This is a genomic window from Nocardia sp. NPDC127606, from assembly GCF_042671725.1.
Taxonomy (GTDB): domain Bacteria; phylum Actinomycetota; class Actinomycetes; order Mycobacteriales; family Mycobacteriaceae; genus Nocardia.
This window is the reverse complement of the sequence record NZ_JBHXWQ010000012.1, coordinates 135,001-226,075: the sequence shown is the minus strand read 5'-3', so window position 1 is coordinate 226,075 and position 91,075 is coordinate 135,001. Positions and strand designations below refer to the sequence as shown.

77 protein-coding genes are annotated in these 91,075 nt (G+C 68.9%); 31 read left to right on the top strand and 46 right to left on the bottom strand.

All coding sequences use genetic code 11. From position 1 onward, the window contains the following. Window positions 1-322 precede the first annotated feature (322 nt). The 4 genes from bioD to ACFVJ5_RS34445 are packed head-to-tail and all read right to left on the bottom strand — an operon-like array spanning window position 323 to window position 4,001. Window positions 323-1,003, bottom strand: coding sequence for a dethiobiotin synthase (bioD, locus tag ACFVJ5_RS34460; RefSeq protein ID WP_379226731.1), 681 nt, complete (start codon window positions 1,001-1,003; stop codon window positions 323-325). Further along, window positions 1,000-2,199 carry an 8-amino-7-oxononanoate synthase gene (locus tag ACFVJ5_RS34455; RefSeq protein ID WP_379226729.1) on the bottom strand — a complete coding sequence of 400 codons (1,200 nt, stop codon included), beginning with the start codon at window positions 2,197-2,199 and terminating at the stop codon, window positions 1,000-1,002. The genes bioD and ACFVJ5_RS34455 overlap by 4 nt, the downstream gene beginning before the upstream one ends. Continuing rightward, window positions 2,196-3,473 (bottom strand): adenosylmethionine--8-amino-7-oxononanoate transaminase, encoded by a 1,278-nt coding sequence (locus ACFVJ5_RS34450; protein WP_379226727.1) that lies wholly within the window; start codon window positions 3,471-3,473, stop codon window positions 2,196-2,198. The genes ACFVJ5_RS34455 and ACFVJ5_RS34450 overlap by 4 nt, the downstream gene beginning before the upstream one ends. Window positions 3,474-3,533: 60 nt before the next feature. Further along, window positions 3,534-4,001: a MarR family winged helix-turn-helix transcriptional regulator gene (locus ACFVJ5_RS34445; protein WP_379226725.1), complete on the bottom strand. Its 468-nt coding sequence runs from the start codon at window positions 3,999-4,001 to the stop codon at window positions 3,534-3,536. A 29-nt stretch (window positions 4,002-4,030) separates the two neighbouring features. Between ACFVJ5_RS34445 and ACFVJ5_RS34440 the strand changes: the two genes are divergently transcribed. The 3 genes from ACFVJ5_RS34440 to treY all read left to right on the top strand — a co-directional run bounded on the left by ACFVJ5_RS34440 (window position 4,031) and on the right by treY (window position 9,182). Beyond that, window positions 4,031-4,576 (top strand): cupin domain-containing protein, encoded by a 546-nt coding sequence (locus ACFVJ5_RS34440; RefSeq protein ID WP_379226723.1) that lies wholly within the window; start codon window positions 4,031-4,033, stop codon window positions 4,574-4,576. A 67-nt stretch (window positions 4,577-4,643) separates the two neighbouring features. Continuing rightward, a complete protein-coding gene (gene glgX / locus ACFVJ5_RS34435; RefSeq protein WP_379226721.1) occupies window positions 4,644-6,746 on the top strand; it encodes a glycogen debranching protein GlgX in 2,103 nt (700 codons plus the stop codon). A gap of 48 nt (window positions 6,747-6,794) precedes the next feature. Then, entirely contained in the window at window positions 6,795-9,182 is a 2,388-nt protein-coding gene (gene treY / locus ACFVJ5_RS34430; protein ID WP_379226759.1) for a malto-oligosyltrehalose synthase, read from the top strand. Between the two features lie 46 nt (window positions 9,183-9,228). Here treY and ACFVJ5_RS34425 read toward each other — a convergent pair whose 3' ends face one another. Together ACFVJ5_RS34425 and ACFVJ5_RS34420 are read right to left on the bottom strand one after the other, a co-directional pair. Further along, on the bottom strand, window positions 9,229-9,648 hold the full coding sequence (locus tag ACFVJ5_RS34425) for a hypothetical protein (RefSeq protein ID WP_379226719.1): 420 nt from the start codon (window positions 9,646-9,648) through the stop codon (window positions 9,229-9,231). 26 nt (window positions 9,649-9,674) lie between these two features. Continuing rightward, window positions 9,675-10,031 carry a nuclear transport factor 2 family protein gene (locus ACFVJ5_RS34420; protein WP_379226717.1) on the bottom strand — a complete coding sequence of 119 codons (357 nt, stop codon included), beginning with the start codon at window positions 10,029-10,031 and terminating at the stop codon, window positions 9,675-9,677. Window positions 10,032-10,189: 158 nt separating this feature from the next. Here ACFVJ5_RS34420 and ACFVJ5_RS34415 point away from each other — a divergent pair, with 158 nt between their 5' ends. Further along, window positions 10,190-13,024 (top strand): AAA family ATPase, encoded by a 2,835-nt coding sequence (locus ACFVJ5_RS34415; RefSeq protein WP_379226715.1) that lies wholly within the window; start codon window positions 10,190-10,192, stop codon window positions 13,022-13,024. 40 nt (window positions 13,025-13,064) lie between these two features. Here the strand turns inward: ACFVJ5_RS34415 and ACFVJ5_RS34410 are convergent, their stop codons facing one another. Then, entirely contained in the window at window positions 13,065-13,280 is a 216-nt protein-coding gene (locus ACFVJ5_RS34410) for a hypothetical protein (protein WP_379226713.1), read from the bottom strand. A 97-nt stretch (window positions 13,281-13,377) separates the two neighbouring features. On the opposite strand from ACFVJ5_RS34410, the gene ACFVJ5_RS34405 reads away from it, so the two are divergent. Together ACFVJ5_RS34405 and ilvA are read left to right on the top strand one after the other, a co-directional pair. Then, window positions 13,378-13,812 carry a nitroreductase family deazaflavin-dependent oxidoreductase gene (locus tag ACFVJ5_RS34405; protein WP_379226711.1) on the top strand — a complete coding sequence of 145 codons (435 nt, stop codon included), beginning with the start codon at window positions 13,378-13,380 and terminating at the stop codon, window positions 13,810-13,812. A gap of 88 nt (window positions 13,813-13,900) precedes the next feature. Beyond that, a complete protein-coding gene (gene ilvA, locus ACFVJ5_RS34400; RefSeq protein ID WP_379226709.1) occupies window positions 13,901-15,253 on the top strand; it encodes a threonine ammonia-lyase IlvA in 1,353 nt (450 codons plus the stop codon). 16 nt (window positions 15,254-15,269) lie between these two features. On the opposite strand, the gene ACFVJ5_RS34395 is transcribed toward ilvA, so the two are convergent. From ACFVJ5_RS34395 to ACFVJ5_RS34385, 3 genes are all read right to left on the bottom strand, one after another. Further along, window positions 15,270-16,520 carry a serine hydrolase domain-containing protein gene (locus ACFVJ5_RS34395; protein ID WP_379226707.1) on the bottom strand — a complete coding sequence of 417 codons (1,251 nt, stop codon included), beginning with the start codon at window positions 16,518-16,520 and terminating at the stop codon, window positions 15,270-15,272. Window positions 16,521-16,595: 75 nt separating this feature from the next. Continuing rightward, window positions 16,596-18,347: a malto-oligosyltrehalose trehalohydrolase gene (gene treZ / locus ACFVJ5_RS34390; RefSeq protein WP_379226705.1), complete on the bottom strand. Its 1,752-nt coding sequence runs from the start codon at window positions 18,345-18,347 to the stop codon at window positions 16,596-16,598. A 45-nt stretch (window positions 18,348-18,392) separates the two neighbouring features. Continuing rightward, entirely contained in the window at window positions 18,393-20,234 is a 1,842-nt protein-coding gene (locus tag ACFVJ5_RS34385; protein ID WP_379226703.1) for a hypothetical protein, read from the bottom strand. Window positions 20,235-20,364: 130 nt separating this feature from the next. Between ACFVJ5_RS34385 and ACFVJ5_RS34380 the strand changes: the two genes are divergently transcribed. Both ACFVJ5_RS34380 and ACFVJ5_RS34375 read left to right on the top strand, forming a co-directional pair. After that, window positions 20,365-20,937: a TetR/AcrR family transcriptional regulator gene (locus ACFVJ5_RS34380; RefSeq protein WP_379226701.1), complete on the top strand. Its 573-nt coding sequence runs from the start codon at window positions 20,365-20,367 to the stop codon at window positions 20,935-20,937. Between the two features lie 83 nt (window positions 20,938-21,020). Then, window positions 21,021-22,217: a Cmx/CmrA family chloramphenicol efflux MFS transporter gene (locus ACFVJ5_RS34375; protein WP_379226699.1), complete on the top strand. Its 1,197-nt coding sequence runs from the start codon at window positions 21,021-21,023 to the stop codon at window positions 22,215-22,217. A 60-nt stretch (window positions 22,218-22,277) separates the two neighbouring features. On the opposite strand, the gene dnaE is transcribed toward ACFVJ5_RS34375, so the two are convergent. Continuing rightward, window positions 22,278-25,841, bottom strand: coding sequence for a DNA polymerase III subunit alpha (gene dnaE / locus ACFVJ5_RS34370; RefSeq protein ID WP_379226697.1), 3,564 nt, complete (start codon window positions 25,839-25,841; stop codon window positions 22,278-22,280). Between the two features lie 201 nt (window positions 25,842-26,042). Between dnaE and ACFVJ5_RS34365 the strand changes: the two genes are divergently transcribed. From ACFVJ5_RS34365 to ACFVJ5_RS34330, 8 genes are all read left to right on the top strand, one after another. Beyond that, entirely contained in the window at window positions 26,043-27,221 is a 1,179-nt protein-coding gene (locus ACFVJ5_RS34365; RefSeq protein WP_379226695.1) for a sensor histidine kinase, read from the top strand. Between the two features lie 60 nt (window positions 27,222-27,281). Then, a complete protein-coding gene (locus ACFVJ5_RS34360) occupies window positions 27,282-28,079 on the top strand; it encodes a LytR/AlgR family response regulator transcription factor (RefSeq protein WP_379226693.1) in 798 nt (265 codons plus the stop codon). After that, entirely contained in the window at window positions 28,076-28,441 is a 366-nt protein-coding gene (locus ACFVJ5_RS34355; protein ID WP_378660533.1) for a hypothetical protein, read from the top strand. Before ACFVJ5_RS34360 ends, ACFVJ5_RS34355 begins: the two co-directional genes overlap by 4 nt. Window positions 28,442-28,470: 29 nt before the next feature. Continuing rightward, the gene (locus ACFVJ5_RS34350; protein WP_379226691.1) at window positions 28,471-30,225 is read left to right on the top strand and encodes a cation acetate symporter; all 1,755 of its coding nucleotides are present in this window, start codon (window positions 28,471-28,473) and stop codon (window positions 30,223-30,225) included. A gap of 152 nt (window positions 30,226-30,377) precedes the next feature. Further along, on the top strand, window positions 30,378-30,731 hold the full coding sequence (locus ACFVJ5_RS34345; RefSeq protein ID WP_379226689.1) for a DUF485 domain-containing protein: 354 nt from the start codon (window positions 30,378-30,380) through the stop codon (window positions 30,729-30,731). Beyond that, window positions 30,728-32,365, top strand: a complete 1,638-nt coding sequence (locus tag ACFVJ5_RS34340; protein WP_379226687.1) for a cation acetate symporter — start codon at window positions 30,728-30,730, stop codon at window positions 32,363-32,365. Before ACFVJ5_RS34345 ends, ACFVJ5_RS34340 begins: the two co-directional genes overlap by 4 nt. A gap of 77 nt (window positions 32,366-32,442) precedes the next feature. Further along, window positions 32,443-34,347, top strand: coding sequence for an acetate--CoA ligase (acs, locus tag ACFVJ5_RS34335; RefSeq protein WP_379226685.1), 1,905 nt, complete (start codon window positions 32,443-32,445; stop codon window positions 34,345-34,347). A 67-nt stretch (window positions 34,348-34,414) separates the two neighbouring features. After that, complete coding sequence (locus ACFVJ5_RS34330; protein ID WP_379226683.1) at window positions 34,415-35,098, top strand: LON peptidase substrate-binding domain-containing protein; 684 nt, start codon at window positions 34,415-34,417, stop codon at window positions 35,096-35,098. A 2-nt stretch (window positions 35,099-35,100) separates the two neighbouring features. Here ACFVJ5_RS34330 and ACFVJ5_RS34325 read toward each other — a convergent pair whose 3' ends face one another. Further along, on the bottom strand, window positions 35,101-36,084 hold the full coding sequence (locus ACFVJ5_RS34325) for an NAD(P)-dependent alcohol dehydrogenase (RefSeq protein WP_379226681.1): 984 nt from the start codon (window positions 36,082-36,084) through the stop codon (window positions 35,101-35,103). 83 nt (window positions 36,085-36,167) lie between these two features. Continuing rightward, window positions 36,168-36,485 (bottom strand): hypothetical protein, encoded by a 318-nt coding sequence (locus ACFVJ5_RS34320; RefSeq protein WP_379226679.1) that lies wholly within the window; start codon window positions 36,483-36,485, stop codon window positions 36,168-36,170. Window positions 36,486-36,664: 179 nt separating this feature from the next. Between ACFVJ5_RS34320 and ACFVJ5_RS34315 the strand changes: the two genes are divergently transcribed. Beyond that, window positions 36,665-37,087 carry a ubiquinol-cytochrome c reductase iron-sulfur subunit gene (locus tag ACFVJ5_RS34315; protein ID WP_379226677.1) on the top strand — a complete coding sequence of 141 codons (423 nt, stop codon included), beginning with the start codon at window positions 36,665-36,667 and terminating at the stop codon, window positions 37,085-37,087. A 56-nt stretch (window positions 37,088-37,143) separates the two neighbouring features. On the opposite strand, the gene ACFVJ5_RS34310 is transcribed toward ACFVJ5_RS34315, so the two are convergent. Next, on the bottom strand, window positions 37,144-37,611 hold the full coding sequence (locus ACFVJ5_RS34310; protein WP_379226675.1) for a VOC family protein: 468 nt from the start codon (window positions 37,609-37,611) through the stop codon (window positions 37,144-37,146). Window positions 37,612-37,803: 192 nt separating this feature from the next. Here ACFVJ5_RS34310 and ACFVJ5_RS34305 point away from each other — a divergent pair, with 192 nt between their 5' ends. Continuing rightward, window positions 37,804-38,652, top strand: a complete 849-nt coding sequence (locus ACFVJ5_RS34305; RefSeq protein WP_379226674.1) for a TIGR03619 family F420-dependent LLM class oxidoreductase — start codon at window positions 37,804-37,806, stop codon at window positions 38,650-38,652. Window positions 38,653-38,665: 13 nt separating this feature from the next. Here ACFVJ5_RS34305 and ACFVJ5_RS34300 read toward each other — a convergent pair whose 3' ends face one another. Both ACFVJ5_RS34300 and ACFVJ5_RS34295 read right to left on the bottom strand, forming a co-directional pair. Further along, on the bottom strand, window positions 38,666-39,382 hold the full coding sequence (locus ACFVJ5_RS34300; RefSeq protein WP_379226672.1) for a hypothetical protein: 717 nt from the start codon (window positions 39,380-39,382) through the stop codon (window positions 38,666-38,668). Next, window positions 39,379-40,269 (bottom strand): hypothetical protein, encoded by an 891-nt coding sequence (locus ACFVJ5_RS34295; RefSeq protein WP_379226670.1) that lies wholly within the window; start codon window positions 40,267-40,269, stop codon window positions 39,379-39,381. Before ACFVJ5_RS34295 ends, ACFVJ5_RS34300 begins: the two co-directional genes overlap by 4 nt. Before the next feature lie 148 nt (window positions 40,270-40,417). Here ACFVJ5_RS34295 and lspA point away from each other — a divergent pair, with 148 nt between their 5' ends. The 3 genes from lspA to ACFVJ5_RS34280 all read left to right on the top strand — a co-directional run bounded on the left by lspA (window position 40,418) and on the right by ACFVJ5_RS34280 (window position 42,778). Beyond that, window positions 40,418-41,035, top strand: coding sequence for a signal peptidase II (gene lspA, locus ACFVJ5_RS34290; protein WP_378636736.1), 618 nt, complete (start codon window positions 40,418-40,420; stop codon window positions 41,033-41,035). Then, window positions 41,032-41,958, top strand: coding sequence for an RluA family pseudouridine synthase (locus ACFVJ5_RS34285; protein WP_266299589.1), 927 nt, complete (start codon window positions 41,032-41,034; stop codon window positions 41,956-41,958). Before lspA ends, ACFVJ5_RS34285 begins: the two co-directional genes overlap by 4 nt. Window positions 41,959-42,076: 118 nt before the next feature. Continuing rightward, window positions 42,077-42,778 carry a hypothetical protein gene (locus tag ACFVJ5_RS34280; protein WP_379226667.1) on the top strand — a complete coding sequence of 234 codons (702 nt, stop codon included), beginning with the start codon at window positions 42,077-42,079 and terminating at the stop codon, window positions 42,776-42,778. A gap of 41 nt (window positions 42,779-42,819) precedes the next feature. Here ACFVJ5_RS34280 and ACFVJ5_RS34275 read toward each other — a convergent pair whose 3' ends face one another. Together ACFVJ5_RS34275 and ACFVJ5_RS34270 are read right to left on the bottom strand one after the other, a co-directional pair. Beyond that, window positions 42,820-42,993, bottom strand: coding sequence for a hypothetical protein (locus ACFVJ5_RS34275; protein ID WP_379226665.1), 174 nt, complete (start codon window positions 42,991-42,993; stop codon window positions 42,820-42,822). 125 nt (window positions 42,994-43,118) lie between these two features. Beyond that, window positions 43,119-45,542, bottom strand: coding sequence for a cation-translocating P-type ATPase (locus ACFVJ5_RS34270; protein ID WP_379226664.1), 2,424 nt, complete (start codon window positions 45,540-45,542; stop codon window positions 43,119-43,121). A gap of 34 nt (window positions 45,543-45,576) precedes the next feature. On the opposite strand from ACFVJ5_RS34270, the gene rarD reads away from it, so the two are divergent. After that, on the top strand, window positions 45,577-46,494 hold the full coding sequence (rarD, locus tag ACFVJ5_RS34265) for an EamA family transporter RarD (RefSeq protein ID WP_379226662.1): 918 nt from the start codon (window positions 45,577-45,579) through the stop codon (window positions 46,492-46,494). A gap of 123 nt (window positions 46,495-46,617) precedes the next feature. Next, complete coding sequence (locus ACFVJ5_RS34260) at window positions 46,618-47,547, top strand: ADP-ribosylglycohydrolase family protein (RefSeq protein ID WP_379226660.1); 930 nt, start codon at window positions 46,618-46,620, stop codon at window positions 47,545-47,547. 91 nt (window positions 47,548-47,638) lie between these two features. On the opposite strand, the gene ACFVJ5_RS34255 is transcribed toward ACFVJ5_RS34260, so the two are convergent. The 3 genes from ACFVJ5_RS34255 to ACFVJ5_RS34245 all read right to left on the bottom strand — a co-directional run bounded on the left by ACFVJ5_RS34255 (window position 47,639) and on the right by ACFVJ5_RS34245 (window position 52,839). Continuing rightward, on the bottom strand, window positions 47,639-50,878 hold the full coding sequence (locus ACFVJ5_RS34255) for an arabinosyltransferase domain-containing protein (RefSeq protein ID WP_379226658.1): 3,240 nt from the start codon (window positions 50,876-50,878) through the stop codon (window positions 47,639-47,641). Between the two features lie 105 nt (window positions 50,879-50,983). Beyond that, on the bottom strand, window positions 50,984-51,481 hold the full coding sequence (locus ACFVJ5_RS34250; protein ID WP_379226657.1) for a hypothetical protein: 498 nt from the start codon (window positions 51,479-51,481) through the stop codon (window positions 50,984-50,986). Window positions 51,482-51,540: 59 nt separating this feature from the next. Further along, on the bottom strand, window positions 51,541-52,839 hold the full coding sequence (locus ACFVJ5_RS34245; RefSeq protein ID WP_379226757.1) for a DNA polymerase IV: 1,299 nt from the start codon (window positions 52,837-52,839) through the stop codon (window positions 51,541-51,543). 177 nt (window positions 52,840-53,016) lie between these two features. Here ACFVJ5_RS34245 and ACFVJ5_RS34240 point away from each other — a divergent pair, with 177 nt between their 5' ends. Beyond that, entirely contained in the window at window positions 53,017-53,898 is an 882-nt protein-coding gene (locus tag ACFVJ5_RS34240; protein ID WP_379226655.1) for a UTP--glucose-1-phosphate uridylyltransferase, read from the top strand. Here the strand turns inward: ACFVJ5_RS34240 and ACFVJ5_RS34235 are convergent. Both ACFVJ5_RS34235 and ACFVJ5_RS34230 read right to left on the bottom strand, forming a co-directional pair. Beyond that, complete coding sequence (locus tag ACFVJ5_RS34235) at window positions 53,895-54,410, bottom strand: NlpC/P60 family protein (RefSeq protein WP_379226653.1); 516 nt, start codon at window positions 54,408-54,410, stop codon at window positions 53,895-53,897. The two genes, ACFVJ5_RS34240 and ACFVJ5_RS34235, sit on opposite strands and share 4 nt — an antisense overlap. Window positions 54,411-54,681: 271 nt before the next feature. Then, on the bottom strand, window positions 54,682-55,215 hold the full coding sequence (locus ACFVJ5_RS34230; RefSeq protein ID WP_379226651.1) for a TetR/AcrR family transcriptional regulator: 534 nt from the start codon (window positions 55,213-55,215) through the stop codon (window positions 54,682-54,684). Window positions 55,216-55,326: 111 nt separating this feature from the next. On the opposite strand from ACFVJ5_RS34230, the gene ACFVJ5_RS34225 reads away from it, so the two are divergent. Then, a complete protein-coding gene (locus ACFVJ5_RS34225; RefSeq protein WP_379226649.1) occupies window positions 55,327-55,740 on the top strand; it encodes an organic hydroperoxide resistance protein in 414 nt (137 codons plus the stop codon). Window positions 55,741-55,799: 59 nt separating this feature from the next. Here the strand turns inward: ACFVJ5_RS34225 and ileS are convergent, their stop codons facing one another. The 8 genes from ileS to ACFVJ5_RS34185 form a co-directional block, all read right to left on the bottom strand. Further along, the gene (ileS, locus tag ACFVJ5_RS34220) at window positions 55,800-58,934 is read right to left on the bottom strand and encodes an isoleucine--tRNA ligase (RefSeq protein WP_379226648.1); all 3,135 of its coding nucleotides are present in this window, start codon (window positions 58,932-58,934) and stop codon (window positions 55,800-55,802) included. Window positions 58,935-59,216: 282 nt separating this feature from the next. Next, a complete protein-coding gene (locus tag ACFVJ5_RS34215; RefSeq protein ID WP_379226646.1) occupies window positions 59,217-59,417 on the bottom strand; it encodes a hypothetical protein in 201 nt (66 codons plus the stop codon). An 89-nt stretch (window positions 59,418-59,506) separates the two neighbouring features. Continuing rightward, a complete protein-coding gene (locus tag ACFVJ5_RS34210; protein ID WP_101463560.1) occupies window positions 59,507-60,364 on the bottom strand; it encodes a DivIVA domain-containing protein in 858 nt (285 codons plus the stop codon). Window positions 60,365-60,424: 60 nt separating this feature from the next. Continuing rightward, window positions 60,425-60,727: a YggT family protein gene (locus tag ACFVJ5_RS34205; protein WP_056816435.1), complete on the bottom strand. Its 303-nt coding sequence runs from the start codon at window positions 60,725-60,727 to the stop codon at window positions 60,425-60,427. An 89-nt stretch (window positions 60,728-60,816) separates the two neighbouring features. After that, a complete protein-coding gene (locus tag ACFVJ5_RS34200) occupies window positions 60,817-61,572 on the bottom strand; it encodes a cell division protein SepF (RefSeq protein ID WP_379226643.1) in 756 nt (251 codons plus the stop codon). A 107-nt stretch (window positions 61,573-61,679) separates the two neighbouring features. After that, window positions 61,680-62,411: a YggS family pyridoxal phosphate-dependent enzyme gene (locus ACFVJ5_RS34195; protein ID WP_379226641.1), complete on the bottom strand. Its 732-nt coding sequence runs from the start codon at window positions 62,409-62,411 to the stop codon at window positions 61,680-61,682. Next, window positions 62,408-63,139, bottom strand: a complete 732-nt coding sequence (gene pgeF / locus ACFVJ5_RS34190) for a peptidoglycan editing factor PgeF (RefSeq protein ID WP_379226639.1) — start codon at window positions 63,137-63,139, stop codon at window positions 62,408-62,410. The genes ACFVJ5_RS34195 and pgeF overlap by 4 nt, the downstream gene beginning before the upstream one ends. A 146-nt stretch (window positions 63,140-63,285) precedes the next feature. Then, window positions 63,286-66,066 (bottom strand): LuxR C-terminal-related transcriptional regulator, encoded by a 2,781-nt coding sequence (locus ACFVJ5_RS34185; protein ID WP_379226637.1) that lies wholly within the window; start codon window positions 66,064-66,066, stop codon window positions 63,286-63,288. 178 nt (window positions 66,067-66,244) lie between these two features. Between ACFVJ5_RS34185 and ACFVJ5_RS34180 the strand changes: the two genes are divergently transcribed. Beyond that, window positions 66,245-66,790 carry a hypothetical protein gene (locus tag ACFVJ5_RS34180; RefSeq protein ID WP_378636696.1) on the top strand — a complete coding sequence of 182 codons (546 nt, stop codon included), beginning with the start codon at window positions 66,245-66,247 and terminating at the stop codon, window positions 66,788-66,790. A 68-nt stretch (window positions 66,791-66,858) separates the two neighbouring features. On the opposite strand, the gene ftsZ is transcribed toward ACFVJ5_RS34180, so the two are convergent. From ftsZ to ACFVJ5_RS34105, 15 genes are all read right to left on the bottom strand, one after another. After that, window positions 66,859-68,118: a cell division protein FtsZ gene (gene ftsZ, locus ACFVJ5_RS34175; protein WP_379226635.1), complete on the bottom strand. Its 1,260-nt coding sequence runs from the start codon at window positions 68,116-68,118 to the stop codon at window positions 66,859-66,861. Window positions 68,119-68,278: 160 nt separating this feature from the next. After that, window positions 68,279-68,956 (bottom strand): cell division protein FtsQ/DivIB, encoded by a 678-nt coding sequence (locus tag ACFVJ5_RS34170; RefSeq protein ID WP_379226755.1) that lies wholly within the window; start codon window positions 68,954-68,956, stop codon window positions 68,279-68,281. Between the two features lie 8 nt (window positions 68,957-68,964). Next, window positions 68,965-70,479: a UDP-N-acetylmuramate--L-alanine ligase gene (murC, locus tag ACFVJ5_RS34165; protein WP_379226633.1), complete on the bottom strand. Its 1,515-nt coding sequence runs from the start codon at window positions 70,477-70,479 to the stop codon at window positions 68,965-68,967. Continuing rightward, window positions 70,476-71,591 carry an undecaprenyldiphospho-muramoylpentapeptide beta-N-acetylglucosaminyltransferase gene (murG, locus tag ACFVJ5_RS34160; RefSeq protein ID WP_379226631.1) on the bottom strand — a complete coding sequence of 372 codons (1,116 nt, stop codon included), beginning with the start codon at window positions 71,589-71,591 and terminating at the stop codon, window positions 70,476-70,478. Before murG ends, murC begins: the two co-directional genes overlap by 4 nt. Window positions 71,592-71,646: 55 nt before the next feature. Continuing rightward, the gene (ftsW, locus tag ACFVJ5_RS34155; RefSeq protein WP_379226629.1) at window positions 71,647-73,140 is read right to left on the bottom strand and encodes a putative lipid II flippase FtsW; all 1,494 of its coding nucleotides are present in this window, start codon (window positions 73,138-73,140) and stop codon (window positions 71,647-71,649) included. Window positions 73,141-73,185: 45 nt separating this feature from the next. Beyond that, entirely contained in the window at window positions 73,186-74,622 is a 1,437-nt protein-coding gene (gene murD, locus ACFVJ5_RS34150) for a UDP-N-acetylmuramoyl-L-alanine--D-glutamate ligase (RefSeq protein WP_379226753.1), read from the bottom strand. A 50-nt stretch (window positions 74,623-74,672) separates the two neighbouring features. Continuing rightward, window positions 74,673-75,749 carry a phospho-N-acetylmuramoyl-pentapeptide-transferase gene (gene mraY, locus ACFVJ5_RS34145; RefSeq protein ID WP_379226627.1) on the bottom strand — a complete coding sequence of 359 codons (1,077 nt, stop codon included), beginning with the start codon at window positions 75,747-75,749 and terminating at the stop codon, window positions 74,673-74,675. Next, window positions 75,746-77,242, bottom strand: coding sequence for a UDP-N-acetylmuramoyl-tripeptide--D-alanyl-D-alanine ligase (gene murF / locus ACFVJ5_RS34140; protein WP_379226625.1), 1,497 nt, complete (start codon window positions 77,240-77,242; stop codon window positions 75,746-75,748). Before murF ends, mraY begins: the two co-directional genes overlap by 4 nt. Continuing rightward, window positions 77,239-78,828, bottom strand: a complete 1,590-nt coding sequence (locus ACFVJ5_RS34135) for a UDP-N-acetylmuramoyl-L-alanyl-D-glutamate--2,6-diaminopimelate ligase (RefSeq protein WP_379226623.1) — start codon at window positions 78,826-78,828, stop codon at window positions 77,239-77,241. The genes murF and ACFVJ5_RS34135 overlap by 4 nt, the downstream gene beginning before the upstream one ends. Before the next feature lie 170 nt (window positions 78,829-78,998). Next, window positions 78,999-80,876, bottom strand: coding sequence for a peptidoglycan D,D-transpeptidase FtsI family protein (locus ACFVJ5_RS34130; RefSeq protein WP_379226621.1), 1,878 nt, complete (start codon window positions 80,874-80,876; stop codon window positions 78,999-79,001). Continuing rightward, window positions 80,873-81,925 carry a hypothetical protein gene (locus ACFVJ5_RS34125; protein WP_379226619.1) on the bottom strand — a complete coding sequence of 351 codons (1,053 nt, stop codon included), beginning with the start codon at window positions 81,923-81,925 and terminating at the stop codon, window positions 80,873-80,875. Before ACFVJ5_RS34125 ends, ACFVJ5_RS34130 begins: the two co-directional genes overlap by 4 nt. Beyond that, a complete protein-coding gene (rsmH, locus tag ACFVJ5_RS34120; protein ID WP_358072014.1) occupies window positions 81,922-82,920 on the bottom strand; it encodes a 16S rRNA (cytosine(1402)-N(4))-methyltransferase RsmH in 999 nt (332 codons plus the stop codon). Before rsmH ends, ACFVJ5_RS34125 begins: the two co-directional genes overlap by 4 nt. 193 nt (window positions 82,921-83,113) lie before the next feature. After that, the gene (mraZ, locus tag ACFVJ5_RS34115) at window positions 83,114-83,545 is read right to left on the bottom strand and encodes a division/cell wall cluster transcriptional repressor MraZ (protein WP_056816815.1); all 432 of its coding nucleotides are present in this window, start codon (window positions 83,543-83,545) and stop codon (window positions 83,114-83,116) included. 402 nt (window positions 83,546-83,947) lie between these two features. Beyond that, window positions 83,948-84,376, bottom strand: coding sequence for a DUF3040 domain-containing protein (locus ACFVJ5_RS34110; protein WP_378636672.1), 429 nt, complete (start codon window positions 84,374-84,376; stop codon window positions 83,948-83,950). Window positions 84,377-84,501: 125 nt separating this feature from the next. Beyond that, entirely contained in the window at window positions 84,502-84,951 is a 450-nt protein-coding gene (locus ACFVJ5_RS34105) for an SAV_6107 family HEPN domain-containing protein (protein WP_378636670.1), read from the bottom strand. Window positions 84,952-85,068: 117 nt separating this feature from the next. Here ACFVJ5_RS34105 and ACFVJ5_RS34100 point away from each other — a divergent pair, with 117 nt between their 5' ends. The 5 genes from ACFVJ5_RS34100 (at window position 85,069) to ACFVJ5_RS34080 (ending at window position 90,328) form a co-directional block, all read left to right on the top strand. Next, window positions 85,069-85,695, top strand: a complete 627-nt coding sequence (locus ACFVJ5_RS34100; RefSeq protein ID WP_379226616.1) for a GNAT family N-acetyltransferase — start codon at window positions 85,069-85,071, stop codon at window positions 85,693-85,695. After that, the gene (locus ACFVJ5_RS34095) at window positions 85,692-87,257 is read left to right on the top strand and encodes a phytoene desaturase family protein (RefSeq protein WP_379226614.1); all 1,566 of its coding nucleotides are present in this window, start codon (window positions 85,692-85,694) and stop codon (window positions 87,255-87,257) included. The genes ACFVJ5_RS34100 and ACFVJ5_RS34095 overlap by 4 nt, the downstream gene beginning before the upstream one ends. Window positions 87,258-87,261: 4 nt before the next feature. After that, on the top strand, window positions 87,262-88,251 hold the full coding sequence (locus ACFVJ5_RS34090) for a carotenoid biosynthesis protein (protein WP_379226612.1): 990 nt from the start codon (window positions 87,262-87,264) through the stop codon (window positions 88,249-88,251). 147 nt (window positions 88,252-88,398) lie between these two features. Beyond that, window positions 88,399-89,154, top strand: coding sequence for an LppM family (lipo)protein (locus ACFVJ5_RS34085; protein WP_379226751.1), 756 nt, complete (start codon window positions 88,399-88,401; stop codon window positions 89,152-89,154). 1 nt (window position 89,155) lies between these two features. After that, complete coding sequence (locus ACFVJ5_RS34080) at window positions 89,156-90,328, top strand: glycosyltransferase family 2 protein (protein WP_379226610.1); 1,173 nt, start codon at window positions 89,156-89,158, stop codon at window positions 90,326-90,328. Window positions 90,329-91,075: the final 747 nt, after the last annotated feature.

Genomic DNA, 91,075 nt, shown 5'->3' with positions numbered 1-91,075 from the left:
ACGACCGGGGGGTACATGAAAGATTGGAACCAATAATAATTATTGGCACTGACATTCATCGACACACTATTGAGTTCTCAAAGAACACACGCACACACTTCTACCCACAACTTCTCGGAGGGGTTTCGGTGAGGCAAGGGTTCAAACTTAGCTCAGACAACCGGCCGGAAGCAAATCCGTACCGAGTCCCTCTGAACACGCAGTCAGTCAGGCGCTCATCGTACTACCTCGTGTCTCGGCCGCTGGGCGGCTGAGTCGGTGTCCGTGTCGCTCTGACTCGAATAAAGTTACGTGCCGACCAACACGAAGTCAAATCGGCTGGTCAAGGGCGGTTTCCAAACAGCGGACCGGTGGTGAACCAGCTCGGTGCGGCCGCGGTGAAGCGGAGGCGGTCCCACTGCCCCGCGCCCGCGGGGATCGCGCCGACTATCGGGGTCTCGGTGACTCGCGGAAGGTCTTCGCGATTGCACCGGGAGGCGAGGTCGGGATCGGTCGGCCAGGAGCCGATGACCAAGCCGGCGCAGGGAACGCCTGCCGCGGCGAGCGTCCGGGTGGTGAGTTCGCTGTGGTTGAGGGTGCCCAGGCCGGCTGCGGCGACAACCAACACTGGTGCGCCGATCTTCTGGGCGAGGTCGAGCAGGGTGAACTCGCCCATCCGCACCAGCAGTCCGCCCGCGCCTTCGACCAGCACCAGGTCGGCATCGGCCAGCGATTCGACGGCGGCGACAGTGTCCCTGAGGGTCAGCAGTGGCATGGCCGCGCGGCGTGCGGCGGTGTCGGGAGCGAGCGGTTCCGGGTAGCGGGCGATCTCGAGGGTGCGGGTCACCCCGGTCAGGCGGGTGACCTCCGCGAGGTCACCGGGTTCGCCGGGAGCGATGCCCGTCTGTGCGGGCTTGCAGACAGCGACAGTGCGCCCCGCGGCCTGCGCGGCGGCGGCCAGTGCCGCGGTGACAACGGTTTTGCCGACGTCGGTCGAGGTGCCGCTGATCAGTAGGACAGTCATGCCGTCACCGTTTCCTTGCCGCGGGCCGACGCGAGAACGTCGCCGAGGACCTCGGCGATCGTCTCGAGTTCGGCGGAAGTCAGGTCTGCGCGGGCGGTGAGGCGCAGCCGTGAGGTGCCTTCGGGGACTGACGGCGGGCGGAAGCAGCCGACATCCAGGCCGCGGGCGCGGCATGCCTGCGCGGCGTCGAAGGCGACTTGAGCTTCGCCGAGGACGACGGAGACAACCGCGGAATCGGGTTCGGCGACACCGGCGATCCGGGCGATGTCGGCGGCGCGGTCGAGTACGCGGGTGGCCATCGACGGGTCGCGGCGCAGCAGCGACAGGGCGGCCCGAGCCGCACCGACGGCGGCGGGAGCGAGGCCGGTGTCGAAGATGAAGGTGCGCGCGGCATCGATGAGGTGGGCGCGGATTCTGGCATCGGCCAGGACAACGCCGCCCTGGGCGGCGAATGCCTTCGACAGGGTCGCGGTGATCACGAGGTCCGGCTCGCCGGCCAAGCCCTGCTCGTGCACGAGCCCGCGTCCGCCCTCGCCGCGGACCCCGAGCCCGTGGGCTTCGTCGACGATCAGGACGGCGCCGTTCGCCCGGGTGACGCGATGCAGGTCGGCCAGTGGCGCGAGGTCGCCGTCGGCGCTGAAGACCGAATCGGTGAGCACCAACGCGCGCTCTTCGGTGCGCTCGGCGAGCAGTCGTTCGATCGCGGCGACGTCGCGGTGCGGCGCGATGGCGACCCTGGCGCGAGAAAGCCTGCACGCGTCGACCAGGGAGGCGTGCGAGCCCGCGTCGGAGACCACCAGGGTGCCGCGCCCGGCCAGCGCGGTGACCACGCCGAGATTGGCGGCGTAGCCGGTGGCGAAGACCAATCCTGTTTCGGCGCCGACGAATTCAGCCAGCTCGAGTTCGAGGAGTGCGTGCTCGGTGGTCGTTCCGGTGACCAAGCGGGAGCCGGTCGAGCCTGTTCCCCAGCGACGCACCGCCTCGACCGCGCCTTCGACGACCTCGGGGTGCCGGTGCAGGCCCAAGTAGTCATTGGAGGCGAGGTCGATCGCGGACGACTCGGCGACGCGCTCGCGTAGATGCCTGCGTAGCCCGGCGTCGACCCGTTCGGCCGCACGCTCGTCCAACCAGCTCAACGGATCCGTACTCACAGTTGAGCAGCATACTTGAACACCGTTCAGGACGGTCGGGCTCATGCGATCGAGGCCTTCACCGCCGCGCCCACGGCCCCGGTGATGGTGGCGATGTCGGCGCTGGTGCTGATGAACGGGGGCATCGTGTAGACGAGGTTGCGGAACGGGCGCAGCCAGGCGCCCGCGTCGACGGCGGCATCGGTCGCGGCGCGCATATCGACGGGTTGGTCGAGTTCGACGACGCCGATCGCGCCGAGCACGCGGACTTCGGCGACGCCGGGCAGCTCGGCCAGCGGTGCGAGGCCGGCCCGCAACTCCGACTCGATCCTGGACACCTCGCCGCGCCAGTCCCGCGAGCGCAGCAACTCGATCGAGGCGACCGCGACGGCGCAGGCCAGCGGGTTGCCCATGAAAGTCGGCCCGTGCATCAGCCCGCCGTGTGCCGCGCTGATGGTCTCGGCGATCCGCGCGGTGCACAGCGCCGCGGCCAGGGTGAGATAGCCGCCGGTCAGCGCCTTGCCGACGCACATCACGTCGGGCGCGACGCCCGCGTGGTCGGCGGCGAACAGCTCGCCGGTGCGGCCGAACCCGGTGGCGATCTCGTCGAAGACGAGCAGTACGTCGTTGTCGTCGCAGATCCGGCGCAGTTCGGTGAGGTAGCGCGGATCGTGCCAGCGCATGCCGCCCGCGCCTTGGACGACCGGTTCGACGATCACCGCCGCCAGCTCGTCGCGATGGGTGACGACGGCGCGTTCGAGTTCGGCGACGAAGTCGGGTTCGAACTCTCGTGGCGGCGCGGGGACGAAGACCTGCTCGGTGAGGACGTCGGTCCACAGCGAGTGCATGCCGCCGTCGGGGTCGCAGACGCTCATCGGGGTGAAGGTGTCGCCGTGGTATCCCCCGCGCCAGGTGAGCAGCCGGTTCTTCGCCGGGCGCCCGACACCGCGCCAGTACTGCAGGCACATCTTGGTCGCGACCTCGACCGATACGGAGCCGGAGTCGCAGAGGAAGACCTTGTCGAGACCGGCGGGCGTGAGTTCGACCAGCAGTTGGGTCAACCGGGTGGCCGGTTCGTGGGTGAGCCCGCCGAACATCACGTGACTCATCCGCTGGGATTGCGCGAGCAGAGCAGCGTCGAGGACGGAGTGGCAGTAGCCGTGGACAGCCGCCCACCACGAGCTCATCCCGTCGACGAGTTCGCGGCCGTCGGCGAGAGTGAGCCGTGTTCCTGCCGCACTTGCCACGACCAGTGGCTCGGTGGTCGCGGGAAATCCGCCGTAGGGATGCCAGACGTGTTCGGCATCGAGGGCGGTGATCTGCTCGGGGGTCAGGTCCACAGGTTTCCTCGTCGTCGCCCGGGGCTGCCGAGACGACAGCCTTGAACGCTGTTCAAGTTATCACTTGCCGTCGTCGGCGGACCGGGTGTCGGTGTGATTCGCGATCGCGGCAGGCAGCCGAGCGAGGGCATCGCGGACCACGGCGAGCGATTGCGCGCCCAGCTCGGCGGCGATCACCCGTTCGATTCGCTGGATGTGCCGCCCGGCCAGCGCCACCGCCTCCCGACCGGCCGCGGTGGTGACCACCAGCCGTGCGCGCCCATCGGCGGGATCGGGCGTGCGCCGCACGTATCCGCACTTCTCCAAGTGCGAGACCAGCTCCCCCATCGACTGCTGGGTCATTCCGGCGGTCTCGGCCAGCGCGGTCACCCGCGATCCTTCCGGTGCGAGGTATCGGAACACCGCGTAGTGGGCGGGGCGCAGATCGGTTCCGAGCCCGGCACGCAGCGCGGGGTTCAGCGCGCGCTCGTAGGCATCGGCCGCCTGGACCAGCAGTTTCAGCAAGGAGGGTCGCTCAACCGTTGACATAATAGGAAGGTTACCTTTATACCTGGATGATGGCTGCCATCGGTTCCGTCCTCACCTTTCGCAACGGGCATCGGGTCACGCTCGTCGACCGCGGCGCCGACGCGCAGGGCGCCTATCTGCGCCTCGAACACGTACTGCCGCACATCGGCCGGGAGGCGGGCCCACACTGGCATCCCGAGATCAGCGAAACCTGGACCGTTCGCACCGGTCAGGTGCGATTTCGGGTCGACGGCGAAGAGATCGTCGCCGGGCCGGGCGATACGGTGACCGCTCCCCCGCGCGTCGTGCACGAGTTCTGGAACGAGGCGAACGACACCGTGATGGACCATCTGATCCGTCCGCCGCTGCGGCACTGGGAGATGTTCGCGTTCTGGAGCGGACTCGACAACGCGAACAAGACGACGACGAGCAAGCTCCCCCGCAATCCACTCGCCCTCGGGCTGCTGTGGGAGTACCAGGACGGCTATCTCGCCGGTCCGCCCGCGTTCCTGCAACGGCTGATCTTCGGCGGATCGGCCGGGCTCGCGCGGCGCACGGGCTACGCACGGCGGTTGCTCGCGACCACACCGACCTGAGCGGCGGTCAGCGAGCGGCCGGTCACATCGTGCGCGGTGGCGCCCGGGGTTCCATTACTGTCGTAGCATGTCGAGCCCGAACGACCGACCCGAGGTGTGGCCGGGCACCGCGTATCCGCTCGGCGCGACCTACGACGGCGGGGGAACGAACTTCTCGGTGTTCTCCGAAGTCGCCACGAAGGTCGAGCTGTGCCTGATCGCCAAGGACGGCTCCGAGACCCGCGTCGACCTCGACGAAGTCGACGGGTATGTCTGGCACGCCTACCTGCCCTCCGTCATGCCGGGTCAGCGGTACGGCTTTCGTATCCACGGCCCGTACGATCCGGAACTCGGATTGCGCTGCGATCCCAGCAAACTGCTGCTCGACCCGTACGGGAAGGCGTTCGACGGCGAGTTCGTCAACGACCCTTCGCTCTACACCTACGGGCTGGATTCGCTGGGCAACACGATGACCGGGGTGGTGATCAACCCGTTCTTCGACTGGGGTCCCGACCGGCCGCCGAACCGGCCGTACCACGAGACGGTGATCTACGAAGCGCACGTCAAGGGTCTGACGATGACGCACCCGGATATCCCGGAGGATCTGCGCGGCACCTATGCGGGCCTGGCGCATCCGGCGATCATCGGGCATCTGAAGTCGCTGGGCGTCACCGCGATCGAGCTCATGCCGGTGCACCAGTTCTTCCACGATCACGTGCTCACCGATCAGGGATTGCGCAACTACTGGGGCTACAACAGCATCGGCTATCTCGCACCGCACAACCAGTATTCGGCCCGGCCGCGCGGCGACGGCGCGGTCGCGGAGTTCAAGGCGATGGTGCGCGCGATGCACGCCGAGGGCATCGAGGTGATTCTCGACGTCGTCTACAACCACACCGGCGAGGGCAACCACAACGGGCCGATACTGAGCCTGCGCGGGATCGACAACGCCGCCTACTACCGGCTCGACGAGGCCGACCCCGAGCACTACAAGGACTTCACCGGCACCGGCAACAGCCTCAACGTCCGGCATCCGCACACGCTGCAACTGATCATGGATTCGCTGCGGTACTGGATTCTGGACATGCACGTCGACGGCTTCCGCTTCGACCTCGCCGCCACCCTGGCGCGCGAATTGCACGATGTGGACCGGCTTTCCGCGTTCTTCGACCTGGTACACCAGGATCCGGTGGTGAGTCAGGTCAAGCTCATCGCCGAACCGTGGGACGTCGGTGAGGGCGGCTACCAGGTCGGCAACTTCCCCAGCCTGTGGACCGAGTGGAACGGCAAATACCGGGACACGGTGCGTGACTACTGGCGTGGGGAGCCCGCGACGTTGGGCGAGTTCGCCTCTCGGCTCACCGGATCGTCGGATCTGTACGAGTCGACGGGCAGGCGGCCGGGCGCCAGCATCAACTTCGTCACCGCACACGACGGCTTCACGCTGCGAGACCTGGTGTCCTACAACGAGAAACGCAACGACGCCAACGGCGAGGGCAATCGGGACGGCGAAAGCCACAACCGATCGTGGAACTGTGGTGTCGAAGGCGAGACCGACGATCCCCGGGTCCTGGCGCTGCGTGCTCGTCAGCAACGCAATCTGCTGGCCACGCTGATCCTGAGCCAGGGCACGCCGATGCTCGCCCATGGTGACGAGATCGGACGCACCCAGCTCGGCAACAACAATGTGTACTGCCAGGATTCGCCGCTGGCGTGGATGGACTGGTCACTGGCGGAGTCGAATGCCGACCTGCTCGAGTTCACCCGGGCGGTGATCGCCTTGCGCACCGAGCACCCGATCTTCCGGCGCCGTCGCTTTCTGGCCGCCGGTCCGAGCGACGATCAGGGTCACCGGCGCGAGATCGCCTGGTTCGCGCCCGCGGGCACCGAGATGACCAACGACGACTGGGACAGCGGCTTCGGGAAATCACTGGCCGTGCTGCTCGACGGTGACGGCATCGCCGAACCGGGTCCACGGGGCGAGCGCATCACCGACGACTCGTTCCTGCTGTGCTTCAATGCGCACGACGAAGCGATCGATTTCGTCCTGCCCGGACCGGAGTTCGGCGCGCACTGGTCGCTCGCCCTGGATTGTTCGACCCCGACCGGCGCGGCCGACGCGGTGTATGCCGCCGCGGCGACGCTGCCGGTCGCCAGCCGCTGCCTGCTCGTATTGCGCCGAACCGCCTAGCCGCCGAGCGAGACGATGACCGAGACCTATGTGACCGACCCAGTGACCATGCTCCATCGCGCGCCCGTCCGGGCGGGCACGGTACGCAGCACCTACCGGTTGCAGTTGCGCCCCGACGCGCTCACCTTCGCCGATGCCCGCGCCATCGCCGAATACCTGCAGCAGCTGGGTATCTCGCACCTGTACCTGTCGCCGATCCTGACCGCGACGCACGGGTCGACACACGGTTACGACGTCACCGACCCCACCACGGTCTCCGCCGCGCTCGGCGGGCCGACGGGCCTCAAAGCACTCTCCGACGAAGTGCGAAGCCGGGGTATGGGATTGATCGTCGACCTGGTGCCCAACCACGTGGGTGTCGCCGATCCGCGGCAGAATCCGTGGTGGTGGGACGTGCTGCGCAACGGCCAGAAGTCGCAGTACGCCAAGTATTTCGACATCGACTGGAGCTCGGGCAACGGCGCGGGCGGGCGGCTGGCGCTGCCGGTTCTGCAGAACGAGAACGACCCGGCCGCGCTCACCGTCGACCGATCCGGCGCCGAACCCATGCTGGCACTGCACGATCTGCGATTCCCGATCGCGGCGGGCACCGACGGCGACAACGCACTGCGCATCCACGACCGCCAGCACTACCGGCTGGTGAGCTGGAAGGCCGGGGTGTGCACGTATCGGCGGTTCTTCGCGGTGAACAGTCTGGCCGCGATCCGGCAGGAAGACCCGGAGGTGTTCGAGGCGACGCACCGGGAGCTGGCAGCCTGGTGCGAACACGATCTGATCGACGGTGTTCGCGTCGATCATCCGGACGGATTGTCGTATCCGAGTGCGTATCTGACCCGGTTGCGCAGGCTGATCGGGCCGCAGCGGCTCCTGCTCGTCGAGAAGATCCTCGCCAATCGTGAGCCGTTGGACGCGACGCTGCCGGTCGACGGCACCACCGGCTACGACGCGCTCGCCGATCTCGGTGGGGTGCTGATCGATCCGGCGGGCGAGACGACGCTGACCGAACTGTCCCAGCACGTCGCGGGGCACGGCAGCGACCGGGCGTGGTTCGGCGAGACCGAGCATCGGATCAAGCGGGCCGTCGCCGAAACCATTCTGGCGCCGGAGATCCGGCGATTGGTCGCCGCGATCAAACGCGACGGCAACGCGGGCAGCTTCGACACCCTCGCGGTGAGCAACGCGACCATCGAGGTGCTGGCCTTCATGCCGGTGTACCGGGTGGATTACGCGCCGCTGGCCGGGATGACGGCCGCGGTCGTGGCGGAGGTGGAGAAGCGCAACGCCGAGTTGACGGCACCGCTGTCGGTCCTGGTGACCGCGCTGTCGGTGGGTGGTGAAGCGGCGACGAGGTTCTCGCAGGTGTGCGGGGCGATCACCGCCAAATCGGTCGAGGACACCATGTTCTATCAGGGTGCGCGGCTGGTGTCGCTGCAGGAGGTGGGCGGCAATCCGGCGCGATTCGGCCACTCCGTCAACGACTTCCACCTGTCCAACAGTGAACGCGCGCAGCGCTGGCCGGCGACCATGACCACGATCTCGACCCACGACACCAAACGTGGGGAGGACGTGCGTGCCCGGATCGGGGTGTTGTCGCAGGTCGCCGATGTCTGGTCGCAGCGGGTTCGAGGCTGGCTGGAGACCACCCCCGCGCCCGACGGGGCCACCGCGTTGTTCCTGTTGCAGAACATGTTCGGGGTGTGGCCCGCCGATGGGCGACCCGCCTCGTCGGTGCCGGGGCTGCGGGACCGGCTGCACATGTTCGCCGAGAAGTCGATCCGCGAGGCGGGCACGAAGACGTCGTGGGAGGAACCCGACGCGGCGTTCGAATCGGCCGTGCACGGCTGGCTCGACGCGGTGATCGATGGACCGGTCGGTACCGGCATCGGCGATCTGGCCCACGAGCTCGCGCCGCACGCGTGGTCGGACGCGGTGGCGCAGAAGCTCTTGCAGCTGGGCGCGCCGGGGATTCCCGATATCTATCAGGGCACCGAGTTGTGGGAGGACTCCCTCGTCGACCCCGACAACCGGCGGCCGGTGAACTTCGCCACCCGGGTCGGGATGCTCCAGTCACTCACCGACACACCGACTTTGGACACCACCGGCGCGGCGAAGATGTGGGTGGTCGCCTATGCGCTGTGGTTGCGCCGGGAGCGGCCGGAGTGCTTCGTCGGCGGGATGTATCGGCCGCTCTATGCCATCGGTGAGCACGCGCATCGGTTCATCGCCTACGGGCGGGGGCCCGCGGGCGAAGCACCGGAGGTGATCGTGGCGGCGACCCGGCATTCGGTCGGGCTCGGCACCACGGGCTGGCTCGACACCACGTTGCCGCTGCCGCAGGGCAACTGGACCGATCGCCTCACCGGAAACACCTTCGCGGGTAGTGCGCGGGTGGACAAACTGTTCGCTCGGCTTCCTGTCGCGTTGCTGGTGCGCTGACAGCGCGAGGGACCGACACTGCGCGTGCCGGTCCCTCGTGTCCAGCTCAGTGACTACGACGTAGTCCCAGATACTGCAGCGCGGCGAATCCGCCGACAGTCACCGACTGCATCACCGCCCATACCGCGCCCACTGTCGTGAGACCGAGCGCGCCGGTCGACAGTGCCACGAGACTCGCCACGACCCAGGCGGTGTTGCCCGTCGCCACCGCCGACGCCGCGGCCCGGTTGACGGGCGCCGATCGGCCGACGACCGCGACGGCGAGGCCGTAGGCGGTGAGAAAGGCGCCGATCGCGAGGCCGACGCCGGCATCGAGTCCGAGTAGCCGTTCCAGTGGTTGCGCCAGTGCCAGGTAGGCCAGGCCGTTGGCGGTGGTGACGACGGCGTCGAGGCGCAGCGACAGCCGCAGCAGGTTCTCGCCGGAGGCGAACAATGCGGACAGGCGGGACGGGGCGGTGGTGGTCATGGCGGATCTCCTTGGCTGTGAAAGGGTCAGGTGGTGGCGGGGACCTGGTCGAGGAAGCCGTAGACGCTGTCGATGCGGCCGTCGGCGAGGACGGCGACGTCGAAGCCGATCACCACGGCGGGGGCGTCGGCGGGGCCGAGACCCCAGGTGAAGCGGACCTGGTCGTGGTGGGCGTCGACGGGGCCGGCCAGCGTGAACGTCCACTCGGGGAACTGGGCCTGGACACCGGCGATGGCGGCCTCGAGTTCGGCGTGGCCGGTGACCGCGACCAGCGGGTCGACGTAGCGGGCCTCCGGGGTGAACAGGCGGGCGACGGCGGAGCGGCGGGCAGCGGGCTCGCGGGTGTTCCATGCTTCCAGGTACTGTGCGACGACGGTGTTCATCTCGACCTCCGAAATAGGCTGTGAGCTGGTGTTTCGCGGGTTGTTCCTGCGATGACACCAACGTTATGGCGCGAGGGGGGTCGGTCGAATCAGTCGCGTATAGGTACTTTTCGCGGCGCGACTGCCCGCGGTACCGGTACGGCGATACGGTGGAGCCCATGCTGCACGGACGCGATGCCGAACAGGCCAGGATCGATGACCTGCTCAGCGGGGCACGCGCGGGGCGAAGCGGGGCCCTGGTGGTGCGCGGCGAGGCCGGGATCGGGAAGACCGCGCTGCTGGATTACGCGGCAGCGCAAGGTGTTCCGACAGTGCGTAGCGCGGGCATCGAGTCCGAGGCCGAATTGCCCTTCGCGGCACTGCATCTGCTGGTCCGGCCAGGCATGGAGCTGGTGCGCCAACTGCCGTCGCGGCAGCGTGACGCACTCGAGGCGGCGTTCGGGCTGGGCGAGGGCGCGCCCGCCGATCGGATGCTGATCGGGCTGGCGGTACTGACCCTGCTCGCGGAGGAAGCAGCCAACGGGCCGCTGCTGTGCCTGATCGACGACGCGCATTGGCTGGACCGGGCCAGCGCGGAGGCACTGCTGTTCGCGGCGCGCAGGCTCGAGGCCGAAGGGGTGGTGATGCTGTTCGCGACGCGCTCGGGACCGCAGGACTTTCCCGCGCCCGGGCTGACAGAACTCGCCCTATCCGGTCTGCGTCCCGATGCGTCGGCGGCACTGCTCGATGCCGGTACAACCCCGCTGAGTCCGGCCGTTCGGTATCGATTGCTCACCGAGTCTGGCGGTAATCCCCTTGCGCTGCTGGAACTTCCGGCGGTAGTCGGCGACGGCGGTATCAATGACGCGAATCCGTTGCCGTTGACGCAGCGGTTACAGCTGGCCTTCCACGGCCGCGTCACCCGATTGCCCGCGGCGACGCGGACCGTGCTTCTGGTCGCGGCGGCGGCCGGCGCCGCGGACCTGGCACCGATCTTGCGTGCCGCGGCCGGTCTCGGTGCGTCACTGCGGGATCTGCAACCCGCCCAGGACGCCGGCATGATCGGCACCGACGGTCAGATGCTGACCTGGCACCACCCACTGATGCGGTCGGCGGTGTACCAAGGCGCCGCGCTCACCGACCGACTGGCCGCCCACCGCGCTCTGGCCGACGCACTGAGCGGCGCCGACACCGCGGACCTGCGGGCATGGCATCTCGCCAGTGCCGCAACAGTTCCCGACGAGAACACCGCCACCGCACTCGAGCACACAGCCGACCGGGCCCGGCGCCGCCACGGCCTCCATGCCGCCGTGACCGCATACGATCGCGCGGCCGCGCTGAGCATCGACACGAGCGCCCGCGTGCGCAGACTCGTCCTCGCCGCCGAGTCCGCGACGGAGGCAGGCCTGACCGATCGCGCAGAGCGACTGGCCGAGCGAGCCGCGTCCCTGTCGAGCGACGTCCGGAAGCCGGCGGGCGAGGTTGCCCCCGGCGGCCGAGCAACCGGCGGCCCGACGGAGCAGGCGGCGCGGCCCGGCGAACGAGAGCCTGTCAGCTCTGCAGGGGTAGTCGGCGGGCGCGGCGAACAGGCCACCGCGGCCGAGGACGGCGGAGCCGCGTTCGAGCTGCGGCTGGACCTGGTACGGGCGCAGGCCGAATTCGCGGGCGGCAAACCGGGTTCCGCGCATCGGCGGTTGATGTCAGCGGCCGTCGCGATGCGCGAATCCGATCCCCGTGGCGCGGCTCGGATCCTGACCAAGGCCGTGCACACCGCGTGGTATCTCGGACCCGATGAGCTCGACGAGGTCGCCGCCGTCCTGGCGACGCTGCGGCTGGTGGAGGACGATCCCGCGACACCGATCGCGCGGTATCTGACCGGGTCGGTGGCCGGACACCGCGGCGCCGACCTGCGGGACGCGGCGGCCGCCGCCCGCGCAGGCGGGACGGACAATCCGGCCGACCTCGTGCAGCTGTGTGGCAGCGGTTTGGTCGTCGGGCAGGACGAGCAGGTCGAAGAGCTGGCCGGCGAGTTGATCAGGGAATGCAGGGAGCAGGGGCGGATCGGGTTGCTGGCGCCGCTGTTGTTCTTCCGATCCGAGGGGTTGCTGTTCGGTGGGCGACCGAGGGAGAGCCGGATCGCGGCCGAGGAGGGGTTGCGGATCGCACAGGACATCGGACAGGCGCAATGGGTGAGTCAGCTCCACGCCTTTCTGGCGTATCTCGCCGCGCTACAGGGTGATTCGGCCTCGTGTCGCGACCACGCCGATCGTGCGGTGGCCGAGGAATTCGGCGGGCCGGGCGCGGTCGGTGCGTCGTGGGCGCACGCGGCCGCGGCGCTGCTGGCACTCGGCGAAGGCAGGCTGGAGCAGGCACGAACCGAGCTCACGCATATGACGATCGAACCGGCGCGCCACCACGTCATCGGGCTGCGCACGCTCGCGGATCAGATCGAGGTGGCGGTTCGGCTCGGCGCGACCGACCGCGCGACCGAGGCGCTGGATCGGCTCACCGCCTGGTCGCAGCGGGCCGAGCAGGAGTGGATCGCGGCGCTGGCGGCTCGTGGACGCGCGTTGCTGGCCGACGGCGCGGCGGCCGAGCAGCACTTCGTGGCCGCGCTCGCCGACAACCGGCCGTTCGACGAAGCCCGCACTCGGCTGCTCTACGGCGAGTGGCTGCGCCGCGACAAGCGCAAGGTCGACGCGCGGGCCCAGCTGGAACAGGCGACAGAGCTGTTCGATCGGCTCGACGCGGCACCGTGGAGCCAACGCGCACGCACCGAACTGGGCGCGCTCGGTGTCGGAACCGGTACGCGTGCCAGCGGCGGCCCGCTGAGCCTGCTCACCCCGCAGGAATCACAGATCGTGCGGCTGGCGGCGCAGGGATTGTCGAATCGGGAGATCGCGGCACGGCTGTTCCTGAGCCACCGCACCGTCGGCCACCACCTGTACAAGGCGTATCCGAAGCTGGGCGTGCTGTCGCGCGGTGAGTTGAGCGCGCTCGATCTGACGGAATGATCCGCCACCGGGGAGAACGAACCCGGCCCGGTGCCCCGAATCAGTTGCGCGACGCGGTGCGGGTGGCGCCGACGGTCCAGCGGACGGCGGCGACCGCGGCGGCGGCCAGCACCGCGACCTGCGGCGACCCGATGATCAGCAGCAGCAGCGCACCGACCACGAGCGCGGCGGCGAGCGCCTCGAGCTTGTAGACCGGCCAAGCGCTACCCGCGATGTCGACGGTCGCGGATGCTGCCGATGAGGTGAGCACTGCCATGCAGACCAGGATAGGCGCACATCGAAGTTCGGTCCACCGAACTTATTCGAGTGGCTCTATCGGGAACATCACATGGCGATGATTCGTTGTGCAGGTCATGCCACTCACAGGAGAGTACGCACCGAGCACTTCGGACTGGGCACGCGAACAGGCCGAGACCTACGAGAACTCCGGCGGCGCCGAGGGCACCTCGTTGCAGGGCAAGCCCGTCATCCTGCTCACCACCAAGGGCGCCAAGACCGGCAAGCTGCGCAAGACGCCGCTGATGCGGGTCGAGCACGACGGCGAGTACGCCGTCGTCGCGTCGCTGGGCGGGGCGCCGAAGAATCCCGTCTGGTACTACAACATCAAGGCCGATCCGCACGTCGAGCTGCGCGACGGCACCACTACCAAGGACTACACCGCGCGCGAGGTCGTCGGCGACGAGCGAGCGCAGTGGTGGGAGCGCGCGGTCGCCGTGTGGCCCGACTACGACGAGTACACGAAGAAGACCGATCGCGTGATCCCGGTCTTCGTCCTCACTCCGCGCTGAACCGCAGGTCCGAGCCCATCCGCCGTGGTCGCCACGGCGGGTGGTTCCGCTCGCCGAGCGCGCGAGCCACCTCGGTAGCATTGTCCGGGTGTCCCCCATCGCTGACGTCGCCGAAGTGTCCGTAATCCGTCCGCCGCTCACCGCGGACGAGATCGACGCCGCCGCCAAGCGAATTTCCGACATCATCGAGCCGACACCGCTGCAGTACAGCGCGCGGCTGTCGGCGAGCACCGGTGCGCAGGTGTACCTCAAGCGCGAAGACCTCACCGCGGTTCGCTCCTACAAGCTGCGCGGCGCCTACAACCTGATGGTGCAGCTCACCGCCGCCGAGCGCGCGGCCGGTGTGGTGACCGCCAGCGCGGGCAATCACGCGCAGGGCGTGGCGTTCGCCTGCCGGGCGATGGGTGTGCGCGGGCGCATCTACGTGCCGACCACCACCCCCAAGCAGAAGCGCGACCGCATCCGCGTGCACGGCGGCGAGTTCGTCGAGCTGATCGCTGTCGGCGAGACCTATGACGCCGCGGCCGCGGCCGCCGCCGACGATGTGGCCCGGACCGGCGCCACGATGGTGCCGCCGTTCGACGACGCGCGCACCGCCGCGGGTCAGGGCACCATCGCCGCGGAGTTCCTCGAGCAGCTCGGCACGGCCCCCGACCTGGTGATCGTCCCGGTCGGCGGCGGCGGCTGTCTCGCCGGTATCGGTACCTACCTGCGCGAACGCGCACCGCACACCGGTCTGCTCGCCGTCGAACCCGCGGGCGCGGCCTCGCTGACCGCCGCGCTGGTCGCCGGCGCACCGGTGACGCTGCCCGAGATCGACCCGTTCGTCGACGGCGCCGCCGTGCGCCGCATTGGCGAACTGCCCTACCGGGCGGCCGCGTCGTTCGGCGGCCGGATGGTCTCGCATGCCTCGCTGCCCCTGCTCACCACACCCGGATCCTCCACCGGAACAGCGGCTTTCCGGGTGATGCTGGTCGACGAGGGCGCTATCTGCACCGCGATGCTCGACCTCTACCAGAGCGAAGGCATCATCGCCGAGCCCGCGGGCGCGCTGGCCACCGCGGCCTTGGCCGAGATCGACATCGCGCCCGACAGCACGGTCGTGGTGCTGGTCTCGGGCGGCAACAACGATGTGTCGCGCTACGGCGAGATCATCGAGCGCTCACTGGTGCACCGCGGTCTCAAGCACTACTTCCTGGTCGACTTCCCGCAGGAACCCGGTGCGCTGCGCCGCTTTCTCGACGATGTCCTCGGCCCCGACGACGACATCACCATGTTCGAGTACGTCAAGCGCAACAACCGGGATACCGGGGCCGCGCTGGTCGGCATCGAGCTCGGCGCCACCGACAACCTGGCGTCGCTGATGCACCGCATCGAGGAGTCCCCGATCCAGGCCGAACGCCTGGAACCGGGCTCCCCCGCGTATCGCTACCTGACGTAGGTCCGCCGCGCGGCGGTCACGCCGCCGCGCGGTCTTCGCGGTGTCCGGACGTGCGACTCGCGCGCACGCTCGACACGACCAGCGGCAGCAGCCAGCCCATGGCGAGCTGGTCGTAGGGCAGCAGTACCTGGTCGAGACGGTTGTGGACGTAGGCCACCGAGAGACCCGACTGCGGGTCGACCCAGCCGAACGAACCGCCGAGCCCGATATGACCGAAGCCGTGCCGCGCGCCGGGGACGGGCAACGAGTGGTAGCCCAGGTGCCACATCATCGGCAGGTAGAACAGCGCGTGGTCGAGCCGGTAACTCTGGACCCGGCGGATCGCGGCGTGCGTGCTCTGCTGCAGATACGGCGTGCCGTCGATGGTGACGCCGTCGGCCAGCGCGGCATACATCTTCGCCAGTCCGGCGGCCGTCGCGACACCGTTGCCCGCGGGCATCTCGGTGTTCAGGATCGTGGGGTCGTCACCGTCGAGAATGCCGTCGAGGCCGGGCACGAACAGGCAGCGGGCGGCCGCACCGAGCGGTCCGGGCAGCCGGAATCCGACATTCGCGAGGAAACCGGCGGCGATCGGGTGCGCGGCGAAGCTCATGTGCGCGCCGGCCAGCCGGGCGTATTCGGTCGACGAGTCCGCGGCGGGACGACCGAGGTGGATGCCGTCGATACCGAGCGGATCGGTGACCTCGGTGCGGATCAGCTCGCTCATGCTCCGGCCGGTCACGCCCCTGGCCAGGCCCGCGAGCAGCCAGCCGTAGGTCAGGGCGTGATAGGTGGGGGTGCCGAGCATCCGATCCGGGGTGGCCAGCGCCAGGCGGTCCTCCATCAACTCGTGATCGAGGGCTTCCGCGGCGGTGGTGGCGACCGTGGACAGCGACGACAGTCCGGAGCGGTGGGTGAGCACGTCGGCGACGGTGATCGCGCCCTTGCCGTGCGCGGCGAAACGCGGCCAGTATTCGGCGACCGGCGCCTGGTAGTCGATCAGTCCGCGATCGGCGAGCCGGTGGATGACGGTGGCGGTGACGCCTTTGGTCGCGGAGAACACGATCGCGCCGGTATCGGCGGTCCACGGCCGGTCACCCGCACTACCGGTCCAGAAATGGGCGAGTGGTTCACCGTGCCGATAGATGGCGAGTGCCCCGCCTGCGTCGCGGCGATGGCCGATCAAGGTGGCGAAAGCGCGCACCAGGGGACCGAATCCGGCCGGGGCATAACCCCCGACACCGGCCGGTAGGGCAGTGCTTTCCTGCCCGTAAGCGTCGTTGCTCATCATCCGACTATACGGCGTTATGCCCATTCGGCAACGCCGCGTTTCGGACTGTGGCCGACCCGTAGCCCGGCGTCATCACTCGGTGACCACCGTGCCCGCGCCGTCACCTTCCTCGAGCACGGCGAAACTGTGACCCGAAATCAGTGTTCCCGCACCGCTTTCGGTGGCAGGTGACCAGGCCAGCAGCACTCGACCGTGCACCGGGATCACCACTTCGTCCTCGGCGAGGTTGCACACCACCGAGATTCGGCCACGACGCAGGATGAACCAACGCTGTGCTTCGTCATAGTCGGCCCACACCCGTTCCAGCCATGGATCGGCGAACTCGGGCCGCGACTTGCGCAGGGCGAGCAGGCCGCGGTAGCAGGCGAGCAACCGGGCATGCGGTTCGCGACCGACCTCGGTCCAGTCGAGCTTGGAGCGGGCGAACGTGGCCGGGTCCTGCGGGTCGGGCACCTCGTCGCTGGACCAGCCGTGCTCGGCGAATTCGGCGCGGCGCCCGGTGGCGGTGGCCGCGGCGACGACCGGGTCGGTGTGGGAGGTGAAGAACTGGAACGGGGTGCGCGCGCCCCACTCCTCCCCCATGAACAGCATCGGCGTACTCGCCGAGAGCAGCACCAGCGCCGCCTTCACCGCGAGTTGACCGGGGGTGAGGTAGGCGCTGGGGCGATCACCGATCGCGCGATTACCGATCTGATCGTGATTGCAGGTGTAGCCGAACAGTGCGCTGCCGGGGATGAGGTCGCGACGCAGCGGTGCGCCGTGGGTGCGGCCGCGGAAGCTGGAATATGTCCCGGCGTGGAAGAAGCCGTGGGTGAGTGTCTGCATGAGGCAGGCCAGTGAGCCGAAATCGGCGTAGTAGCCCTGCCTTTCGCCGGAGACGGCGGTGTGCACGGCGTGGTGCAGGTCGTCGTTCCACTGGCCGGTGAGCCCGTAGCCGCCTGCCGCGCGCGGGGTGATCAGGCGGGGATCGTTGAGGTCGCTCTCCGCGATCAAGCTGAGCGGTCGGCCCAGATGTGCTGCCAGCGCGGTGGTTTCGACGGCGAGCTCGTCGAGCAGGTGGGTGGCGGTGCGGTCGACCAGCGCGTGGACGGCATCGATGCGCAACGCGTCGAGGTGGAATTCGCGCAGCCAGCGCAGGGCGTTGTCGATGATGTAGGCGCGGACCGCGTCGGAGCCGGGACCGTCGAGGTTGAGGCTCTGACCCCAGGTGTTGCGGCCCGCGCTGAGGTAGGGGCCGAAGCGCGGCAGGTAGTTGCCGCACGGGCCGAGGTGGTTGTAGACCACGTCGAGGCAGACCGCGAGGCCACGGGCGTGGCAGGCGTCGACGAAGCGTTGCAGGCCGTCGGGGCCGCCGTAGCTTTCCTGTACCGCGTACCACCCGACGCCGTCGTAGCCCCAGTTGTGGGTGCCGTCGAAGGCGTTCACCGGCATGAGTTCGACGGTGGTGACGCCCAGTGTCACGAGATGGTCGAGGTGCTCGATCGCCGCGTCGAAGGTTCCCGCAGGGGTGAAGGTGCCGATGTGGAGTTCGTAGAACACCGAGCCGGCCAAGGGTCTGCCGGTCCAGTTCCGGTCGGTCCAGGCCGTCTGGTCGAGATCGTGGACTGCGGAGGATTCGTGCACGCCGTCGGGTTGGCGAGCCGAGCGCGGGTCGGGCAACACCGTCGGGTCGTCGTCGATCAAGAAGCCGTAACGGGCACCCTGACCTGCGTCGACGCGAACCGACCAATTGCCGCCACCGTTTCTTCGCATCGGGTGCTCGACCCCGTCCAGTTGCAGCCGCACCGCTCCCGCCTCCGGCGCCCACACCCGAAACTGCCTCATCGGCCCAGCATCGCATGCCCCGCGCCGGTGTGCTCGATCAACGATTCACCGCGCGTGCGCGGCGACCCCGACCGGTCCCGCGCCGACGCACAGCGACTGCCGCTCGTCGAGGGATCTGATCCGCAGGGTGTCGCCACCTCCGAGCAGCCGGACGTACACGGTGTTCAAGCCCGCGCGCACGTCGGCGATCGTCTCGGTCTCGCCCTCGAAGGACAGGGCGATCCGCCCGTCCCGTTCGGCGTTGTAGTTCACCTGGGCGGTCCAGTCGCGGATCTGCATGGGCCCGTCGAGGCGGAGGTTGGCGCCGGTGCTGCCGTGCACGCGGTACCCACAGCGCGGTTCGGGTCCCTCGACGATGGCGCGGTTCCACCAGACCTGCGCGTCGACGACGGCGCCCTCGTCGGTGATCATCCGCAGACGCGGGGTCGAGAGGGCGAAGGTGGTGGGGGTCGCGATCGGGGCGAAGACGCGGTCGGTCATGTTCTCGGGGAAGGCCAACGGGTTCAGGACATTCCACGGAACCTCTTGTGGCAGCAGTGGCGCGTCGGCGGCGCCGGGGAGCGCGGCTCGCACGCCGCTGACGTAGGTGCGGGCCGGGCTCGGTTCCCAGGACCTGGTGAAGGTGATCGTCGAGTACACGCTGCCCGCGAGGAACACGACGAGGGCCGAGAAGCCGACCATCCGCTGTGCTCGACCGTCCTTGTTCGATCCAACCGCCGAACCCGACCGGTGCCGACGGGGTGCCAGCGCGATCAGCGCGAGGGCGACCGTGGCGACAACGGCGAAGTCGGCGAAATAGCGCACCGACTGGAGAAGCAGACCTGCGGTACTCGGGCCGTCACGCAGGACGACGACGGGCGCGATGGTCAGGACCGCGTACCCGGCGGCGCACACCCAGATCGCGATCACTCGGCAGCGGGTGCGAATCGTCCACGCCGCGAACAGGATCAGCGACAGCCAGCTCAGCGCGACCAGCAAGTTCGGCGAATCCGCCCACGGGGTGGCGGGTTGCCAACGTTCCCAGCGCCATGGGCCGCCGAACAGCGCGGGCACCAGTCCATCCGACAGCGCGCGGCTCCACAGGGTCGCGGGATGTTCGGGAGCCGAGAGTCCCCTCGGACGTTGGATGACGAGCAGAAAACACGCCGACCACGTCAGCAACACCGCACCGGCCGCCGTCCACAGCACGCCCCCACGCCGAGCGGCCGCCCGCACGGATCCCCCCGTCACGTAGGCGGCCAGCAACGCCACCGCGAAAGCCACCGGCAGCACGACCACCGATTTCTCGAAGAACAGCAACGCCACCGCGAACACCACAGCCCCCGACACCGCGTACCTGCGCTGCCCGGTTCGCACCAATCGCACCGCGTCCGCGCTCACCCACGCCAGCGCGATCTGCAACGGCAGCGCGTTCACCGCCGCCGACCACCAGGCGAACGCGGGCACCGTCAACGGGACGAACAGGGAGAACGCCAGAGGTCCGAGCATGCGGGTGCGAACCCCGAGCAGCACGATCAGCAGTCGCAGCACCGCCAGCGAAGCGAGCAGTTGCAACCCGGTCAGCACCACGACGGCGACTGCCCAATTCAGCGGCGCCGCCTCGGTGATCAGCCAGGTCAGCACGAACGCCAGCGGCATCACGTGCCCGTCGTGACTGGTGAACAGCAATTCCGTCGAGAGCACCGGCTGACTGCTCACCCGGCCGATCAGCAGGAAATCGTCCCAGTAGAAGAATCCCGACGCGGCCACCCAACCGCGCAGTACCAGCTGCGCCACGATCAGCACCGCCGCGACGAGCAGCACCCTCGGCCCGGCCATCCGCCACGGCACCGGCCGCGACGGGTCACGGGAGTGCGGTGGCGAGTCGAGCAGCGGCACGGACGTCACGTCTCTCGACGCTAGCTCGTAGTTCGCGGGGCGGCCATCACGACCCACCACAGGGGACGCACCGATGGGCTGTGTCCTCGCACAGCCCGGTTTTGGACTGACCTGTTCAAAACGTGCTACGGTCGTCGACATGGCCAGACCCAAGGAATTCGACGAGCACCGCGCCGTGGACGCCGCCATGCGGGCGTTCTGGTCCGCCGGTTACGAGGCGACCTCCACCCAGGACCTCTGCGCCGCGACAGGTTTGGGCCGCAGCAGCATCTACAACACCTTCACGAGCAAGCGCGATCTGTTCGATCGCGCCCTGCGCCACTACATGACCACGAAGAACGCCCCCCTCTTCGACACCCTCGACAGCGACGCACCGGCCAGGGAACGGATCGCCGACATCCTGCGCCGGACCGCCGAGGCGCCCGATACCGAGCCGGCGGGTTGCCTCGTGGTGAACTCGATCGTCGAACTCGCCCCGCACGATGCGGCCGCCCGCGAACTCCTGGATGCCGACGGCGAGCGCCGTCTCGACGCGCTCACGGCGACTGTCGAAAGCGGCCAGCGCGCAGGCGAATTCGCCACCGATCGGGATGCACGCGCCGTCGCCCAGTTCCTGACCGCCACCATCAGCGGCATGCGCGTCGCGGCACGCGGCGGCGCCGATCGCGCCACCCTCACCGCGATCGCCGATACCGCGATGCGCTGCCTCTGAGATCCACCGGCCCACACCGTCTTTCACCACGCCTTGATTTTGAACTGATTGATCCAAAACATTGCGACGTACGAGAGGTTGTCATGCCGACCGCTGTCTACATCCTGGGCCTGTCCATCTTCGCCCAGGGCACCTCCGAGCTGATGCTGGCCGGTCTCCTCCCCGAAATGGCCGCCGACCTGGGTGTCTCCATTCCCCTTGCGGGACTGCTCATCTCGGCCTTCGCACTCGGCATGCTGGTCGGCGCGCCGTTGCTGGCCGTGGTGACGCTGCGCTGGCCACGCCGTGACGCGCTGCTGGCCTTCCTCGCGATCTTCGTCGCCGCCCATGTCGTGGGCGCACTGAGCGGCGACTACTGGGTGATCTTCGGGACCCGCGTGGTGAGCGCCTTCGTCTACGCGGGATTCTGGGCGCTGGCGGCGGCGACCGCGGTGAGTCTGGTAGCCCCCCAGCTACGCGGACGGGCGATGAGCATCGTCGCGGGTGGACTCACCATCGCCACGATATTCGGGGTACCCGCGGGCACCGTCATCGGCCAGCATCTGGGCTGGCGCGCGGCCTTCTGGGCGGTCGCCGGGCTGTCCGCTCTGACGATGATCGGTGTGTTCACGAAGATTCCCGGCGGTCGACCCGCCACGGTCCCCGCGCTGCGCAGCGAATTGCGGGTGATGGCGAACCCCCGGCTGTGGGTGTCCTACGGCGCCACCGCGCTGTCGACGGGTTCGGCGTTCGTCACCTTCGCCTACCTCGGCGCGATGCTGGCCGACACCACCGGCATCTCGGTGGCGTGGGTCCCCGCCGTGCTGGGTCTGTACGGCGTCGGCGGGTTGATCGGCATCACGATCGGCGGTCGATTCGCCGACGCGCACCCGTTCCGCACGTTGTACGTAGGGGCGGCCGGGATGACGGTGGTCGCGGCCGCGATCGCGGTCACCGCGCACTCCCCCGCCCCGACGATCGTGCTCGTCTTGTTGCTCGGCGCTTTCGGTTTCGCCACGAACCCGGCCTTGAACACCCGCGTGTTCGCGCTGGCCGAGGGCGCCCCGACGCTGGCGGCGGCGACCAACTACTCGGCGTTCAACGTCGGGATCACCGTCGGCCCGTGGCTGGGCGGGCTGGCCATCGGTGCCGGACTCGGCTTCACCTCGGTCGGCTGGATCGGCGCCGGGCTCGGGCTGGCCATGCTCGCCACCGTCGGGTTGTCCCATCGGCTGGAACGTGAACCCCGCACGGCCGCTGCTACTTCCGAGCCGTGGGTGCCCGAGTTCACCCACCCATAGACCCGGAAACGTCGACACCACCCGCGGCGAATACGGGTGGTGTCGACGTCTTCGGCTTGCTCAGCCCAGGCAGCCCGGGCCGAGTAGCGCTTTCAGGTCACCCATCAGCGCGGAGGACGGAGACACTCGCCAGGCGTCGTCGAGTTTGAGCATGGTGGTCTTCTCCCGGGCGCCGACATGGCGGATGAAGACATCCGAGGTGCCCTGGTGCCGGGTGAGAACCTTCTTCAGCTCGCCGAGCTTGTCGGGCGTGCACATCCGGGTCGTCATGACCACCGCCACCGGCTTGGCCACGCCGATGGCCGAGAGGTCGGGGACGACGAGGTCGTTGGCGATCAGGGAGATGCGGTCGTCACGCACGGAGACCCGGGCCTTCACCAGCACCACGGCGTCTTCGACCACATCCATGCCGTACACCGAGTACGACTGCGGGAAGAACAGCACCTCCACGCCACCGGTGAGGTCTTCCAATTGGGCCGAGGCCCAGGCCAACCCGTTCTTGTTGATCCGGCGGTTCACCGAGGCGAGGATGCCGCCGATGGTCACCTGCGCGCCGTCCTTGACGTCGCCTTCCAGGATCGCCGGGATGGGGGTGTCGACCTGGGCGGCCAGCACGTGCTCGACGCCGTTGAGCGGGTGGCCGGACACGTAGAGGCCCAGCATCTCCCGTTCGAGGGCGAGCTTGTGCTTGGTCTCCCATTCGTCCTCGGGGACTTTGACATTGAACACCGACGCCATCGAGTCGTCGCCGTCGTCGAGACCGCCGAACAGGTCGAACTGGCCGATCGCCTCGGCCTTCTTGGTCGACATCACCGCGTCGATCGCGTCGGAGTGGATCAGCAGCAGGCCCTTGCGCGGATGCCCGAGTGAGTCGAATCCGCCTGCCTTGATGAGGGATTCGGTGACCTTCTTGGAGCAGGCGATCGCGTCGATCTTGTTCAGATAGTCGGAGAAGTCGGTGAACTTCGACTTCTCCTTGCGCGCGGTGATGATCGAGCCGACCACGTTGGTACCGACGTTGCGGACCGCGCCGAGGCCGAAGCGGATATCGGTGCCGACGGAGGCGAAGTTCAGCTCCGATTCGTTGACATCGGGCGGCAGCACCGTGATACCCATCTTGCGGCAATCCGACAGGTAGATAGCGGCTTTGTCCTTGTCGTCACCGACGGAGGTGAGCAGACCCGCCATGTACTCGGCCGGATAGTTGGCCTTGAGGTAGGCGGTCCAGAAGGAGACGAGGCCGTAGCCCGCGGCGTGTGATTTGTTGAACGCGTACCCGGCGAACGGGAGAATCGTGTCCCACAGCGCCTTGATGGCGGGCTCGGAGAAGTCGTTGGCGAGCATGCCGTCGCGGAAGCCGGCGTAGGCCTCTTCCAGGACGGACAGCTTCTTCTTACCCATGGCGCGGCGCAGGATATCGGCTTGGCCGAGCGAGTACCCGGCCACCTTCTGCGCGATCTGCATGATCTGTTCCTGATAGACGATCAGGCCGAAGGTGTCGGCCAGGATCTCTTTCAGCGGCTCTTCGAGTTCGGGGTGGATCGGTTTGACTTCTTGCCGGTTGTTCTTGCGGTCGGCGTAGTCGTTGTGGGCGTTCATGCCCATCGGACCGGGGCGGTACAGCGCGAGGACGGCGACGATATCGCCGAAGCCGGTGGGTTGCATGCGGCGCAGCAGGTCGCGCATGGCGCTGCCGTCGAGCTGGAACACGCCGAGGGTGTCGCCGCGGGCGAGCAGTTCGTAGGTGGCCGGGTCGTCGAGCGGCAGGTTGTCCATGTCCAGATCGATGCCGCGGTTGGCCTTGATGTTCTCCAGGGCATCACCGATGACGGTGAGGTTGCGCAGACCCAGGAAGTCCATCTTCAGCAGACCGATGGCCTCGCACGACGGGTAGTCCCAGCCGGTGATGATCGCGCCGTCCTGGGCGCGCTTCCACACCGGGATCGCGTCGGTGAGCGGCTCCGAGGACATGATGACCGCGCAGGCGTGCACGCCCGCGTTGCGGATCAGGCCTTCGAGGCCGCGCGCCGTTTCGTAGATCTTGGCGACATCGGGGTTGCTCGAGATGAGTTCGCGAACCTCGGTGGCTTCCTTGTACCGCTCGTGGTCGGGATCGGTGATGCCGGCGACCGAGATGTCCTTGGCCATGATCGGCGGCGGCAGCGCCTTGGTGATCTGGTCGGCGATGGCGAAACCGGGCTGGCCGAACAGGACTCGCGCGGAGTCCTTGATCGCGGCCTTGGTCTTGATGGTGCCGAAGGTGATCACCTGGGCGACGCGGTCGCTGCCCCACTTCTCGGTGGCGTAGCGGACCATCTCACCGCGGCGGCGATCATCGAAGTCGATATCGATATCGGGCATCGACACGCGCTCGGGGTTGAGGAATCGCTCGAAGAGCAGGCCGTGCGGGATGGGGTCGATATTGGTGATGCCCATCGCGTACGCGACCAGCGAGCCCGCCGCCGAACCACGGCCGGGGCCGACGCGGATGCCGACTTCGAGCGCGTGCTTGATCAGGTCACCGACGACGAGGAAGTAGGCGGGGAAACCCATTTCGCAGATGACGCCGAGTTCGAAGTCGGCGCGCGCCATGTACTCCTGCGACGGGCCGTCGGGGAAGCGGCGATCGAGGCCGTCGAAGACTTCCTTGCGCAGCCAGGTGGCCTGGGTGTGGCCCTCGGGCACCGGGAAGATCGGCATCCGGTCGCGATGTGCCCAGACGTCGTCGTAGGGCTGGACGCGCTCGCCGATGAGCTCAGTGTTGTCGCAGGCGCCGGGGACTTCGGCATCCCAGATGGCGCGCATCTCCGCAGCGGACTTGAGGTAGTAGCCGTCACCGTCGAACTTGAAGCGGGTCGGGTCCGACAGCGTCTTGCCGGTCTGAATGCACAGCAGCGCTTCGTGGTTGACCGACTGGTCCTTGGTGACGTAGTGGCAGTCGTTGGTGGCGATCGGCGGAATACCGAGCTGCTTGCTGATGTCGATCAGGCCCTCGCGGACCCGGCGCTCGATGGACAGACCGTGGTCCATCACCTCGAGGAAGAAGTTGTCGGCGCCGAAGATCTCCTGCCACTTCGCGGCGGCCTCGAGCGCTTCGCGATCGTGGCCCAGACGCAGGCGCGTCTGCACCTCACCCGACGGGCAGCCCGTGGTGGCGATGATGCCCTCGGCGTGCTGGGCGATGATCTCCTCGTCCATGCGCGCCCACTTGCCCAGCTGACCCTCGATGGAGGCGAGCGAGGACAGCTTGAACAGGTTGCGCAGACCGGTCGCGTTCTCGGCGACCATCGTCATGTGCGTGTAGGCACCCGAGCCGGAGACGTCATCGCCCTTCTGGCCCGGATCGCCCCACTTCACGCGCTTGGTGTCGAAGCGCGAGCCCGGTGCGATGTAGGCCTCGATGCCGATGATCGGCTTGATGCCCGCCTTCTTGGCCGAGTTGTAGAACTCCGAGGCGCCGTACATGTTGCCGTGGTCGGTCATGCCGACCGCGGTCATGCCCAACCGATCCGCCTCCGCGAACAGCGGCGAGATCTTCGCCGCTCCATCGAGCATCGAGTACTCGGTGTGGTTGTGCAGGTGAACGAACGATCCGGACGGAGCCAAGACGGTCCTTCCTCCCATAGAGTCGGCGGGGGTTGGCCTTGGCATTCTATGCACGGGGGTCCGACACATCTGGCACGCCACGAAGCGCGCCTGGGCGAGGGGCGGCGTGTCGTGGTGAACGTCACCGACGGGCACTCGATCTCGAGAAGAAGGCGACCTGATCCGATTCCGGCGCCCACACCGACATAATCGATCGGTGCACTCCAATCGGCCGACTCGATGACCCCCTTCATCGTGGCCGCCGCGGCCGTCGCCCTGCTGGTCACGGCCTTGCTGGTGTGGCGGCGCACGCAGCGGGTGGTCACCACACCCGCCCAGCGGGCCGTCCACCAAGCGCTGCACACCGCGTCGCTGGCCGCCGTGCCGTTGCGGCGCGGGCTGACCGCCGAGTCCGCGAGCGAAGCCGCGCCACACCTGCGGGCGCTCGCCGGTGCCGAGGCGCTGGGTGTGGCCGATGTCGAGGGGACGCTGCTGGCCTGGGACGGTCCGCAGACCGGGATGTTCGCCTCGTTCGCCGAGGCGGCGCGGCGGGCCGTGGCCGATGAGCGGCCGGTGTTGGTGACCGGTGACGAACACACGTTGATCGCGCAGCCGTTGCCGATCGACACGGGGGCGGCGGTGGGTGTGCTCGGCATGGTGACGACCGGTCAGCCGGGGCCGGGGATGCTCGGGGCGGCCGCGGAGGTGGCGCGCTACGCGTGTGGGCAGTTGGAACTCGCCGAGCTGGATGCGTCCAGGGCTCGGGTCGACCGGGCCGAATTGCGGGCGCTGCGAGCCCAGATCAGCCCGCACTTCATCTATAACGCGCTCAACACGATCGCCTCGTTCGTCCGCACCGACCCGGATCGGGCTCGCGAGCTGATCCTCGAATTCGCCGACTTCACCCGCTATTCCTTCCGCGCCGCAGGCGAATTCACCGTGCTCGCCGACGAACTGCGCAATATCGAGCGATATCTGGCGCTGGAACAGGCCCGCTTCGGCGACGCCCTCGACGTGCGTCTGCGCATCGCACCGGAAGTGCTCGGTGTCGTGCTGCCCTTCCTCGCCTTGCAGCCACTGGTCGAGAACGCGGTCCGGCACGGCCTCGCCGGCGGCGGCCGAGGCGGCCAACTGAGCATCGTCGCCACCGACGCGGGCACCGACTGCCTGATCAGTGTCGAAGACGACGGCATCGGCATGGACCCCGAACTCCTGCGCTCGGGCGCCCTCGACGCCGTCGACACCGGCTCCGGCCCTGCCCGCACCGGCGAAGCAGCCCACGTGGGCCTCGCCAACGTCGACGACCGTCTCCGCGCCGCCTTCGGCAACGACTACGGCCTGGTCGTGGAAACCGCGCCCGGTGCGGGCACGAAAGTCAGCATGCGCGTCCCGAAGTTCCGCGCCGGTATCCGCGCCTGATTCCTCTCGTGGACAGCGTTCGACACGACCGCCGACGGTGCCGGTTACGATGGATGGGTTGTGACTTGGAACACCGATGAACCCTCGACCGCTCTGCGGGTGCTCGCCGTCGATGATGAGAAACCGGCGCTGGACGAGCTCGTGTACCTGCTGAGCACGCAGGCGGGGGTCGGTGAGATCCATCGGGCCGGTGAGGCGACCGGGGCATTGCGGTTGTTGCGAGCCCACCCCATCGACGCGGTATTTCTCGATATCGATATGCCAGGTCTCACGGGGATGGAACTGGCGGGAATCCTGTCGGAGTTCGCGGAGCCACCCGCGGTGGTGTTCGTGACCGCGCACGATGATCACGCGGTGGCCGCCTTCGACTTGGGGGCCGTGGATTACCTGCTGAAGCCCCTGCGAGGGGCTCGGCTGGGTGAGGCGGTGCGGCGGATTCTGGCGGGGCGGATTTCGGTGCCCGCGGCGGTGGTTGTGGAGTCCGCGCATCCGAGCGAGGTGATTCCGGTGGAGCTCGGCGGGGTGACCACCTTGGTGAACCGGGCTGATGTGGCGTGGGTCGAAGCGGATGGGGATTACGCGCGGTTGCACACGGGAACTGGGTCGCATTTGGTGCGGATTCCACTGTCGGCGTTGGAATCACGGTGGGAGGATGCCGGTTTTCTGCGGGTGCATCGGTCATATCTGGTGGCATTGCGATTGGTGACCGGGTTGCGGAGCGCGGGGAACGCGACGGTGGTGTGTCTGCGGGCCGAGGGGGCGGCGGGCGCGGTGGAATTGCCGGTGAGCCGACGGCAGGTGCGCGAACTCAAGCAGCGGCTGGTGCACGGACCTCGGCAGAACTGGTCGCAGCGGTGACGGGTCCGCAGCGACCGCCGCGCGAACGCGTGGTGTTGGCGCAGCGGCGAGGTGCGCGTCAGGTGCGCACTCGCACGGAGGTGGTCGAGCAGACCGACCTGGGCGCGGCGCTGATCGGCGGGCTGATCCGGGCACAGCTGGGTCTGGCATTGCGGCTCGGGCTGGTGGTGGCGGTCGGGTTCGGCGCGCTACCGGTGCTGTTCCGCATCGACGCGATCGCCGAGGCCGCGGTTCTCGGCATTCGGCTGCCGTGGCTGATCCTCGGCGTGGTCGCGTTCCCGGTGCTGTACGCGGTGGGGTGGTCGTATGTTCGCCTCGCCCAACGCAACGAAGACGACTTCCTGGAACTGGCCGGGGACTGACCCATGCCGCGCGAACAGACGCTGACCCCATGAGTCCCGACACTCCCGCGCTCACGGTCGCCGCACTACTGCTGGCGGCGCTCGCCACTGTCGGCATCGGGTTCTACGGAGTGCGCCTGTCCCGCACGACTTCCGATTTCCTTGTCGCTTCCCGCACCGTGGGCTCGCGGTGGAACGCGGCGGCGATCTCCGGTGAATACCTCTCCGCCGCTTCCTTTCTCGGTGTCGCCGGATTGATCGCCAAATACGGCGCGGACGCCCTGTGGTATCCGGTGGGTTTCACCGCTGGTTATCTGGGCCTGCTGATGTTCGTGGCCGCGCCGCTGCGCCGATCCGGCGCGTACACCGTGCCGGACTTCGCCGAATTCCGGTTGGGTTCGATTCGATTGCGGCGCATGGCCGCCGGTCTCGTCGTCCTGGTCTGCGCGGTGTATCTGATCCCGCAGTTCCAGGGGGCCGGACTCACGCTGCACATTCTGCTCGGAGTACCCGCCTGGGTGGGTGCGGTCTCGGTCGGCGCGATCGTCTCGGCGAATGTGATCGGCGGCGGAATGCGGTCGGTGACCCTGGTGCAGGCATTCCAGTACTGGCTGAAATTGACGGCGGTGGCGGTTCCCGCGCTGGTGCTCGGAATGCATTTCCTCGCCGACGAACGACCGGTCGCGACCCCGGTACCGCCCACGGTCGACGAGCGCACCACCGTCGACATCTCCACCGATGTCGTCGTGCACCTCGATGTCTCGCAACAGGTCACGATCACCGGCACACTCGACGGGCAACCCAGCGCGGGACCGGTCGTGCTGACACCGGGCGATCACACCCTCGCCGAAGGCACCGAACTGATCCTCGCGCCGGGCTCGGCCGTTCCGGTGGTGGCCGGAGCACCGGCCGACGGCGCGAGCTGGGTGGCGCCCGGCGGCGGCTTCGGCGGACAACATCCGCAGTACCAGGTGTTCTCGCTGATCGTGGCGACCTTCCTCGGCACCATGGGACTGCCACATGTGCTCGTCCGCTTCTACACCAATCGAGACGGCCCGTCCGCGCGCCGGACCGCGCTGACAGTGATCGGGCTGGTCGGCGTCTTCTACCTGTTCCCGATCCTGCTCGGCGTCTTCGCCCGCCTCTACGTGCCCCAACTGCTGATCACCGGTGCCTCCGACGCGGCGGTCGTGCTGCTTCCCGGCGCGGTGCTCGGTGGACTCGGTGGACAGCTGCTGGCCGCGCTGGCGGCGGCCGGGGCGATCGCGGCGTTCCTGTCCACCTCGTCGGGGTTGCTGGTCAGCCTGGCGGGAGTGCTCAGTACCGACGTGCTGCGCGGCCGGATCCGGGACTTCCGGCTCGCCGCCCTGGTCGCGGGCCTGGTCCCGCTGACGCTCGCGGTCACCGTGGCGTCCCTCGATCTGTCGCGCACCGTCGCCCTCGCCTTCTCGGTGGCCGCGTCGACGCTGTGCCCGCTGCTCGTGCTCGGCATCTGGTGGCGCGGACTCACCGCGACCGGCGCGGCCGCGGGCATGCTCACCGGCGGGGTCACCGCGGGCGGAGCGACCGTGCTGGCGGTGCTCGGTGGCGTCTCGCCCGACCTGGCGAACGGGTGGCCCGCCGCGATCGTCGACTATCCGGGCGCGGTCAGCGTGCCGCTGGCCTTCGCGGTGACCATCCTGGTCAGCCTCGCCACCACGGGTCAGGATCCCCGGGCGGTGGCGGGGGTGTTCCTGCGCATGCACGCCCCCGAACGGCTCGGGATGAGTGCCGATCGCGACCCCGAAACCGCCACTCACCGGTGATCTCGCACCGACCGTTCGTCGCGCCACATCGACCGCTCACCGCACGGGCGGCCACCTTCACCGAGTGACCCACACCACACCATCATGCGCTCACGTCCGGGGACCTACCGTCATCTCCACGCACGACCCCCCTTCACGCTAGGACGACCGGCATGACCCAAACCGACACCGAGGCGCCAGATCCGCGCACGCCGAGTGCCGACGAATGGCTCGCGGTACAAGCGAGTCCGCAGTTCCAAGATCTGCGAACCCGGCTGCGCCGCTTCATCTTCCCGATGACCGCGCTGTTTCTGGTGTGGTACCTGAGCTATGTGCTGCTCGGCGCGTACGCGCACGACTTCATGGCGCAGAAGGTCTTCGGCAACATCAACGTGGGCTTGCTGCTCGGCCTCGGGCAGTTCGTCTCCACGTTCCTCATCACCGGGCTCTACGTCCGTTTCGCCAACCGTGAACTGGACCCGCGCGCCGCGGCCATCCGCGAAGAACTCGAAGGGGGCCAGGCATGAGCGTCACCCTTGCCGCGTCTTCGACGGTGGGCAATCCCATCGCCAATATCGCCATTTTCCTGCTGTTCGTCGCGGTCACCATGGTCGTGGTGATCCGGGCCAGCCGCAACAACGCCAGTGCCGCGGACTATTTCACCGGTGGGCGCGGCTTCTCCGGCCCGCAGAACGGCATCGCCATCGCCGGTGACTACCTGTCGGCCGCGAGCTTCCTCGGCATCGCGGGCGCGATCGCCGTCTACGGCTACGACGGGTTCCTGTATTCGATCGGGTTCCTCGTCGCCTGGCTCGTCGCACTGCTGCTGGTGGCCGAAATGCTGCGCAACACCGGCAAATTCACCATGGCCGACGTGCTCAGCTTCCGGCTCAAGGAAGGCCCGGTGCGCACCGCGGCCGCGCTGACCACCCTCACCGTGTCGCTGTTCTATCTGCTCGCGCAGATGGCGGGCGCCGGCGGCCTGGTCGCGCTGCTGCTCGATATCTCCAGCCGCACCGGGCAATCCATCGTCATCGCGGCCGTCGGTGTGCTGATGATCGTGTATGTGCTGGTCGGTGGCATGAAGGGCACCACCTGGGTGCAGATCATCAAGGCGGTGCTGCTGATCGCGGGCGCCGCGCTGATGACGGTGATGGTGCTGGCGAAGTTCGGCTTCAACTTCTCCGACATCCTCGGTGCCGCACAGGAATCGGTGAGCGAGTCCACCAGCAAGGCGGTCGCCGCCCGCGACGTGCTCGCGCCCGGCGCGCAATACGGCGGCAGCGAGATGTCGAAGCTGAACTTCCTGTCGCTGGGCCTGGCCCTGGTACTCGGCACCGCGGGTCTGCCGCACGTGCTGATGCGCTTCTACACGGTCCCGACCGCGAAAGAGGCTCGGCGCTCGGTGGTGTGGGCGATCGGTCTGATCGGCGCCTTCTACCTGTTCACCCTGGTGCTCGGTTACGGCGCGGCGGCCATCGTCGGCCCGGACAAGATCCTCGCCGCGGCGGGTGGCCAGAACTCGGCGGCGCCGCTGCTGGCATTCGAACTCGGCGGGGTGATCCTGCTCGGGGTGATCTCGGCGGTCGCGTTCGCGACGATCCTCGCGGTCGTGGCCGGACTCACCATCACCGCGTCGGCCTCGTTCGCCCACGACATCTACGCCAGCGTCATCAAGAAGGGCAAGGTCGACGAGGTCAAGCAGGTGCGGGTCTCGCGGATCACGGCGGTGGTGATCGGGGTGCTCGCGATCGGTCTCGGCATCCTCGCCAACGGCCAGAACATCGCGTTCCTGGTGGCGCTGGCGTTCGCGGTGGCGGCGGCGGCGAACCTGCCGACGATCCTGTACTCGCTGTTCTGGAAGCGCTTCAACACCACCGGCGCGCTGTGGTCGATGTACGGCGGCCTGATCTCGACCATCGTGCTCATCGTGTTCTCGCCCGCGGTGTCGGGCAACAAGACCGCGATGATCAAGGATGCGGATTTCGACTGGTTCCCGCTGTCCAACCCGGGCATCGTGTCCATTCCGCTGGCGTTCGCGCTCGGTGTACTCGGCACCTTCCTGGGTGGCCGTGGCGAGCAGGTCGATCAGGCCAAGGCCGCGGAGATGGAAGTCCGGTCCATGACCGGCGTCGGTGCGGAGAAGGCGATCTCGCACTGACGCCAACCCTGCCCGTGCCGGTGGTTCGCCCCACCGGCACGGGTTGTACCCCCATGCTTTTCGAAGGAGAGATTCTTGTGACCAGTTACCCGCCCGCCCCGGAGTTCGTCGCGCAGGCCAATGCCGATGCCTCGCTGTACGAGCGGGCGCGCACCGACCGCGACGGTTTCTGGGCCGAGCAGGCCAACCGGCTGCACTGGCACAAGTCCTTCACCGAGGTGCTCGACTGGACCGACGCGCCGGTCGCGCGCTGGTTCGGCGACGGCGAGCTCAATGTCGCCTACAACTGCCTCGACCGCCACGTCATCGACGGACACGGCGACCAGGTCGCCATCCACTGGGAGGGCGAACCGGGCGACTCCCGCGCGATCACCTACGCGGAATTGCTCGATGAGGTGTGCCGGGCCGCGAACACTTTCACCGCGCTGGGACTCGAGGCCGGCGATCGGGTCGCGATCTACATGCCGATGGTGCCCGAGGCCATCGTGACGATGCTGGCGTGCGCGCGACTCGGTCTCACGCACTCGGTGGTGTTCGCCGGGTTCTCCCCCACGGCATTGCGTCAGCGGGTCGACGACGCCGAGGCCAAGTTGATCGTGACCACCGACGGGCAGTGGCGTCGCGGCAAGCCCGCCGCGCTGAAGTACGCCGTCGACGAGGCGCTGGGTTCGGATCCGTCGAGCGTCGAGCATGTGCTGGTGGTGCGCCGGGTCGGCCTCGACGTGCCGTGGACCGAGGTGCGCGATCTGTGGTGGGACGAAACCGTCGCTGTCGCTTCGCCTTCCCACGAAGCACAGCCCTTCCCCGCCGAGCACCCGCTGTTCATCCTCTACACCTCCGGCACCACCGGAAAACCCAAGGGAATCCTGCACACCACCGGCGGATACCTCACCCAAACCGCCTACACCCACCACAACGTCTTCGACCACAAAGCCGGACACGACATCTACTGGTGCACCGCCGACATCGGCTGGGTCACCGGACACAGCTACATCGTCTACGGACCCCTCGCCAACCGCGCCACCCAGGTCGTCTACGAAGGCACCCCCAACTCCCCCGACGAACACCGCCACTTCCAGATCATCGAGAAGTACGGCGTCACCATCTATTACACCGCACCCACCCTGATCCGCACGTTCATGAAATGGGGCCGTGAGATCCCCGACGCCCACGACCTGAGCACCCTGCGACTGCTCGGCTCCGTCGGCGAACCCATCAACCCCGAAGCTTGGCGCTGGTACCGAGAAGTGATCGGCGCGAACACGACTCCGATCGTCGACACCTGGTGGCAGACCGAAACCGGCGCCATCATGATCGCGCCACTACCGGGCGTCACCGCGGCCAAGCCGGGCGCCGCGATGGGCCCGCTGCCGGGGATCTCCGCGAAGGTCGTCGACGACGAGGGCGCACCGCTGGGTCCCGACGGGTCCGGTCTGCTCGTCCTGGATCAGCCGTGGCCGTCGATGCTGCGCGGCATCTGGAACGACATGGACCGCTACCGCGAAACCTATTGGCAGCGTTTCGCTTCCGAAGGCTGGTATTTCGCCGGGGACGGCGCCAAGCTCGACGCCGACGGCGATCTGTGGATCCTGGGGCGCGTCGACGACGTCATGAATGTGTCCGGTCACCGCATCTCCACCGCCGAGGTGGAATCCGCGCTCGTCGGGCACCCGGCCGTCGCCGAGGCCGCGGTGGTCGGTGCGTCCGACGAGACCACCGGGCAGGGAATCGTCGCCTTCGTCATCCTCACCGGATCGGCGGCCACGGCCGACGCGCTCGTGTCCGAGCTCAAGGCGGCGGTGTCGCTCGAGATCAGTCCGATCGCGCGGCCACGCGAAATCCATATCGTGCCGGAGCTGCCCAAGACCCGCAGCGGCAAGATCATGCGCAGGCTGCTGCGCGATGTCGCCGAGGGCCGCGAACTCGGTGACACCTCGACACTGGTCGATCCGACGGTGTTCGAGTCGATCGCCACCGCGTGACGGACGGGAGGCATCGGCTGGCCCATGTCACCGTGGGCCGGACCCGAGCCTGCCGAAAGGACACAGCGTGAGCGCGCCGGATGGACGTAGTCCGCGCGGCACCGGGCATGCTGGGACGGTGGAGATACCTATGTTCCCGTTGGGTGCGGTGCTGCTACCCGGTGAGTCGTTGTCGTTGCAGATCTTCGAGCCGAGGTACGTGGCGCTGGTCGAGGACTGCATGGACGGTCGGCGGGAGCCGGAATTCGGTGTCGTGCTGATCGCGCGCGGGCACGAAGTGGGCGGGGGTGAGGTACGCACGGAGGTGGGCACCGTCGCCCGAATCACCGAGGTCATCGAACTGCCGGGCTCGCGATACCGGCTGCGCTGCAAGGGAACCGACCGCATTCGCATCGAGAAGTGGCTCGTCGACGCGCCGTATCCGCAGGCGCATGCCGAAACATGGCCGGACGACCCCGGCACCGACGACAGCGCGTTGCTGGCGGGCTTGCGTGAACGCGCGGACCGCCTGCACACGCTCACGGCCCAGTTCGCGCGACGCAACGGCATCCGTCGTCCGCCGCCGTCGGCATCGCTGGACGATCTGTCCGACGATCCGACCGCTCGGTCCTACGAGCTCGCGGCTCGCCTGCCGATCGGCCCGACCGACCGCCAGTCGGCCCTGTCCGCGCCGAACGCACACAGCCGGCTGGAGGCCCTGTCCGCCTCCGTCGACGACGCGATCGCGATGATGGAGTTCCGCCTGCTGTGACGTCAGCTCGCCGGCGCGATGGTGATCACGATCTTCGCGCGGGCGTGTTCGGTCTCCATGTACTCGATGGCGGCGGGCGTGTCGGCCAGGGGATAGGTCCGGTCGATGGCCGGGCGGAGCAGGCCCGACTGGATCAGTTCGCGGAGCTCGGTCAGCGACTCCGGTGTCTGCTCCGCCATCGGAGCGCGGATGGCCGGTTTCACGAACGGTCGAGCCAGCTGACCACGCGCGAGCAGGCCGACCGGGCCGAACCAGCTGCCGCCGTCGAAGTTGCCGCCACCGGACAGGACCAGCGTGCCGGTCGGTTCGACCAGGCGGAGCAGTTCCCGCAGAGTCCGCGTTCCGGCCAGGTCGAGGACGGTGTCGTAGCGGCCGGTCAGGGTGTCGCGGGTGTAGTCGACGACATGTTCCGCGCCGAGTGAGCGCGCCGCCTCGACATTGCGGGTGCTGCACACCGCGCTGACCCGCGCACCCCGTGCTCGGGCGATCTGGACCGCGAAAGTGCCGACGCCACCGGACGCGCCGATGATCAGCACCCGCTCGCCGTCGCCGACATGACGCAGGCAGGTCAGGGCGGTATTGGCGGCCAACGGCACCGCTGCCGCTTCCTCGAAACTCAGGTTCGCCGGCTTCCGGTCGAGCAACCCCCGCGGCACCGCGATGTACTCCGCGAACGCACCGCTGACCGCCTCCCCGAAGACTTCGTCGCCCACCGCCAGATCCGTGACGCCTTCTCCCACCTCCTCGACCGTCCCCGCGAAATCACCGCCCTGCACCGGGTTCGCCGGTCCCCGACGGCCGAAGACGGACCGATCCATCCACCGCGCGATCTTTGGATCGCCCCGCATCAGATGCCAATCCCGCGCATTCACCGACGCGGCACGAACCCGGACCAGCACCTGCCCCACTCCCACGCGCGGCCGCCCGACCTCCGCCGTCGCCAACATCGCCGATGACCCGTATACCTGCTGCACAATCGCCCTCACACCGAGAACGCTAGGCCCCCGACCCACCCACCCACATCAGGGAATCCCCCCATGCGTCCGGAGATTTCACGCCGGGTGCGGCACTACCGGCGCGGCACCGGACGCTGCGGCGAGCGTGTCTCGCCATCAGGATTCGCCGAACACCGCTCGAGTGCACCGAACGCTTCGAAGACCTCGGGGGCCTCGAACGCGCGGTTGCGGCGGCCGACCGTCAGTTGCCGCAGGATTCCGGCATCGACGAGTCGTTCGATCGCGGTATTGGCGGCGGGAAAACTGCGTTCCACCAGCGCGGCGGCGGTCGCGGCGGTGACGATCGGCGCGCCGACGAGATGCGGAAGCAGCAGGGCGGCAGCTGAATCCGCTCGTAGCGGCGCGACTCGCTCGCGCCATCGCGTCAACAAGGCGGCGGTTCTCGCCTCCTTATTAAGGTCTAGTCAACCTTTGATAAGGAAGTCGAGTTCGCTCACTTCTCCCTCGGAATCGGTCGAACCGGGAAGGGGTGTGGGCCGTTGACAGGGAAGGAACCGGTGGGCGTGCGGAGCTGACCGGCGGCCTCATCAACGGAAGCGGAGTACGACCGATGACCATCAACGATTTCTCGCCGAACCGTCGCACCGTCGTGGTGGGTGTCGGCGTCTTGGCCGCCGCGGCGACGTTGACCGCGTGCGGTGGCGACGACGACACCGAGTCGGCGGCCGCCGCCCCACCGGAGCCGGGGGCGCCGGCGGGTGCGCTGATCAAAGCGGCGGATGTTCCGGTGGGTGGTGGGGTGATCGTCGGCGACACCGTCGTCACGCAGCCGACCGCGGGCACTTTCGTCGGGCTGTCATCGACCTGCACGCACGCGGGATGCAAGGTCGCCACCGTGGCCAGAGGCACGATCAACTGCCCCTGCCACGGCAGCCGATTCGAGCTCGACGGCACGGTGCGCGGCGGTCCCGCGACCCAGCCGTTGCCCGCCAAACCTGTTCGCGTCGAAGGAGACTCGATCGTTCCCGTGTAAACGCGCGGCACGCCCGCACCGCGGCTTTCGCCCACGGTGCGGGCGTGCCGATCAGGTCAGCCCGCGTTCATCATTTCGGACATACGCCGTTCCATTTCTTCCGGCGAGACGTCTTCGATGTGGGTGGCCACGGTCCAGCGGTGACCCCACGGGTCCTCGAAGGCGCCGCTGCGGTCGCCGTAGAACTGGTCGGTCATCGGCGTGATCGCGGTGGCGCCCGCGGTGAGCGCCGCGGCGAAGGCGGCGTCCGCGTCGGCGACGTAGACCATCAGGTTCACCGGGGAGCCGCCGACGGCCTTCGGATCGATGAAGCCGATCTCGGGAACCGGGTCGCCGACCATCAGCACCGAGTCGCCGACGAGCAGTTCGCTGTGGACGACGCTGCCGCCGGGGCCGTCCATCTTCATGCGCACGGTCGCGCCGAAGATCGCGGTGTAGAAGTCGATCGCGGCGGCAGCTCCCGCGCACGCCAGTCCGGGACAGATCCGCGGATAACCGTCGGGAAAGGGGGAAACATCAGACATCGGATACCTCCGTGTCGAGAGTGATGCTCGGACGACCACCAGCGTATTCCCCTCACCTGATCGGGGAAAGGCCGTCGATCGATCGGCCATCCCGATGCGATCAGGACTAGTAGAACTCCTTTTACTCCTGTAGAACTTGTCTCAGGTTTAGAACCTGTTTCAGTTTTGCTGTCGAAGTCGGAGGGCCGGGACGTGCGCTACGGGGTTGTCTTGTTCACCAGTGACCGGGGCATCACGCCCGCCGATGCGGCCAAGGCCGCCGAGGACGCCGGATTCGACGCGTTCTACGTCCCCGAGCACACCCATATCCCGGTCGTCCGGGCCGCGGCCCATCCGCAGACCGGCGACTCCTCGCTGCCCGACGACCGGTACCTGCGCACGCTCGACCCGTGGGTCGCGCTGGCCACCGCCGCCGCGGTCACCGAGCGGATCACCTTGTCGACGGCGGTGGCACTGCCCGCCGAGCACCACCCGATCACCCTCGCCAAGACCATCGCCTCCCTCGATCACCTGTCCGGTGGTCGGGTCGAGCTGGGTGTCGGATTCGGCTGGAACACCGACGAACTCGCCCATCACGGCGTGCCCGCGAACAAGCGACGCACGGTGTTGCGCGAGAACCTCGACGCGATGCGGGCACTGTGGTCGCAGGAGGAAGCCGAATTCGCCGGTGACTTCGTGAAGTTCGGCCCGAGCTGGTCCTGGCCGAAGCCGGTGCGCGCCGGGGTCCCGGTGCTGCTCGGCGCGGGCGGTACCGAGAAATCGTTCGGATGGCTGGCGGCCAACGCGGACGGTTGGATCACCACCCCGACCGAAGGTGACCTGAGCGCCAAAGTCGAACTCCTGCACCGGGTCTGGAAGGAAGCAGGCCGCGACGGCACCCCGCGGGTGATCGCACTGGCCGGTCGTCACAACGCCGAGCAGCTCGCGAGCTGGGCCGACCAAGGCGTCACCGAGGTGGTCTTCGGGCTTCCCGACAAGAGTGCCGACGAGGTCCGTGGCTACCTCGGCCATCTCGGCGGGAAACTCGCCGTATCGGCGTGAACCCGAGCCGGTCTCAGCCGCGGAGTTTGCGCACTTGCGCCGCGGTGAGATCGGCGAGCACGCCGGGATCGACGACTTCCGGCGCCGTGACGACAACCTGAACCAGCGTGTTCCCCACTTGGACAAGCGACGTCGCCGACGTCAGGGTGAGCCCCTCACTCGTGGCGGTCAGGGTGAACGCCGAGCCCGCGTCGCCCGCGGGCGGCTGCGCGAGCGCGCTGGTTCGATACTCGATCCGCACGCCCGCGTCGTCGCCGGAGTAGCTGGTGCAGCGCCGAGGCTGCGCCTGGAGCGCGTCGAATGCCGGAACCAGCGCCGCATCCGGGTAGCTCGCGGCGTCGATGTCGATGGTGGCGAAGCTGGGCCCCGCGAACTGCACCGACGCGGCGGCGGCCGACCCCGGCCACTGCTGCGCGATCGGCGAGAGCAGCCGCCCGCAGTCCGGCGGATCCGTCAGCGCCGCGGGCGGCACCGCGGGCTCGTCGGACTCACCGCGCGGCGGTACGACCGCGAAATCACCGGGCAGATCGGTCGCGGCGAGCAGACCGGCCGACAACTGCGCCGAATCGCGGATCACCGACCCGGTTCCCGGTGCGGCGGTGACGGCGGCGGAGAACGGACCCGATCCCGGTGAGTCCACGGTGTCGTCGGACCCACAACCGGCAACGCCGACCAACCCGACACACGCCGAAACCACCGCGCCTACGCGCAGCGAATCCACCCGCATCATTCCGTCCAGGAAACGCGCGTCGACTGTGTCTGCACGAGCGTGCTCACACTGCGCGCGTCGCGATAGGTCTGCTGTCCACCGATCTCGATGGAACCCGAGACCGGCAGCGGCATACCGAGATCGATGGTGATCGAGCCGACGCCTTCCATCACGTACCCGTCGATGTCGAGCTCACCGGCGTCGTTGGGCAACTCCCACACGTTGTCGGTGGGCGTCTGATTCACCTGGAGATCGATGGTGAGCCGGTCGCCCTCGCGGCTGGTGAGCGTGGCGGTGGTGATCTGGTCCAGGGTGACCCCGCCGGTGATCTTCTGATGCACCGTCCACACCGCGCCGACGCCGACGGGCTGGTCCGGGAACGCGATCGACTGGTACACAGCCTGATAGAAGGCCTGTTCGAGCGCGGCCCGCGCGGTGTTCGGGGTGTCCGGCGACGGCGCCATGCGCAGCTCGGTGATCGCACCGAGGTCGCTCATCCCCAAACCGGCGTGTGAACCGTCGGCGGAGGTGAACGCCTTGTTGAGCGCGGGGTCGGGAGTGGTGACCGCGCCGACGGTGAGATCGACGCCGTCGGCGCCCGTGCGCGCGATCATCGGGATGGTCAGCGCGGCAGGCGAGAAGTCGCGAGTGGGCTGATCGTTGACCTGCTGCTGGATCCGGTAGTCGGTGCGCAGCGTCACCTCCTGCGTGGTGCCCGCGGCATAGCGCGGCCGCAGCAGATCGCGCGGCTCCTCGCCGGGCGAGACCATGGTGGTGACCGCGGCCGAGATCGGCACGGTGACTTCCTTGCCGATGCCGAGCGGCTCGGTGCCGTCGACCTCCGCGGCAGGGGCCGAGCGATCGGCGCAGCCGGCGCCGAAGGTCGCGAACCCGAGCACGAGCGCCACCAGTAACACCCCGGGGCGCGCGATGCGGGGTAAGCGAGATCTAGACAACACCGTCACAGCCATCAGGGTACGACCGCTTCCTGAGTAACACCTGGGACTCCTCGGCACCGCGGCGCGGGCCGGATCGCCACTAGGGAATGATGGACGCGTGAGTGAAGACCGGCCAACCGACAACGCTGCTGTCCCCGAGACCGGCGACGACTCAGCCACACCGTCGGCGGCTGCCGTGCCCGAGACGGCAGAGACGGCGAAACCCGCTGGTCGCCGGCGTTTGACGACGCTGCTGATCATCGCCGTCGTGCTGTTCGGGCTCGACCTGCTGACCAAGTGCCTCGCGGTCGCCTTCATCGACCCGGGCGAATCGGTCCCGATCATCGGCGATTTCGCGCGGTTCACCCTGGTCCGCAACCCGGGCGCGGCGTTCTCGATGGCGACCGGCATGACCTGGCTGCTCACTCTGATCGCCGCCGCGGTGGTGATCGGTGTGATCCGGATCGGACGCACCCTGCGTTCACTGTGGTGGGCCATCGGCCTCGGCATGGTCCTGGGTGGCGCGCTGGGCAACCTGGTCGACCGGCTCTTCCGATACCCAGGCCCGCTGCAGGGCCATGTGGTCGACTTCGTCGCCGTCGGCTGGTGGCCGGTCTTCAACGTCGCCGACTCGGCCATCGTGTGCGGGGCGATCCTGCTGGTCGCGCTCACCGTGTTCGGTTTCGAACCGGACGGCACCCGCAGCGGTCGCAAACACACCGAGGAGACCGCATGAGAGAAACCAGGACAATGCCCGTTCCCGACGGGCTGGACGGGATGCGGGTGGACGCGGGACTCGCGCGCCTGCTCGGCCTCTCGCGGACCGCGGTCGTGGCGCTGACCGAGGACGGCTCGGTGCAGATCGACGGAGTCGCCGCGGGCAAGTCCGACCGGCTGACCGCGGGCGCGTGGCTGGAAGTGATCTTCCCCGAACCCAAGCGCGAGCTCACCGTCGAGGCCACCCCGGTCGACGGGATGAACATTCTCTACGCCGACGACGACATCGTCGCCGTGGACAAGCCGATCGGGGTCGCCGCGCACTCCGGCGTCGGCTGGACCGGTCCGACCGTGGTCGGCGGCCTGGCGGCGATGGGCTACCGCATCTCCACCTCGGGCGCGCACGAACGCCAGGGCATCGTGCACCGGCTCGACGTGGGCACCTCCGGCGTGATGGTGGTGGCACAATCCGAACACGCTTACACGATGCTCAAGCGCGCCTTCAAGGAACGCACGGTCGACAAGCAATACCATGCACTCGTGCAGGGACACCCGGATCCGAGCAGCGGCACCATCGACGCGCCGATCGGGCGTGCGCGGGGCAATGCCTGGAAGTTCGCGGTGACCGGCGACGGCAGGCCCAGCGTCACCCACTACGACACCATCGAGGCGTTCCAGGCGGCCAGCTTGCTCGACGTGCACCTCGAGACCGGCCGCACGCACCAGATCCGGGTGCACTTCTCCGCGGTGCGCCACCCCTGCGCGGGTGACCTCACCTACGGCGCCGACCCGACGCTGGCCAAACGCCTCGGCCTGGAACGGCAGTGGTTGCACGCGCGTCAGCTCGGCTTCCATCACCCCGCCGACGGGCGCTGGCTCGAGATCACCAGCGAGTACCCCGACGACCTGGCGGGCGCCTTGGACGTACTACGCAATGCCTGACGACCCGCGGTCGTCCGAACCGGCGCCGGATACGGCGTCGGACGACCGCGGGGATTCACCGGCCGGGCAGGCAGCGCGGGACGACGGCCCGGGTTCGACCGCCGAGGACCTCGGGAACATGCCCGCCGAATCGACTGCCGCCGAAGAAGATTCGCTCGACCGGCGGATATCGCTGCGCAACTCGGTGATCTTCGGAATCGCGGCTGTCGGCGCGGTGATCCTGTTGGTGATCGCCTTTCGTGAACCGCCGCCCGCGTCGGCGGTGGCCACCGATCGGCTGGGGCCCGCGCCCGGCGAGCAGGTCGAGCACTACCTGCTCGACGCGAAGGCTTCCCTCGACGGTGGCGACACCGAACAGCACTGGGCGCTCGTATCGTTCACCGAATACATCGCGCCCCAACAGCTTCCGGCCGCAGCCGATGGCTTGCGGATCTCCGGGGTGATCCAGCACGTGCCGGTCGACCGGGTCCAGACACCGGTGATCACCGTCGCGACGCCGGGTGGTGACGAGCCCGCGGTGCGGTCCGGCGAGGCGGCGGCGGGGTTGGTCGCGGCCCAGCGGTTCCGCGACGAGCGCAGCGCCGCTGTCGCTCACGTCACCGAGAGTCGCCTGCGTGCGGGCTGCGCGTGCACGGCGGGCCTCGTGGTGCGCGGCACCCTGCCCCAATTACGTGACCTCGCAACACAACCCGACGTCCGGGCGGTGCAGGCGTTACCGGCCGACGCCGTCGCGGGGCGGTTCGCGGTGAGTCCCCTGCTGCCCGGCAGCAGCGACACCGTCACACCGAGCCCCGACGACGGCCCGGTTCCCACCGAGTAGATCTCCGGTCGCCGCCGCTCGATCGCGTCGGGCCGCTGCGCCTACGGCCGATCACTGCCGCGACGCGTCTCGGCCATCACCCACAGCTCTCGGGCCCGGTCGACATCTCCGGCCTGATCATAGGCAGTTGCCATCAATTCCAGCGCATCGACGTCGAGCCGATCGATCTGCCCGATGAGGTCGGCGAACAGATCATCCAATTCGTCGGGGGTCACCGGGTGGTCCCGAGACGGTGCGACAGCGGCAGCAATACCTCCATAACCGGCAAAGGTACTCCAACACCGAATGTTCGCCCGGCACAAGGGTTCTCGAAACCACCCGACCCCGAGTCAGCGGTCGGTCACGCCCCCTGCGCGCCCACCGGGGGAAAGAGCTTGCCCGCGCCGCCCGAGCGCCGCGCCTGCACCCACCATGCCAGCTCGACCAGCACGATGCCGATCACACCGCAGACCACCGCCGCCAGCGTCAGACGCGGGTTGGACGGGTCGAGTTTGAAGAACTCGCGGGTGAACGGGATCGTGAACAGCGCGACATAGGCCAGCACGGACACCGCGATCAGCACCACCTTCCACCACACGTACGGCCGCGCGACCAGTACCAGCACCCACACCGCGATCATGATCAGCGTGATCAACGCGGTGGTGCCCGCCTGCACCTTCTGCGTTTCCGTGGCTTCCGGTCCGGCGTAGGCGATGAGGTAGGCCACGAACGTCGCCACGCCGATCACCACGCCCGAGGGCACGGCCAGGCGCATCACCCGGCCGACGAAGCCGGTGCGGGCGCGCTCGTTGTTGGGCGCGAGCGAGAGCACGAACGCGGGGATGCCGATGGTGAACCAGGCCGCGATGGTGACGTGGCGTGGCAGGAACGGATACCCGATGGGGTCGTAACCGAAGATCTGCGAGCCCACCCCGGCGATGCCGACGAGGAAGGCCAGCAGCACCGAGTACACGGTCTTGGTGAGGAACAGGTTCGACACGCGTTCGATATTGCCGATCACCCGGCGCCCCTCCCCCACCACGAAGGGCAGGGTCGCGAACTTGTTGTCCAGCAACACGATCTGCGCCACCGCGCGGGTGGCCGGGCTGCCTGCGCCCATCGCGACACCGATATCGGCGTCCTTGAGCGCCAGCACGTCGTTGACGCCGTCACCGGTCATGGCGACGGTGTGCCCACGCGATTGCAGAGCACCGACCATGGCGCGCTTCTGGTCGGGACGCACACGGCCGAACGTGGTTTCGTGATCGAGCACGTCGGCGAGCGCGGCCGGATCGTCGGGCAGGGTGCGCGCGTCGACGGCGTGGTCACCGCCGGGCAGGTCGAGCGAGGAGGCGACCGCGCCGACCGAGACGGCGTTGTCGCCGGAGATCACCTTGATCGAGACCTGCTGGCTCGCGAAGTATTCCAGTGTCGCCTTGGCATCGGGCCGCACCTTCTGTTCGAGCACCACCAGCGCGGCGGGCTCGACCCGGCCAGGTGCGTCGTCGGCGTCGACCGAGCGGTCGCTGCGCGCCAGCAGCAGCACGCGCAGGCCCGACGAGCCGAGCTGCTCGGCGTGGGCGGCGTCGTCGGAGGCGGAGTCGAGCAGAACGTCGGCGGCGCCGAGCAGCCAATCACCGTGGTCGCCATAGGAAATGCCGCTCCACTTCTTGGCCGAGGAGAAGGGCGCGACGGCGGTCTGCGACCAGCCGGGCGAGTCGGGCAACGCTTCGGCGATGGCCTGGACGCTGGCATTGGGGCGCGGATCGTCGCTCGCGAGCGCGGCCAGCACGGCCTTCACCTGCGCCTCGTCGAACGCGCCGAGCGGTTCGACCTGCGCCAGGCGCATGCCGTTCTCGGTGAGGGTGCCGGTCTTGTCGGCGCACACCACGTCGACCCTGGCCAGCCCCTCGATCGCGGGCAATTCCTGCACCAGGCACTGGCGTTTACCCAGGCGGACCACACCGACCGCGAAGGCGATCGACGTCATCAGGACCAGGCCCTCAGGGACCATCGGCACCAGTGCCGCGACCATGCCGGTGACGGCCGGGCGCCACGATTCCCCGCTCGAGACCAGCTGGTTGTAGATGCTGAGCAGGCCGGCGGGAATGAGCAGGTAGGTGATGAACTTCAGGATCTTGTCGATGCCCGAACGCAATTCGGAGTGCACCAGCGTGAACTTGCTGGCCTCCTCGGCCAGTTTCGCCGCGTAGGCGTCCTTGCCGACCTTGGTGGCGCGGTAGGCGCCCGAACCCGACACCACGAAACTGCCCGACATCACCGGCGCGCCGACGCCCTTGTCGATCGGGTCGGCCTCGCCGGTCAGCAGCGATTCGTCGATCTCGAGCGCGGCGGCCTCCTCGACCTCACCGTCGACCACGATCTGGTCGCCGGGGCCGAGCTCGATCAGATCGTCGAGCACCACCTCGCCGGGCGCGATCTGCTGGGCGACGCCGTCGCGGCGCACCGTCGGCTTGGCCTGGCTGACGATCGCCAGCTCGTCCAGGGTCCGCTTGGCCCTGACCTCCTGGATGATGCCCACCGCGCTGTTGGCCACGATGAGCAGCCCGAACATGCCGTCGATGATCGAGCCCGTCGACAGCACCAGCAGGAACAGCACACCGAGAATGGCGTTGATGCGGGTGAAGACATTCGCGCGGACGATCTCGCCGACCGACCGGCTCGCCCTGGCGGGGACGTCGTTGGTGCGCCCGTCGCGGCGGCGCTCGTCGACCTGTGCGGCGGTGAGCCCGGCAGCCGCCGGTTCCTGCACGGAAATGGACATGCTCGCCAGATTAGCCGGTCGTAACATGGGATGAATGCAGCGCAGCTCATCCCCGCCCGGTGTCGTTTTCGGGGCGGGGGCCTACCTCATCTGGGGTTCGTTCGCCGCCTTCTTCGGGCTGTTGTCGTTCGCCTCGCCCGCCGAAGTGGTGGCGCAGCGGATCGTGTGGACGCTGGTCGTGGTGCTGCTCGTACTCACGCTGACGGGGCGGCTGGGCAACCTGCGCGGGATCGACGCCAGGACCTGGCGCCTGGCGGCCGCGGCCTCGGCGGCGTTGTCGCTGAACTGGGGCGTGTACGTCTTCGGCGTCACCACCGGGCACATCGTCGAATGCGCGCTCGGCTACTTCATCAATCCGCTGGTCACCGTCGCCATCGGCGTGTTGCTGTTCCGGGAGCGGCTCACCAGGGCGCAGTGGGTGGCGTTGGGGCTGGGCGCGCTGGCGGTGGTGGTGCTGACCGTCGACTACGGCAGGCCGCCGGTGATCGCGCTGATCCTGGCCTGCTCGTTCGCCACCTACGGGCTGGTGAAGAAAGTGATCCGGCTCGACGCGCTCCCCGGCATCGCGGCCGAGGGCATTGTCGCCGTGCCGTTCGCGCTGGCCTTTCTGATCGTCTTGATGGCCACCGGCCGCAGTGAGATGACCTCCAGCCCCGCCCATTTCGGTCTCATGCTGGCCACCGGGCCGGTCACGCTGCTGCCGCTGCTGCTGTTCGCCGTCGCGGCCAAGCGGGTCCCGCTCTCGACCATGGGCATCCTGCAATACCTCACCCCTGCCCTGCAGATGGCCTGGGGCGTGGCGGTCATGCACGAACCCATGCCCGTGTCGCGCTGGGCCGGATTCGCCCTGATCTGGACGGCGCTGGCGGTGTTCACCGCCGATGCCCTGCTGCGGGCGCGCCGCACCAGGCAGCTCTCGGTGGCCGAGACGGCGGACGCGACCACGCACTAGCCCGATTCGGTGTCACACCGGAAGCTCGATTCGGTGTCACACCGGTGTGAATCGCCGGTGGATCACAAGCCGACCGGTAGGCTTGTCAATCGGGCAATCGGATAGCGGGCACACCCGAAAGGGGTGGATTCTGTGCACGACGCGGGGTACTCGGATCGGGTCGCCGGCGTGCTGGTCGGTACCGCCGCCGGTGATGCGCTGGGGGCAGGCTACGAGTTCACTCATCCGGGACCGGACACGGTGATCGACATGATCGGCGGCGGGGTATTCGACTGGGCGCCGGGCGAGTGGACCGACGATACGTCGATGGCCGTCGCCGTGGCGGTAGCCGCCGCCAGTGGGCCGGGAATCGATCTCGACGCGGTCGCGGCCGGATTCGTCTCCTGGTACGACTCGAAGCCGCCGGACATCGGGAACCAGACGCGAAACGTGTTGTCCGCCAGGCCTTCCTCCGCGCTGGACATGCAGGCCGTGGCGATGTCGCTCACCGGCCGAACCGGCGGCAACGGCTCGCTGATGCGGACCGCGCCGGTCGCGCTGGCCTATCTCGACGATGCCGCCGAATGTGTCGCGGCGGCGGGCCGGGTCGGGCTGCTCACGCACTACGACGAGAACGCTGTCGAGGCGTGCAAGCTGTGGACCTACGCGATCCGCCATGCCGTCCTGAACGCCGATTTCGACGGGGTTCGCGAATACGTGAGCGTCTCACCGCAATCCGCGTATTGGACCGACCGGCTCGACGAAGCGGAGAAGGGCACGCCCGCCGACTTCCCGAACAACGGCTGGGTCGTGCACGCCCTCCAGACCGCGTGGTGGGCGATCACGAGCACCGATCAGTCGACGCCCGAACACCTTCCGCTCGCCTTGCAGATGTGTGTCCGCGCCGGAAACGACACCGACACCACCGCGGCCATCGCGGGCGGCCTCCTCGGCGCCCGCTGGGGCGCCTCGGCCGTCCCCGCCCGCTGGCGCGGCCTCCTCCACGGCTACCCCGGCCTCACCGGCGCCGACCTTCCCGATCTGGCCCAGCGGATCGCCACCAACTCCCGCTGACGCCGGGCAGCCGATCACCACGCTGTGGTGGCGTCCCGCACTCGGCGACGCTGACCTGACAGCGCGGTGATCGAACGTCCACCGGCATCGGCTACCAGGCGGTGATGACCGGACCGGGGGTCCAGGTGCCCCAACGGTTTTCGGAGTCGACGGTGACCTTCGCGGGGCCGGCGGTGGCGTCGAGGGGCAGGTACTGCTCGAGGGAGCCCCAGTCCCTGTCCCAGTCGTTGTTCAGGTACGTCGGCAGGGTGCGGGCGGTGAACAGGAGCTGGGTCCAGCCGAGCGGGCCACCACCGTCGTGGCCCTGCCACAGGTTGGTGATGGTGGCGCCGTTGCGGTCGGGCAGGATGCGGTATTCGGGGAGCTCGGCGATGCCGTTGTAGGTGGGCATCTGGTTCTGGCACGGGAAGTGCAGTCCCACAGCCCAATCCAGCAGCACCGGCGCGTCACGGCCGACCAGCGCGCTGAGCGTGGTGGTCTGCGGCATGCGCGGCGGGGTGACCGCGAGCCACTGGTCGGGGCCGAGATCCTTGTCGGCGGCGACCAAGCGGACAACGCTCGTCTCGGACGGCAGCTGATCCATCGGGATGCGCAGATTGCGCCACATCGGCGCCGGGCCGATATCGGTCGGCGCGATCCGACCGGTCACGGTGACGGCGCCGTCGGCCGCGGCGGTGCCGTATTCGACGGCCAGTTCCTGGCCGGGGTGGACGATCCCGTCGGCGTCGACCGAGCGGATCCGGCCTGCCACCGACATCGCGAGCAGCGGGCCGCGCGGGCCGTCCGGAAGCCGGAACCAGCCCGTGGTCAGCGCGGCGGGCTCCTGGTCACCGGGGCGGTAGCTACCGAGAACCGGGGTGGTCGCGGGGTCGAGACCGAACGGCAGTTGCAACGAGCCCTGGCGGGACTCCGAGCCCGCCGAGGTGGAGGCGTCGCGCAGCTTGTCGGGGTCGTCGGACACCGAATTCGCTTGGCCGGTGGTCGATTCCACCTCGTCGGAGGTGAGGACCGGCGCGACACCGTCGGCCCGGAAGCCGGTCGAGTCGGTGCCGTTCATCGTGCTGGTCACGTCGCCGGACAGCGGCGCGAGCATCGAGGCGTTCGGGTCGGTTTCGACGAGCACCTCGTCGGCCATCCCACACCCACCGGCGAAGGCCGCGGAGAGGTTGGAGCCGGCGAGGGAGTACGCGGGGTACTGGGCGACGGTGGCCTTGGCGAAGGAGGCGACCTCGAACAGCACCATCATCGCGGCGGCGACAGCGAGAACGGGCGTCCCCGCGAACCGGCCGACCTCGGCCTTCGGGTTCAGATTCGGGTGTACGTGGAACCATGCTGCCGCGGCGAGCGCCAGCAGGGTCAGACCGACGAACACGGTCGAGACGCCGTAACCGGCGACGGTCGGCGGCTTGTCCCACCACGGGACCCCCCACGAGGAGACGTACCAGTAGCCGTTGGCGCCGACCCAGGTCATGGCGAGAGTGAAGAAGACACCGGCGGCGAACAGCGCGCGATTGCGCATCGGCCGCAGGACGTTCGCGCTCACCGCGACCGCCGTCACCGCGGCGACACAGGTGGCCAGGCCCGCGAACACACCGAACTGGTGGGTCCACTTGGTGGGCGAGAACATCATCAGCACCATGGCGGCGAGGGTGATGCCGAGCATGCGCCGCACCGGGCCGACCGCGGTGCCGGGAATGTGGCCGCCGCGCCGCAGCATGACAGCAGTGCACACGATCAGGCCGATCAGCATCGCGAAGACGCCGAATCGCCTGGTCAGCCAGCCGTCGGCATTGAGCTGAAGAAGATATTGGTAGCGCAGGAACTCGAAGAACCAGGACTCCCCCGGCCCGATCACGCTGTGCACGGCGAACATCTCCCGCACCCCGGCGAAGGTCCGGTCGGCGAAGACGACGGTGAGCACCACCGTGCCCGCGGCCAGGATCGGCAGCAGTTGCGCGAGGTAGCCCACCGACTTCGACCGCGTCACGATCATCGCGGTGACGACCCGCGCACCGGCCACCAGCGCGCCGAGGCAGATCAGGCCCGACGGTGCGCCGGTGAGGGTGAACGCGGCCACGATCACCGCGACGGCGAACGGCACGAGTCGCCGGGTCGCGATCGCTCGTTCGACCGATACCCAGGTGACCAGAACACCCAGCGCGACCACGAATTCCGCGCGCAGCCCGTTGTTGTAGGGCAGCCAGAAGGCCAGGAAGACGAAGGCGGCGGTCCAGGTGGCGACGCGTTCGCGGCGCACCGCGACGCCGAGGCGGGGCAGTACTTCGCGGCTGATCAACCACCAGGTCAGCACGCCCGCAGCGAGGGCGGGCAGCCGGACCAGCGGGCTGACCGCGGAGATGTGGGTGAGCCAGCCGATGATGTCGACGTACGGGGTGTAGAACGGGCCCTCGTCGACGCTGAACCAGCGGTAGTAGTTGGACATGTTGCCCGAACTGCGCGCACCCCTCGCCATTCCGAGGATGTAGCCGTCATCGGAGGTGTTGGCGCCGATGAAATGCCACACGAGCAGCACCGAGAACACCAGCCAGTCGACCGGGCGCAGCCGCCACCAGCGTTGCGGCAGGAATCGGCGCGCGGAGCGGCCGTCGAGGGCGTCGAGGCGGTGCAGGGCGAACAGCGACACCGCGGTGGCCAGCAGGCACAGCACGATGGCGGCCAGTTTGAGCCAGGTCGGGGACGACGTGTAGCGGGCGTCGACGTCGACGCGCACCGCGAGATCCGCGGGGGCGGCACCGGTGAGCTCACTGAACACGCCGACGACCTGGGGACGCAGATCGGCGGCCACGGCCGCACCCGCCCCGAGACCTGTTGTGGTGACCGTGGATTCCTGCGGAGTGATCGCGATCGTCAGTGCGCAGGAGCGGTCGAGCACGTCGGCGAGCGGAGCCGTCCACACCAGGGTCGAGCGCGAGACCACGTCCACCCGGCCGGGGCGTTCGGCGGTATCGGCGACCACCTTCACGACGAAGCCGTACTTCTCCATATCGGCCGATTGCCGCGGCACGGTCGAGACCGCGACACCGCCGGTCGCGGCCAGCGAACTCAGCGCGGCACACGGCACCGTCGCCGAGAGGGCGGCGGGCGCGTAGGCGACGAGCGGCGATTCCACCGCGGCGGGCGACCCCTGCTGGGGCCAGGACACCGTCGCGGCGTCGACCCGCACGGGCAGGAAGGGGATCACCGCGGCACTGAGAATGCCGATCAGTCCCGCGACGATCGCGACGACGCGCGCCCACCCGGGGCGATCACGTCGCGCCGGCTCCGACACATCCTTGGGCGGATGCCCCTGCCGCACGATCGTCTCTACCACGGGGCCCGATAGTAGCCGCGCCACCGACGGGGGGCGAAACACCGTCGCGACTCACACGCGAAAGCCCCGCCCGGAAACATCCGAACGGGGCTCGAGCGTGGCAGATCAGGGGCAGGCGACCGAGGTCTGACCCAGGTTGGTCATCATGCCGCAGGCCCACGACTTCTGGACCTTCCACTTGCCGTCTTCGGCCACGAACGGCACGTCGACGACGTTGGTCTGACCGTTGACCGTGAAGTTGGCCTTGGCGTTGACGCTGTCACCGAAGGAGGTCACCTCGGTGACCTGCACCTGGACATTGGCGTCCGAGGCGGCCTGGGCCAAGCGGTTCGGCAGCTCGGGGTCGGCCTCGCCGCCCTGCACGAAGTCCAGCTTCTGGTCGTTGGGGACCGCCGGATCCAACGCGGTGGTGAGCTGCTGGTTGAGCTGTTCCACGGTCGGCACGGGGGGCAGGTCCGCAGCCGCCGAAGCCGAAGCCTTCGCGCTGGTGGTGGCTTTGGCAGCGGGCTTGTCACCCTTGTCGTCGCTGCACGCGCTCAGGCCGAGGGCGGCGACCACGGCCAGTCCGGCGATCGCTACACGTCCGGTCGTACGAAGCTTCAACTGCTCGTCCTTTGCGTTCGAGGTGGGAGTGATTCCATCGCGGTAGCCGAGGCTACTCTTCACGCGAGACTGGCCAGCGGATCGGCCCGTGCCAGCCCCGTGTCGTCGGCTGGAAAGGTACGCGCCGCACCGGGACCTGTCGAGCTGGTCTCGAAACGCACGGTCACCACGCCGTAGCCGGCGCCCTGCACCCAGCCGTGCCCGAATTCCGGGTGATGCACATCCATTCCCGGAAACCACAGTCCCGCAGGCAGATTCGGCTCCTCCGGTGACGGCGGCGGCGGATCCTCGACGGTTCCGAGATCGGCGGGCACCGCCTGATCCAGTTCGGGGAACAGCGATTCCTGGCGCACCAGCGACAATCCCCCGTAACCGACACCGACGAGCCGGATCGGGCCCAGCTCCGCGGGATCGATCGCCGAACGCTGCGCGGCGGCGGCCAGGGTGGTCAGGTCGGCGGTGGCGTACGGCAGGGTGAAGGACCTGGTCACGATGCCCATATCGGACTTCTTGAGTTTGAGGACCACGGTGCGGGCGGCACGGCCGTCGCGTTCGAGCCTGCGATGCGCCGACGCGGCCATCGCGGTGACGGCGGCGCGCAGGTCGGCCATCGTGACGATGTCGCGCTCGTAGGTGTTCTCGGCGCTGATCTGCTTGGCCTCGGCCCGTTCGGTGACCGGGCGGTCGTCGATCCCGCGCGCGAGCCGGTGCAGGGCGGCGCCCATGCTGCCGCCGAGGGTCGAGACGGCCTCCGATTCCGGCAGCGCGGCGAACGCGCCGACCGTCTCGATGCCGAGGCTGCGCAGCCTGGACTCGGCCACCGGACCGATCCCCCACAGCTTGCGCACCGGCAGCGAGGCGAGCAGCTCACCCTGCTCCGAGGGCGAGATGACCCGCATCCCATCGGGCTTGGCGAGACCGGAGCCGATCTTGGCGAGTTGTTTCCCGGTCGCCGCGCCGATCGAGGCGGTGAGCCCGGTCTGCGCTCGGACGAGCGCGCGCAGCATCGCGCAATAGTCCTCGACCTGCGCGACGCTCGCGCCGGCCAACTCGGCCGGTTCGGCGAAGGCCTCGTCGAACGACAGCGTCTCCAGCACCGGGACGCAGCTGCGCAACGCGTCGAACACCTGCCCGCTCAGCACCGAGTACAGCGCGCCACGCGGCGGGACGACCACCGCCGACACGCCGATCAGCCGCCGGGCCTGGTGCATCGGCATGGCCGAGCGCGCGCCGTAGACCCGAGCCTCGTAGCTGGCCCCCGCGACGACGCCGCGCTGACTCGCCCCACCGACGAGGACCGGACGGCCGCGCAGCGTGGGTCTTGTCAATTGTTCTACCGAGGCGAAGAAGGCATCCATATCGATGTGCAGCACCCAGCGACGGGCGGTGACCGCCGCATCTGGCCTGGCCGGAGCCCCGGCGGCAGGAGTGTGAGTGCTCACGAGCGCAATCTACGCCGGGTCACCGACAATTCCTCGAGCCCGTTGCCAGCCGTCGCACACCGATCACACAGCCGAATATGTGATGATCGGGAGATGAAGATCCGCAAGGCTGTCATTCCGGCGGCGGGAATCGGCTCCCGGCTGCTTCCGCTGACCAAGGCGACGCCGAAGGAGATGCTGCCGGTCGGGGACAAACCGGTCATCGAGCACACCGTGCGTGAGCTGGTGGCCTCCGGGATCACCGACATCACCATCGTCGTGAGCAGCGGCAAGTCGTTGATCCAGGATCACTTCCGGCCGAATCCGGCGCTGGTCGCGCAGCTACGCGCCGACGGCAAGTCCGCCTACGCCGACGCCGTGGAGGAGGTCGGGGAGCTCTCTCGCGAGGGCCACATCACCTACCTCGACCAGCACGGCCCGTACGGCAACGGCACGCCGGTGCTCAACGCCGCACGTCATCTGGGCGACGAGCCGATGCTGGTGCTGTGGCCCGACGACGTGTTCGTCGCCGAGGTACCGCGCGCGCAGCAGCTGATCACCGCCTACGAATCCACCGGGTGCCCGGTGTTGGCGCTGCTGCCCATGTCGCCGGGTGAATCGCAGCGCTACGGCGTGCCGGTGGTGCGCGAGGACCTCGACGACGGGCTGCTGCGCATCTCCGGCCTGATGGAGAAGCCCAAGCCCGAAGACGCGCCGTCGGCCTTCGCGGCGATCGGTGGCTACGTGGTGACGCCGGGCATCATCGACGAGCTGCGCATCCAGACCGAGAACTGGTACACCCACCAGACCGGCGAGGTGTACCTGACCGACGCGATCAACAACTACGCCGCCGAGCACGCGGTGTACGGCCAGGTCATCCAGGGCCGCTGGTACGACACCGGCAACCCGGCCGACTACCTGGTGGCCCAGTTCGCCTCGGCACTGGCACATCCCGACTACGGCCCGCTGTTGCGTCAGCTGGTGGACGAGAACTAGAACCGGCGAATCGCGAAGATGTCGAATTCGCGCAACGGGTGCAGGCCGACCGGGACACCCCAGTCGTGGGCGTCGAGGAGTTGGCCCATGCCCGCGTAGATGCCGACGTGGGAGCCGTCGCCGTTGAGGATGACGACATCGCCGGGCGCCAGGCCGCCGAAGGTCACCGGGAGGCCGACCTTCGCCTGCTCCCACGTGGTGCGTGGCAAGGTGACGCCGACCTGCCGGAATGCCCACTGGACCAGCGCCGAGCAGTCCCAGGAGTGCGGGCCCACGGCGCCCCACTCGTAGGGTTTGCCGAGCTGGGTCATGGCGGCGGTGAGTGCCCCGATGCCGGTGGCGCTGGGCAGCGGAATCATGCCGGAGCCACTGGAACTCCCCGACGAGGACCCTGACGTCCCCGAGCCCGACGAGCTGCCCGGCTGCGACCACGCCGGTCCAGCCAGGACGATGGTCGTGGTGATGGTGGCGACGAAGCCGAAGGCCAACCGTCCCAGGAGTTTTCGCTTCATGTGCGCGCCCTTCCTCACGGCCGGGAGCTGAGCTTCCGACTGGTCGGCTATCGGGCGGCATCGCCTGATCCGGGTGAGCCACCCACTGATCCGGTGTCGCGCCGGGATATCGTCATCCTCGACGCGGCACCGTTTCCACAGGACAATCGTCACGAGCAGTCACTGTCGCCTCAGCGGTTCCATGCGCATCAGCAGTAACATCACGATTGTGCCGGACGGGCTCGCCGATGTCACAAAATTCAGCAACTTTCCAGCATCTTTTTGCACACGCTCAGGCAATGAGCGTCATCGCCGCCTTGATGCCCGCGCGCACGGTGTCGTTGTCGCCGACGCCGCCGCTGATGGTGACGCCGTCGCGGGTGAGCAGCAGGGCGCGGGCCGCGTCGTCGGGGGCGGAATGACCGCCGGTGCGGAGGTGTTCGGCCATGAGTTCACGGAACCAGGTGCGGTAGTCGTCGACGACGCGGCGGACCGGGTGTTCCGGGTCCGTGAATTCGACGGCGGCGTTGAGGAAGGGGCAGCCGCGGAAGCCGGGCCCGCAACTGATGTCACGGAGTGCGTCGAAGATGGTGGTGATCGCGGCGAAGCCTTCACCTTCGACCGACTCCAGCGCGCCGCGCTGGCGTGCGTATTCGCGCTGCAAATAGGCGATTACCAGGTCGTCTTTGCTCTTGAAGTGCCGGTAGAACGTGGCCTTGGCGATGCCGGCCTCGGCGATGATCCGGTCGATGCCCACCGTGTGGACACCCTCGGCATAGAACAACCGGGTTGCCGTATCGAGCAGACGTTCACGAGCCGCACTCATCGCCTGACCTGTGCCCTTTCCGAGATTCAGCGCTTCCTCTTGACGATACCAGACAGGTCTGTCTACCCTGAGGTTCACAAGCGAACAGACAAGTCTGTCTAGGAGGACACCATGGCACCCATCTACACCGCAGTAGCCACCTCGGTCGGCCGCGACGGCCGTTCCTACACCGACGACGGCGTGCTCGATCTGACGCTCGCCCGCCCCAAGGCGATGGGCGGCGACGGCGCGGGCACCAACCCGGAGCAACTCTTCGCGGCGGGCTATTCGGCCTGTTTCGCCAGTGCGCTGCAATTGGTCTCCAAGCGGATGAAGCTGGACGCCGACGACGCGTCGGTGACCGCCGAAGTCGGCCTGAACCCGCTCGAGGGCGGCCGGTTCGGACTCTCGGTCGTGCTGCGGGTGGAACTGCCCGAGCACCTGCACAACGAGCAGGGGCAGCAGCTCATCGAGGCGACCCATCAGGTGTGCCCGTACTCCAACGCCACTCGGGGCAACATCCCGGTGGAACTGGTTGTCGAGTAACCGCATTCACGCGAAAAGGGCGGGACCGGCAGGTCCCGCCCTTTCGCTGTCTCGAAGTACTAGACCTTCGCGACCGACACCTTCACGCCGCCCGTGATCTCGGCGGCATCGGCACCGGCGTCACCGAAGGTCAGTGCGGTGGCGAGGATTTCCCCGGCGATCAGGTCGCGGTGCGTCGCGGCCCATTCGGCCCGTTCGGCGGGCACGTCCAGCACCACACTGATCCGGTCGGACACCTCCAGACCCTGCGACTTGCGGGTTTCCTGCAGGTCGCGGATCAGGTCGCGGGCCCAGCCCTCGGCCTCCAGCTCCTCGGTGACCACCGAGTTCAGCACCACCAGGCCGGCATTGCCGGGCAGGGCGGCGGTGGACTCGGGTTCGGCGGCCACCAGACGCTGGGTGTACTCCTCGGGCAGCAGGGTGATTCCGGCGGCGGTGACGACACCGTCGGCGGACTCGCTCCACTCCCCCGCCTTGACGGCCTTGATCACCGTCTGGACCTGCTTGCCGATGCGCGGACCGGCGGCGCGCGCGTTCACGACCAGCTCGAACCGGCCGTGCGCGGAGACGTCGGTGGTCAGGTCGACCTTCTTGACGTTGACCTCGTCGGCGATCAGCTCGGTGAACGGCGCGAGCCGCTCGGCATCGGCCGCGGCGATGGTGACCTCGGCCAGAGGCAGCCGCACCCGCAGGTTCTGCGCCTTGCGCAGGCTCAGCACCGTCGAGCACACGACCCGCACCTCGTCCATGGCGGCGACGAGTTCGGGATCGTGCGGCAGCTCGGTCTCGGTCGGCCAGTCGGTGAGGTGCACCGAACGCTCGCCGGTGAGACCGCGCCAGATCACCTCGGTGATCAGCGGCAGCAGCGGCGCGGCAAGACGGGTGACCACCTCGAGCACCGTGTGCAGGGTGTCGACCGCGTCGCGGTCCTCGGACCAGAACCGCGAACGCGACCGGCGCACATACCAATTGGTGAGTGCGTCGGCGAACCCACGCAGCTCGTCGGCGGCACCGGCGATGTCGTAGGTCTCCAGTGCCTCGGTGACCACGTCGCGGGTGACCGCGAGCTTGGCGAGGATGTAGCGGTCGAGCACGTTCGGCGAATCCGTGCGCCACACACCGGGCTTCGAGGCGTAGAGCTGCAGGAAGGTCCACGCGTTCCACAGCGGCCGCATCGCATGGCTCACGCCCTCGCGGATGCCGCGCTCGGTGACGATGAGGTTGCCGCCACGCAGGATGGGCGAGCTCATCAGGAACCAGCGCATGGCGTCGGAGCCGTCGCGGTCGAAGACCTCGTTGACGTCGGGGTAGTTGCCCTTCGACTTCGACATCTTCAGGCCGTCGTCACCGAGCACGATGCCGTGCGCGGCCACGGTTTTGAACGACGGCGAGTCGAACAGCGCGGTCGAGAGCACGTGCAGCGTGTAGAACCAGCCACGGGTCTGCCCGTTGTACTCGACGATGAAATCGCCGGGGAAGTGGCTGTCGAACCACTCCTTGTTCTCGAACGGGTAGTGCACCTGGGCGTAGGGCATCGAGCCCGACTCGAACCAGCAGTCGAGCACCTCGGGGACCCGGCGCATCGTCGAATTCCCGGTCGGGTCATCGGGATTGGGCCGGGTGAGGTCGTCGATGTACGGGCGGTGCAGGTCGGTGGGGCGCACGCCGAAGTCGGCTTCGAGCTGGTCCAGCGATCCGTAGACGTCCACGCGCGGGTAGGCCTGGTCGTCGGAGACCCAGACCGGGATCGGGCTGCCCCAGTAGCGGTTTCGGCTGATGTTCCAGTCGCGCGCGCCTTCGAGCCACTTGCCGAACTGGCCGTCGCGGATGTGCTCGGGCACCCAGCTGATCTGCTGGTTCAGCTCCACCATCCGGTCGCGGAACTTGGTGACCGCGACGAACCAGGACGGCACGGCCATGTAGATCAGCGGCTGACCGGAGCGCCAGCTGTGCGGGTAGGAGTGCTCGATCGTCTCGTGCCGCAGCAGCTTTCCGGCGGCCTTGAGATCCTTGATGATCACCGGGTTGGCGTCGAAGACCATCAGACCCTCGTACGGCGGCACCATCGAGGTGAACTTGCCCGCCGGGTCCAGCGGTTGGACGATCTCGATGCCGTTGGCCGTGGCCACGTCCATGTCCTCTTCACCGAAAGCCGGTGCGAGGTGGACGATTCCGGTGCCGGAGTCGGTGGTGACGTAGTCGGCGGTGAGCACGCGGTGCGAGTTCGGGTGGCCGACGAAGAAGTCGAACGGCGGGGCGTAGGACAGGTCGGCCAGGGCCGCACCGTCGTACTCGCCGAGCACCTCGGGCTCCTCGCCCAGTTCGCGGCTGTAGTGCGACAGACGTTCGGCGGCCAGCAGATAGCGCTTGTCGTCGGCGCCGCGCACGTGCACGTAGCGCACGTCGGGGTGCACCGCGACCGCGAGGTTGGACGGCAGGGTCCACGGCGTGGTGGTCCAGATCAGCGCGTTCGCGCCGTCCAGCGCGGCGAAGGGGTGCTCGGCGGGGACGGACAGGCGCATGTCGACGGTGACCGCGGGGTCCTGACGCATCTTGTACGCGTCGTCGAGGCGGGTCTCCTGGTTCGACAATGGCGTCTGCTCGTACCAGCTGTAGGGCAGCACGCGGAAGCCCTGGTAGATCAGACCCTTCTCGTGCAGCGACTTGAACGCCCACATGACCGACTCCATGAAGTCGAGGTCGAGGGTCTTGTAGTCGTTGTCGAAGTCGACCCAGCGCGCCTGGCGGGTGACGTAGTCGCGCCACTCACCGGTGTAGCGCAGCACCGACGACTTACAGGCGGCGTTGAACTCGGCCAGCCCCATCTCGTCGATCTGGGCCTTGTCGGTGATGCCGAGCTGCTTCTCGGCTTCGATCTCGGCGGGCAGGCCGTGGGTGTCCCAGCCGAAGCGGCGGTCGACCTTCTTGCCACGCATGGTCTGGAAGCGCGGGATCAGGTCCTTGACGTAGCCGGTCAGCAGGTGTCCGTAGTGCGGCAGGCCGTTGGCGAAGGGCGGGCCGTCGTAGAAGACGAACTCACCCTCACCGTCGCGGTTGTCGATGCTGGCGCGGAAGGTGTCGTCGCGGGCCCAGTAGTCGAGCACCTGGGTTTCGAGCTCCGGGAAAGTCGCGCCCGAACCCGCGCCGAAATCGACCCGGGGGTATGCGCTACCGGTAGTTGTCTCGTCCGCCATCGCGGATCTGCTCCTCGTGCCGCCGCGCCGTGAGCGCGAGATGTGGGCACGGGGACGATGTCGGCGCCGGTGCGCCGTACCGCGGTACCACCCCGTTTGCCTGATCCACTCCCTGCGAAGGGTTCAGGCCTCTCGTTGTGTGAGCTGTGACGGGCTCACCCGTTCGGTTCTACTGAGCGCTGAGGTGCGCCGTTCTTCCGAAGGCTCCCCGGTGATAGCCGGATCAGCGCCATGTGTAGTTCGATTCTAACCGGGCGCGTCCACTGGATATTCCGCGCCTGTTCAGTTCCGCCGGGCGTGTCGGCCGGGTGGGACCGGCTCGCTCTCGGGTTTTCGGGTGGCCAGCGCGCCCACGAGCAAACTCGCGGCACCGACTACGCAGATCAGAATGCACCCCCACGCCCACACCACCGAACCGGTGGCGAGCGCCGCGACGAGCAGTGCGAAGCCGATCGCTGCTAGAACAAGCGTCAAGACGAGCATGGTGACTCCCAAGCCAACCGAGCAGCCCGACGATAACTGGGCATTCCCGAATCACGCGACGCGCTGCGTCGCGCGACCCGGGAACTAGTTTACTTGCCGCCCTTGGCGAAGGAAGCCGGAGCCAAGCTGTTGGCCGAACCGTTGGTTTCGCCCGCGAACTCGCCGCCGTCGACCGGCACGGCCGACCCACGGTTCTCGAGCTCTTCCAGCTGCGATTCCAGGTAGGACTTCAGGCGCACGCGGTACTCGCGCTCGAAGGTCTTCAGCTGCTCGATGCGGCTTTCCAGCACCGTGCGCTGCTGAGTGATCGTGGCCATGATCTCGGCGTGCTGACGCTCGGCGTCGGCGGTGAGCGCCTCGGCCTTGTCCTTGGCCTGCCGGATCTGGGTGTCGGAGCGGTTCTGCGCGTCGGCCAGCATCGCGTCGGACTTCTGACGCGCGTCGGCGATCATCGCTTCCGAACGGGTGCGAGCGTCGCCGACCAGTCGCTCGGAGTTTGCTCGCGCGTTCGAGAGCAGACCCTCGGCCTCGGTCTTGGCGTCGGTGGTCAGGCGGTCGGCCATCTCCTGCGCCAGGGTGAGCACCTTCGCGGCCTGCATGTTCGCGTCCGGGCCGTTGTTCTGCGCCGGGGCCGCGACGGGCATCGGAGCGGGCGGCGCGACCGGAACCGGCTGCGGAACGGGTTCCGGCGCGGGAGGAGGTGCCTGCTGCACGGGCGCCTTCACGGCGCTGACCGGGGCAGGACCACGGTTCTTCTTGGCGTCGGCCAGCTCGGTGTCGAGTTCGGCGACCCGCTGACGCAGGTCAGCGTTCTCCTCGATCAGGCGCGAAAGCTCCTGTTCGACGAGATCCAGGAAAGCATCGACCTCGTCCTCGTTGTAGCCGCGCTTACCGATCGGCGGTTTGCTGAACGCGACGTTGTGCACATCGGCAGGAGTCAGCGGCATCGAAGGATCCCTTCACGCGTCTTTTGGAGAACTAGCAAGCGGTCTTCTCGATTCATTGTGTCACACGGAGGTCACGGGCTGACCGAGCCTACCCACGATCGACATCAGGATGAAGACGAGGAAGAGCAGGACCATTATCGAAAGATCGAGACGAATCCCCCCAAGATTCACAGGAGGTATCAACCGCCTCAGCAGTTTCACCGGGGGGTCGGTAACGGTGAAGATCACCTCCAGGACGATCACCACCACACCGGTCGGGCGCCAGTCGCGCGCGAAACTGCGAATGAACTCGACGATCACCCGACTGATGAGCAACAGCCAGAAGATGAAAAGCACGAGGTACAGAACCGCGAACAGGGCCACGGCTTCACTCTGCCGCAAAATCGGCATGGTGCAAAATGGCCGCGCCGCGCAGTGCGCGGGCGGCCATCTCGGTATCCGGTGTGCGTTCTCTATTTCTGGTTGTAGAAGCCGTTTTCGGCGATGCGGCGGCGTTCTTCCGCTGATACGTCGACATCGGCCGGTGAGAGCAGGAACACCTTCGTCGCCACCTTGTCGAACGAACCACGCAGCGCGAAAGCGAGTCCGGCCGCGAAATCGACCAGCCTTTTGGCATCGGCATTGCTCAGGTCTACCAGGTCCATGATGACCGGATTCCCTTCGCGGAACCGTTCACCGATGATCCTGGCCTCGCCGTAATCGCGCGGACGCAGCGTGGTGATCTTGGACAAGGGACCTCCGTCCTCGAAGATCCCAGGACGCCGCGCGGGTGCGGGCTCGGGGCGCAAGCGCTCCTCCAGCCTGCGCTCCTCGGCGTCGGGATCGACCGCGAGCGCACCACGAGTGGAGCCGCGCATACCGGGTGCGACACCGCCTGCCCGGAAGGACCGGCCCGACGACGGCGCCGTTTCGATCCTGGTGGGGCGACGCGGCGTCTCGTAGCGATCGTCGGCGTAGGTGTCGGCGACATAGTCGTCGCGACGCGCCTGGTAGGCCGACTTGTACGCCGGCTGCGGGAAGTCGTCGACCTCGTCCTCGAAACGGTCGGCGCCGTAACGGTCTTCGGCATAACGGTCGTAGCTGCGCGGACGGGCGCGGCCCGCGCGCTCCTCGACGCCGCGAGGGGCATGATCGTCGACGTAGTCGTCTTCGTACTCATCGAGCGGAACCATGCCGAAGTACGCCTTGAACTTATGCAGGGTACTCATCTGGTCGACCTTCCTTCGGCCCCGGTGGCGGCCGGGTGTTGAAGTTCTTGCTCAGCGCCTCTTCAGCCCAATCGTATGTGTCGAATGTGACTGGTGAGGTTTCTTTGCTACGCCGAGGTTATCGGTCGCGCGCCCATCAAGGCGGTTCCGACACGCACACACGTCGAACCGTGTTCGACCGCAATCTCCAAATCACCCGACATACCTGCAGAAAGCTCGGTGGCTTCGGCGTGTTGCGCGAGCAGCGAAGTGTGCAATGTCGCAAGATTCGCAAACGACACATCACTCGGGGCGTCAAGGGGCGGAATCGCCATCAGACCGGCCAGATGCAGCCCGGGCGCCTTCGCTACCAGGTCGGCCAGGGCGAGCAGATCGGCCGGTTCGACACCCCCGCGTCCGGGGTCGGCGTCCAGGCTCACCTGCAGCAGCACCCGCAGCGGCGCGATACGCTCGCCGGCTGCGAGTGCGTCCTGCGCCGCCCGATCCAGGGCGTTAGCCAGGCGTTCGCTGTCGACCGAGGCCACGGTGTGCGCCCAGCGCGCGACCGAGCGAGCCTTGTTGCGTTGTAAACGACCGATCATGTGCCACTCGACATCGTCGTAGGCCAGCTGGTCGACCTTCGCCGAGGCTTCCTGCTCGCGCGACTCGCCGAATTCGCGTCGGCCGAGGGCGTGCAGGACGGCCACATCGGTGGCGGGGAAGAACTTCGTCACCGGGAGCAGGCGGACCGAACCCGCCGGGCGTGCCGCGGCGTCGACGGCGGCGTCGATGCGCGCGAGCAGGCCGTCGAGGCGGGCCGAGAGCTCCGCGGTGCGGTCCGTCGCGGTTTCCGTCGTCATGCGGCGCGGTCCATCCAGATCACGCCGGCGATGCGGCCGGTGGGAGCGCCGCGGCGGTGGCTGAACAGGGTTTTGTCCTCGATGGTGCAGCGGGGGTCGACGGCGATTCCGGCGACACCCGCCTCGGTGAGCTGTCGGCGGATGCCCGCGCGCAGGTCGAGACCGGGGGTTTTGCGGACGGTGGTGGTCGCACTGCCGGGCAGGTGGGCTTCGACGTCGGCGCGCATCGCGGCGGGGACCTCGTACTGACGACCTGAGGCGGCGGGGCCGAGGAAGGCGCCGATGCGATCGACGCGGGCGCCGACCGAGACCATCGCGTCCAGCACGCGCGGCACGATGCCGATCCGGGCGCCGATGCGGCCCGCGTGCACGGCGGCGATGACGCCGGCTTCGTCGTCGGAGAGCAGGATCGGCACGCAGTCGGCGGTGAGGACCACCAGCGCCAGACCCGGCACGGTCGTGACCAGTGCGTCGGTCACCGGCACCGGTTCGGCGCGCGGCCCGTCGACGATCTCGACAGTGCGCCCGTGGACCTGCTCCATCCACACCAGCCGGTCGGGAGTGAGGCCGATGCCCTCCGCCAGCCGAATCCTGTTACGGCGCACAGCTTCCGGATCGTCACCGACGTGGTCACCCAGGTTGAACGAGTCGTAGGGCGCGGCGGAGAAGCCACCGGCGCGGGTGGTGGTCACCCGGCGAACGGTCACGGTAGGAGGTGCGGAAGTCATGTGTTCGAGCGTAGTGCGGTCACCGGGTCGGGCGGACATCGCGCGCAGTGACGTCGGTCAAGCCCGAAACGACAGGGCAGCCAGGTGCTCGACCTCACCGAACGGACCGCCGCCGTCGACCGCTGCGGCGACGACCGCGCGCCCGGTCACGCGGTGGACTCCGCGATGTCGAGCTCGCCGAGCTTGCGAGCGATGCCCGCGCGGCCGGCCAGTCCCAGTTTGCGCAGCACTCGGCTGAGGTGGTCTTCGACGGTGCGGGGGCTGAGGCAGAGCTGCTCGGCGATGGCCTTGTTGGTGTGGCCGTTGGCGGCCAGGTCGGCGACTTCGCGTTCGCGCCTGGTCAGTGCGGTCGGGGAACCGACACGCTGGGCGCCGGCGAGACGGCGTTGTTCGGTGGTCACCTCGTCGAGCAGACGGGTGGCACCGGTTGCGAGGAAGACCGCGCGTGCGGAGGCGAATCGACTGGTCGCGCGACCGAAATCACCACATCTGCCCGCGACGACACCGGCGATCAACTCGGCCTGTGCCCGGTTCACCACCATTCCGGCACGCGCGAACGCCGCGACCGCTACCTCGGCAGCCGCTGCCGCGACGGCCACGTCGCCCATGGCCGCGGCGTAGTCGGCCCGCGCCAGCGCGGCCGCACCCACCTGACTGCCGAGGTCACCGACCGGGGTGATCAGCACGGTCGCGACGGAATGCTCGCCGAGGTGCACGGCGTGGCTCGTCGCCGCGGCGGCCGCTTCGGCACGAGTGACCAGGTCTGCGGCGGCGGGGAGGTCGCCGGTGGCTATCGCGGCGCGGGCGGCCCGGGCAAGGTGTGTCGGGGTGAGCGGGCCGGGGCGGCCGTTCGGGGGCGGGGGTGCGCAGGCGGGCAGGTCCAGGGTTCGGGCGATGTCGGTGAGGGTTGTTTCCACGACCTGGCGCCACCAGCGCACGGTGGGGCGCGCGAGCGCGGAAACGGTGTGCCACTGGGTGGTTACCGCCGCTGGCGGGGCCGTCAGTTGGAGGGTGCGCAGTTTCAGTGCGCCGGCGAAGGAGAGCAGGTCGGGATAGCCGAAAGTGGTCGCGGCGTCGGTGGCTTCGTCGGCGGCGGCGATGGCGTCGTGGAGACGGCCGAGCTTGGCCAGCGAGTAGGCGCGGACCGTATGGAGTTCGGCGAGGGCGTAGGTGCGGCCGAAGCGGCGGCTCACCGCGATCGCGCGATCCAGGTGGTGCAGGCCGTCGGCGTCGCGGTCGAGGAAGTACGCGCACCAGCCGAACGCGGGGGCGGCGTGCACCACTTCACGCAGGACGGTGTCGGTGAGCAGGCCGAAGGCTCGGCCACAGGGGTCGTAGAGCTGGGCGGCCTCGGCGATACGCGCGTCGGCGAGGAGACCGAGGCAGCGCAGAGCGGTCGCCGCCGCGCGAACGGCCGGGTCGTCGATGGCGTCGGAGTCGAACAGGGCGGTGAGGCGGGCCCGGCCTTCGGAGTCCTGGTGATCCTGCATTTCCAGGATCGCGAGTTCCAGTTGCACCGGTCCGTCGCCGGGTCGGCGAGGCAGCGTCGCCCCGTGCGCCAGCAGCGTGCGCGCCTGGTCGATGCGACCGAGCATGCGCGCGCAACGGGCCGACAGCAGCAGCGCCTCCAACTGGTGCCGGCCCGCGGTGGCGGCCGCCGGTTCGAGAGTCTCCCCCGCCTGCGCGGCCGCGCCGGACAGCAACTGCGCCCGGCCGAGCGCCAAGGCATCGGCGAGTGGGTCGTCGGTCGCGGGCGCGATCCGCGCGGCGGCCGAGAGCCAGCGCGCGCTCGCGGCCGGAGCGTCGGCGAGCACCTGCGCGGCGGCCAGTCGCAGTTCCGTACCCGCGATCTCGTCGGCGCCGAGCAGCGCGTGCTCGAGATGACGCGCGCGCGAGGGCATCGACGCGCCCCGCGCGCGCAGCGCGAGCGCGGTCCTGCGGTGTGCCATCGCTCGCCAGCCGTGGCCGGACACCCGGTAGGCGGCTGTGCGAATCAGCGGATGGACGAACGTCACCGCGCCGTCACCGACGCTGACCACTCCGCGCCGAACCAGCCCGTCCACCGCCGCGACCACCGCCTCCTCCGCGAGAGCGGCTGTCGAGCACAAGAGTTCGAGGTCAGGAGGCAGTCCGCACACCGCGATGGCCTGCGCTACGAGCCGCTCGGTGTCCGGAAGCTGGGCCAGCTCGGCGCGGATCGTCCGGTCCAGCGCCGCGAAATCATCCGACGCGGGGTCGGGTTCTTCCCCGTGCAAAGCCCGGTCCAATTCGCGGTCGGGCAGATCGGCGAGCAGCGTCAGGTACAGCGGATTGCCGTGGGACGCGGTGAACAGCCTGGCCCGCCGACCCGGGTCCTCCTCCGGCAGCAACCCGTCGACATCGGCCTCGGTGAACGGTGGAACCCGCACGTGCACCGTCCGCACCCGCGGCGCGCGGACCAATCGGGCGATCGAGGGTGGGCAGCCGCCGTCGCGGAAGGAGAGCAGCAGGCGGAATCCCCGCGCGGGCCGGTTCCGGATCAGAAAGGTCAGCAGGCGCAACGATTCCAGGTCTGCCCACTGTGCGTCGTCGACGACGAGCAGGGTCTCCACCGCGCCGAGCGCACGCCGCACGTGGCGAACCAGCTCGGCACGGTCGCGTGAATCCGGCGTCACTCCCGGGGCCGACCCATCACCCGCGCCGGCGCCCTCGCCCACCTGCTCGACGATGTCATCGGCGAGATAGTGCGGCTGTGACTGGGCGTCCTCGGCGCTGGTGACCATCAGTACCCGGCAGCGGGCCGCGCCGACGAACTCGGCGATCAAGCGGGACTTGCCGATTCCGGCGGGACCGTCGACCAGCAGCAACCAGGGCGCGTCGGGGCCGGTGAAAGTCGTGGTCAGCGCGGCGAGTTCGGCGGCGCGGCCGACGAATGCGCGTTCGAACATGACACTCCGTACCTCACTGGCGAGATCGGCCGTGGACGGCCGGATCAGAGCATAACGGTGCCACCGCAGTGAAATTACCGTGGTTTCCCGGATGCTCGCCGGGGCCGGGTGAGGTTGGGTGATCGGGGCCTACACCGCCGAAGGGTCCGCGGTGAGGTTCTGCAGAAAGAAGGTTCGCATGACGTTCACCGGCAAGGGAATGGTTTCGCGGTTCTCGCTCGCACTGCTGGCGGTCGCGGCACTCGGTGCCGCGAGTTGCTCGGCCGTGGACAAGGTCACCGAGGTCGCCAAGGACGCGAGCAAGTCCGACACCGCCCGCTCGAAGGTCGGTGAGTGCATCAACGTGATCTCGGCGTCGGTGATCGACTCCAAGACCGAGCCGGTCCCGTGCTCGGCCGAGAACGCCGTCTACCAGGTCGTGCAGGTCCACGACAAGAAGGTCGAGTGCCACGAGGACTACACGTCCTACGAGGAGACCTTCGGCAGCGGCGGCACGGTCGCGTTCCTCTGTCTCGCCCCGAACTTCAAGGAGGGCAGCTGCTACAACGAGGGCATGATGACCGGCTATAAGTTCGTGCCGTGCACCGCCTCCGACGCCAGCTTCAAGGTCGTCACCCGCGTCGACGGTCAGGTCGACGAGCAGCTGTGCGGCGAGGATGCCGACCAGGTGCTCGTGGTCAATGATCCGAAGATCACTTACTGCCTCGGCAGCGCCAAGGGCTGATCCCCCCGCACCACGCGAAAGCGCCCGAACTCGACAGGAGTTCGGGCGCTTTTCGTGTCTGCGAACGCCTATCGACGCATGAAGTCCGGGACGTTGATCTCGTCGTCATCGTCGCCTTCGCGAACTTCCGGGTTGTTGACCTGGTTCATCGCGCGTTCGGTGACCCGCTGACGCTCCGACTCCCGGTACCGCTCGGTATCACGGTAGTTCGGCGCGGCGGCCCGGCCACCGGACACCCCGGCCGTGGCGGGCTCGGTGGGACGCGACGGCGCCTCGGACGGACGTCCCTGGCCGATCTCGCCCGCGCGGCCGGAACCGATCGGGTTCGTGCCGGTCCGGCTGCTCGTAGCCGCGCTGGGCTCCGAACTCCGCCGAGACGGGCCGCCACCGTCGAAACCCGCGGCGATGACGGTGACTCGCACCTCGTCGCCGAGCGAATCGTCGATGACCGTACCGAAGATGATGTTGGCCTCGATGTGGGCCGCCTCCTGCACCAGCGAGGCAGCCTCGTTGATCTCGAACAGCCCGAGGTCGGAACCGCCCGCGATCGAGAGCAGCACGCCGTGCGCGCCGTCCATGGAGGCTTCGAGCAGCGGCGAGTTGATCGCCGTCTCGGCCGCCTTCACCGAACGACCCTCGCCCCGCGCCGAGCCGATGCCCATGAGCGCCGATCCGGCACCCGACATCACGCTCTTGACGTCGGCGAAGTCGACGTTGATCAGGCCGGGGGTGGTGATCAGGTCGGTAATACCCTGAACACCGTTGAGTAGCACCTCATCCGCGGAGCGGAAGGCGTCCATCAGACTCACCGCCGCGTCGCCCAGCTGCAGCAGCCGGTCGTTCGGAATGACGATGAGGGTGTCGCACGACTCGCGAAGCAGGTTGATCCCTACTTCGGCCTGGTTCCCGCGCCGTTTTCCTTCGAAGGAGAACGGCCGGGTGACGACCCCTATAGTCAGGGCGCCCAACTTGCGGGCGATGCTGGCGACGACGGGGGCGCCACCGGTACCGGTGCCACCACCTTCGCCCGCCGTGACGAAGACCATGTCGGCGCCCTTGAGCACCTCTTCGATCTCGTCCTTGTGGTCCTCTGCGGCCTTGCGGCCGACTTCCGGATCGGCTCCGGCACCGAGGCCTCGGGTGAGCTCACGACCGACATCGAGTTTGACGTCGGCATCACTCATCAGCAGGGCTTGCGCGTCGGTATTGACCGCGATGAACTCGACTCCCTTGAGTCCCTGTTCGATCATTCGGTTGACGGCGTTCACGCCGCCGCCGCCGATACCGACGACCTTGATCACTGCAAGGTAGTTGTGCGGGGGCGTCATGGGCTCTCGCCTTCCTTCGATCTTAAACCCTCAACCTCAACCATAGGGTTGGCGTTATGTCAAGTATCCGACTGCTGCGGAACGCTATTCGCAGCCACTGCGATCGCGGCGCAGGCGCGCCGAGATGAGAGCCAGAATCTTGTGCCACAAAGAATGTCGCTCACTTTACCGTGACCAGATTCGGACTCGAAACGTCGAACACGGTCCCCTCACGGGTCAGTAGTGGCAACACGACAGCAGCTTTGCGCTCACCGTCGCCCGTGCCGCCCCACACTACCTTCCTGCCATCGCGAAGGCTCAGCGAGACGTCCGAAATCGACCGTGCGACAACCTCGCCCACCTGCACCGACAAGGCGGGTGGCAGGGTGACCAGCACCTCCACCGCCGCCCTGGCCGCCGCGGGCCCGGTGAACGAGCCCTCGGTGAGCAGTTTCGGCACCCCGATGGGCGGTTCGGGCTCGATCGCGAATTCGACGCTCTCCGCGTCGATCAGGTGGGCGCCGTCCGGGGCTTCGAAATACACCACCGGGGTTCGCTCCACGACGGTGACCAGCACTGTCGAGGGGAATTTACGCTGCACCCGGACCGAGCGCACCTTCGGGATCGCGGCCACGCGCTGGGCGATCGCGGTGGTATCGATGCGTAACATCGAACGGCCGTCCGGAATTTCGAGCCGACCACGCACGTCGGCCTCCGGCACCGCCGACAGCCCGTCGACGCGCACCGTGCGCACCGACAGCACCGGAGTGAACCAGGCCAGCACCACCAGCAGGCTCACCACGACCACTCCGACCACCGTCCAGAGACGGTAGCCGTGCCACCCGCGCGCGGCGGGCATCGGCAATCTCACCGGCCGCCCTGCTGCGGCCTGGCCCGCAGGCCGTCGAGGATCTGGCTGCCGAGCATCGTCACATCGCCCGCGCCCATGGTGATCACGACGTCACCGTCGCCCGCGAGCGCGGCGACCTGCTTGCCGACCTTGGACATATCCGGCTGGTAGTGCACGGGTTCGGTCACCGACTGGGCGACCAGCGCGCCGTTGACGCCCGGCAGCGGGTCTTCCCGGGCACCGTAGACGTCGAGGACGACCACCTCGTCGGCCAGGCTCAACGCGGTGCCGAACTCCTCGGCGAAAGTGGCGGTGCGGCTGTAGAGATGCGGCTGGAACACCACGATCACCCGGCCACGCTGGAGGCGGGCGCCGTCGCGCGCTTCCTGGGCGACCAGTTGCGCGGCGGCCTCGAGCACCGCGCGGACCTCGGTGGGGTGGTGGGCGTAATCGTCGAAGACGCGCACCCCGTTCTCCCGACCGGTGAACTGGAACCGTCGGTGCACGCCGCCGAATCCCTCCAGACCCTGCACGATCTCGTCGATATCGGCGCCGGTGGCGCGGGCGGCCAGCAGCGCGGCCAGCGCGTTGAGCGCCATGTGCCTGCCGGGCACCGACAGGCGCAACGACCGCGGCACGGTTTCGCCGTCGAGTCGGAACTCGACGATGCCGCCCACGTCACGCGGTTGCCAGTCGAGCAGCCGCGCGCCGACGCGCACGGGAGCATCGGCCAGATCGCCGGAGCCGTAACCGAGGACCTCGATCCCGCGTTCGGCCATGCGCGGTGCGACCCGCTGGGCCAGCGCGAGCGAACCGGGATCGTCGAGGCACACCACCAGCAGGCCGCCGGGGGCGAGCCGGTCGGCGAAGTCGTCGAAGACCTGGATGTAGGCCTCGTCGGTGCCGAAGTAGTCGAGGTGGTCGGATTCGATATTGGTGACCACGGCGACGTCCGGGTCGTATTGCAGCAGTGAACCGTCGGACTCGTCGGCCTCGGCGACGAAGATGTCCCCGCTGCCGTGGTGGGCGTTGGTGCCCGCCTCGTTGAGCTCACCACCGACCGCGAACGACGGATCGGCGCCGCAGTGCTGCAACGTGACGATCAGCATCGAGGTGGTCGAGGTCTTGCCGTGGGTACCCGAGACCAGCAGGGTCTTGTGCCCTCGCATCAGCGCGGCGAGCACGGTCGGGCGCATCAGCACGGGGATGTCGCGCCGATTCGCTTCGACCAGTTCTGGATTGGTCTTCGGGATGGCGGCATAGGTGGTGACGACGACGGTCGGGCCGCCGGGCAGCAGGTCGAGCGCGTCGGCGGCGTGCCCGATGCGCACCTCGGCGCCACGAGCCCGCAGCGACAGCACGCCACGGCTCTCGCGGGCATCGGAACCGGAGACCTGGCCCCCGCGTGCGAGCAGGATGCGCGCGATACCGGACATGCCCGCACCGCCGATGCCGACCATGTGGACGCGTTCGAGTTCGGGGGGCAGGGCAGCGCCCGTGGACTCCCCGATCTGCTGGTCCGGCTCGCTCATCGGGCGACCTCGGTGACGATCCTGGCCACCGTGTCGGCAGCGTCGCGATGGCCTGCGCCTGCGGCGGCGCGGCTCATCTGCGCGAGTCGAGCGGGGTCGAGCAACAGCGGAATCACCTCATCGATCACGTATTTCGGGGTCAGCTCGGCGTCGGCCACAATTGTGCCACCACCTTGCGCGACCACTGGTCGGGCGTTGAATTCCTGTTCGCCGTTGCCGTGCGGCAACGGCACGTAGAAGGCGGGCAGGCCGACCGCCGACACCTCGGCCACTGTCATCGCACCGGATCGGCACACCACCGCGTCGGCGGCGGCGTAGGCCAGGTCCATCCGCGACAGGTAGGGCACCGCCACATACGGGGCAGGCGCATCGGCGGTGCTCACCTCGACGCTGTTCTTGGGGCCGTGCGCGTGCAGTACCGAGACGCCCGCGGCCGCGAGTTGCGGTGCGGCGCCGGAGACGGCCTCGTTGAGGCTGCGCGCACCCTGCGAACCGCCGAACACCAGCAGCACCGGCCCCTCGGCGGGCAGGCCGAAGTGCGCGCGAGCTTCGGCGCGCAAGGCGGCCCGGTCGAGTTCGGTGATGGACGCGCGCACCGGAATGCCGACGACCTGCGCGCCCGCCAGCCCGGAATCCGGAACGGCGGCGAGCACTTTCGCCGCGAGTTTCGCGCCGACCTTGTTGGCGATACCGGCCTTCGCGTTGGCCTCGTGCACGATCACCGGCACCTTGCGCTTGCGACCGAACAGCCCGCCGCGCGCGGCGAGGTACGCGGGTAACGCGACGTAGCCGCCGAACCCGATGATCACGTCGGCCTGCACCTCGTCGATCACCGCCCTGGTCGCCTTGACCGAGGCGAGCACCCGGCCTGGCAGCCGCAGCAGGTCGGCGGAGGGCTTGCGCGGCAACGGCACCGGCGGGATCAGCTCCAGGGGGTACCCGCGTTCGGGCACCAGTTTCGTCTCGAGTCCACGCTCGGTACCCAAGGCGGTCACCCGGATCGAGTCGTCGAGTCTGCGCAGCGCGTCGGCGACAGCCAGCGCGGGTTCGATGTGGCCTGCGGTTCCTCCGCCTGCGACGATCACCGACAACCCGGATCGCGGGTTACTCACCTGGATCTACCTCGTTCTCTCTGTATCGAATTCGATCTCGCGAAAGCCTGCGTGGTCATGCGCCGCCGCCTCCGCCGGTTCGCCGTTTCACCGGGCGGTGTGGCATCGGGTAGGTCGGCTCCCACGCTCTTGTCGACCGTAGCGAACTCGTGCCGCGGCTTTCCGGCACCCGTCGCCTGCGATCGGCGGGCGGCTGGCGGCGAGGGGCCTGACGTGGACGTTCGGTTCTGGCGCGCGGCGCGACTTTGCGTGGCGCCGGCGGGGTGTACACCTCGGGCACCGGCAGCCGGAGCAGCCTGCTGAGCCTGCCGTCCTGGCCTGCCTTCAACGCCGACACCGCTTCGGGTTCGTGCCGGGCGGCGCTGGCGATGATGCCGAACATGAACAGCGTGATCGCCAGCGACGAACCACCGGCCGAGACCAGCGGCAGCTGCAGACCGGTCACCGGCAACAGCCCGACGACATAGCCGATGTTGATCAGCGCCTGCGCGGTGATCCAGGTGGTGGCGGTGGCGGTGAGCAAGCGCAGGAACGGGTCCACCGAGCGCAGCGCGATGCGGATACCCGCGTAGACGAACAGGGCGAGCAGCGCCAAGACCAGCATGCAGCCCAGGAAACCGAGTTCCTCGCCGATGATGGCGAAGATGAAGTCGTTGTGCGAGTTGGGCAGGTAGCTCCACTTCGCGCGGCTCTGCCCGAGGCCACGGCCCCAGATGCCGCCGTCGGCGAGGGAGTACTTGGCTTGACGCGCTTGGTAGTTGGCGCCCTGCGGATCGTCACCGGGGTTGAAGAAGGCGCGCACGCGGTCGGAGCGGTACCCGGCCGACAGCGCCAGCACCGACGCCGCGACCACGCCGGTCACCATGATCCCGACGAACAACCGCACCGGCAGCCCGCCGAACCACAGCAGCGCCATCAGCACGATGCCCAGCGCGATGGTGGTCGACAGGTTCGGTTCGAGCACCACCAGCAGGCAGACCAGCAGACCCGCGGGCACCAGCGGCACCAGGATGTCCTTGAGTGCCGCACCACGGCGCGAGGCCAGCAGGTGCGCACCCCACACGACCAGGGTCACCTTGACCACTTCGGACGGCTGGATCGACAGCGGTCCGATGTCGAACCAGCGCCGCGCGCCGCCGTGCGCCGAGCCGATGCCGGGAATGAGCACCAACATCAGCGCGAGCACCGAGATGCTGAAGATCGGAAACGACCACTGCCGCAACAGCCGCAGCGGCAACCGCAACGCCACGTAGAAGGCGATGGCACCCAGCCCGGCGAACATGGCCTGCTGGATGAACAACGCGTAGGCCGAACCGCCACCGGCGTAGGCCTCGACGCTCGACGCCGACAGCACCATCACCAAGCCGAGCACGGTGAGCAGGGTCGCGATCGTGACGATCAGATGGAACGACGCGAGCGGCCGGGCCAACCACGCGCCGAAGCGCTCCCCCGCCCAATTCGGCTGCCCCGAACTCTTCCGGCGAGAACTCGCGCCCGCCTGGCCCTTACCGACCCGGCTGTCGTCCACGCTGCCCCGGCTCTTAACCACGCTGCCCCCTCTTGGGCGGTGACTGCTCGGCCGGGCGCGCCTTCGTCACAGCGCCCGCCCGATGTCACCATCTTCCAGTGCCGTCACCGCATCCACGAAACAACGTCCGCGATGGGTGTAGTCGTCGTACATGTCCAGGGAAGCGGCCGCGGGCGCGAGCAGGACGGTGTCTCCGGCGCGAGCCAGACCCGCCGCGGCGCGCACCGCGCGGCCCATGACCGCCTCGGCTCGCTGGGATCTCGACGACTCCATGTCTGCATCGTCTCCCGCATCCAGCTCGATGACCGGGACTTCGGGTGCGTGTCGCGCCATCGCGGCGGCGATCACCGGCGCGTCGGCCCCGAACAACACCGCGCCGACCAGCCGGTCACCGATCTCTTCGATCAGATCGTCGACACCGGCGCCCTTGAGCAGACCGCCCGCCACCCACACCACCTGCGGGTGCGCCATGATCGCGGCGCGCGCGGCGTGCGGGTTGGTGGCCTTGGAGTCGTCGATGAACTCGACACCGCCCAGTTCGCGCACGAACGCGGTGCGGTGCGGGCCCACCTTGTGCTCGGCGAGGCCTTCCTTGACGAACTGCGGCGCCACATCGATGGCCCTGGTCAGCGCGGACGCGGCCAGCGCGTCGGCGATGCCCGCGGGTCCCGGCGGGCTGATGTCGCTGGTCTCGGCGAGGATCGCGGCCTTGGTGAAGGCGCGGTCGAGGAGCTTGCCGTCGACCACACCCAGCTCACCGTCGGCGGGGACACCGATCCGGAAGCCGACCGTGCGCCGCGCCTTGGCCTTGCGGGCCAGTGCGCCCGCGACCGGGTCGTCGAGGCCGACGACACCGACGCGACCGGTCAGCGCGCGGGCCTTCGCGGCGGCGTAGGCATCGAGACCGCCGTGCCAGTCCAGGTGATCCTCGGCGACATTGAGCACGACACCGGCCTCGGGCCGCACCGACGGCGCCCAGTGCAGCTGGAACGAGGACAGCTCGACGGCGAGAACCTGCGGGCCGGGGTTGCGGCGCAGTGCGTCCAGGATCGGCAGGCCGATATTGCCGCAGGCCACGCTGGCGATGCCGGCGGCGCGCAGGATCGAGTGCGTCATCTGGGTGGTGGTGGTCTTGCCGTTGGTGCCGGTGATCACCAGCCACTTGCGGACCGGGCCGTAGATGCGGGCCTGATCGACCCACCAGGCGAATTCGACGTCGCCCCAGACGGGCACGCCCTCGGTGACCGCCGAGACCAGCACCGGCGAATCCGGTCGCCAGCCCGGGCTGGTGATCACGAGCGCGAACCGGCTCAGGTCGGCGTTTTCGAGTTCGACGCTGGTGGCGATCTCGAGGCCGAGTTCGGCGGCCTCGGCGAGGGCCTTCGCGCCGTTGTCGGTGACCACGGGGTGGGCGCCGATATCGCGCAGCGGTTCGATCAGCGAGCGTCCGGAGACGCCCCAACCGGCGACGAGAACGTCACGGCCACGCAGGAATTCGAGCATCGGGCCCGGGGAACGCAGGGCGCGGGGCGAGTGTTCGACCATGTCTGTGCTCACCCGACCTGTGAAAGATATTCGCTGTAGAACAGGCCGAGGCCCACCGCGGCGGAGATGCCCGCCAAAATCCAGAACCGGATGATCACCGTGGTTTCGGCCCACTTACTCAACTCGAAGTGATGGTGGAACGGCGCCATCTTGAACAACCGATTGCGCGTGGTGCGGTACACCGCCACCTGCAGCATGACCGATGCCGCCTCGGCGACGAACAGCGCGCCGATCACGGCCATCAGCAGCTCGGTGCGGGTGGTGATCGACAGACCGGCGATCAGGCCGCCGAGCGCCAGCGAACCGGTGTCGCCCATGAAGATTCGCGCGGGTGCGGCGTTCCACCACAGGAATCCGATGCACGCGGCGGCCGCGGCGGCGCAGACCAGGGCAAGGTCGAGCGGGTCGCGCACGTTGTAGCACCCGGCCTCGGGGCTGGTGGAGCAGGAATTGCGGTACTGCCAGAAGGTGATGATCACGTACGCGCCGAGCAGCAGGCTCATCGAACCGGCCGCGAGACCGTCGAGGCCGTCGGTCAGGTTGACCGCGTTGGACCAGGCCACCACCAGGAACAGCACCCAGACGACGAAGATGATCGCGCCCATCGACACGGTGTTCCAGTCGCGCACATAAGACAGGTGCTTGCTGGCCGGGCTGAGCCCGTCGGTGCTGCGGAACTGCAGGGCCAGCACCGCGAAGATGACCGCCGCGGCGGTCTGCCCGATGTACTTGCCCGCGGCCGAGAGCCCGAGGTTGCGCTGCTTGCGCAGCTTGATGAAGTCGTCGAGGAACCCGACGATGCCGAGCGCGGTGGTGAGCCCGAGCACGAGCAGACCCGACGCCGTCGGACCTTCCGCGTCGTAGCCGATACCGATCAGGTGCGAGCCGAGATAGCCCGCCCACATGCCGATCAGGATCGCGACACCGCCCATGGTCGGCGTGCCGCGCTTGGCCTGGTGACTGGCCGGACCGTCGACCCGGATCTCCTGGCCGAAGCCCTGTCTGGCGAACACCCGAACCAGCAACGGCGTCAGCAGGATCGACACCGCCAGTGCGATCCCCGCCGCGAACAGAATTTGCCTCATCGAGCTGTATTACCTTCCGCTGCCCCGGTCAGGTGCTCGGCGACGGCCCACAGGCCCACCGCCTTCGACGCCTTGACCAGTACCACATCGCCTGCGGCGATCTCGTCGTCGAGCAGCGCGATCGCCGCGTCGATATCGGGAACGAGGATCGATTCCTCGCCCCATGAGCCTTCCATTACCGCTCCCTGGTGCATCCCGTGGGAGGGTCGTCCGGTGCCGACCACGATCAACCGGTCGACGTCGAGGCGCACGGCCAGGCGTCCGATCGCGTCGTGTTCGATCACCGAGGTGTCGCCGAGTTCGCCCATCTCGCCGAGCACGGCCCAGCTGCGCCGGGGCTCGTCGGCCGATTTCGCCAGGGTGACCAGCGCTTTGAGCGCCGCGCGCACCGAGTCGGGGTTGGCGTTGTAGGAGTCGTTGATGACTGTGACGCCCGCGGGGGTGGTCGTCACGTCCATCCGGCGGACCGAGGCCGCGGTGGCGCCGGACAGCGCCTGGGCGACGGTCGCCAGATCGGCGCCGCATTCGAGGGCGACGGCCGCGGCGGCCAGGGCGTTGCCGACCTGGTGTTCGCCGTGCACCGCGAGTCGCACCGGGATCGATTCGCCGCCCACGTGCAGGGTGAAGTGGGCGCGGGCCTGGTCGTCGGTGATCACATCGGTGGCGCGGATATCCGCGTCACCGGACAGGCCAACCTTCACTACACGCGCCTTGGTTCGAGACGCCATGGCCGAGACATTGGGGTCGTCGGCGTTGAGCACGGCCAGCCCCTCGGCGGGCAGTGCCTCGACGAGTTCGCCCTTGGCCTGCGCGATCGCCTCGCGGCTACCGAATTCGCCGAGGTGGGCGGTGCCGACGTTGAGCACGACGCCGATCCGGGGCGGCGCGATGCGGGCCGCGGCGGCGATGTGGCCGACTCCGCGAGCCGACAGTTCGAGCGCGAGAAACTTGGTGTCCAGACCGGCGCGCAGGGCAGTCCACGGGTGGCCGAGTTCGCTGTTGAACGAGCCGGGCGGGGCGATCACCGGACCCAGCGGCGCCAGCACGGCGGCCAGCAGATCCTTGGTCGAGGTCTTGCCGGAGGACCCGGTGACGCCGACGACGGTGAGACCGGTGCGCTCGGCCAGCCTCTCGGTGCTGACCCGCGCCAGCTCGGCCAGCGCGGCCAGCACGGCCGCGCCGGAGCCGACGCTGTCATCGTGGCTGAGCGCCACCGACGTCCCCGGAACTGCGCCGAGGTTGGGGGCCACGACGATGGCGGGCACGCCGACCGGGCGAGCCGCGAGTACCGCGACCGCCCCGGCGGCGATCGCGGTGGCCGCGTAGTCGTGTCCGTCGGAGTTGGCGCCGGGTAGGGCGAGGAACAGATCGCCGGAACCGATTCGGCGCGAATCGAATTCGACCGAACCGGTCACCAGTGCCTGGGGGTCGGGTACGTCGTGCAGCTCGCCGCCGACGACGTCCGCGATCTCCCGCAGTGTCATCTCGATCATGAAACCGTCAAGTCCTCCGAGTCCGTGTGCGGACTGTGTCGTATCCGCAGGGCATCCAGCGCCGCCGCGACCACCTCGCGGTCGTCGAAGGGATGCTTGACGCCCTTGATCTCCTGGCCCGCCTCGTGGCCCTTGCCCGCGACGAGCACCACATCGCCCGCGCGCGCCCAGGCGAGTGCGGCGCCGATGGCCACCGCGCGGTCGCCGATCTCGCGAATCTCGCCGCGGTCGGTGGCCGGCAGTTCGTGCGCACCGGCCACCACGGCGGATCTGATGGCCGCCGGGTCCTCGGTGCGTGGGTTGTCGTCGGTGACGATCAGCAGGTCGGCGCGTGCGGCCGCGGCGCCCATGAGCGGGCGTTTGGCCACGTCCCGGTCGCCACCGGCGCCGAGCACGACGGCCAGCCTGCCCACGCCCGCTTCGGTGAGGTGGCCGCGCAGAGTGGTCACCACGGATTCGATGGCGGCGGGCTTGTGCGCGTAGTCGACGACGGCGAGGAAGTCCTGGCCGCGCTCGACGCGCTGCATCCGGCCCGGCACGTCGACGACGGCCAGCGCCGGAGCGACGATCGCCGGGTCGACGCCCGCCGCGGCGCAGGTCGCGACCGCCAGCAGCGCGTTGGCGACGTTGTAGCGCCCCGGCAGGCGCAGGCGCACCGTCAGTTCGCCGTCGGGTCCGGCGGCGGTGAACTCCTGCTCGCCGCCGGTGGTCTTGATGTCGCCGCTGACCTGCCAGGTCGCCGCGCCGGTGGTCGACACGGTGACCGGCTCGACCAGATCACCGGCCAGGCGGGTGCCCCATTCGTCGTCGACGCAGATCACCGCGGTGCGCGCGGCAATCGGCGAATCCGCGTCGAACAGCCGACGTTTCGCCGCGAAGTAGTCCTCGAAGTCCTTGTGGAAGTCGAGATGATCCTGGGAGAGATTGGTGAACGCGCCGACCGCGAATCGCACACCGTCGACGCGGCCCAGCGCGAGCGCGTGGCTCGACACCTCCATCACGACCGCGTCCACGCCCTGCTCGACCATCGCGGCGAACATCGCGTGCAGCTGCGGCGCCTCGGGCGTGGTGAGCGCACTCGGCACCCGCTGCCCGCCGATCCGCGTTTCGATGGTGCCGATCAGCCCGGTGGACAATCCGGCCGCGGCCAGACCGGCTTCCACCAGATACGAGGTGGTGGTCTTGCCCGAGGTGCCGGTGATGCCGATGATGCGCAGCCGATCGCTGGGGTGGCCGTAGATCTCGGCGGAGAGTTCGCCGAGTACCGCGCGGGGCTGCTCGCGCACCAGCACGGGCACCGCGACGTCGCCGATCAGCTCGGCGCCCGCGGCATCGGTGAACACGGCGACCGCGCCGTTCGCGATCGCGTCGGCGGCGAATCGGGCGCCGTGCGAGTTCGCGCCGGGAAGCGCGGCGAACAGGTCACCGGCGCGCACCGCGTTGGAGCGCTGCTCGATGCCGGTGACCGTCACCTCGGCGGACGCCGAGGGCACCGTCGTGGCACCGGCGAGGTCCGCCACGGCCTGCAGCGACGTCGACAGCGGAGTGGTTGGCCGGAGCGCGTGCGGGCTGGACTGCGCGGGCACAAGGCTCCTCTCTGAGAGTGATCGAGCGCGTGGGCGAGACGAGCAGTCAGGTTACCGACGCGCGGTGTCGGTCGGACAACGCGGGTTGAGTTAATCGGTGTTCTCGGCCCGCCCGCCTCCGGACTGAGTACAGGGTGCGACGAAGGGGCCGAGAACTGCGGCATCAGCCGTTATGACACCGCCTCCAGCACCAGTCGCTTGGGATCCGGAGAGGGCGGCACCCGGTCGCGCTGCAACGCCCAGGAGGCGATGCTGTGGAACAGCGGTGCGGCCGAGCCGCCGCCGGTGCCGTCGGAGCTGCGTACGGGCGCGTCGAGCATCATGCCGATCACGTAGCGGGGGTTGTCGGCGGGCGCCATCCCGGCGAACGTGCTGTAGAACGACGAGGTCGAATAGCAGCGGCACGCGGGGTCGACCTTCTGTGCGGTGCCGGTCTTGCCCGCCACCTGGTACCCCTCGATCGAGGCGGGTGCGCCGGTGCCCATCTGGACGCCCATCGGGTCCTTCTGCACGGTCGCCTGGAACAGCTCACGCAGGGTGTGCGCGGTCTGCGGGCTGACCACGCGTACGCCGTCGGGTTGCAGTTCCTCGGTGCGGGTGCCGTCGGGGGCGACCTTGGCCTTGACGATGCGCGGCGGGATCCGCAGGCCGTCGTTGGCGATGGCCTGGTACATGGCGGTCATCTGCAGGGTCGTCATCGAGAGTCCCTGGCCGATGGGCAGATTCGCGAAGGAACCGCCGGACCACTGGTCGCGGGCGGGTACCTGGCCGCCGCTCTCGCCGGGCAGGCCGACGCCGGTGCGCTGGCCGAGCCCGAAACGGGTGACCATGTCGGCGAAGCGGTCCTCGCCCACCCGCTGGGCGAGCATGAGAGTGCCGACGTTGGACGACTTTCCGAAGATGCCGGTGGTCGTATAGGGCGCGACGTCGTGCTGCCACGCGTCGTTCACCGTGACGCCCGACATGCGGATCGAGCCCGGCACCTGGAGTACTTCGTCGGGGGTGGTCACGCCGTATTCGATGGCGGCCGCCGCGGTGACGATCTTGTTCACCGAGCCGGGTTCGAAGGGTTCGGAGACCGAGGGGTTGCCCATCTTGCCCGAGGCCCAGTGGTTCGGGCCCAGTGCGGGATTGAAGGTGCCGTCGTTGGCCATCGCGAGCACCTGGCCGGTCTTGGCGTCGAGCACCACCGCCGAGGCGGAGGACGCGCCGGACACCTGTTTGGCCTGTTGCACCTGCTGCTGCACGTAGTACTGCAGGTCCGCGTCGAGGGTCAGCTCGACGCCGTAGCCGTTCACCGCGGGCTGCAGGTCGCGGTAGCTGCCGGGGATCACCGCACCGTCGGAACCCTGGTCGTAGGTGCGCGAACCGTCGGTACCCGACAGCACCGAGTCCAGTGCCGATTCCAGCCCCATCTGACCGTGCCGGTCGCCGCCGATCGCGCCGACGACATTGGACGCCAGCGAGCCACCGGGGTACTCGCGCAGGTCCTGCCGTTCGGCGCCGACCTCCGGGAACTTGGCGGTGATCTCGGCGGCCACGCGCGGATCGACGTTCTTGGCCAGATAGTGGAACTTCTTGTCGCTGCGCAGTTTATCGAGCAGTTCCTGCTCGGTCGGTGCGCCGAGCTTGTCGTGGATGAACTTCGCGATGTCCTCGAGCCGCTGCTCCGGGTCCGGCGCGCTGGGCTTGAGCTTCTTGGCCTCGGCCAGTTGCTCGCGCACCGTCACCGGCTGGAAGGTCAGGGCTTTCACGGTGAGGGTGAAGGCGAGCTGGTTGCCGTGCCGGTCGGTGATGGGGCCGCGCACGGCCGCCTCGGTGGCCTTGATGGTGCGCTGCGAGGCCGCCTGCGCCGACAGCGCGGGAGCGGCGAGACTCTGAATGTAGAGCAGCTGCAACGCGACCACGGCCAACGTGGCCAGCAGGGTGACCCGGCCGACGCCGAGGCGCAGGCGGATCGGCCGGTCCGGCGAGAGCGAGCCTGCGCGGCGGGCCCTCGACGAGACCGGCCCGCGTCGCTGCTGCGACGCGGGCCCGCTCTGCTTCATCGAGGACCATCCTGCGATTCGACGACCTGCGGCTGTTCACTCGGCGGTCCGGCCGAGGGGGCTCGTGGACCGGGGGTCGGAGCCGCGGCGCCCGGTAAGGGCGCACCGGCCGGAATCGCCGGGTCGGCCACGACATCCGGTGCGAGCAGTGGAGTGTCGGCCGAGACCAGTGGTTCACCCTGACCTGCGACGTCGATGCGATCGGGCACGGTCGCCGGGGCGAGCGGGGCCGGGGCAGCGCCGTCCACCGGAGCGGGGACTTCACCGTTCGCCGAGGCCGGCGCCTGACCGTTCGCCGGGGCGGGGACGGCCGCTTCGACCGGGGCGGGAGCGACCGGAGCCGGGGCCGGAGCGGCCGCGGGCTGCGGCGCGCTCACGATGGGGGCCGTCGGCGCGGGCGGAGAGGCGAGCACGTTCGCCGGAACGCTGGTGGGCGCGGCACCGGTGGGCGCGCTCGGACTCGCGGTGGCCGCACCCGGCTGCACCGGAACCACCCGCTCACCCTGCGCCTGGGCATGTCCCGGCGCCGGGGTGTTCGGGGCGGTGGTCGGCGGACCGTTCAGCGGCGGCACCGGCGCACCCTGTGCGGGCGTCGGGTTACCGATCACGGTGACCTCGCCATCGGCGCCGATCACCAGCCGGGCCGGATCCTTCGCGGGGATCATGCCGAGTTCACGTGCGCGGGAGGCCAATTCGGGAGCGGAATCGGCGGCGGCGACCTCGCGCTGCAGCGCGGCCCGCTCGTCGGCGAGCTTGCGGTTGACCGTCCTGGCGTCACCGAGCTGGTAGCTGTCCTCGGCGGCACGGGTGGTGAGCAACAGGGTCAGGGCGAGGCCGCAGCCGAGCAGTCCGATGATCGCGGTGACGAACGGGATCCGGCCCGCCATCGTCGAGGCGCGTTCGGGCAGTTCGATGCCGTCGAGCAGCTGTTCTCTGGTGCGCTTGCGGGCGTAGGCCCGCTGTGCCGCACCGGACTTCACTCGTTCGGCCGCCTCGACGCGCCGGGCCGTCTTGCTCGGCACCGCGACTGTGCTCGTCCGCACGCTCATCGTGTCCCCTCCTGTGTCCTCCCTGACCTCTCCGCGATTCGTTCGGCCGCGCGCATCCGCACCGGCGCGGATCGCGGATTGACCTCGATCTCGGACTCGGTCGCTTTTTCCGCTCCACGGGTCAGCATCCGGAATTCCGGTCCCATGCCGGGCAGTTCGACCGGCAGGTCCATCGGCGACCGGGACACGATCCGTGGCGCGAGTTCGTGTTTGACCAGCCGGTCTTCGAGCGACTGGTACGACATGACGCAAATCCGTCCGCCCACACGCAGTGAATCCAGTGCCGCGGGCAAGGCTGCCCGCAGCGAGTCGAGCTCACCGTTGACCTCCACCCGCAGCGCCTGGAACGAGCGCTTGGCCGGATGTCCGCCGGTGCGGCGCGCCGCGGCCGGAATGGTCGCGTAGAGCACCTCGACGAGTTCGGCGCTGGTGGTGAACGGCTTGACCGCCCGCCTGCGCAGCACCTCCGAGGCGATCTTGCCCGCGAACCGTTCGTCGCCATAGGTTTTCAGCACCCTGGCCAGGTCGCCGTGGCTGTAGGTGTTGAGCACGTCGGCCGCGGTGATCCCGGTCGTCGGGTCCATCCGCATGTCCAGCGGCGCGTCGACGGAGTAGGCGAAGCCGCGTTCGGCCTCGTCCAGCTGCATCGACGACACTCCCAGGTCCATGAGAACGGCTGAGACGGAACCGGTTTCGTCCAGGCCCGCTTCGGCCAGGGCCGCCGGGATCCCGTCGTAGCGGGTGTGCACCAACGTGATCCGGTCGGCATAGGGCGCCAGACGCTCGCCCGCCATGCGTAACGCGGTGGTGTCGCGGTCGAGACCGACCAGACGCGCTTGCGGGTAGGTGCGCAGGAAATGCTCGGCGTGCCCGCCCAATCCGAGCGTCGCGTCGATGTAGACCGCGCCCGGTTCGCTCAGCGCGGGGCCGAGCAGATCGTCGGCGCGCTCGAGCAGAACCGGCACATGACGGGGGTTCTCGGCGTCATGGTTCACCTCGACCTCCCGGGATACTGCCTCGCGTCGCAGACGGGTCGCCTTGCCACACAGTGCTTTTCGAATGAGTGCTTGTCGAACGAGTTGATGCGAATGCTTCGAGGTCTCTGACCGGGGCAAGGCACCTGGCGTCGGGGAAGTACGTCAGGGTCCACGCCCGGGCAGAGGCCTCGCAGCACTCGCGTGCTCCGGGTCAGAAGATTCCGCCCAGCGACTCGTCTCCGGCTTGCGCGTAGTCCTCCTCGTGTTCTTCGAGGTAGGTCTCCCACGCCTGCTTATCCCATATCTCGAGGAAGTCGACCGAACCGATCACCACGCAATCCCGCGAGAGGTTCGCATAGCGCCGATGGTCCGGCGACAGCGTGATCCGGCCCTGTGCGTCCGGACGTTGCTCGTCGGTGCCCGCCGCCAGCGCTCGAACGAAAGCCCTTGCCTGCGGGTTGCTTCGGGACGCCGACGCGGCTCGCCGCGCGAGCGCGGTGAACTCGTCTTTCGGATACACGGCCAGGCTGTGGTCTTGGCCTTTCGTGACCATCAACCCTCCCGCCAGATCGTCTCGAAACTTCGCAGGCAACGTCAGCCGCCCTTTGTCGTCCAATCGGGGGGTGTAGGTACCGAGGAACATCTCGGCCACCTCCCTACTGGATTCACCTCGCCGTACGGCCTCTCCTGTAGTGCGCGACCCACATTACCCCACTTTCCCCCACTTTCAATCGAAACCCTGAGTGATCCTGCTCCCCGCCAACACAATTCCGCAGGTCATCCCAGCTATCACTGAGATTCGCGGTTATCCCGTGTTCGGGCAACCCGCGCGGGTCGGCAACCCCTCGTTCCGACAACGTTCAGCAAACATCGCAGGTGCGACGTCGGTCGAGTGACCGGATGGGGGAAGTGTGGGGAGCGGTGGGGAAGGTGGGGGAACCGCCCTGGCCTCGCGTTCTGTCGAGCGCCGGGCCCATAGACGCACGAAAGCGGCGCCGCACCCGTGCTGGATGTGACGCCGCCGTCGTAGTCGGCTAGGTCTGAGCTACTCCTGCTCGAACCGTCGTCGGAATCGGTCTTCCATTCGCTCGGAGAAGCCGCCGGACTTGCGTTGGCGACCACCTCGGGCCGGGTGCCCCGTGGTCGGGCCGCTGCCCGCCGCGGGGGGCTCGGTCGCGTCCGGTCGGGCGGCGCGACGCGAGTTGCCGATCATCAACAGGACACCAGCGCCGAACATGGCGATGAATCCGACGAGACTGATGATCGGGAAACCGCCCGGCTTGAACGGGGCGGCGATGCCGGCGACGAGCAGAAACAGGCCGACGGCGAACAAAGCCGCAGCCTGAAGTCTACGTCGACTCGACGTGGAGCGAAGTCGTCCGCCGCGGACGGACGAGGCGAACTTCGGATCCTCAGCATAGAGAGCGCTCTCGATCTGTTCGAGCATGCGCTGCTCGTGCTCGGAGAGTGGCACGGTACCTCCCCCGGCACTAGGCGTGGCTGGTCGCCTCCGGGTAGGCGACGGGTAGCCGACCTTGGCGGCTATCTGCTCCCCATGATACGAGTTCGATCGGTGGCGTACCACCTACTCGGTCATAACTAAGCGGTCATGTCGCGGCCACGACTCGGCTGCGGGAGGCTCTTAGCCGCGGCTACCAGCGCATCGTCGACGTCGTAGAGGAATGCGCCCACCCGTGAGCAGAACTCGTCGGCTTGTGTGTCAGTGATCGCGCGGTCCAATCCGGCCTCCAACGCGGCCCGTAATTGCGAGTGCGCCTCGAAGTAGTCGGCCCACATCACGAACTCCGGGCTGGCGCGTCTCAGTAACACCCAGGCGCTGCGCGACCGTGCTCGCGGCGCGCGATCGGCGCCGGTGAGCGCGATCATCGAGCCCGCGCCGCGCAGCGCGGCCAGGTACGCGGTGCGGAACCGCTCCCCCGGTTCGTGCTCCCAGGCGGAATCGGTGAGCAGCGCATCGGCTTGGCGTAGTAGTCCGCCGGCGCGCCCGTCGTGGCCCGCGTGCGCTCGACCATCGTTGTGACCAGCCATCTGCTGCCCCTTTCGCCCCTCGCACTGATCGAACTAACATTCGAACGTTTGAATTGAGATTGAATATAGGGACACCCACCGACAACTTTCCGCGTTCGCGCGCCATCGACGAGAGCCATGACAGCCGTCAAGCCGAATCACACCCCCGCACCCGTCATCGTCGACCTCAGCGTCGCCGCCCTGCGCGCACGCCTGCACGACGCCCTGTCGGTCTATGTCGCCGCCATGGACTACCCCCGTGGCACCGAGCATCACCGCGCCCCGATGTGGACCGAACACACCACCAGGGCCGGCTGGCGGGCGGTGGCCGCGGTGCTGCCCGACGATGCGGGCGGCGTCGACCTGCGCACCGCGCCGATCCTGGCGATCGCCTACGGCTACAGCGGTGCGCCGCGGCAGTGGTGGCACCAGCAGGTACAGACCGGAATGCGACGCTGCGGATGGCCCGACGCCGCTGCCCGCGACCTGCTCGCCGACTATTTCGAACTCACCGAGCTGCACGTGCACCCGGCGGCGCAGGGCCGTGGGATCGGCGCGCGCTTGCTCGAGCGATTGCTGGCCGACCGCGCCGAGGCCGCGGTGCTGCTGTCGACGCCGGAAGTCCCGGAGGAGGCGAATCGGGCCTGGAAGTTGTACCGGCGGGCCGGATTCACCGATGTGATCCGCAATTTCGTGTTCGCGGGCGATACCCGGCCGTTCGCCATCCTCGGGCGCAGGCTCCCGATGCCGCCCACGTACCCGTGACGACGGTGGTGGTCGGATCCGGCCACAACGCGCTGGTCGCGGCCTGTTATCTGGCGCGGGCCGGGCAGCGGGTGCAGGTGCTGGAGCGCGACGAGGTGCCCGGTGGCGCGGTGTCTACGGTGGCGCGGTTCCCCGGCCATCTCGTTGATCGTGGATCTTCGGCGCACATCATGATCCGGCACACCGGGATCATCGAGGAGCTCGAGCTCGAACGGTTCGGGTTGCGCTATCTCGACTGTGATCCATGGGGCTTCACACCGTCCGACGGTGCGCGCCCGCCGATCGTGTTCCACCGTGATCTCGACGAGACGTGCGCCTCGATCGCGGCCGCCTGCGGTGTCAAGGACGCTGACGCATACCGCCGCTTCGTCGGGGTGTGGGGCGAGCGCAGCGCCCGGGTGATGCGGTCGTTCGGCGGACCGCCGACGCCGGGCAGGCTCGTTCGCTCGTTCTGGGGGCTGGACGCGCGGGCCGGCGGATCGGCGTTGTCGCGGGAGTTCTTGCAGTCCGGCGACGCGCTGCTGGACTTCTGGTTCGACGACGAACGCCTCAAGGCGTCGCTCGCGTGGTTCGGCGCGCAGTCGGGTCCGCCGATGTCGGAGCCGGGGACGGCGCCGATGGCCGGGTTCGCCGCGCTCATGCATACAGTGCCGCCCGGACGCGCGGTGGGCGGAAGTGGGGCGCTCAGCGCGGCGTTGATCGCGCGCCTGCGTGCCGACGGTGGCGAACTGCACACCGGCGACGCCGTCACCTCGCTGCGCCGATCCGGCAGCGGGTGGCAGGTGACCACCGAATCGGGCCGGACACTGCACGCCGACACGGTGATCGCGGGCTCCCACATCCTGTCGACGCTCGACCTGCTGCGCGCGGGCGATTTCGACCCCACGGTCCTCGACGACTGGCAGCGCCGCATCCGAGTCGGGCCCGGCATCGGCATGGTGGTGCGCCTGGCCACCGACCGGCTACCCGAGTACCCCGGCGCCTCCCCTGCCGAATCCGCCCGTGGTCTGCAGTTCCTCGTCTCCGACCGCCGACAGCTTCGACTTGCTCACGGCGCGGCCATGGCCGGTTCGCTGCCGCCGCGCCCGGTGGTGCTGGCGATGAGTTTCAGCGCGCTCGACCCGTCCATCGCGCCCGCGGGCGAACATCAGCTATCGCTGTGGGCGCAATGGCATCCCTATGAGCTCGCCGACGGCGGCGACTGGGCAGCACACGCCGAGCACGAGGCCGACCGGATCATCGCCGAGGTCGACAGGTACGCCCCGGGGTTCACCTCGTCGGTGCTCGCACGATTCGTGCAGACGCCGGTGGATCTCGAGCGGGAGATGGGTCTGCGCGGCGGCAACGTCATGCACGTGGAGATGTCGCTCGATCAGATGATGCTGTGGCGGCCGCTGCCCGAGCTGTCGGGCCAGCGCGTCCCCGGCGCTCCCGGTTTGTACCTGACCGGCGCATCCACCCATCCCGGCGGCGGAGTCTCCGGAGCCAGCGGGCGCAGCGCGGCCCGGCTGGTCCTCGGCGACGGGCGCAAGCGCCGGTTCACGCTGCTGCGCAAGCGATGAAGGCATGCCCGCCACACCGCCGGAGTCGGCTCCACGACGGCACCGGGTCGACAGTTCGGCGGTATCGGTGACCGGCACGGTTCTCGACACAGGTCGTCGTACCGTCGCCGCGATCCGCGCCTGGTTGCGCGTCGATCCACGCCGGGCGATCCCGGCCGTGACCGCGCTGGCCCTGGTGCTCGTGCAGATCACCTACCCGTTGAGTGCCGGGGTCGCGCGCGACCGGATCACCGTCGCGGTGGTGGTGCTGTCCGCCGCGACCGCCTTGCTGCACGCGGCGACGACGCGCGGAGTGCGCTGGGCCACCGGGTTCTTCGTCGTCGTGTCCGGTCTGGGGCTCACCGCCGAAATCGTCGGCACCGCGACCGGATTCCCGTTCGGCAGCTACGCCTATGCCGTCGATCGGCTCGGGCCCGCGTTCGCCGATGTGCCGCTGGCGGTGCCGTTGGCGTGGACCGGCGGGCTGTACCCGATCTGGATCGTCGCGGGCATGCTCGTGTCCCGCGCGCACCCGTCGAGCACGCATAGCCCGGGTCGGTCCGGATCCCTGCATGCGCGGGCGTCCAGCGCGTCGAACGCTCGACTGCTCAGCCGGTCGAATGTCGGGCGTGCGGGGCTGTTCGTCCTCGGGGCGGTCGGCTGGGATCTGTTCCTCGATCCGCAGATGGTGGCCGACGGCCAATGGACCTGGTCGGTCACCGACGCAGGCCTGCCGGGCATCCCCGAGATCCCGTACACCAATTACCTGGGATGGGCGCTCGTCGCCGCGGTCATGGCAGTGCTTCTCACCCTGCTCGATCATTTCCCGCCGCCGCCGCGCGACCCGTCGGTGGCGGTCCCGGTCGCGGTGTTCGGGTGGACCTGGCTCGGTTCGGCCCTCGCGCACGCGGTGTTCCTCGGCCTTCCCGCGTCGGCGATCTGGGGGTTCATCGGCCTCGGCGTGCTCGGAATCCCGTTGTTTCTGCGTGCGCGGACCGGGCGACACGCGTTCTGAGCGGCCGAGCCCGCCGCGACACACCCCCGATTCCGGGCGAAAATGCCTGATCGGCACGGGTGGGCGGTGCGTGCTGGGCCCGTCGTGTGGGCTCTGGGGCCTGAGCCTGGCACGATGTCAACCGTGCAGCCGAGTCCCGTCGCCGACATGCCCGTTCCTTCGCCGCGTCGTTCCGTGCCCGCGCGGCGCGTCGCGGCCGTTGCCGTCCTGCTGGCACTGCTCGTGCCCGCGCTGGCCGGGTGCCTGCGTGTGCAGGTGTCGATGGGGGTGTCGTCGAACGATCGCGTGTCGGGACGGATCGTCGCCGCGGTGGTGCCTACGGGGCCTGAGGACAAGGGGCCCCAGCTGAAGGCGCCGGAGCAGTTGGCGGCGAAGGTGCGGGTGGAGAACTACAACCAGGACGGGTACATCGGTACCCAGGTGTTCTTCGACGATCTGTCCTTCGGCGAGGTCGGCCAGCTCGGTGGCCTGTCGGATCAGACGCAGGGCATGTTCACCCTCGAATTCCAGCGCAGTGGCGATCTGGTGAGTCTGACCGGGCGGGTCGACCTGGAATCGGTGCCGCCGCACGGCTCGGACGTGCAGTTCTCCGTCGCGTTCCCGGCCCGCGTCGCCAAGACCAACGGCACCCGTGAGACCACCGACAGCGAGAACACCGTGTCGTGGAAGCTGCCCGCGGGCGAGGTGTCGACCATGCGCGCCGAGGTGAAGTACGCCGACCCCAACACCCGCTCGTTCGCGGGCTGGGCGGGCATCGTCGGCGGTATCACCCTCGCGGTGGCCGCGCTGATCGCGGGCCTGGCGTTCCGCGACCGCAACCCCGGCCCGCCGAACGCACCGCGCGGCGGTTTCTCCCCCTCGGAGATGTGGCGCGAAATCTCCAGTCGCAGACTGGGCCGCTGACATGAGCGCGGCGGCCCGCTACCTGACCTGGGCGGGCACCGGTCTGGCCACGCTGGGCGCGGCCACCGCCGCTTACAACCTGGTCACCTTGCGCACCCTGCCGCGCGGGGTGGCGGGCGTGATCGAACCGGTCACGGTGTGCGTCCCCGCTCGCGACGAGGCGCAGCGCCTGCCCGCGCTGATCGCCGACCTTCGCGCGCAGGTGGGCGTCCCCCGCCTGAGCGTGCTGATCCTCGACGACGCGTCCACCGACGGCACCTACGAAGCCGCACTCGACGCGATCGCCGACGACGAGCGCTTCACCGTCCTGCGTTCGGCCGCCCACCCCGCCCCCGGCTGGACCGGCAAAGCCGCCGCGTGCGCGCGCTTGGCCGCCCGCACCGACGCGGCCGCTCTGGTCTTCGTCGACGCGGACGTGCGCCTGGCCCCCCACGCGATCGCCGCGGCGGTGACCGAATTGCGCAGGCGCGGAGCAGGTCTGGTCTCGGCGTGGCCGATACAGGAAGCCGGTTCGACCGCCGAGCGCCTGATCCAACCGCTGCTGGCCTGGTCGTGGGCCTCGACCCTGCCCATCGGCCCCGCCAACCACAGCCTGCGCCCGTCCACCGCCGTAGCGTGCGGCCAGTTCCTCGCCGTCGACGCCGCGGCCTACCGCGCCGGCGGCGGCCACGCGGCCGTAGCAGCCAGCGCCACCGAGGATCTGGACCTGGCCCGCGCCATCCGCCGAGCAGGCCACCGCACCGCCCTGGTGACCGCGGGCCCCGCCGCGAGCACCCGAATGTATACCGGCGCCACCGAACTCACCGACGGCTACACCCGCTGGCTGTGGTCGGCCTACGGCGGCCGCCGCGACACCGGCGCAGCCATCGCAATCCTCGCCGCCCTCGCCTATTGGATTCCCCCCCTCGCCGCGATCCTCGGCCGAGGCCGAACCCGCCGCGCGGGCCTGCTCGGCTACCTGGCCGCCGTCACGAGCCGCCTCACCGCCCGCACCATCGAAACCCGCAAGCCCCCCACCGGACCCGACCTCGCCTCAGCCGCGGCACACCCCCTGTCAGTGGCCCACTACCTCAGCCTGTGGACCCGCTCCCACCACCGCCACCGCACCGGCAGCCTGCGCTGGAAACAGCGCCCCCTGGTAACCCCCGAAGACTCGCTAGCCCACCACGCCTGACCAGCAGTTCTGCCACACCGAGCACTCCACCGAGCCCCCCGATTCCGCCACGCCCGCTCCCCTCCCCACCTAGCGGACCCCCACATCCGCCGGCTCCCCCACACCCTGGTACCCCATGCCAGTGGTCACATAGACGGCCGTGGCGACACCGAGGCGATCGCCGCGTCGACGATGGCGCAGGCGCACCAAGGCCGCCGAGTGGGTGATGGGCAGGCGCGCACCCGCTCGACCTGGGCGGTGGCACAAGTCCCCCGATGCCCGCACTCCCAACCACACCGCACACCCCGAGCTCGTGGACGGGCATACGCGGGGCCCGACGCCACGCCCGCCTACTCGGCGAGCGCCGTCCACCCCGTCTGCACCCGTCCTCGAACCCCCACCACACCGCACACCCAGCCCGTCCCACTGCGCCCTCGCACTCCCAACCACACCTCACACCAGCCTGTCCCCGCCTCACCCCCTCTCCAACGACCACACCGCACACCGCCCACACCCAGCCTGTCCCCCTCTCCAACAACCCACCGGGCCCACACCCAGCCAGTCCCCCTCTCCAACAACCCACCGGGCCCACACCCAGCCTGTCCCCGTCTTCCACAACCCACCCACCCAACCCACCCACCGCACTCCCGACCCCTAGGGAGGGACGGCCACGAAGTGGCCGGTCCGCGGCCGGGTCGCCGGTCAGGCGCCGGTGCGTAGGCGACGAAGGAGCAAGCACCGGTGCCTGACCGGCGGCCCCTCAGGGCC

What these genes read in the sequence shown, in the direction of transcription:
- ACFVJ5_RS34235 (WP_379226653.1), bottom strand. Translation starts at nt 54,410, where the DNA reads ATGAAGCGAAAACTCCTGGGACGGTTGGCCTTCGGCTTCGTCGCCACC.
- ACFVJ5_RS34090 (WP_379226612.1), top strand. Translation starts at nt 87,262, where the DNA reads ATGCCCGCCACACCGCCGGAGTCGGCTCCACGACGGCACCGGGTCGAC.
- mraY (WP_379226627.1), bottom strand. Translation starts at nt 75,749, where the DNA reads ATGAGGCAAATTCTGTTCGCGGCGGGGATCGCACTGGCGGTGTCGATC.
- bioD (WP_379226731.1), bottom strand. Translation starts at nt 1,003, where the DNA reads ATGACTGTCCTACTGATCAGCGGCACCTCGACCGACGTCGGCAAAACC.
- ACFVJ5_RS34200 (WP_379226643.1), bottom strand. Translation starts at nt 61,572, where the DNA reads ATGAGTACCCTGCATAAGTTCAAGGCGTACTTCGGCATGGTTCCGCTC.
- ACFVJ5_RS34100 (WP_379226616.1), top strand. Translation starts at nt 85,069, where the DNA reads ATGACAGCCGTCAAGCCGAATCACACCCCCGCACCCGTCATCGTCGAC.
- ACFVJ5_RS34215 (WP_379226646.1), bottom strand. Translation starts at nt 59,417, where the DNA reads ATGCTCGTCTTGACGCTTGTTCTAGCAGCGATCGGCTTCGCACTGCTC.
- ACFVJ5_RS34455 (WP_379226729.1), bottom strand. Translation starts at nt 2,199, where the DNA reads ATGAGCCCGACCGTCCTGAACGGTGTTCAAGTATGCTGCTCAACTGTG.
- ACFVJ5_RS34185 (WP_379226637.1), bottom strand. Translation starts at nt 66,066, where the DNA reads ATGTTCGAACGCGCATTCGTCGGCCGCGCCGCCGAACTCGCCGCGCTG.
- pgeF (WP_379226639.1), bottom strand. Translation starts at nt 63,139, where the DNA reads ATGACTTCCGCACCTCCTACCGTGACCGTTCGCCGGGTGACCACCACC.
- murC (WP_379226633.1), bottom strand. Translation starts at nt 70,479, where the DNA reads ATGAGCGAGCCGGACCAGCAGATCGGGGAGTCCACGGGCGCTGCCCTG.
- treY (WP_379226759.1), top strand. Translation starts at nt 6,795, where the DNA reads ATGCTCCATCGCGCGCCCGTCCGGGCGGGCACGGTACGCAGCACCTAC.
- ACFVJ5_RS34125 (WP_379226619.1), bottom strand. Translation starts at nt 81,925, where the DNA reads ATGAGCGTGCGGACGAGCACAGTCGCGGTGCCGAGCAAGACGGCCCGG.
- mraZ (WP_056816815.1), bottom strand. Translation starts at nt 83,545, where the DNA reads ATGTTCCTCGGTACCTACACCCCCCGATTGGACGACAAAGGGCGGCTG.
- ACFVJ5_RS34405 (WP_379226711.1), top strand. Translation starts at nt 13,378, where the DNA reads ATGCCACTCACAGGAGAGTACGCACCGAGCACTTCGGACTGGGCACGC.
- ACFVJ5_RS34170 (WP_379226755.1), bottom strand. Translation starts at nt 68,956, where the DNA reads ATGCCCGCCGCGCGCGGGTGGCACGGCTACCGTCTCTGGACGGTGGTC.
- ACFVJ5_RS34285 (WP_266299589.1), top strand. Translation starts at nt 41,032, where the DNA reads ATGAGAGAAACCAGGACAATGCCCGTTCCCGACGGGCTGGACGGGATG.
- murF (WP_379226625.1), bottom strand. Translation starts at nt 77,242, where the DNA reads ATGATCGAGATGACACTGCGGGAGATCGCGGACGTCGTCGGCGGCGAG.
- ACFVJ5_RS34300 (WP_379226672.1), bottom strand. Translation starts at nt 39,382, where the DNA reads ATGATGCGGGTGGATTCGCTGCGCGTAGGCGCGGTGGTTTCGGCGTGT.
- ACFVJ5_RS34375 (WP_379226699.1), top strand. Translation starts at nt 21,021, where the DNA reads ATGCCGACCGCTGTCTACATCCTGGGCCTGTCCATCTTCGCCCAGGGC.
- ACFVJ5_RS34280 (WP_379226667.1), top strand. Translation starts at nt 42,077, where the DNA reads ATGCCCGCCGAATCGACTGCCGCCGAAGAAGATTCGCTCGACCGGCGG.
- ACFVJ5_RS34105 (WP_378636670.1), bottom strand. Translation starts at nt 84,951, where the DNA reads ATGGCTGGTCACAACGATGGTCGAGCGCACGCGGGCCACGACGGGCGC.
- ACFVJ5_RS34395 (WP_379226707.1), bottom strand. Translation starts at nt 16,520, where the DNA reads ATGAGCAACGACGCTTACGGGCAGGAAAGCACTGCCCTACCGGCCGGT.
- ACFVJ5_RS34440 (WP_379226723.1), top strand. Translation starts at nt 4,031, where the DNA reads ATGGCTGCCATCGGTTCCGTCCTCACCTTTCGCAACGGGCATCGGGTC.
- dnaE (WP_379226697.1), bottom strand. Translation starts at nt 25,841, where the DNA reads ATGGGAGGAAGGACCGTCTTGGCTCCGTCCGGATCGTTCGTTCACCTG.
- ftsZ (WP_379226635.1), bottom strand. Translation starts at nt 68,118, where the DNA reads ATGACGCCCCCGCACAACTACCTTGCAGTGATCAAGGTCGTCGGTATC.
- ACFVJ5_RS34445 (WP_379226725.1), bottom strand. Translation starts at nt 4,001, where the DNA reads ATGTCAACGGTTGAGCGACCCTCCTTGCTGAAACTGCTGGTCCAGGCG.
- ACFVJ5_RS34270 (WP_379226664.1), bottom strand. Translation starts at nt 45,542, where the DNA reads ATGTCCATTTCCGTGCAGGAACCGGCGGCTGCCGGGCTCACCGCCGCA.
- ACFVJ5_RS34340 (WP_379226687.1), top strand. Translation starts at nt 30,728, where the DNA reads ATGAGCGTCACCCTTGCCGCGTCTTCGACGGTGGGCAATCCCATCGCC.
- ACFVJ5_RS34310 (WP_379226675.1), bottom strand. Translation starts at nt 37,611, where the DNA reads ATGTCTGATGTTTCCCCCTTTCCCGACGGTTATCCGCGGATCTGTCCC.
- ACFVJ5_RS34420 (WP_379226717.1), bottom strand. Translation starts at nt 10,031, where the DNA reads ATGAACACCGTCGTCGCACAGTACCTGGAAGCATGGAACACCCGCGAG.
- ACFVJ5_RS34085 (WP_379226751.1), top strand. Translation starts at nt 88,399, where the DNA reads ATGCCCGTTCCTTCGCCGCGTCGTTCCGTGCCCGCGCGGCGCGTCGCG.
- ACFVJ5_RS34410 (WP_379226713.1), bottom strand. Translation starts at nt 13,280, where the DNA reads ATGGCAGTGCTCACCTCATCGGCAGCATCCGCGACCGTCGACATCGCG.
- glgX (WP_379226721.1), top strand. Translation starts at nt 4,644, where the DNA reads ATGTCGAGCCCGAACGACCGACCCGAGGTGTGGCCGGGCACCGCGTAT.
- ACFVJ5_RS34130 (WP_379226621.1), bottom strand. Translation starts at nt 80,876, where the DNA reads ATGAAGCAGAGCGGGCCCGCGTCGCAGCAGCGACGCGGGCCGGTCTCG.
- ACFVJ5_RS34080 (WP_379226610.1), top strand. Translation starts at nt 89,156, where the DNA reads ATGAGCGCGGCGGCCCGCTACCTGACCTGGGCGGGCACCGGTCTGGCC.
- ACFVJ5_RS34195 (WP_379226641.1), bottom strand. Translation starts at nt 62,411, where the DNA reads ATGACGACGGAAACCGCGACGGACCGCACCGCGGAGCTCTCGGCCCGC.
- ACFVJ5_RS34180 (WP_378636696.1), top strand. Translation starts at nt 66,245, where the DNA reads ATGACGTTCACCGGCAAGGGAATGGTTTCGCGGTTCTCGCTCGCACTG.
- ACFVJ5_RS34425 (WP_379226719.1), bottom strand. Translation starts at nt 9,648, where the DNA reads ATGACCACCACCGCCCCGTCCCGCCTGTCCGCATTGTTCGCCTCCGGC.
- ACFVJ5_RS34210 (WP_101463560.1), bottom strand. Translation starts at nt 60,364, where the DNA reads ATGCCGCTGACTCCTGCCGATGTGCACAACGTCGCGTTCAGCAAACCG.
- ileS (WP_379226648.1), bottom strand. Translation starts at nt 58,934, where the DNA reads ATGGCGGACGAGACAACTACCGGTAGCGCATACCCCCGGGTCGATTTC.
- treZ (WP_379226705.1), bottom strand. Translation starts at nt 18,347, where the DNA reads ATGAGGCAGTTTCGGGTGTGGGCGCCGGAGGCGGGAGCGGTGCGGCTG.
- ACFVJ5_RS34245 (WP_379226757.1), bottom strand. Translation starts at nt 52,839, where the DNA reads ATGGATGCCTTCTTCGCCTCGGTAGAACAATTGACAAGACCCACGCTG.
- ACFVJ5_RS34230 (WP_379226651.1), bottom strand. Translation starts at nt 55,215, where the DNA reads ATGAGTGCGGCTCGTGAACGTCTGCTCGATACGGCAACCCGGTTGTTC.
- ACFVJ5_RS34225 (WP_379226649.1), top strand. Translation starts at nt 55,327, where the DNA reads ATGGCACCCATCTACACCGCAGTAGCCACCTCGGTCGGCCGCGACGGC.
- rarD (WP_379226662.1), top strand. Translation starts at nt 45,577, where the DNA reads ATGCAGCGCAGCTCATCCCCGCCCGGTGTCGTTTTCGGGGCGGGGGCC.
- murD (WP_379226753.1), bottom strand. Translation starts at nt 74,622, where the DNA reads ATGCTCGAATTCCTGCGTGGCCGTGACGTTCTCGTCGCCGGTTGGGGC.
- ACFVJ5_RS34240 (WP_379226655.1), top strand. Translation starts at nt 53,017, where the DNA reads ATGAAGATCCGCAAGGCTGTCATTCCGGCGGCGGGAATCGGCTCCCGG.
- ACFVJ5_RS34365 (WP_379226695.1), top strand. Translation starts at nt 26,043, where the DNA reads ATGACCCCCTTCATCGTGGCCGCCGCGGCCGTCGCCCTGCTGGTCACG.
- ACFVJ5_RS34415 (WP_379226715.1), top strand. Translation starts at nt 10,190, where the DNA reads ATGCTGCACGGACGCGATGCCGAACAGGCCAGGATCGATGACCTGCTC.
- ACFVJ5_RS34350 (WP_379226691.1), top strand. Translation starts at nt 28,471, where the DNA reads ATGAGTCCCGACACTCCCGCGCTCACGGTCGCCGCACTACTGCTGGCG.
- ACFVJ5_RS34380 (WP_379226701.1), top strand. Translation starts at nt 20,365, where the DNA reads ATGGCCAGACCCAAGGAATTCGACGAGCACCGCGCCGTGGACGCCGCC.
- ACFVJ5_RS34315 (WP_379226677.1), top strand. Translation starts at nt 36,665, where the DNA reads ATGACCATCAACGATTTCTCGCCGAACCGTCGCACCGTCGTGGTGGGT.
- ACFVJ5_RS34345 (WP_379226689.1), top strand. Translation starts at nt 30,378, where the DNA reads ATGACCCAAACCGACACCGAGGCGCCAGATCCGCGCACGCCGAGTGCC.